This window comes from Jannaschia marina, from assembly GCF_013404595.1.
Taxonomy (GTDB): domain Bacteria; phylum Pseudomonadota; class Alphaproteobacteria; order Rhodobacterales; family Rhodobacteraceae; genus Jannaschia; species Jannaschia marina.
This window is the reverse complement of the sequence record NZ_JABVAX010000003.1, coordinates 225,895-336,908: the sequence shown is the minus strand read 5'-3', so window position 1 is coordinate 336,908 and position 111,014 is coordinate 225,895. Positions and strand designations below refer to the sequence as shown.

110 protein-coding genes and 1 tRNA gene (2 of these 111 only partly in view) are annotated in these 111,014 nt (G+C 68.5%); 54 read left to right on the top strand and 57 right to left on the bottom strand.

Annotated features, from left to right (window positions below):
- The 4 genes from HSX43_RS08060 to HSX43_RS08045 form a co-directional block, all read left to right on the top strand.
- On the top strand, positions 1-944 hold the 3' portion of the coding sequence (locus HSX43_RS08060; protein WP_179379591.1) for a YeiH family protein. 73 nt of this gene lie to the left of the window's left edge; 944 of the gene's 1,017 nt are visible here — the last part of the coding sequence; its start codon lies beyond the left edge, outside the window; the stop codon is at positions 942-944.
- A gap of 25 nt (positions 945-969) precedes the next feature.
- Positions 970-3,795 carry a molybdopterin oxidoreductase family protein gene (locus tag HSX43_RS08055; protein ID WP_179379590.1) on the top strand — a complete coding sequence of 942 codons (2,826 nt, stop codon included), beginning with the start codon at positions 970-972 and terminating at the stop codon, positions 3,793-3,795.
- 79 nt (positions 3,796-3,874) lie between these two features.
- Positions 3,875-4,651: a 4Fe-4S dicluster domain-containing protein gene (locus HSX43_RS08050; protein WP_179379589.1), complete on the top strand. Its 777-nt coding sequence runs from the start codon at positions 3,875-3,877 to the stop codon at positions 4,649-4,651.
- Complete coding sequence (locus HSX43_RS08045) at positions 4,651-5,538, top strand: dimethyl sulfoxide reductase anchor subunit family protein (protein WP_179379588.1); 888 nt, start codon at positions 4,651-4,653, stop codon at positions 5,536-5,538. Before HSX43_RS08050 ends, HSX43_RS08045 begins: the two co-directional genes overlap by 1 nt.
- A gap of 76 nt (positions 5,539-5,614) precedes the next feature.
- Here the strand turns inward: HSX43_RS08045 and HSX43_RS08040 are convergent, their stop codons facing one another.
- Genes HSX43_RS08040 through HSX43_RS08030 form a run of 3 tightly spaced genes read right to left on the bottom strand, consistent with a single transcriptional unit; the run spans position 5,615 to position 9,000 of the window.
- On the bottom strand, positions 5,615-7,087 hold the full coding sequence (locus HSX43_RS08040; RefSeq protein ID WP_179379587.1) for a carboxypeptidase M32: 1,473 nt from the start codon (positions 7,085-7,087) through the stop codon (positions 5,615-5,617).
- A gap of 1 nt (position 7,088) precedes the next feature.
- Positions 7,089-8,219: a heme A synthase gene (ctaA, locus tag HSX43_RS08035; RefSeq protein WP_179379586.1), complete on the bottom strand. Its 1,131-nt coding sequence runs from the start codon at positions 8,217-8,219 to the stop codon at positions 7,089-7,091.
- 37 nt (positions 8,220-8,256) lie between these two features.
- Positions 8,257-9,000, bottom strand: coding sequence for an RNA methyltransferase (locus tag HSX43_RS08030; RefSeq protein WP_179379585.1), 744 nt, complete (start codon positions 8,998-9,000; stop codon positions 8,257-8,259).
- Between the two features lie 79 nt (positions 9,001-9,079).
- Between HSX43_RS08030 and HSX43_RS08025 the strand changes: the two genes are divergently transcribed.
- From HSX43_RS08025 to HSX43_RS08000, 6 genes are all read left to right on the top strand, one after another.
- The gene (locus HSX43_RS08025; RefSeq protein ID WP_179379584.1) at positions 9,080-9,691 is read left to right on the top strand and encodes a thiamine phosphate synthase; all 612 of its coding nucleotides are present in this window, start codon (positions 9,080-9,082) and stop codon (positions 9,689-9,691) included.
- A 112-nt stretch (positions 9,692-9,803) separates the two neighbouring features.
- Positions 9,804-10,430 (top strand): zinc uptake protein ZrgA, encoded by a 627-nt coding sequence (zrgA, locus tag HSX43_RS08020; protein WP_179379583.1) that lies wholly within the window; start codon positions 9,804-9,806, stop codon positions 10,428-10,430.
- Positions 10,431-10,432: 2 nt separating this feature from the next.
- The gene (locus HSX43_RS08015; protein ID WP_179379582.1) at positions 10,433-11,134 is read left to right on the top strand and encodes an ABC transporter ATP-binding protein; all 702 of its coding nucleotides are present in this window, start codon (positions 10,433-10,435) and stop codon (positions 11,132-11,134) included.
- Positions 11,131-12,381, top strand: coding sequence for an ABC transporter permease (locus HSX43_RS08010; protein WP_179379581.1), 1,251 nt, complete (start codon positions 11,131-11,133; stop codon positions 12,379-12,381). Before HSX43_RS08015 ends, HSX43_RS08010 begins: the two co-directional genes overlap by 4 nt.
- A gap of 13 nt (positions 12,382-12,394) precedes the next feature.
- Positions 12,395-12,904, top strand: a complete 510-nt coding sequence (locus HSX43_RS08005; RefSeq protein WP_179379580.1) for a DUF3299 domain-containing protein — start codon at positions 12,395-12,397, stop codon at positions 12,902-12,904.
- Positions 12,898-13,398 carry a DUF3299 domain-containing protein gene (locus tag HSX43_RS08000; protein WP_179379579.1) on the top strand — a complete coding sequence of 167 codons (501 nt, stop codon included), beginning with the start codon at positions 12,898-12,900 and terminating at the stop codon, positions 13,396-13,398. The genes HSX43_RS08005 and HSX43_RS08000 overlap by 7 nt, the downstream gene beginning before the upstream one ends.
- A gap of 4 nt (positions 13,399-13,402) precedes the next feature.
- Here the strand turns inward: HSX43_RS08000 and HSX43_RS07995 are convergent, their stop codons facing one another.
- The 3 genes from HSX43_RS07995 to HSX43_RS07985 all read right to left on the bottom strand — a co-directional run bounded on the left by HSX43_RS07995 (position 13,403) and on the right by HSX43_RS07985 (position 15,237).
- The gene (locus tag HSX43_RS07995; RefSeq protein ID WP_179379578.1) at positions 13,403-14,239 is read right to left on the bottom strand and encodes a lysophospholipid acyltransferase family protein; all 837 of its coding nucleotides are present in this window, start codon (positions 14,237-14,239) and stop codon (positions 13,403-13,405) included.
- Entirely contained in the window at positions 14,236-14,931 is a 696-nt protein-coding gene (locus HSX43_RS07990) for a GNAT family N-acetyltransferase (protein WP_179379577.1), read from the bottom strand. The genes HSX43_RS07995 and HSX43_RS07990 overlap by 4 nt, the downstream gene beginning before the upstream one ends.
- A gap of 126 nt (positions 14,932-15,057) precedes the next feature.
- Positions 15,058-15,237 (bottom strand): DUF3553 domain-containing protein, encoded by a 180-nt coding sequence (locus HSX43_RS07985; RefSeq protein ID WP_179379576.1) that lies wholly within the window; start codon positions 15,235-15,237, stop codon positions 15,058-15,060.
- Between the two features lie 12 nt (positions 15,238-15,249).
- On the opposite strand from HSX43_RS07985, the gene HSX43_RS07980 reads away from it, so the two are divergent.
- Positions 15,250-15,885: a histidine phosphotransferase family protein gene (locus HSX43_RS07980; RefSeq protein ID WP_179379575.1), complete on the top strand. Its 636-nt coding sequence runs from the start codon at positions 15,250-15,252 to the stop codon at positions 15,883-15,885.
- Positions 15,886-15,903: 18 nt separating this feature from the next.
- Here the strand turns inward: HSX43_RS07980 and HSX43_RS07975 are convergent, their stop codons facing one another.
- Genes HSX43_RS07975 through HSX43_RS07965 form a run of 3 tightly spaced genes read right to left on the bottom strand, consistent with a single transcriptional unit; the run spans position 15,904 to position 17,944 of the window.
- The gene (locus tag HSX43_RS07975) at positions 15,904-16,422 is read right to left on the bottom strand and encodes a gamma carbonic anhydrase family protein (protein ID WP_179379574.1); all 519 of its coding nucleotides are present in this window, start codon (positions 16,420-16,422) and stop codon (positions 15,904-15,906) included.
- Entirely contained in the window at positions 16,419-17,087 is a 669-nt protein-coding gene (gmk, locus tag HSX43_RS07970; protein WP_179379573.1) for a guanylate kinase, read from the bottom strand. Before gmk ends, HSX43_RS07975 begins: the two co-directional genes overlap by 4 nt.
- Positions 17,088-17,089: 2 nt before the next feature.
- Entirely contained in the window at positions 17,090-17,944 is an 855-nt protein-coding gene (locus HSX43_RS07965) for a YicC/YloC family endoribonuclease (protein WP_235962562.1), read from the bottom strand.
- Between the two features lie 205 nt (positions 17,945-18,149).
- Between HSX43_RS07965 and HSX43_RS07960 the strand changes: the two genes are divergently transcribed.
- A complete protein-coding gene (locus tag HSX43_RS07960; protein ID WP_179379572.1) occupies positions 18,150-18,863 on the top strand; it encodes a PAS domain-containing protein in 714 nt (237 codons plus the stop codon).
- A gap of 58 nt (positions 18,864-18,921) precedes the next feature.
- On the opposite strand, the gene HSX43_RS07955 is transcribed toward HSX43_RS07960, so the two are convergent.
- Positions 18,922-20,301, bottom strand: coding sequence for a class II 3-deoxy-7-phosphoheptulonate synthase (locus HSX43_RS07955; RefSeq protein WP_179379571.1), 1,380 nt, complete (start codon positions 20,299-20,301; stop codon positions 18,922-18,924).
- A 245-nt stretch (positions 20,302-20,546) separates the two neighbouring features.
- On the opposite strand from HSX43_RS07955, the gene HSX43_RS07950 reads away from it, so the two are divergent.
- Positions 20,547-21,479, top strand: coding sequence for a GlxA family transcriptional regulator (locus HSX43_RS07950; protein WP_235962583.1), 933 nt, complete (start codon positions 20,547-20,549; stop codon positions 21,477-21,479).
- A 2-nt stretch (positions 21,480-21,481) separates the two neighbouring features.
- Here HSX43_RS07950 and HSX43_RS07945 read toward each other — a convergent pair whose 3' ends face one another.
- Positions 21,482-21,745 carry a hypothetical protein gene (locus HSX43_RS07945; protein WP_179379569.1) on the bottom strand — a complete coding sequence of 88 codons (264 nt, stop codon included), beginning with the start codon at positions 21,743-21,745 and terminating at the stop codon, positions 21,482-21,484.
- Positions 21,746-21,777: 32 nt separating this feature from the next.
- Complete coding sequence (locus HSX43_RS07940; protein WP_179379568.1) at positions 21,778-24,504, bottom strand: [protein-PII] uridylyltransferase family protein; 2,727 nt, start codon at positions 24,502-24,504, stop codon at positions 21,778-21,780.
- A 51-nt stretch (positions 24,505-24,555) separates the two neighbouring features.
- Between HSX43_RS07940 and HSX43_RS07935 the strand changes: the two genes are divergently transcribed.
- Entirely contained in the window at positions 24,556-25,014 is a 459-nt protein-coding gene (locus HSX43_RS07935) for a YbaK/EbsC family protein (RefSeq protein ID WP_179379567.1), read from the top strand.
- 56 nt (positions 25,015-25,070) lie between these two features.
- Here the strand turns inward: HSX43_RS07935 and HSX43_RS07930 are convergent, their stop codons facing one another.
- From HSX43_RS07930 to iscR, 8 genes are read right to left on the bottom strand one after another with little or no spacing between them, the layout of a single operon-like run.
- On the bottom strand, positions 25,071-26,291 hold the full coding sequence (locus HSX43_RS07930) for a cysteine desulfurase (protein WP_179379566.1): 1,221 nt from the start codon (positions 26,289-26,291) through the stop codon (positions 25,071-25,073).
- Positions 26,284-26,841: a YIP1 family protein gene (locus HSX43_RS07925; RefSeq protein ID WP_179379565.1), complete on the bottom strand. Its 558-nt coding sequence runs from the start codon at positions 26,839-26,841 to the stop codon at positions 26,284-26,286. Before HSX43_RS07925 ends, HSX43_RS07930 begins: the two co-directional genes overlap by 8 nt.
- A gap of 1 nt (position 26,842) precedes the next feature.
- Complete coding sequence (gene sufD / locus HSX43_RS07920; RefSeq protein WP_179379564.1) at positions 26,843-28,096, bottom strand: Fe-S cluster assembly protein SufD; 1,254 nt, start codon at positions 28,094-28,096, stop codon at positions 26,843-26,845.
- Positions 28,093-28,845: a Fe-S cluster assembly ATPase SufC gene (gene sufC / locus HSX43_RS07915; protein WP_179379563.1), complete on the bottom strand. Its 753-nt coding sequence runs from the start codon at positions 28,843-28,845 to the stop codon at positions 28,093-28,095. Before sufC ends, sufD begins: the two co-directional genes overlap by 4 nt.
- A 34-nt stretch (positions 28,846-28,879) precedes the next feature.
- On the bottom strand, positions 28,880-29,206 hold the full coding sequence (locus tag HSX43_RS07910) for a hypothetical protein (RefSeq protein WP_179379562.1): 327 nt from the start codon (positions 29,204-29,206) through the stop codon (positions 28,880-28,882).
- Entirely contained in the window at positions 29,203-30,714 is a 1,512-nt protein-coding gene (gene sufB / locus HSX43_RS07905) for a Fe-S cluster assembly protein SufB (RefSeq protein WP_179379561.1), read from the bottom strand. Before sufB ends, HSX43_RS07910 begins: the two co-directional genes overlap by 4 nt.
- Positions 30,711-31,748, bottom strand: a complete 1,038-nt coding sequence (locus tag HSX43_RS07900; RefSeq protein WP_179379560.1) for a cysteine desulfurase family protein — start codon at positions 31,746-31,748, stop codon at positions 30,711-30,713. Before HSX43_RS07900 ends, sufB begins: the two co-directional genes overlap by 4 nt.
- A 10-nt stretch (positions 31,749-31,758) precedes the next feature.
- On the bottom strand, positions 31,759-32,217 hold the full coding sequence (iscR, locus tag HSX43_RS07895; RefSeq protein ID WP_179379559.1) for a Fe-S cluster assembly transcriptional regulator IscR: 459 nt from the start codon (positions 32,215-32,217) through the stop codon (positions 31,759-31,761).
- Positions 32,218-32,359: 142 nt separating this feature from the next.
- Here iscR and HSX43_RS07890 point away from each other — a divergent pair, with 142 nt between their 5' ends.
- From HSX43_RS07890 to HSX43_RS07865, 6 genes are all read left to right on the top strand, one after another.
- Positions 32,360-33,013 (top strand): alpha/beta hydrolase, encoded by a 654-nt coding sequence (locus HSX43_RS07890; protein WP_179379558.1) that lies wholly within the window; start codon positions 32,360-32,362, stop codon positions 33,011-33,013.
- A gap of 9 nt (positions 33,014-33,022) precedes the next feature.
- The gene (locus HSX43_RS07885; RefSeq protein ID WP_179379557.1) at positions 33,023-33,259 is read left to right on the top strand and encodes a hypothetical protein; all 237 of its coding nucleotides are present in this window, start codon (positions 33,023-33,025) and stop codon (positions 33,257-33,259) included.
- A gap of 29 nt (positions 33,260-33,288) precedes the next feature.
- On the top strand, positions 33,289-33,831 hold the full coding sequence (locus HSX43_RS07880) for an HD domain-containing protein (RefSeq protein ID WP_179379729.1): 543 nt from the start codon (positions 33,289-33,291) through the stop codon (positions 33,829-33,831).
- A gap of 311 nt (positions 33,832-34,142) precedes the next feature.
- The gene (locus tag HSX43_RS07875; RefSeq protein WP_179379556.1) at positions 34,143-35,357 is read left to right on the top strand and encodes an NADP-dependent isocitrate dehydrogenase; all 1,215 of its coding nucleotides are present in this window, start codon (positions 34,143-34,145) and stop codon (positions 35,355-35,357) included.
- Positions 35,358-35,462: 105 nt separating this feature from the next.
- Positions 35,463-36,107 carry a YitT family protein gene (locus tag HSX43_RS07870; RefSeq protein ID WP_179379555.1) on the top strand — a complete coding sequence of 215 codons (645 nt, stop codon included), beginning with the start codon at positions 35,463-35,465 and terminating at the stop codon, positions 36,105-36,107.
- Entirely contained in the window at positions 36,104-36,436 is a 333-nt protein-coding gene (locus HSX43_RS07865) for a DMT family transporter (RefSeq protein WP_179379728.1), read from the top strand. The genes HSX43_RS07870 and HSX43_RS07865 overlap by 4 nt, the downstream gene beginning before the upstream one ends.
- A 21-nt stretch (positions 36,437-36,457) precedes the next feature.
- Here the strand turns inward: HSX43_RS07865 and alaS are convergent, their stop codons facing one another.
- Positions 36,458-39,100, bottom strand: coding sequence for an alanine--tRNA ligase (alaS, locus tag HSX43_RS07860; RefSeq protein WP_179379554.1), 2,643 nt, complete (start codon positions 39,098-39,100; stop codon positions 36,458-36,460).
- A 134-nt stretch (positions 39,101-39,234) separates the two neighbouring features.
- Positions 39,235-40,305, bottom strand: coding sequence for a recombinase RecA (gene recA / locus HSX43_RS07855; RefSeq protein WP_179379553.1), 1,071 nt, complete (start codon positions 40,303-40,305; stop codon positions 39,235-39,237).
- 184 nt (positions 40,306-40,489) lie between these two features.
- On the opposite strand from recA, the gene HSX43_RS07850 reads away from it, so the two are divergent.
- Positions 40,490-41,074 (top strand): gamma-glutamyl kinase, encoded by a 585-nt coding sequence (locus HSX43_RS07850; protein WP_179379552.1) that lies wholly within the window; start codon positions 40,490-40,492, stop codon positions 41,072-41,074.
- A 6-nt stretch (positions 41,075-41,080) separates the two neighbouring features.
- On the opposite strand, the gene HSX43_RS19605 is transcribed toward HSX43_RS07850, so the two are convergent.
- The 4 genes from HSX43_RS19605 to HSX43_RS07830 all read right to left on the bottom strand — a co-directional run bounded on the left by HSX43_RS19605 (position 41,081) and on the right by HSX43_RS07830 (position 47,698).
- Positions 41,081-43,921 (bottom strand): ATP-binding protein, encoded by a 2,841-nt coding sequence (locus HSX43_RS19605; protein ID WP_235962560.1) that lies wholly within the window; start codon positions 43,919-43,921, stop codon positions 41,081-41,083.
- A 112-nt stretch (positions 43,922-44,033) separates the two neighbouring features.
- Positions 44,034-45,212 carry an RsmB/NOP family class I SAM-dependent RNA methyltransferase gene (locus HSX43_RS07840; protein ID WP_179379551.1) on the bottom strand — a complete coding sequence of 393 codons (1,179 nt, stop codon included), beginning with the start codon at positions 45,210-45,212 and terminating at the stop codon, positions 44,034-44,036.
- Positions 45,213-45,230: 18 nt separating this feature from the next.
- Positions 45,231-46,676, bottom strand: a complete 1,446-nt coding sequence (gene guaB, locus HSX43_RS07835) for an IMP dehydrogenase (RefSeq protein WP_179379550.1) — start codon at positions 46,674-46,676, stop codon at positions 45,231-45,233.
- Between the two features lie 179 nt (positions 46,677-46,855).
- Positions 46,856-47,698: a universal stress protein gene (locus tag HSX43_RS07830; RefSeq protein WP_179379549.1), complete on the bottom strand. Its 843-nt coding sequence runs from the start codon at positions 47,696-47,698 to the stop codon at positions 46,856-46,858.
- 147 nt (positions 47,699-47,845) lie between these two features.
- Between HSX43_RS07830 and thrS the strand changes: the two genes are divergently transcribed.
- Complete coding sequence (thrS, locus tag HSX43_RS07825; RefSeq protein ID WP_179379548.1) at positions 47,846-49,792, top strand: threonine--tRNA ligase; 1,947 nt, start codon at positions 47,846-47,848, stop codon at positions 49,790-49,792.
- A gap of 320 nt (positions 49,793-50,112) precedes the next feature.
- Here the strand turns inward: thrS and HSX43_RS07820 are convergent, their stop codons facing one another.
- From HSX43_RS07820 to HSX43_RS07810, 3 genes are all read right to left on the bottom strand, one after another.
- Positions 50,113-50,784 carry an SOS response-associated peptidase gene (locus tag HSX43_RS07820; protein WP_179379547.1) on the bottom strand — a complete coding sequence of 224 codons (672 nt, stop codon included), beginning with the start codon at positions 50,782-50,784 and terminating at the stop codon, positions 50,113-50,115.
- Between the two features lie 265 nt (positions 50,785-51,049).
- Positions 51,050-52,144, bottom strand: coding sequence for a histidine kinase dimerization/phosphoacceptor domain -containing protein (locus tag HSX43_RS07815; protein WP_179379546.1), 1,095 nt, complete (start codon positions 52,142-52,144; stop codon positions 51,050-51,052).
- 226 nt (positions 52,145-52,370) lie between these two features.
- Positions 52,371-53,945, bottom strand: a complete 1,575-nt coding sequence (locus tag HSX43_RS07810) for a bifunctional metallophosphatase/5'-nucleotidase (protein WP_179379545.1) — start codon at positions 53,943-53,945, stop codon at positions 52,371-52,373.
- 119 nt (positions 53,946-54,064) lie between these two features.
- Between HSX43_RS07810 and HSX43_RS07805 the strand changes: the two genes are divergently transcribed.
- Positions 54,065-54,400 carry a DUF952 domain-containing protein gene (locus tag HSX43_RS07805; RefSeq protein WP_179379544.1) on the top strand — a complete coding sequence of 112 codons (336 nt, stop codon included), beginning with the start codon at positions 54,065-54,067 and terminating at the stop codon, positions 54,398-54,400.
- Positions 54,397-55,443 carry a quinone-dependent dihydroorotate dehydrogenase gene (locus tag HSX43_RS07800; RefSeq protein WP_179379543.1) on the top strand — a complete coding sequence of 349 codons (1,047 nt, stop codon included), beginning with the start codon at positions 54,397-54,399 and terminating at the stop codon, positions 55,441-55,443. The genes HSX43_RS07805 and HSX43_RS07800 overlap by 4 nt, the downstream gene beginning before the upstream one ends.
- Before the next feature lie 45 nt (positions 55,444-55,488).
- Here the strand turns inward: HSX43_RS07800 and HSX43_RS07795 are convergent, their stop codons facing one another.
- The 3 genes from HSX43_RS07795 to HSX43_RS07785 are packed head-to-tail and all read right to left on the bottom strand — an operon-like array spanning position 55,489 to position 57,787.
- Positions 55,489-56,817: an MATE family efflux transporter gene (locus HSX43_RS07795; RefSeq protein ID WP_179379542.1), complete on the bottom strand. Its 1,329-nt coding sequence runs from the start codon at positions 56,815-56,817 to the stop codon at positions 55,489-55,491.
- Entirely contained in the window at positions 56,814-57,317 is a 504-nt protein-coding gene (locus HSX43_RS07790; RefSeq protein ID WP_179379541.1) for a PaaI family thioesterase, read from the bottom strand. The genes HSX43_RS07795 and HSX43_RS07790 overlap by 4 nt, the downstream gene beginning before the upstream one ends.
- Positions 57,314-57,787: a PaaI family thioesterase gene (locus tag HSX43_RS07785; protein WP_179379540.1), complete on the bottom strand. Its 474-nt coding sequence runs from the start codon at positions 57,785-57,787 to the stop codon at positions 57,314-57,316. Before HSX43_RS07785 ends, HSX43_RS07790 begins: the two co-directional genes overlap by 4 nt.
- 94 nt (positions 57,788-57,881) lie before the next feature.
- On the opposite strand from HSX43_RS07785, the gene HSX43_RS07780 reads away from it, so the two are divergent.
- From HSX43_RS07780 to HSX43_RS07730, 11 genes are all read left to right on the top strand, one after another.
- A complete protein-coding gene (locus HSX43_RS07780) occupies positions 57,882-58,259 on the top strand; it encodes a MerR family transcriptional regulator (RefSeq protein WP_179379539.1) in 378 nt (125 codons plus the stop codon).
- 307 nt (positions 58,260-58,566) lie between these two features.
- Positions 58,567-58,962: a MerR family transcriptional regulator gene (locus HSX43_RS07775; RefSeq protein WP_179379538.1), complete on the top strand. Its 396-nt coding sequence runs from the start codon at positions 58,567-58,569 to the stop codon at positions 58,960-58,962.
- Positions 58,963-59,042: 80 nt separating this feature from the next.
- Positions 59,043-60,821, top strand: coding sequence for an acyl-CoA dehydrogenase C-terminal domain-containing protein (locus tag HSX43_RS07770; protein ID WP_179379537.1), 1,779 nt, complete (start codon positions 59,043-59,045; stop codon positions 60,819-60,821).
- A gap of 54 nt (positions 60,822-60,875) precedes the next feature.
- Positions 60,876-61,094 (top strand): hypothetical protein, encoded by a 219-nt coding sequence (locus tag HSX43_RS07765; RefSeq protein WP_179379536.1) that lies wholly within the window; start codon positions 60,876-60,878, stop codon positions 61,092-61,094.
- A gap of 42 nt (positions 61,095-61,136) precedes the next feature.
- The gene (locus HSX43_RS07760; RefSeq protein ID WP_179379535.1) at positions 61,137-61,772 is read left to right on the top strand and encodes a glutathione S-transferase family protein; all 636 of its coding nucleotides are present in this window, start codon (positions 61,137-61,139) and stop codon (positions 61,770-61,772) included.
- A gap of 40 nt (positions 61,773-61,812) precedes the next feature.
- Positions 61,813-62,271: a membrane protein insertion efficiency factor YidD gene (gene yidD, locus HSX43_RS07755; RefSeq protein WP_179379534.1), complete on the top strand. Its 459-nt coding sequence runs from the start codon at positions 61,813-61,815 to the stop codon at positions 62,269-62,271.
- Between the two features lie 96 nt (positions 62,272-62,367).
- On the top strand, positions 62,368-63,579 hold the full coding sequence (locus HSX43_RS07750) for an acetyl-CoA C-acetyltransferase (RefSeq protein ID WP_179379533.1): 1,212 nt from the start codon (positions 62,368-62,370) through the stop codon (positions 63,577-63,579).
- Positions 63,580-63,620: 41 nt separating this feature from the next.
- Complete coding sequence (locus tag HSX43_RS07745; protein WP_179379532.1) at positions 63,621-64,034, top strand: hypothetical protein; 414 nt, start codon at positions 63,621-63,623, stop codon at positions 64,032-64,034.
- On the top strand, positions 64,031-64,495 hold the full coding sequence (locus tag HSX43_RS07740; protein ID WP_179379531.1) for a hypothetical protein: 465 nt from the start codon (positions 64,031-64,033) through the stop codon (positions 64,493-64,495). Before HSX43_RS07745 ends, HSX43_RS07740 begins: the two co-directional genes overlap by 4 nt.
- Before the next feature lie 59 nt (positions 64,496-64,554).
- Positions 64,555-66,744 (top strand): 3-hydroxyacyl-CoA dehydrogenase NAD-binding domain-containing protein, encoded by a 2,190-nt coding sequence (locus HSX43_RS07735; RefSeq protein WP_179379530.1) that lies wholly within the window; start codon positions 64,555-64,557, stop codon positions 66,742-66,744.
- Positions 66,745-66,976: 232 nt separating this feature from the next.
- Positions 66,977-67,342, top strand: a complete 366-nt coding sequence (locus tag HSX43_RS07730; RefSeq protein ID WP_179379529.1) for a hypothetical protein — start codon at positions 66,977-66,979, stop codon at positions 67,340-67,342.
- On the opposite strand, the gene HSX43_RS07725 is transcribed toward HSX43_RS07730, so the two are convergent.
- The 3 genes from HSX43_RS07725 to HSX43_RS07715 form a co-directional block, all read right to left on the bottom strand.
- The gene (locus HSX43_RS07725; RefSeq protein ID WP_179379528.1) at positions 67,343-67,909 is read right to left on the bottom strand and encodes a Hint domain-containing protein; all 567 of its coding nucleotides are present in this window, start codon (positions 67,907-67,909) and stop codon (positions 67,343-67,345) included.
- 113 nt (positions 67,910-68,022) lie between these two features.
- Positions 68,023-68,667: a sulfotransferase family 2 domain-containing protein gene (locus HSX43_RS07720; protein ID WP_179379527.1), complete on the bottom strand. Its 645-nt coding sequence runs from the start codon at positions 68,665-68,667 to the stop codon at positions 68,023-68,025.
- The gene (locus HSX43_RS07715) at positions 68,664-69,566 is read right to left on the bottom strand and encodes a DMT family transporter (protein WP_179379526.1); all 903 of its coding nucleotides are present in this window, start codon (positions 69,564-69,566) and stop codon (positions 68,664-68,666) included. The genes HSX43_RS07720 and HSX43_RS07715 overlap by 4 nt, the downstream gene beginning before the upstream one ends.
- An 80-nt stretch (positions 69,567-69,646) precedes the next feature.
- Here HSX43_RS07715 and HSX43_RS07710 point away from each other — a divergent pair, with 80 nt between their 5' ends.
- Positions 69,647-71,272 carry an AMP-binding protein gene (locus HSX43_RS07710; RefSeq protein WP_179379525.1) on the top strand — a complete coding sequence of 542 codons (1,626 nt, stop codon included), beginning with the start codon at positions 69,647-69,649 and terminating at the stop codon, positions 71,270-71,272.
- Positions 71,269-72,258 carry a hypothetical protein gene (locus tag HSX43_RS07705; RefSeq protein WP_179379524.1) on the top strand — a complete coding sequence of 330 codons (990 nt, stop codon included), beginning with the start codon at positions 71,269-71,271 and terminating at the stop codon, positions 72,256-72,258. The genes HSX43_RS07710 and HSX43_RS07705 overlap by 4 nt, the downstream gene beginning before the upstream one ends.
- A gap of 99 nt (positions 72,259-72,357) precedes the next feature.
- Here HSX43_RS07705 and HSX43_RS07700 read toward each other — a convergent pair whose 3' ends face one another.
- Positions 72,358-74,604 carry a glycosyltransferase family 2 protein gene (locus HSX43_RS07700; protein WP_179379523.1) on the bottom strand — a complete coding sequence of 749 codons (2,247 nt, stop codon included), beginning with the start codon at positions 74,602-74,604 and terminating at the stop codon, positions 72,358-72,360.
- Complete coding sequence (locus HSX43_RS07695; RefSeq protein WP_179379522.1) at positions 74,601-75,653, bottom strand: glycosyltransferase family 2 protein; 1,053 nt, start codon at positions 75,651-75,653, stop codon at positions 74,601-74,603. Before HSX43_RS07695 ends, HSX43_RS07700 begins: the two co-directional genes overlap by 4 nt.
- A gap of 154 nt (positions 75,654-75,807) precedes the next feature.
- Here HSX43_RS07695 and HSX43_RS07690 point away from each other — a divergent pair, with 154 nt between their 5' ends.
- Positions 75,808-76,788, top strand: coding sequence for a phosphoadenosine phosphosulfate reductase (locus HSX43_RS07690; protein WP_179379521.1), 981 nt, complete (start codon positions 75,808-75,810; stop codon positions 76,786-76,788).
- A 3-nt stretch (positions 76,789-76,791) separates the two neighbouring features.
- Here HSX43_RS07690 and HSX43_RS07685 read toward each other — a convergent pair whose 3' ends face one another.
- The 6 genes from HSX43_RS07685 to HSX43_RS07660 all read right to left on the bottom strand — a co-directional run bounded on the left by HSX43_RS07685 (position 76,792) and on the right by HSX43_RS07660 (position 83,784).
- Positions 76,792-77,214, bottom strand: coding sequence for a hypothetical protein (locus HSX43_RS07685; RefSeq protein ID WP_179379520.1), 423 nt, complete (start codon positions 77,212-77,214; stop codon positions 76,792-76,794).
- A gap of 32 nt (positions 77,215-77,246) precedes the next feature.
- Entirely contained in the window at positions 77,247-79,028 is a 1,782-nt protein-coding gene (locus HSX43_RS07680) for an SLC13 family permease (RefSeq protein ID WP_179379519.1), read from the bottom strand.
- A 7-nt stretch (positions 79,029-79,035) separates the two neighbouring features.
- Positions 79,036-79,851: a TIGR00282 family metallophosphoesterase gene (locus tag HSX43_RS07675; protein WP_179379518.1), complete on the bottom strand. Its 816-nt coding sequence runs from the start codon at positions 79,849-79,851 to the stop codon at positions 79,036-79,038.
- A gap of 146 nt (positions 79,852-79,997) precedes the next feature.
- Entirely contained in the window at positions 79,998-81,161 is a 1,164-nt protein-coding gene (locus HSX43_RS07670; RefSeq protein ID WP_179379517.1) for a carbohydrate ABC transporter permease, read from the bottom strand.
- A gap of 21 nt (positions 81,162-81,182) precedes the next feature.
- Complete coding sequence (locus HSX43_RS07665; protein ID WP_179379516.1) at positions 81,183-82,199, bottom strand: carbohydrate ABC transporter permease; 1,017 nt, start codon at positions 82,197-82,199, stop codon at positions 81,183-81,185.
- Between the two features lie 364 nt (positions 82,200-82,563).
- On the bottom strand, positions 82,564-83,784 hold the full coding sequence (locus HSX43_RS07660) for an ABC transporter substrate-binding protein (RefSeq protein ID WP_179379515.1): 1,221 nt from the start codon (positions 83,782-83,784) through the stop codon (positions 82,564-82,566).
- 214 nt (positions 83,785-83,998) lie between these two features.
- Between HSX43_RS07660 and HSX43_RS07655 the strand changes: the two genes are divergently transcribed.
- From HSX43_RS07655 to HSX43_RS07640, 4 genes are all read left to right on the top strand, one after another.
- Positions 83,999-84,964, top strand: coding sequence for a nuclear transport factor 2 family protein (locus HSX43_RS07655; RefSeq protein ID WP_179379514.1), 966 nt, complete (start codon positions 83,999-84,001; stop codon positions 84,962-84,964).
- A 66-nt stretch (positions 84,965-85,030) separates the two neighbouring features.
- Positions 85,031-85,942: an N-acetyl-gamma-glutamyl-phosphate reductase gene (argC, locus tag HSX43_RS07650; RefSeq protein WP_179379513.1), complete on the top strand. Its 912-nt coding sequence runs from the start codon at positions 85,031-85,033 to the stop codon at positions 85,940-85,942.
- Positions 85,943-86,010: 68 nt separating this feature from the next.
- The gene (locus HSX43_RS07645; RefSeq protein WP_179379512.1) at positions 86,011-86,490 is read left to right on the top strand and encodes a hypothetical protein; all 480 of its coding nucleotides are present in this window, start codon (positions 86,011-86,013) and stop codon (positions 86,488-86,490) included.
- Between the two features lie 120 nt (positions 86,491-86,610).
- Entirely contained in the window at positions 86,611-87,657 is a 1,047-nt protein-coding gene (locus HSX43_RS07640; protein WP_179379511.1) for a FliG C-terminal domain-containing protein, read from the top strand.
- Between the two features lie 24 nt (positions 87,658-87,681).
- Here the strand turns inward: HSX43_RS07640 and HSX43_RS07635 are convergent, their stop codons facing one another.
- Positions 87,682-87,843 (bottom strand): hypothetical protein, encoded by a 162-nt coding sequence (locus tag HSX43_RS07635; RefSeq protein WP_179379510.1) that lies wholly within the window; start codon positions 87,841-87,843, stop codon positions 87,682-87,684.
- 309 nt (positions 87,844-88,152) lie between these two features.
- Between HSX43_RS07635 and HSX43_RS07630 the strand changes: the two genes are divergently transcribed.
- The 5 genes from HSX43_RS07630 (at position 88,153) to HSX43_RS07610 (ending at position 92,797) form a co-directional block, all read left to right on the top strand.
- Positions 88,153-89,163, top strand: a complete 1,011-nt coding sequence (locus tag HSX43_RS07630) for a ligase-associated DNA damage response exonuclease (RefSeq protein ID WP_179379509.1) — start codon at positions 88,153-88,155, stop codon at positions 89,161-89,163.
- Positions 89,160-90,023 (top strand): alpha/beta hydrolase, encoded by an 864-nt coding sequence (locus tag HSX43_RS07625; protein WP_179379508.1) that lies wholly within the window; start codon positions 89,160-89,162, stop codon positions 90,021-90,023. Before HSX43_RS07630 ends, HSX43_RS07625 begins: the two co-directional genes overlap by 4 nt.
- Positions 90,020-91,615, top strand: coding sequence for an ATP-dependent DNA ligase (locus HSX43_RS07620; RefSeq protein ID WP_179379507.1), 1,596 nt, complete (start codon positions 90,020-90,022; stop codon positions 91,613-91,615). Before HSX43_RS07625 ends, HSX43_RS07620 begins: the two co-directional genes overlap by 4 nt.
- Positions 91,616-91,678: 63 nt before the next feature.
- A complete protein-coding gene (locus HSX43_RS07615) occupies positions 91,679-91,864 on the top strand; it encodes a hypothetical protein (RefSeq protein ID WP_179379298.1) in 186 nt (61 codons plus the stop codon).
- Between the two features lie 54 nt (positions 91,865-91,918).
- Positions 91,919-92,797, top strand: coding sequence for an amidohydrolase family protein (locus HSX43_RS07610; RefSeq protein ID WP_179379506.1), 879 nt, complete (start codon positions 91,919-91,921; stop codon positions 92,795-92,797).
- A 1-nt stretch (position 92,798) separates the two neighbouring features.
- On the opposite strand, the gene HSX43_RS07605 is transcribed toward HSX43_RS07610, so the two are convergent.
- The 4 genes from HSX43_RS07605 to HSX43_RS07590 all read right to left on the bottom strand — a co-directional run bounded on the left by HSX43_RS07605 (position 92,799) and on the right by HSX43_RS07590 (position 96,488).
- On the bottom strand, positions 92,799-93,575 hold the full coding sequence (locus tag HSX43_RS07605; protein WP_235962559.1) for a gamma-glutamyl-gamma-aminobutyrate hydrolase family protein: 777 nt from the start codon (positions 93,573-93,575) through the stop codon (positions 92,799-92,801).
- Positions 93,576-93,668: 93 nt separating this feature from the next.
- Positions 93,669-94,097, bottom strand: a complete 429-nt coding sequence (locus HSX43_RS07600; RefSeq protein WP_179379504.1) for a GlcG/HbpS family heme-binding protein — start codon at positions 94,095-94,097, stop codon at positions 93,669-93,671.
- Positions 94,098-94,122: 25 nt separating this feature from the next.
- Positions 94,123-96,255: a malate synthase G gene (locus HSX43_RS07595; RefSeq protein ID WP_179379503.1), complete on the bottom strand. Its 2,133-nt coding sequence runs from the start codon at positions 96,253-96,255 to the stop codon at positions 94,123-94,125.
- A 65-nt stretch (positions 96,256-96,320) separates the two neighbouring features.
- Positions 96,321-96,488, bottom strand: a complete 168-nt coding sequence (locus tag HSX43_RS07590) for a DUF2256 domain-containing protein (RefSeq protein WP_179379502.1) — start codon at positions 96,486-96,488, stop codon at positions 96,321-96,323.
- Between the two features lie 75 nt (positions 96,489-96,563).
- Here HSX43_RS07590 and pepN point away from each other — a divergent pair, with 75 nt between their 5' ends.
- Together pepN and HSX43_RS07580 are read left to right on the top strand one after the other, a co-directional pair.
- Complete coding sequence (pepN, locus tag HSX43_RS07585) at positions 96,564-99,110, top strand: aminopeptidase N (RefSeq protein ID WP_179379501.1); 2,547 nt, start codon at positions 96,564-96,566, stop codon at positions 99,108-99,110.
- 259 nt (positions 99,111-99,369) lie between these two features.
- Positions 99,370-100,242 carry a 1-acyl-sn-glycerol-3-phosphate acyltransferase gene (locus HSX43_RS07580; RefSeq protein WP_179379500.1) on the top strand — a complete coding sequence of 291 codons (873 nt, stop codon included), beginning with the start codon at positions 99,370-99,372 and terminating at the stop codon, positions 100,240-100,242.
- Positions 100,243-100,319: 77 nt separating this feature from the next.
- Here HSX43_RS07580 and HSX43_RS07575 read toward each other — a convergent pair.
- Positions 100,320-100,406 (bottom strand) — tRNA-Leu (locus tag HSX43_RS07575).
- A 164-nt stretch (positions 100,407-100,570) separates the two neighbouring features.
- Here HSX43_RS07575 and lipB point away from each other — a divergent pair.
- The 3 genes from lipB (at position 100,571) to HSX43_RS07560 (ending at position 103,580) form a co-directional block, all read left to right on the top strand.
- On the top strand, positions 100,571-101,224 hold the full coding sequence (lipB, locus tag HSX43_RS07570; RefSeq protein WP_179379499.1) for a lipoyl(octanoyl) transferase LipB: 654 nt from the start codon (positions 100,571-100,573) through the stop codon (positions 101,222-101,224).
- Positions 101,225-101,397: 173 nt separating this feature from the next.
- Entirely contained in the window at positions 101,398-103,071 is a 1,674-nt protein-coding gene (ctaD, locus tag HSX43_RS07565) for a cytochrome c oxidase subunit I (protein ID WP_179379498.1), read from the top strand.
- A complete protein-coding gene (locus tag HSX43_RS07560) occupies positions 103,071-103,580 on the top strand; it encodes a DUF2244 domain-containing protein (protein ID WP_179379497.1) in 510 nt (169 codons plus the stop codon). The genes ctaD and HSX43_RS07560 overlap by 1 nt, the downstream gene beginning before the upstream one ends.
- 12 nt (positions 103,581-103,592) lie before the next feature.
- On the opposite strand, the gene modC is transcribed toward HSX43_RS07560, so the two are convergent.
- From modC to HSX43_RS07535, 5 genes are read right to left on the bottom strand one after another with little or no spacing between them, the layout of a single operon-like run.
- A complete protein-coding gene (gene modC, locus HSX43_RS07555) occupies positions 103,593-104,648 on the bottom strand; it encodes a molybdenum ABC transporter ATP-binding protein (protein ID WP_179379496.1) in 1,056 nt (351 codons plus the stop codon).
- A complete protein-coding gene (gene modB / locus HSX43_RS07550; RefSeq protein ID WP_179379495.1) occupies positions 104,648-105,340 on the bottom strand; it encodes a molybdate ABC transporter permease subunit in 693 nt (230 codons plus the stop codon). The genes modC and modB overlap by 1 nt, the downstream gene beginning before the upstream one ends.
- Positions 105,337-106,074, bottom strand: coding sequence for a molybdate ABC transporter substrate-binding protein (gene modA, locus HSX43_RS07545; protein ID WP_179379494.1), 738 nt, complete (start codon positions 106,072-106,074; stop codon positions 105,337-105,339). The genes modB and modA overlap by 4 nt, the downstream gene beginning before the upstream one ends.
- The gene (locus HSX43_RS07540) at positions 106,052-106,678 is read right to left on the bottom strand and encodes an SDR family NAD(P)-dependent oxidoreductase (RefSeq protein ID WP_179379493.1); all 627 of its coding nucleotides are present in this window, start codon (positions 106,676-106,678) and stop codon (positions 106,052-106,054) included. Before HSX43_RS07540 ends, modA begins: the two co-directional genes overlap by 23 nt.
- On the bottom strand, positions 106,678-107,097 hold the full coding sequence (locus HSX43_RS07535; protein ID WP_179379492.1) for a DUF1178 family protein: 420 nt from the start codon (positions 107,095-107,097) through the stop codon (positions 106,678-106,680). Before HSX43_RS07535 ends, HSX43_RS07540 begins: the two co-directional genes overlap by 1 nt.
- Before the next feature lie 97 nt (positions 107,098-107,194).
- Between HSX43_RS07535 and HSX43_RS07530 the strand changes: the two genes are divergently transcribed.
- Both HSX43_RS07530 and HSX43_RS07525 read left to right on the top strand, forming a co-directional pair.
- Complete coding sequence (locus HSX43_RS07530; protein ID WP_179379491.1) at positions 107,195-107,698, top strand: glutathione peroxidase; 504 nt, start codon at positions 107,195-107,197, stop codon at positions 107,696-107,698.
- The gene (locus HSX43_RS07525; RefSeq protein WP_179379490.1) at positions 107,695-108,822 is read left to right on the top strand and encodes an acetoin utilization protein AcuC; all 1,128 of its coding nucleotides are present in this window, start codon (positions 107,695-107,697) and stop codon (positions 108,820-108,822) included. Before HSX43_RS07530 ends, HSX43_RS07525 begins: the two co-directional genes overlap by 4 nt.
- Positions 108,823-108,879: 57 nt before the next feature.
- Here the strand turns inward: HSX43_RS07525 and HSX43_RS07520 are convergent, their stop codons facing one another.
- The 3 genes in view from HSX43_RS07520 to HSX43_RS07510 are tightly spaced (each overlapping or abutting the next) and all read right to left on the bottom strand, a layout consistent with a single transcriptional unit that may run on beyond the window.
- Positions 108,880-109,965 (bottom strand): mandelate racemase/muconate lactonizing enzyme family protein, encoded by a 1,086-nt coding sequence (locus HSX43_RS07520; RefSeq protein WP_328795178.1) that lies wholly within the window; start codon positions 109,963-109,965, stop codon positions 108,880-108,882.
- A complete protein-coding gene (locus HSX43_RS07515) occupies positions 109,950-110,906 on the bottom strand; it encodes a 2-hydroxyacid dehydrogenase (protein WP_179379489.1) in 957 nt (318 codons plus the stop codon). Before HSX43_RS07515 ends, HSX43_RS07520 begins: the two co-directional genes overlap by 16 nt.
- A protein-coding gene (locus HSX43_RS07510) for a fumarylacetoacetate hydrolase family protein (RefSeq protein ID WP_179379488.1) crosses the window boundary here: on the bottom strand, positions 110,899-111,014 show its 3' portion. The gene runs 733 nt beyond the window's last position; only the last 116 of its 849 coding nucleotides appear in the window; its start codon lies off the right edge, out of view — the gene reads right to left on this strand; its stop codon occupies positions 110,899-110,901. Before HSX43_RS07510 ends, HSX43_RS07515 begins: the two co-directional genes overlap by 8 nt.

Below are 111,014 nucleotides of genomic sequence, written 5' to 3'. Positions count from 1 at the left end.
TCATCGTCGCCGTCGCGGCACAGTTCCTTGCGTCGCACTACGACACGCCGGCGATGCTCCTCGCTCTCCTTCTCGGGATCGCGGTCGCCTTCCTCGGATCCGAGGGCAAGACGCCGCCCGGCATCGCCTTCACCGCCCGCACGCTCCTGCGCCTCGGCGTCGCGCTCCTCGGTGTGCGCATCTCCTTCTCCATGCTGGCGGGCCTTGGCCTGCCGCTCATCGCGCTGACCGTCGGCGGCGTGTTGGCCACCATCGCCTTCGGCATGGCCGTGGGCCGCTTCTTCGGCCACAAGTGGCGCTTCTCGCTCCTGACCGCCGGCTCGGTGGCGATCTGCGGGGCCTCCGCGGCCATGGCGATCAGCGCGATCCTGCCGAAAGACGAGCGCTCGGAGGAGCGGCTGATCTTCACCGTCATGGGTGTTACGATTCTCTCGACGGTGGCGATGATCGCCTATCCGGTGCTGGTGCAGACGCTTGGCCTGGACGACGTCGCCGGCGGCGTCTTCCTCGGCGGGACGATCCACGACGTCGCGCAGGTGGTCGGGGCGGGCTACTCGGTCTCAGAACCCACGGGGGACACGGCGACCCTCGTCAAGCTCATCCGCGTGGCGATGCTGGCTCCGGTCGTCCTCGTCGCCTCGCTCGCCATTCGCCGCTGGGCCGAGCCCGACCCGGACGGGACGCGGCCGCCGCTCCTGCCGGGGTTCGTCGTGGCGTTCCTCGTGCTCGCCGCGGCCAACTCGCTCGGCCTCATTCCCGCGCCGATCGCTTCCTTCGCGAGCGATGCCTCGCGGTGGCTGCTGCTTACGGCCATCGCCGCCGTGGGCATGAAGACCGACCTGCGCTCGGTGATGTCGGTCGGGGGTGCGGCGATCGCACTCATCATCGCCGAGACCATATTTATTGCGGCACTGGTGCTTGCCGGTGTGAAACTGATGACCTGACCGCGGCCCTGGGGAGGAAAGCCAGATGACGATCCAGCAACCTGTACTCGACCTGTCGCCCAAGGTCTCGGATGAAGTTCGGAAGACGACCTGCTACATGTGTGCCTGCCGCTGCGGGATCAACGTGCACATGAAGAACGGCAAGGTCGCCTATATCGAGGGCAACAAGGACCATCCGGTGAACCGGGGCGTCCTCTGCGCCAAGGGCTCGGCCGGCATCATGCAGCACAATGCTCCCTCCCGACTGCGCGCGCCGATGAAGCGCGTGGGGGAGCGCGGCGAGGGCAAGTTCGAGGAGATCTCCTGGGACGAGGCCTACGACATCGCCGCGTCTTGGCTCAAACCCATCCGCGAAACCGACCCGTCCAAGCTCGCGTTCTTTACCGGCCGCGACCAGTCGCAGAGCTTCACCTCCTGGTGGGCACAGGCCTTCGGCACCCCGAACTACGCGGCCCACGGCGGTTTTTGTTCCGTGAACATGGCGGCGGGCGGCATCTACACGATGGGCGGCGCTTTCTGGGAATTCGGTCAACCCGACTGGGATCGCACCAAGCTCTTCATCCTCTTCGGCGTGGCCGAGGATCACGACAGCAACCCGATCAAGATGGGCCTGGGAAAGATCAAGAAAAACGGCGCGAAGGTCGTCGGCGTGAACCCGGTCCGCTCGGGCTACAACGCCGTGGCCGACGACTGGTTCGGCATCACGCCCGGGACCGACGGCCTCCTGATCCTGAGCCTCGTTCACTGCCTGCTGAAGGCCGGCAAGATCGACCTGGAGTACCTGCGCGATTTCACCGACGCCCCCGTCCTGATCGACGCCGACCCGAAGTCGCCCACCCACGGCCTCGCCCTCCTCGACGACGACGGCCACAAGCTCGTCTGGGACCGCACCGAGAAGCGCGCGCGCTGCTACGACGCCGAGGACGTGGACCCGGACCTGACCGGCGTCTGGGAGGTGGACGGCATCCGGCACCGCACCGTCTTCCAGCACCTGGCCGAGAAATACCTCGACGGCCAATACGCACCCGAAGCCGTCGCTGGGGCCACCGGCATCCCCGCGGGCCGCATCCGGGCGCTCGCCGCCGAGATCGCCCGCGTGGCCTTCGACGAGGCGATCGAACTGCCAATCGAATGGACCGACTTCCGCGGCCGCAAACACACCAATATGGTGGGCCGCCCGGTCTCGATGCATTCGATGCGCGGCATCTCGGCCCATGCCAACGGCTTCCAGACCTGCCGCGCACTCCACATGCTGCAGATCCTGATCGGGAGCGTGGAAACCCCCGGCGGCTTCCGTTTCAAGCCGCCCTACCCGAAGCCCGCGACCGGCCATCCCAAGCCGCATTGCAAGGTCACGCCCGGCGCCCCCCTCGACGGCCCGCACCTCGGCTTCACCCATGGCCCCGACGACCTGTGCCTGAAGGACGACGGCAGCCCCGCGCGCATCGACAAGGCCTACACTTGGGACAACCCCATGAGCAGCCATGGCATGATGCATATGGTCATCTCAAACGCGCACGCCGGCGATCCCTACAAGATCGACACGCTGTTCCTCTACATGGCGAACATGGCGTGGAACTCCTCGATGAACACGTCGGGCACGATGCAGATGCTCTCCGACAAGGACGAGAACGGCGACTACGTCATCCCGCATATCATCTACTCGGATGCCTATTCCTCCGAGATGGTGGCCTACGCCGACCTCATCCTGCCCGACACGACCTACCTGGAGCGGCACGACTGCATCTCGCTGCTCGACCGTCCCATCTGCGAGGCCGAGGCCGCGGCCGATGCGATCCGCTGGCCCGTGGTCGAGCCGGACCGCGACGTGAAGGGGTTCCAGTCGGCGCTGATCGAGCTCGGTGCCAAGCTCGGCCTGCCCGGTTTCGTCACCGACGACGGGTCGCAGAAGTTCAAGGATTACGCCGACTACATGGTCAGCCACGAGCGGCGGCCGGGTGTCGGCCCGCTGATGGGCTGGCGCGGCAACGGCGACGAGACCGGGCGCGGCGCGCCCAACCCCGCGCAGCTCGACCGCTATATCGAGAACGGCGGCTTCGCCATCGCCCAGATCCCCGAGAACGCTCAGTTCTACAAACCGTGGAATGCCGCCTATCAGGAGTGGGCGGTGGAGATCGGCCTCTTCGACAAGGCCTCTCCCTACCTCTTCACCCTCTGGTGCGAGCCGCTCCGCCGCTTCCAGCTGGCCGCGGAAGGACATGGGGAGCGTCAGCCCCCCGAACACCTGCGCGCCCGCATCAAGGCCACCATGGACCCGCTGCCGATCTGGTGGGACGCCACCGCCGATCACGGCGGCGCGGACGGCGAATATACCGTCAATGCGCTCACGCAGCGCCCCATGGCGATGTATCACTCCTGGGGCACGCAGAACGCTTGGCTGCGCCAGATCCACGGCCGCAACCCGATGTACCTGCCCACCGAGATCTGGGAGAAGCACGGCTTCGACGAAGGGGCCTGGGCGCGCATTTCCTCGCCCCACGGGGAGATCACCGTGCCCGTCGCCCATATGCCCGCGCTCAACCACAACACCATCTGGACGTGGAACGCGATCGGCAAGCGCAAGGGGGCCTGGGCGCTCAAGGACAATGCCCCCGAGGCCAAGGAGGGGTTCCTGCTGAACCACCTCATCCACGAGCTCCTGCCGCCCAAGCAGGACGGGATGCGCTGGTCCAACTCCGACCCGATCACCGGTCAGGCCGCCTGGTTCGACCTGAAGGTCAAGGTCGAGAAGGTCGCGCCCCCCGCCGATCTGACCTCGAAGCCGAATACCGGGCGTCAGGTCAGCCCCGTGGGCCAGGGCCCGGACAAGCTGGCGTGGGAAGTCGAATGACCCTGCTTCGTTTCACAAGTAACCCGATGTCGGGGCCAGCGCCCCGCGACGACGTCTCCCTCACGCGAGGATTGCCGACATGACCGCCCTTCCCGCCACGACCGACAAGAAACTCGGCCTCGTCATCGACCTCGATACCTGCGTCGGCTGTCACGCCTGCGTCACCGCCTGCAAGGGCTGGAACACGCAGAACTACGGCGTGCCGCTCTCCGATCAGGACCCCTACGGCATGCCGTCGGGCACCTTCCTGAACCGCATCCACAGCTTCCAGAGCCAGCCGGAACCGGTGAACGACATCCCGCAACTCGCGCGGACCACGCACTTTCCCAGGTCCTGCTTGCACTGCGAAGACGCCCCTTGCGTCACCGTCTGCCCCACCGGCGCCAGCTACAAGCGCGCCGAGGACGGCATCGTGCTCGTGAACGAGGACGCCTGCATGGGCTGCGGCCTCTGCGCCTGGGCCTGCCCCTACGGGGCGCGCGAACTCGACCAGCAGGCCGGCGTGATGAAGAAGTGCACGCTCTGCGTGGACCGCATCTACAACGACAACCTCCCCGAGGAGGATCGCGAGCCCGCCTGCGTGCGCACCTGTCCCGCCGGCGCGCGCCACTTCGGTGACCTCGGCGACCCCGAGAGCGACGTCTCGAAGCTCGTGGCCGAGCGCGGCGGCGTGGACCTCATGCCCGAGCAGGGCACCAAACCCGTGAACCAGTACCTGCCACCACGTCCGCGCGACACGCTGCAGGCCCCCGAGATGACAGGGGAGGAGGACGTCCTCGCCCCCTTCCTCGCCCCCGTCGCGGAAGAGCCCAAGGGCCTTCTCGCCTGGGTCGACCGCGCGCTGGAGAAGATCTGATGCAACCCGCACCTTCCGTCATCATCTTCTCCACCCTCTCGGGCGCGGGCTTCGGCCTTCTGTTCTTCCTCGGCCTCGGAATGCCCGTGGTCACGGGCGGCATCGCCTTCGGGTTCTACGTCATCGCCTACCTGCTGGCGGTCGGCGGACTCATGGCCTCCGTCTTCCACCTCGGCAACAAGAAGAACGCCTGGAAGAGCTATAGCCAGTGGCGCACGTCCTGGCTCTCGCGGGAGGCCTGGTTCGCCGTCTCGGCGCTCCTCTGCATGGGGCTCTACGCCTTCCTGCAGGTCTTCTTCGCCACTACCGTCGCGACGCTCGGCTTCCTCGGGGCCGCGCTTTCGCTCTGCACGGTCTTCGCCACCAGCATGATCTACGCGCAGCTCAAGACGATCCCGCGCTGGAACCAGCCGGCGACACCCGGCTTCTTCGTCGCGGCCTCGCTTGCCGGCGGTGCGCTTCTGTCGAACAACCCGAACCTCGCGATGGTCCTCCTCCTCGTGCTCGCGGCCGTGGTGGCCTTCCACTGGTGGAAGGGCGACCAGAGATTCGCAGAGGCCGGCTCCACCATCGAAACGGCGACGCAGCTCAAGGGCCGCGTCTCCCTCTGGGAGAAGCCGCACACCGGCGAGAACTACCTGACGCACGAGATGGTCTATCAGGTCGCGCGCAAGCACGCGGTCAAGCTGCGCGTGATCGCGCTTCTCCTGATGACGGTCGTGCCGATCTTCCTCGTGCTCGTCTTCGGCCCGCACCACCTGCCGGTTGCGCTCGCCGTGTTGAGCCACCTCGCCGGGCTCTTCGCCCAACGCTGGCTCTTCTTCGCCGAAGCCGAGCATGTCGTCGGCCTCTACTACGGGGCGCACACTGGCAAGCAGACCGCATGAACGATCGAGGGGGCCCGCGCGGCCCCCTCCTTCTCTGCTTTCCAAGTCCTCAAGACCCGACGGCGCGGCCCGCGCGTCAGGGGTAGAGATCTCCGAACTTCGCCTCCAGATACGTCAGGAGCGGCTCCGCCGACGGATCTTCGCCGGTCGCGTGACGGATCGTCTCCGTCGGCTCGCGCTGGGCCCCGAAGCGTTGCAGCCGTTCGCGCATCCAGCCCGTCGCCGGCGATGGATCGCCCTCGGCCAGTGCGGCGTCGATGCCGGAGACGTCCCGCCGCGCCGCTGCCATCAGGCAACCCGCATAGAGGTTGCCCAGAGAATACGTCGGGAAGTACCCCATCAGGCCGACGGCCCAGTGCACGTCCTGCATGAAGCCGTTCGAGGGCCGATCAACCGCGAAGCCGAAGTCCGCCAGGAACCGCTCGTTCCATGCGCTTTCGAGGTCCGCGACGTCGAGATCGCCGAGGATCAGCGCGCGCTCCAGATCGAACCGCAGCATAATGTGCAGATTGTAGTTCACCTCGTCGGCCTCGGTCCGGATGAACCCGGCACCGACGCCGTTGACCGCGCGGTAGAAGTCCCGCTCCGAGCCGACACCGATATCGCCGAAGGTGTCGCGCATCCGACCGTAGAGCCAGCCGCAGAAGGCCTCGGACCGCGCCATCTGGTTCTCGTAGCTGCGCGACTGGCTCTCGTGCACGCCCATCGACACGCCGCGCCCGATGGGGGTGAGCAGATGTTCGGCCTCCACCCCCTGCTCATAGCTCGCGTGTCCGACCTCGTGCACGGTCGAGTAGAGGCAGTTGAGCGGATCGCCCTCGTCCACCCGCGTCGTGATGCGCACGTCCGTGCCCGAGCCGGAGGAGAAGGGATGCACGGCCAGATCGAGACGCCCGCGCGCCAGGTCGTAACCGAAGGCGACGGCGATCTCCTCCGACAGCGCGAGTTGCGCCGCCCGAGGATAGTGGCCGGTCAGCGTCGGGGCCGGGTCGGCTGCCAGCGCGCGCTCCCGGATGGCGCGAATGCGAGGCCGCATGGCGTCGAACATCGCGGCCATCTCACCGGCATTCCCGCCCGGCTCGTAGTCCTGCATCAGCGCATCGTAGGCGTCGCGGTTGGTGCCCTCGGCCAGCGCCGCGCCTTCTTCCTGGCGCAGGCGCACGACCTCGGCCAGCACGGGGCGGAACGCGTCGGCGTCCTCGGCCTTGCGTGCCGCCGCCCATTGTCCCTGCGCCAGCGACGTCACGCGGGCCAGTTCCGCCGCCAGTCGGGCGGGCACCTTCAGGTTGCGCTCGTAGCTGCGGCGGATCTCGCGCAGGTTGGCATCGCCGACCGCGTCGGGCGCGTGGGCCTCGCGCAGCCAGTCACCGATGCGCGGATCGGTGCGCCGGGCGTGCAGTACCTCCTCGAGCGCCGCCATTTCCTCGGCCCGTTGCGGGGCCGAGCCCGGGGGCATCATCGTCTCCTGGTCCCAGCCCGTGCGCCCGGCGACCTGGCCCAAAGCCTCGGTCGTGCGCTGGAAGGCCATCAGGTCGTCGTAGGCCGGCATGTCAGCTCCTCACGGATTGCGGCAGGGGGTATTTCGCACGGTGCCGCGCCCGCACCGTCAGCACCATCAGAACGACGGCCCCGAACTGGTGCAGGATGGCAAGATACCATGGGCTCGAATGCATGACCGTGACGATGCCGAGGACCATCTGAACGGTCGCCATGGCGAGGATTCCGTGAAAGACCACCGCCGTCTTGCGGTTGGCCGACCGGCGGCCCAAGGCGAAGGCGACGAGGATGACGGCGAACAGCACGTAGCCCAGCATCCGGTGGAAGAACTGCACCGTGCCGTCGTTCTCGAAGAGGTTGCGCCAGACGGGCTCAAGCTCCCACATGCCGGGCGGGGTGAAACCGCCGGCCATGAGCGGCCAGTCGATATAGTTGCGGCCCGCGTCGATGCCCGCGACCAGCGCACCCATCAGGATCTGCGCGAACGTGAGCCCGATCAGGACGGACCCAATCGTCATCAGCCGCGGCTCCGAAAGCCTGCGCGCCGAAATGAGCTCGCCGGAGGTGCGCGCGAGCGACAGCATGAACCACGCGATCAGCGACAGGAGCGCGAAGGCCCCGCCGAGATGCGTCGCCAGCCGGTAGGAGGCGACGTCGAGCATCGTGCCCGTCAGGCCGCTCGACACCATCCACCAGCCGATCGCCCCCTGCGCCCCGATGCCCGCACCCACGAGGACGAGGCGTCCCGTCCAGCCGGGCGGGATCTTCTTCAGGGCGAGGAACGCGAGGAACCCCACGATCCAGACCACGCCGATCACGCGGCCGAGTTGCCGGTGACCCCACTCCCACCAGTAGATGAACTTGAACTCGGACATCTCCATGCCCCGGTTCTGCAACTGGTATTCGGGGATCTGCCGGTACTTCTCGAACTCCGCGTCCCACGCGGCCTCCGAGAGCGGCGGCACGGTGCCGGTCACGAGGTTCCATTCGGTGATCGAGAGCCCCGAGTCGGTGAGCCGCGTCATGCCACCCACGGGAATGATGAGCAGAATCAGCAGGAAAAGGAGGCCGAGCCACCGTTTCACCGCCCGACGCGCGCCGCTGCGCGCGCCGTCGATGACACCGCCGGTCGTCGCCGCGCGCTCGGTCGTCCCGACCTCTTCGAAAATCGCCCGCTTGGCCATGTCGTCCCCTTCGTCCGTCAGATGCCGAGGTAGTGCCTCAGCCCCGCTCCTTCCAGCGCACCATCTGTCGCATGATCCCGTGGAAGATCTGCACGTCCGCGCGCGTCAGCGGCAGGCGCGACCAGAGGTTGCGCAGATGCAGCTTCATCGCAGCCGCCTTGACCTCGGGCCAGAAGAAGCCGGCGGCCTCCAGCCGCTCCTCGTAGTGGCTCATGAGGGCGTCCATCTCGGCCTGCGTGGCCCAGTCCGTGCCGGCCATCTCCACCTCAACGGCCCCCGGCATCCCGGCAGTGCGCCGCCATTCGTAGCCCATCAGGAGGACGCATTGCGCGAGGTTCAGGGACGGAAAGGCCGGATTCGTCGGCACCGAGACGATCGCATTCGCGCGCGCGATGTCGTCGTTCTCGAGGCCCGTGCGCTCGGGCCCGAAGAGGACCGCGACCTTCTCGCCGGCGGCACCGCGCTTGCGCGCCTCGGCCATGGCGGCCTCGGGGGTGAACACGGGCTTCGTCAGGTCGCGGTCGCGCGCCGTCGTGGCAAAGACGTAGGCGCAGTCGGCCACCGCCTCGGCCGTCGTCCCGCAGATCATCGCGCTATCGAGGATGCGTCCCGCCCCGCTCGCCATGGCCACCGCGCGCTCGTTCGGCCAGCCGTCCCGGGGGCTGGTGACGCGCATGTGCTCCAGCTCGAAGTTCAGCATGGCGCGGGCGGCGGCCCCGATGTTCTCGCCCATCTGCGGACGAACGAGGACGAAGGCGGGGCGCGGGTCGATCTCACTCATGTCCGCGCCCTACCCCGCCGCGGCTTGCGGCGCAATCGCGCCCCCGCTACTTGAGGGCCGGACCGAAGGGGGTGCACCGATGACCGACATGCCGCAGATCTATCTCGTCACGCCCCCCGACATCGACAGCACCTTCGACGCCCGGCTTTCGGCGGTTCTCGACGCCCATGACGTGGCGTGCCTGCGGCTCGACCTCGCCACCCGCGACGAGGACCGGATCACCCGGGCCGCCGACCTCACGCGCGAGGTGGCGCATCGCTTCGACGTGCCGCTCGTCATCACCGACCACGCCGCCCTGGTCGAGAAGCTCGGCCTCGATGGCGTCCACCTCACCGATCCGCGCCCGCTGCGCAAGCTGCGCGCCGACTGGGGGCCGGACCCGATCATCGGCGCCTATTGCGGCACGTCGCGCCACGACGGAATGAACGCGGGCGAAGCCGGAGCCGACTACGTCGCCTTCGGACCCGCGGGGGCATCGTCGCTCGGCACCGGGGAGCGCGCGGGTGCCGACCTCTTCCACTGGTGGTCGCAGATGATCGAACTGCCGGTCGTCGCCGAGGGCGCGCTCGATCTTGCGACCGTCGAGGCCCTGCGCGAGGCCACCGACTTCATCGCCCTCGGTGAGGAGATCTGGGCCGAGGACGACCCGGCCGCGGCCCTGACGGCGCTCACCGCGCCCTTTCGCGCCTGAGCCCTCGCGCGGTTCGTTGCCGAGGGGCCCGCGCATGTCGTTGCGGAATGTTACGATATAACGTAACACCCTGATCAGACATTTTCCTCCAGTCAGATCGGGAGACCTCCGCATGAAATCGACGCTCGCCCTCACCGCCGCCGCCGCGCTTCTCGCCACGACCGCGCTCGCCGAGGACACGCGACAGCTCGACGCGCACGAGCATGGAACCGGCGCGCTCGACATCGCCATCGACGGTACGACCGTCGCGATGGAGCTGCGCGTCCCGGGGGCCGATATCGTGGGCTTCGAACACGCGGCGGAGAGCGACGAGGACCGGGCGGCCATCGCCGAGGCCCTGACCACGCTGTCGACGCCGACGGATCTCTTCGGCCTCTCCGATGCCGCCGGTTGCACGGTGGAGGCGGCGACCGCGGATCTCGAGACCGAAGGGGCGGAGGACCACGATCACGACCACGGCGACCACACGGAGGAGCATGGCCACGACGATCACGGGCACGACGACCACGGCCACGAGGACCATGCGGAGGAAGCCGAAGGCGCGACCCATTCGGAGTTCCACGCCGAATACACGCACGATTGCACCGCGCCCGAAGAGCTCGGGACGATCACCTTCGCCTATTTCGACCTCTTCGAGGGCGCGCAGGAGCTCGAGGTCCAGGTGGTCACCGGGGACGGCGCGCAGGCGTTCGAGGTGACGCGCGACGCCCCGACGCTCGACCTCGGCGGCCTCTTCTGAGCGTGCAGAGCCCCGGCCCGATCCTCGCGCTCGACGGCGTGCGGTTCCGCTGGCCGGGGCGTGCGCCCTTCTCCCTTTCGGTGCCCGGGTTCACGCTCGCACGGGGCGAGACGGTGCTTCTGCTGGGCGAGAGCGGTTCGGGGAAATCGACGCTCCTGTCGCTGATCTGCGGGACGGTGACGCCCGCGGCCGGCACGATCCACGTCGCGGGCACCGACATCGCAGCGCTTTCGGGCGGTCGCCGCGACCGGCTCCGGGCCGAACGCATCGGCGTCATCTTCCAGCAGTTCAATCTTCTGCCCTTCGGCAGCGTGCGCGACAACATCCTCCTGCCCCTGCGCTTCGCACCCGAGCGCCGCGCGCGGGCGGGCGACGCGCCTGCCGCCGCCGCCGCGCTCTGCACCGCGATCGGCCTGCCGGACGACGTGCTCGGGGCCCGCGCAGGCACGCTCAGCGTTGGACAGCAGCAGCGCGTCGCCGTGGCGCGCGCCCTGATCGGCACGCCGCCCCTCGTGATCGCGGACGAGCCGACCTCCGCCCTCGACGCCGGCAGCCAGGCCGCCTTCCTCGACCTGATGTTCGGGCAGGTCGCCGCCGCCGGATCCGCCCTCCTGATGGTCAGCCACGATCCGCGTCTTGCCGACCGCTTCGACCGCACGGTCCGGATCGAGGATATCGCCCGGATGGACCGGCAGGCCGCATGATCCTGCGCCTCGCCCTCGCCTCGCTCGCCGCGCGGGCGCTGACGGTCGCCATGACCACGCTCGCCATCGCGCTTTCGGTGGCGCTCTTCCTCGGGGTCGAGAAGGTGCGGACGGGCGCGAAGGCCAGCTTCGCCGACACGATCTCGGGCACCGACCTCATCGTCGGCGCACGCTCGGGCTCGGTGCAGCTATTGCTCTACTCGGTCTTCCGCATCGGAAACGCGACCAACAACGTCACCTGGGAAAGCTACCTCGACATCGCCGCGCGCCCCGAAGTCGAGTGGATCGTCCCGATCTCGCTTGGCGACAGCCACCGCCAGTTTCGCGTCATGGGCACCACCGAGGCATTCTTCGAGCGCTACCGGTACCGGCAGGGGCGCAGCCTCGAGATGGCCGAGGGCGAAGGTCTCGGCGATCTCTTCGACGCGGTCGTCGGGGCCGAGGTCGCCGCGACGCTCGGGTATTCGGTCGATGACCCGATCGTCGTCTCCCACGGTCTCGCGTCCTTCACCGACCACGACGATCATCCGTTCCGCATCGCGGGCGTTCTCGAAAGGACGGGCACGCCCGTCGACCGCACCGTGATCGTCAGCCTCGAGGCGATCGAGGCGATCCACGTCGACTGGCGCGGCGGCGCGCAGATCCCGGGGCGGAGCACGCCCGCCGAGACCCTGCGTGGCATGGACCTCACGCCCGGCGCGGTCACGGCGGCCCTCGTCGGCGTCGAGAGCCCCCTGCAGACCTTCGCGCTGCAACGCGCGATCAACGAGTACCCCGAGGAGCCGCTTCTCGCCGTGCTGCCGGGCGTGGCGTTGCAGGAACTCTGGGCAATCGTCGGCGTCGCCGAGACGGCGCTCCTCGGGGTGTCGGCCATGGTCGTCGTCACCGCGCTCATCGGGATGATGGCGACCCTCTTCTCCAGTCTCAACGAACGCCGCCGGGAAATGGCGATCTTCCGCGCGATGGGCGCACGACCCCTGACGATCCTCGCGCTCCTGGTGCTCGAGGCAATGCTCACCGCCGCACTCGGGGCCGGGCTCGGGCTCGGCCTCCTCTATGCCGGGCTCCTCGTGGCACAGCCGCTCGTCGATGCGGCCTTCGGGCTCTGGCTGCCGATCGAACCCCCCGCCCTGCGGGAGCTCTGGGTGCTGCTTGCCGTCGTCGCCGCTGGCGCGATCGTGAGCCTCCTCCCGGCGATCCGGGCCTACAAACTCTCTCTCGCCGACGGTATGATGGTCCGAACCTGAGGAGATCGATCCGATGAATACCTCCCGACGATCCATCCTGGCCCTCGGGGCCGCCACCCTGAGCCTGCCGCTGCTGCCGCATGCCGCCCGCGCCGCCGCGCGCGAGATCGGCTGGGAAGACCTGATCCCCCCCGGCGTCCCCTATTCCGAGATCATCGGCGAAGGCGAGATCGACGAGGCCGCGGACACCTGGAACCCGGTCTTCGACGAGAACGCGACCAAGCTGAACGATGCGCTCAACGGCGAGATGATCCGGATGCCGGGCTACATCATCCCCCTCGAACAGAGTGCGGAGGGCGTGACCGAGTTCCTGCTCGTGCCCTACGTCGGGGCCTGCATCCATGTCCCCCCGCCCCCGGCCAACCAGCTCGTCGTTGTCAACGCCGAGACCCCGTGGCCCAGCGATAACCTCTGGGAGGCGGTCTGGGTGACGGGCGAGATGCGCACGAGCCTGCAGGAGACGGAGCTTGCGCAGACGGGCTACGCGCTACGCGCGACCGAGATGGAAATCTACGAGTGGTGACGTCGCGCCGCGCGCTTCTCGCTGCGCTCGCTGGCCTGCCGCTCCTGCCCGGGCTTGCGCGCGCCGAGTCCGTGGTCGACCTCGGCTGGGACGATCTGCTGCCCGAGGGCGGGAACCCCGTTGGCCCCGACCCGTTCGCCTTCGTCGACCATTCCGCCCCGATCCTCCAGAGCCAGCAACCCGAAGCCGCGGGCCTGCGGGACGACTGGAACGGCCAGGTCGTGCGCCTTCCGGGCTTCGTGGTGCCGATCGACTACGAGGGCACGGGCGTGACGACCTTCATCCTCGTGCCCTTCGTCGGGGCCTGCGTGCACGTGCCACCGCCCCCGGCCAACCAACTCGTCCTGGTGACGACCAAGACACCCTACGAGAGCGAGGGCCTCTTTGCGCCGGTCTCCGTGACGGGGATGTTCGGCACCGCCGCGATCAGCACGCATCTGGCCGAGATCGGCTACGCGCTTTCGGCCGAGGAGATCGCGCACTTCGAGGCCTGAGCGCCTAACGCCCCCCGCAGTCGGGCAGGACCGCCTCGAATCCGCGCCGCACCGCGGCCTCCGCCGCGCGGGCGAGCGCCTTGCGGTCGGCATAGTCCGACACGGCGAGCGGGGGATGGTAGATCACGTCGACGCGCCCATGCCGCGGGGCGGAGAGCATCAGGAGCATGTGCGCCGCGAAGCTCTGATCCCCCCACCAGCCGTAGAAATCCGCGCGCTCCCCCTCGGGCGCGTGATAGGCCACCGTGACTGGTTGCACCTGCATGTCGTCGGGCAACCCGCCCGAGCGGAAGGCCGCGAAGAGCGTCGTCTTGAACGGGATCACCCGCCGCCCGTCGGTGCTGGTGCCTTCGGGGAAGAACAGGAGGCGGTGGCCGACGCCCAGCCGCTCCTCGAAGACCAGTTGCTGCGCCTTGGCCTCGCGCGGGTCGCGGCGGATGAAGACCGTGCCCGTGGCCCGGGCGAGCCAGCCGATGCCGGGCCAGCCCGCGACTTCCGATTTCGCCACGAAATAGATCCGCTTGGAGGCGTTCAGCACGAAGATGTCGAGCCAGGATGCGTGGTTCGCCACGACCGCGCCCGTCCCCTTCATCACGACGCCCCGCACCACGCGCCGGAGCCCGAGGATGCGCAGCGCGGTGATGCAGACCCCCTGCGTGATCCAGGGTGTCCAGGGCCGGCGGACCCCGTGGAGCGGTCGCTCGATCAACCGCAGAAGCAACAGGACCGCGAGCCCCCCAAACACGACGATGGCCATGGTGCCGCCCCGCAGCACGACCCGAAGCCAGCCGAGCGGCCCCGGTGCCGGCCTGGGCGGCGGGGCCGCGTCGTCCCAGATCATGCGAAGCGCTCCGGGAGGCGCACGCGCGCGAGATCGAGCACCATACAGACGTCGACGGTGTTGAAGGCACGGTCGACATAGGCTCCGCGCCCCACCCACGCCCCGGCGCGCAGATAGGTCTTGATGAGTGCCGGAACGCCCGCCATGGCCGCGCGCGGGGCGGTGCCTTCGATCTCGACCGCACCCGCGCCCCGCGCCGTCGGGCAAAGCGCCTCGGGGGCCTGGAACTCCTGCTGAAGCCGCCGCAGCGCCGGCAGATGTGGGGCAACCTCCGCCTCCGGGAAGGACGCCGTCCCGACGGCCAGCTCCACGCCGCGCTCGCGCAGGACCCCGATCAGGCCGCGGAACAACATCACACCCGCCAGACCGCCGCGGTAGTCGGGATGCAGACAGGCGCGCCCGGCCTCGGCGAGCCTGCGCCCAGAGCGTTCGAGCAAGCCGAGGTCAAACTCCTGCGCCGTGTAGGCTACGCCCATACCGACGCGCAGCGTCGCGACCACACCCAGCTCCGGACGCCCGCGATCACGCAGGACGAGATGGTCGCTGTCGGCGTCGAAGGCATCGGTCTCCTGCCCCAGCACATCGCCCGCCGCGGCCCCCATCTCCTCGACGAAAACCCGGTGCCGCAGGGCCTGTGCCGCGCGCACGCTCTCCGCCTCGCGCGTCAGCTCCAGGGTCAGCTCGTTGGACATGCCCGGCAGATAGGCCCCGGCCGCGCGACCCGCAACAGGCGCATCTCCGCCTGCCGCTGCGTCGGCACGTGGCAGTAACCTTTCAGTAACCATTTCGCGGACAGACTCGCGGCACCTACGGAACGACTAGTCGAACACGGGCTCCAGAATGACACGACTGCCATCCAGAACCTTCTTGCCAACTTCCTGGAAATTGACGGTGATGCGTCCATCGATCACGGATTGCACCTGCCCCAGGCCCCAGTCGGGGGCTTCGGGATGACGCACCAGCATACCGGGCTCGAGGAAGGCGTTGCGATCGGACATGGAACCCCACGGATGAGTAAAAGCGACAGCGAGCCGGCCAACCTGCCCCCGCCCGAGGGCGCGCCGGACCTGCTCGCCCTTCTTGGATCGCGGCTCTGCCACGACCTCGTCAACCCCATCGGTGCCGTCAGCAACGGACTGGAGCTTCTGGAGATGACGCCGGGCGACGGCAAGGAGGAGATGGCACTGATCCGCGGCTCCCTCGACGCGGCCATGGCACGGATCCGCTTCTTCCGCCTGGCCTTCGGGGCCGGGGCCGAGGACGCGGAGATCCCGGCGCGCGAGGTTCGGGCCACGCTCGAAGCGATGTACGCCCAGACCCGGACGCGCATCCTCTGGACGGACGCCGAGGCCCGGCCCCGCTCCGAAGTCCGCCTCGCCTGCCTCGCCCTCTGCTGCATCGAAGTGGCGACACCCTGGGGCGCGACGGTCGAGGTGCTGCGCAACGAGGCCGCCTGGGTTCTCCACGTCGATGCGGAACGCCTGCGGATCGACCAGCTCCTCTGGCAGTCCCTCGGCCGCGGCCCCCTCCCCCCCGACCTCAAGGGCGCGGAGGTCCAGTTCGGCATCCTCGCGCAGCTCTCCCGCCGCCTGCGCCGCCCCGTCTCGGTCAGCGCGGACGAGCGGCACCTGAGCCTGATCGTCTGAAAACAGCCACGGTCCGCTTCAGACGGCCCGCAGCCCCTTGGCGAAGCGTGCCGCGTTCTGACGGTAGTGCTCCGCCGACGCGAGCAGCGCCGCGCGCGCCGCGTCGTCCAGCTCCCGCACGACCTTGCCCGGAGCACCCATCACGAGGCTGCCGGGCGGGATCTCCTTGCCTTCGGTGACGAGCGCGCCGGCACCGATCAGGCACCCCGCGCCGATCACCGCACCATTGAGCACCGTCGCCCCCATCCCGATGAGCGTACCGTCCCCGACGGTGCAGCCGTGCAGCATCGCCTTGTGCCCCACCGTCACGTTCCCGCCAACGGTCAGCGGGCAGCCCGGATCGGTGTGCAGGACGCAGTTCTCCTGCAGGTTGCTCCCTGCGCCGATCACGATCGGGTCGTTGTCGCCCCGGATCGTCGTGCCGAACCAGACGCTCGCGCCCGGCCCAAGGGTGACGTTGCCGATGACGTTCGCGTCCGGTGCCACCCAGGCCGTCGCATCCACCTGCGGGGCGACCCCGTCGAGTTCATAGATCATCCCGCGTCCCTTTCGCTGAATTCCGTGTTGAGCGCCCGCGTGAAGCCGGTAAGCCACGGCTGCCGGTCCCGACGCAGCCGCTCGGCGGCGAGGATCGTGCGCAGCCGCATCTCGCAGGCGTCGGCGTCGTCGTTCACGAGGACGTAGTCGTATTCCGCCCAATGGCTGATCTCGGCCTGCGACTTCGCCATCCGCCCGTCGATCACCGCGTCGCTGTCCTGCCCGCGCCCGCGCAGGCGCCGCTCCAGCTCGGCGATGGAGGGCGGCAGGATGAAGATCGACACGACGTCGCGGCCGAGGGCGGAATTGCGGATCTGCTGCCCGCCTTGCCAGTCGATATCGAAGATGACGTCTCGCCCCTCGGCCAGCGCCGCCTCGACCGGTGCGCGGGGGCTGCCGTAGTGGTTGCCGAAGACCTCCGCGTGTTCCAGCATCTCCCCGTCGAGCACCATCTGTCCGAAGGCCTCCCGGTCGGTGAAGTAATAGTGCTGCCCCTCGACCTCGCCCTCGCGCGGCGGTCGCGTCGTCGCCGAGACCGAGAAACTCAGCGTCGGATCCCAGGCCATCAGGCGCCGGGCCATCGTCGACTTGCCCGCGCCCGAGGGGCTCGACAGGATGATGCCGAGCCCGCGCCGCGCGCCCTGGTCCATGTTGCGTCGTTCCATGCTCATTCCACGTTCTGCACCTGCTCGCGCAGGCGATCCACGATCGTCTTCATCTCGAGCCCCGCCGCCGTGACCTCGGCCATCTGTGCCTTGGCGCAGAGGGTGTTGGCCTCGCGGTTGAACTCCTGCGTCAGGAAGTCGAGCCGCCGGCCCGCCGGTTCGTTCTGGTCGAGGAGCGCGCGCCCGGCCGCCACGTGCAGGCGCAGGCGGTCGAGCTCCTCGGTGATGTCGGACTTCACGGCAAGCGCGGCGATCTCGGTCTGCAGCGTGTCCGCATCGAGCCCCGCACCGGCCACGCGGGCGACGGCCGCCTCGAAGATGGTTGCCTGATGCGCTGCCCGGGCCGGGGCCAGCGCCTCGACCGCCGCGACCTGGGTTTCGAGGGCATCGATCTGGGCGGCCAGCACCTGTCGCAGCCCCGCACCCTCCCGCGCCCGGTCGGACTCGAAGGCGGCGATGAGCGCGTCGAGGTCGGCGTGCAACTCGGCATCGGACACCCGCGCCGACCCGGCCTCCGTCCGCACGCCGGGCAACGCCAGAATATCCGCCGCGCTGACCCGCGCGAGGTCGAGGCCGAGCCGTTCCGCCGCTTCCGTCACCGTCTGCACCTCGCTGAGCGCGGCCTTCAGCCCCGCCGGGTCGAGCGCGGCTCCGCCCGTCTCCGCGCCCTCGAAGCGCAGGCTCAACGTCACGCCCCCACGTGCGATTGCCTTCGAGAGCGCGGCGCGCACGGCCGGTTCCGGCGGGCCGCCCTCGGGCAGACGCAGACGCAGGTCGAGCCCGCGCGCGTTGACCGACCGCAGCTCCCACCGGCGGCCCGGCCGGTCGAGCGCCGCATATCCCGTCATAGATTTCATGGGTCCGGCCTAGCCCCTGTGCCCGCGCGCGACAAGCGCCGGGCGGGCGGCCTCGCGTTAACCATTCGAAACGGAAATGCGAGCATTTTGAGGCAACTTGCCTTACTTTAGCCCTTGGGTGGCTGGGTTCGGCCGCAATTCCGGCACGTTTCGATGAAGCGACGCGTTGGATTGGCGGCCTGGAAGAGAGCGAGGGGAAAAGATCATGTCGGGTACCGAAGGGCAGGGCGACGGCACCGTCGCGTCGCTGCGCGGGCTGCGTGTGGTGCGCAGTGCGCCGATCCTCGAGGCGGCGTGGCGCTACTGGTCGGCGGAGCGGCCGGGTGCGGGGCTGCCGCGCCGCACGGCGCTCGACCCGAAGGCGATGACGCGGTTCCTCGGCCATTCGATGATCCTCGACCGCACGCCCGGCGGCACGATCCGCATCCGCCTTGGCGGCGCGGCGCTCAACACGCTGATGGGGATGGAGGTGCGCAGCCTGCCCGTCCGGGCCTTCTTCGACATCGGTGACCGTGCGGCCGTGCTCGACCGGCTCGACGCCGTCTTCACCGCCCCCGCGACACTGGAACTCGACCTGATCGCCGAAGGCGAGGCGAGCCTCGTGACCGCGCGCATGATCGTTCTGCCCCTCCTCGATGCCGCGGGGGAGCCGACAAAGGCACTGGCCGTGCTCGTCGCCGACCGGCCGGTGACGGAGGCCCCCTGCCGCTTTCGCCTGACCCGGGACGTGCTCGTCCCGCTCGACGGGGCGCAGGCGAACGAACCTGCGCCCGAGCGTGACCCGCGACCGCGGCGGCGGCGCACCGACTATCAGTTGCCGGTGGAGATCACGGCGGGCTTCGCCGAGCCGCAGACCCCGTATGAGGCGAAACCAGCGACGGATCGCACGACGGTGCCCTGGCTGCGGGTCGTCAAGTGATCCCAGACGCAAGAGGGCGGCCCCGGGGCCGCCCTCTGACGTTTTCGAAGAGCCGTAGTCAGGACGCTGCGCGCATCCGGGCCTGCCGCAAGTTCGACAGCTCCTCGGCCACGAGGAACGCAAGCTCCAGCGACTGCGAGGCGTTGAGCCGCGGATCGCAGGCCGTGTGGTAGCGATCCGACAGATCCTCGTCGGTCACCGCACGCACGCCGCCGGTGCACTCGGTCACGTCCTGACCTGTCATCTCGAAATGCACGCCGCCGGGGATCGTGCCGTGTTCCCGGTGGACGGCGAAGAACTCCTGCACCTCGGCCAGCACCCGCTCGAAGGGCCGCGTCTTGTAGCCCGAGTCCGACTTGATCGTATTCCCGTGCATCGCGTCGCAGGTCCAGACGACGTTGGCGCCCATGTCCTGCACCTGCTTGATGAGGCGGGGCAGATGCTCGCGCACCTTGCCCGCACCGAAGCGCGCGATCAGCGTCAGGCGGCCCATCTCGTTGCGCGGGTTCAGCGTCTCGATCAGCTCCTTGAGGTCTTCGGCCGTCGTCGTCGGGCCGCACTTCAGACCGATCGGGTTCACCACGCCGCGGCAGAACTCCACATGCGCGCCGTCGGGCTGCCGCGTGCGGTCGCCGATCCAAATCATGTGGCCGGAGCCCGCGATCATTTCGCCCGGATGCGTGCTGTCCTCGCGGCAGAGGGCCTCCTCATATTCGAGCAGGAGCGCCTCGTGCGAGGTGTAGAAATCCACCGTCGACAGCTCCGCGTTCTGGTCCGAGGTCAGGCCCGCGGCGGTCAGGAAGTCGAGCGTGTCCTGGATGCGGTCGGCCATGTCGCGGTACTGCGCCGCGCGCTGGCCCTTGGCGAAGTCGAGCGTCCACTGGTGCACTTGATGCACGTCGGCGAAGCCCCCCTTCGAGAAGGCCCGCAGCAGGTTCAGCGTCGCCGATGCCTGGGTGTAGGCCTCCAGCATCTTGGCCGGATCGGGGATCCGGGCCTCGGGTGTGAAGGCCAGTTCGTTGATGATGTCGCCACGGTAGCTCGGAAGCTCCACGCCACCGACCGTCTCGGTCGGGGCCGAGCGGGGCTTGGCGAACTGGCCGGCCATACGCCCGACCTTCACCACGGGCACCTTCGCCCCGAAGGTCAGGACCATCGCCATCTGCAACATGACCTTGAAGGTGTCTCGGATGTTGTTCGACGAAAACTCGGCGAAACTCTCGGCGCAGTCCCCACCCTGCAGCAGGAACGCCTCGCCCCGGCCGGCGGCCGCGAGCTCCTGGCGCAGCGTGCGCGCCTCGCCCGCGAAGACGAGAAGCGGATAGCGCGCGAGCTTGGCCTCGACCGCCTCGAGCGCCGCCGCATCCGGATAGTCCGGCATCTGCACGCGGGGCTTCGCCCGCCAGCTCGATTTCGCCCAGGTTTCGCTCTTTGCCATGTCCCCACTCCTGTGACCCGATGTAAGGCCCTTGCCGTATCCCAATTGCCGCGCCGCCGCAAATGCTGGATTGGCTTGATCCGGGTCATTTGTTGCGCTTAAGCGTCGGTCCGGAGCGGATACGCAACGGGCTCACCCCATCCGCGCAACCCGGAGGTGTTATGGCGACACAGGACAGGGCGCGCGGCCTCGCGCGGGCGGCCGCAGGCGGCGGCGGGGCAGGCCCCGTCGATGCGCCGCGCCACATGGTTTTCGTCCTCCTCGATCGCTTTACGCTCATGTGCCTCGCCAGCGCGCTCGACGCGCTGCGACTCGCCAACCGCATGTCGGGTCAGACGCTCTACAGCTGGTCGATGATCGGCGAGGGCGGCGAGACGCGCAGCTGCTCCGCCGGGTCCACTTTCGTGCTCGACGGCGATCTCGACGCGCTGGCGCGCGATGACGGCATCATCCTCGTCGGCGGCCTCGACGTGACGCGCGCGACGACGCCGCGGCTCAAGTCTTGGCTGAAGCGCGAGGCCCGGCGCGGCGCGCCCATCGCCGCGCTCGACACCGCGGCCTGGGCGCTCGCCGCCTGCGGCCTGCTCGATGGCAAGCGCGCGACCATCCACTGGGAGAACCAGGACGGCTTCGCCGAGGACTTCCCGGAGGTGGAACTCACCAAGGCCATCTTCACCATCGACGGCAAGATGATCACTGCCGCGGGCGGAACCGCGGCCGTCGACCTGATGCTGCGCCTCATCGCCCGCGACCACGGCGAAGATCTTGCCGGTCAGGTGGCCGACCAGATGGTCTATTCCTCCATCCGCACCGACCAGGACACGCAGCGCCTCTCGATCCCGACGCGCATCGGCGTGCGCCATCCCCGTTTGGCCCAGGTCATCCGCGAAATGGAGCAGGCCATCGAAGACCCGGTCAGCCCGGCGCTCCTCGCCCAGCAGGTCGGCATGTCCACGCGCCAGCTCGAACGCCTCTTCCGCCGCTACCTCGACCGCAGCCCGAAGCGCTACTACATGGAACTGCGCCTTGCGCGGGCCCGCAACCTGCTGATGCAGACCGACATGTCGATCATCAACGTGGCGCTTGCCTGCGGCTTCACCTCGCCCTCGCATTTCTCCAAGTGCTACCGGGCGCACTACAACACCACGCCCTACCGGGAGCGTGGTGCCAACGCCTGAGGCTACTCCGCGAGCCGCGCCGCCCGTCCACCGCGCCGCCCGGTCCGCGCGGGTTTCGCCAGCCCCTCGTCCAGAACCCGGCTCATCGGATGCCCCTCGGGCCGCCCCGCCCGCAGGCGCGCGATCGCGGGCCCGGGATCGCCGCCGACACTCAGCGCCCAGTCGAGAAAGATCGACCGGCATTCCGCCTCGGTGATGCCCTCGATCCGATAGGCCTCCGCGATCAGCCCCTTCGGGTCGTCCGGCCCCTGCCCCGTCTTCGCCATCGCCGCCTCCCGCACCTCTGTCCGGCCCCGTGCTAGCCCGCGCCGCCGGAGCCGTCCAGCGCCGACGCGATCGCCGCCGCGGCGCGCTCCGCCGCCGCGTCGCAAGCAGCCGCCACCGCCACCTCGTCGGCCACCCCGAGCGTCCGCGCCAGCAGAGCCGCACCCCCGGCCCCGAGATCTCCCGGCGGATCAGCGGGCGTCAGAAGCTGCCCCACCTGCCGCACCGCGGAGAGCGTCGCATGGGCCTCCGTCAGCGTGGCCCGTACCCCCTCCGGCAGCCAGCCGGGCACGGCCAGCTGCGCCGCCACCTCCCGCGCCTCCGACCCGGCCAGGAGCGCATGGGCCTGCGCGGCCAGTTCGATGTCCTGCACCCGCCCCGGTCCCGACTTGACCGAAAGCCCGGCGCCCGACCGCCCCGCCCCCTCGAGCCGCGCGCGCATATCGGCCAGTTGCGCCAGCACCTCGGTCCGCGCGAACCGGCTCTCGCGGATGACGGCGCACCGCACATCCTCGGCGGCGGCGCAGACCTGCGCGTCGCCCACGATTGCACGCGCCCGCGTCAGCGCCAGATGCTCCCAGACCCAGGCCTCCTGCGCCTGATAGCTGCGGAACCCCGAGAGCGGCGTCGCCACAGGTCCTTGCCGCCCCGAGGGCCGCAGCCGCATATCCACTTCGTAGAGCCGCCCCTCCCCGGTCTGCGCCGAAAGCGCGGTGATGAGCACCTGCGTGAACTTTGCCGCCCATTGCCCCGCGCCGAGGCTGCGCCGCCCGTCCGACGCAGCCCCCGGCTCCGCTCCGTCGTGCAGTACGACGAGATCGAGATCGGACCGCGCGGTCAGACTCCCCGCCCCGAGCGAACCCATCCCGAGCCCCGCGAGCCGCAGCCCGGGCACCAGCCCGTATCGCCGCACCGTCTCGTGCTCCGCGGCGACCCAGGCCGCCGTCAGCACCGCGCGCGCAAGCCCGGCATAGGCCGCGCCCGCCTCGTCCGGCCCGACCAGACCGCGCAGGAGATGGACCCCGACGCGAAAATGCGCCTCCCGGTGCCAGCGACGCAACACGCCCAGATGCATCTCGAAATCGCCCGTCACACGCGGCAACGGCCAGACGGAGGGCAGCGGCGCGAAGAAATCCCCGCCGATGACCGCATCGAACACGCCGGCGTTGCGCGACAGATAGGCGGCGAGATCGGGGGCCGTCGCGCAGATGTCGGCCAGAAGCTCCACGAGCTTCGGGTTCGCCTCGAAGAGCGAGAAGACCTGCACGCCCGCCGGCAGCCCGCGCAGGAACCCGTCGAAGGCCGCAAGCGCCTCCTCCGGCCGCGCCGCACGCGCCAGCGCCGCGAGGAGACCGGGCCGCAGCCGCGCGAAGATCTCCCGCGCGCGCCCCGTGCGGAGCGCCGGGTAGGATGCCCAGCGGTCCGTCACCGCCGCAGCGCCAGTGATCTCGGTAGCGGCCTGCGCCGTCTCCGGCGGCCGGAAGGACGGATCGGTGATTGCCTCGACCGCGCGCATCCGCTCCCGCAGGTCGTCGACGAAGGCCCCACCATCGGCTTCGCCCATGAAGCAGGCGATCCGGCGCAGCCCCTCCGCATCCTTCGGCAACCGATGCGTCTGCGCGTCCTGCACCATCTGCACCCGATGCTCGACCGACCGCAGATGGCGGTACTCCCGCGCCAGAACGCCCCGGTCCGCGCCCGCGACCCAGCCCGCATCGACCAGCCGGTCGAGCCCTTTGAGCGTGCCGCGCACGCGCAGCGTGGCGTCGCGTCCGCCGGCGATGATCTGCTGCGTCTGGGTCAGGAACTCGATCTCCCGGATGCCGCCCTGCCCCAGCTTCAGATCGTGGCCCGGCACGTCCCAGGCCCCGGCAAGCCCCTTGTGGTCGCGGATGCGCCGGCGCATGTCGAAAGCCTCCTCCACCACCGCGAAATCGAGGTGCCGCCGCCAGACGAAGGGCGCGAGCCGACCGAGGAACCCCACCCCCGCCGCCACGTCGCCCGCGGCCGCCCGCGCCTTGATCCAGGCGGCCCGCTCCCAAGTCCGCCCCATCGCCTCGTAGTAGCGCTCCGCCGCCTCCATGCTCATCACGATGGGCGTCGACCCCGGATCGGGGCGCAGCCGCAGGTCGGTGCGGAAGACGTAGCCCTCGCCGGTGATGTCCGAAAGCGCCGCCATCGCCGTGCGCGCCACCTTCAGGAGCGCCGCGCGCGCCTGGCCGTAGTCTCCGGGGTCATATCGGCTTTCGTCGAACAGGAGGACGAGGTCGATGTCGCTCGAATAGTTGAGCTCATGGGCCCCCATCTTGCCCATGGCGAGCGCGACGAGCCCGCCGTCGCCCGCGACCGGTGCCCTGCCGTGACGGGCCAGGCCCCAGTCGAGCGCCCGTTGCAGCACCGCATCGGCGAACTCCGTCCAGGCGGCGGTCGCCTCCATCACCGGCCAGACGCCGCCGATCTCGGCCAGACCGACCAGGAGCGCCGCCCGCCGCTTCGCGCGCCTGAGTTCGACCTTCGGATCGCCCTCGATCGCGGCGACACCGTCGAGCAATTCCCGAAGACTCCGCTCCGGCTCCCTGTCCCACACGCCGGCGAGCCAGTCCCGCTCCCGTGTCATCAACCCGCCGAGGAACGGACTGCATCCGGCCGCCCCGGCGACGAGGTCCGCCGCATCCGCCGGCGGGGCCACCGACCGGACCGCCGTATGGCCCGCCTCCGGGTCGAAGGCGATCGGCGGGCGGGTGATGCGGCTGCGGAACATGGGTCGACCTCACCCCTTGCAGCCACCGGCGTCAACGGGCACGACGACCCCATGAGCAAGAGCCTGAAACGTGTCACCCGCGCTCTCGCCGAGGCCGGCATCGAGACGACACCGCGCGAGCTCGGAGATTGCCGCACCGCCGCCGAGGCCGCGGCCTCCGTCGGTTGCGCCCTCGACCAGATCGCGAAATCCATCATCTTCGGCGCGGGCGACGGCTGCGCCCTGTTCCTGACCGCCGGCGGCAATCAGGTCGACGCGGCCCGTGCCTCGGCGCTGGCCGGCACGGACCTGACCCGTGCCGACGCGGGTGTCGTGCGGCGGGTGACCGGTTTCGCCATCGGCGGGGTCGCACCGATTGGTCACCTGACGCCCTCGCCCGTCTGGATGGATCCGCGGCTCCTCGACTTCGAGACCGTCTGGGCCGCCGCCGGCACGCCCCGTCACGTCTTTCCGATCGACCCGCGGGTCCTCCACCGGATCACCGGCGCGACGCTGGCGGATTTCACCTGACGCGTTTCGTACAAAACGGACGATCGAGGGTCCGGGCAGCGTACAAAACGTTCAAATCAGGCAAAGAGCTCGTGGCAGAGCTCCAGCCCCTCGACCAGTTTGTCGACCTCGGCGCGGGTATTGTAGACGCCGAAACTCGCCCGGCAGGTGGCGTTGATGCCCATGTGCTCCATCAGCGGCTGCGCGCAATGCTGCCCCGCGCGCACCGCGATCCCCTTCTTGTCGAGCACGGTCGAGATGTCGTGCGGATGGCCCGCGCCCTCGATCGTGAAGCTGAAGATCGCCGCCTTGTCCCGTGATTTCCCCTGCACGTTCAGCCAGTTGAGGCCGTCCAGCCGGGTGCGCGCATAGGCCGTCAGATCGGCTTCGTGGTCGCGGATGTTCTCCATCCCGACGTTCATCATCCACTCGAGCGCCGCGCCGAGCCCGATGGTTTGAACGATGCCGGGCGTGCCGGCTTCGAACTTGTGGGGCGGGTCGTTCCACGTCACCTCGTCGCGGTGAACGTCCCGGATCATGTCACCGCCACCGATAAAGGGGCGCATCTCCGCCTGCCGATCCGGATGAATGAAGATCGCCCCGGAACCGCTTGGTCCGTATAGCTTATGCCCGGTAATAGCGTAGAAGTCACAGCCGATGTCAGCCACATCAACCGGCATATGGACCGCCGCCTGCGAGCCATCGACGCACACCGGAACCCCTCTGGTACGCGCACCGGCGCAGATCGACTTTACATCAACAACGGTTCCCAAGACGTTGGAAACGTGGGTAATCGCGATCAGTTTCGTGCGCTCCGTCACGGCGTCGAGCACGGCCTGCGGATCGAGGTCACCGTTCACGTCGGTCTCCACCCAGACCAGTTTGACGCCCATCCGCTCGCGCAGGAAATGCCAGGGCACGATGTTGGCGTGATGCTCCATGATCGACAGGACGATCTCGTCCCCCGCCTGCATCCGCGGCATAGCCCAGGCATAGCTGACGAGGTTCATCGCCTCCGTCGTTCCGGACGTGAAGACGATGTGATCCTCCGACGGCGCATTCAGGAACCGCGCGATGGTCCCGCGGGTCGCCTCGTAGTTCTCGGTCGAAATGGTCGAGAGCGTATGCAAACCCCTGTGGACATTCGCATATTCATGACCATAGGCCCGCTGGATCGTGTCGAGCACGACCTGCGGCTTCTGCGCGGAGGCCCCGTTGTCGAGGTAGCAGAGCGGCTTGCCGTTCACCTCCCGCGAGAGGATGGGAAACTGGGCGCGGATCGCTTCGACGTCAAACATTCGGCATCTCCGCCACGTAGAGGGAATTGAGCCAGATCCAGATGAACCCGCAGAGCGTGACCGTCGCCACGATCGCCTGCGCCGGCCCCGCGCCGACGAACCCGGTCGTCAGCCCGAGGAGCAGAAGCGCCGGCGTGACCGCAAGCGACGACCAGAAGAGGGCCACGCGCGAGCGCAACCCCGTGCCCCGACCGCCGAAGAGGTTGCCGACCAGTCGCGCAAGGAAGGCGACGACGTAGAGGAATAGCGGCACCACGAAGATCCAGGCCATGACCGCGCCCGAGAACAGCACCTCGAACTTCGCGTCGGTCAGGTCCTGCGGGATCGCCACGCCGACCCGTGCCGCCTCTGACACGATCTCCGCTTCGAAGGCGGGATCGGCCTGCCGCGATGTGCGCACGAGGCCCGGGATCTGCGCCGCGAAGCCCAGAACCGAGAAGGCCGCCAGGTAGACGAAGGCGATCTTCTCGTCCGGCCCTTGGGCAAAGCGGCGCTGCATGACGGCGCGCGGCCGCCACCAGGCACGGAAGATGTCGGTCGTGACCGACATGTCAGCCGCGCGCCAGCCAGTCGGCAAGCAGCTCCGTCACATGCTCCCGAAGGTCTTCGTCGGCGATCTCCTCGACGGCCTCGGCCAGGAAGGACAGTACCAGCATGTCCACCGCACGCCGCTTCGGCACCCCGCGGGAGCGCAGGTAGAACAGCGCCGTCTCGTCAATCGCGCCCGTGGTCGACCCGTGCGAACAGGCCACGTCGTCCGCATAGATCTCGAGCTCAGGCTTCGCCAGGAACTGCGCATCCTCATCGAGGAGAAGCGACTGCGAAATCTGGTAGCCGTCGGTCTTCTGCGCGCCTTCCTTCACAAGGATCTTGCCCTGGAAAACCCCGGTCGCACCGTCGCGCAGCACCTTCTTGAAGACCTGCCGGCTCTCGCAGTTCACCGCGTCGTGGGTGATGAACACCGTGTCGTCGTGATGGAAGTTGCCCGCACCGAAGGCCGCGCCGCCGATCGTGGCGGTGGCATCGTCGCCGGTCAGCTCGATCACGGCCTCGTTGCGCGTCAGTTCGCCATGCGCGGCCAGCGTGAACGACCGGAAGGTCGCCTCCGCGCCGAGCCGGGCGAAGATGTGGGTGTTGACATGCAACGCCGGCTCTGGCCCCTGCACCCGCAGATGATGGAAGCCCGCACCGTCGGCCAGTTCGACCTCGGTCGCGATGTTGCTCCGCGCGCCGATGTTGCCCGACTCGAGCAGCGTGAGCGTGGCACCGCGCTCGACCTTGACGACGTGGTGCAGGATCGGGTCGCTCGCTCCCGTCGTCCGCAGGTGGACGGGACGATCGACCGCGCCGGTGACGTGGATCAGCAGGCCGTCGGTCGCGAAGGCCGTGTTGAGCATGGCCATCGGCCGCGCCACCGGGCCGCTGCCCGCCGCTTCGAGCGCGCCGTAGAGGTCGCGCGCCCAGTGGATATCGGCGGTTGCCGCATTCGCCAGCGTCGCGATCTCAAGGCCTTCGATGGCCCCGGGCAGCGTGATCACACCGTCCTCGATGGTGATCACATGCGCGTCGACCCCGGCGAAAGGGTCTTCACCGGCCGCGGGCACGGACAGTGCCGGCTCCGGCTGCACCAGTTTCGCGGGCTTGGTGTAGCGCCAGTATTCGTCGCGCCGCGAGGGCAACCCGGTGGCCTGCAGCCGACCGAGCGCATCCTGCCGCGCCTTGGCGAGCCAGCCGTTGCCCTCGGGCAGCGTCAGCGCCGCGATGCGGGCTTCGGTTGCCTGCGTTTTCGGATCGGCCGCCATCATGCGCTCTCCAGCAGGTCGCCGTAGCCGTTCTTCTCGACCTCGAGGGCTAGCTCCGGGCCACCCGTCTTCACGATGCGGCCATCAGCCATGATGTGCACGACGTCGGGTTTGATGTGGTCGAGAAGCCGCTGGTAATGCGTGATGACGAGGAAGCCCCGGCCCGCATCGCGAAGCGCGTTCACGCCTTCGGAGACGAGCTTCATCGCGTCGACGTCGAGACCCGAGTCGGTCTCGTCGAGGACGCACATGCGCGGCTCCAGCATCGCCATCTGCAGGATCTCGTTGCGCTTCTTCTCACCACCCGAGAAGCCCACGTTGACGGGGCGCTTGAGCATGTCGGCGTCGATCTTGAGGTCCTTCGCCTTGGCGCGGATCACCTTGAGGAAGTCGCCCGCCGACAGCTCCTCCTCGCCGCGCGCCTTGCGCTGTGCGTTCACCGCCGTGCGCAGGAACGTCATGTTGCCCACACCGGGGATCTCGACGGGGTACTGGAAGGCGAGGAAGAGACCGGCGGCCGCCCGCTCCTCGGGCTCCATGTCCAGAAGATCCTCGCCCTCGAGCTCGGCGGAGCCGTCGGTCACCTCGTAGCCGTCGCGGCCCGAGAGCACATAGGAGAGCGTCGACTTGCCCGATCCGTTCGGACCCATGATCGCATGGACCTTGCCCGCCTCGACGGTCAGGTCGACGCCCTTGAGGATCGCCTTATCCTCTTCCTCGAGCTTCACGTGAAGGTTCTTGATGTTCAGCATTTCCATTTCCTCTCAACGCCTTGCGGCGCGGTGTTCATTTCTTGTCGAAGCGATCGAACGCGCCCGACGCCTTGGCGGCGTCCAGCTTCGCCTGTGTCTCTGCCTCGATCATCAGCCGATATTCATCGTTCGCTCGGGCCTTGGCGACTGTCTTGCGCCACGAAATTACATAACCGACCACGATGCCGACACACAAAGCGCAGACGAGGCATAGCCAGACAGGAGCGGGAGAAAGAGCCCAGAGCGCTCCGCCTGCAAGCGTCCCGCCAGCGACGGCCTCAAAGGCACCGGAGGTCGCATTTCCGGTCCCCTTGCCGCCAAGAGTACCATGCAATTCCGCGCCGGAACCTCCGCCGTTCAACCCACGCTCCCCTCGAGCGAGATCGCCACGAGCTGCTGCGCCTCCATGGCGAATTCCATCGGAAGGGCCTGCAGCACCTCCTTGCAGAAGCCGTTGACGACGAGAGCCACGGCCTCCTCCTCGTCCATGCCGCGGGAGCGGCAGTAGAAGAGCTGGTCGTCGTCCACCTTGGAGGTCGTCGCCTCGTGCTCCACGCGGGAGGAGTTGTTCTTGACCTCGATGTAGGGGACCGTATGCGCCCCGCAGGTGTCGCCGATCAGAAGGCTGTCGCACTGGGTGTAGTTCCGCGAGTTCTTCGCCTTCGGGTGCATCGAGACGAGGCCGCGATAGGTGTTCTGCGCCTTCCCCGCGCTGATCCCCTTGGAGACGATCCGCGACTTCGTGTTCTTGCCCAGATGCACCATCTTCGTGCCGGTATCGGCCTGCTGATAGTTGTTGGCGATGGCGATGGAATAGAACTCGCCCTGGCTGTCGTCGCCCCGCAGGATGCAGGACGGGTACTTCCACGTCACGGCCGAGCCCGTCTCCACCTGCGTCCACATCACCTTCGACCGGGCACCGCGGCAGTCGGCGCGCTTGGTGACGAAGTTGTAGATGCCGCCCTTGCCCTCCTCGTCGCCGGGGAACCAGTTCTGGACGGTGGAATACTTGATCTCCGCATCGTCGAGCAGCACGAGCTCAACGCAGGCGGCGTGCAGCTGCGCGGTGTCGCGCTGCGGCGCGGTGCAACCTTCGAGATAGCTGACGTAGGCCCCCTCGTCCGCGATGATGAGCGTGCGCTCGAACTGGCCGGTGTTCTCGGCGTTGATCCGGAAGTACGTCGAAAGCTCCATCGGGCAGCGGACGCCCTTCGGAATGTAGACGAAGGATCCGTCGGAGAAGACGGCGGCGTTCAGCGTGGCGTAGTAGTTGTCGGAGGCCGGGATGACCGAGCCGAGGTACTTCTTCACCAGCTCCGGGTGGTCCTTGATGGCCTCGGAGATGGAGCAGAAGATGACGCCCGCCTTGGCCAGCTCCGCCTTGAAGGTCGTGCCCACAGAGACGCTGTCGAAGACGGCGTCGACGGCGACCTTGCGATCCTCGGGAGCGGGTTCGACGCCGGCGAGGATGGCCTGCTCCTTCAGCGGAATGCCCAGCTTGTTGTAGGTTTCGAGGAGTTTCGGATCTACCTCGTCGAGGGACTTCGGCTTCTCGGCCATGCTCTTCGGCCGGGCGTAGTAGTACTGATCCTGGAAGTCGATCTCGGGGTAGTCGACCATGGCCCAGGTCGGCTCTTCCAGCTTGACCCAGCGGCGGTAGGCATCGAGCCGCCATTCGAGCATCCACTCGGGCTCGTCGTTCTTCTCGGAGATGAGGCGCACGATCTCCTCGGTGAGGCCCTTCGGCGCGAACTCCATCTCGATCTCGGTGTTCCACCCGTGCTTATAGGTGCCCGAGAGCGATTTCACCGCGTCGACGGTCTCCTGATCGACCCCGTCCTTGACCTGCACGTCGTCCAAAGCCGTCATTTGCGTCTCCTGTCTCTGAGGCGGCGAAAGGTTTCCACGAACCGCACCACCTGCTCCTCTGTCGTCTCCGGGCCGAGGCTTACGCGGATCGCGCAATCGGCCTCGCCCGGCCCGTATCCCATCGCGCGCAAGACGGCGCTCTCGCGCACCTTGCCCGAGGAACAGGCCGAACCCGCGCTCACCGCGAAACCGGCCAGGTCCAGCGCCATCACCTGTGTCTCGCCCTTCCAGCCCGGCGTGACGAGGCAGGAGGTGTTCGGCAGGCGCTTCGATTCCTTTCCGACTAAAATAGTCGGGTCGGCGGCGCTCTCAAGAGTTGTTTCTAGAAAAGTTCTAAGTTTTGCGACCCGCTCCCACGCGCCGCTCTCGATGTCGTGCACCGCGGCGCGGGCCGCGGCGGCGAATCCGGCGATCCCGAGAAGGTTCTCGGTGCCCGAGCGCCGGCCCATCTCCTGCCCGCCGCCCCGGATCTGCGCGGCGACGTCGAGCCCCCGGCGGATAACCAGGGCGCCGATACCCTTCGGCCCGCCCAGCTTGTGCGCCGAGACGAGCGCCATGTCGATGCCTGACCAGTCGAAGGCGAGCGGCACCTTCCCGAAGGCCTGCGTCATGTCGCTGACGGCGAGGCCGGGCGGCAGATCCTGCAACACGCCGGTTTCCGAGTTCGCCGCCTGCAGGGCAGATCCGGGCGGATCCGCGACCGCCACCTGCCCTGCGCCATCGACGGGCAGGCTGCCATCGCCCCAGGCGGCCACCGCCTCGTGCTCGACGGGGGCCGTGGCGAGCTCCCGCCCGGCGAGCGCGAGGGCGGCCGCCTCGGTCGCCCCCGACACGAAGACGACGTCCGACCCGGACGCCCCGAGCGCCGCCGCTACCTCCGCCCGCGCAGCCTCGATCAGGCCCGTCGCCGCCCGCCCCTCGGCGTGCACGGAGGACGGGTTGCCGACGATCTCCATCGCCGCGATCATGGCATCGCGCGCCTCGGGTCGCAGCGGGGCCGTCGCGTTCCAGTCGAGATAGACGCGGTCCCTCACGCCGTTCGGCTCATTCGTCGACCACCTCGAAGAGCGAGGGCACCGCCGGACAGGGCGTCAGGTCGTTGCCGACGACGTCCGACAGCCGGGTCTGGTGTAGGAAGACGTAGACATGGGCCGAGAGCGACTCCCAGAGGCGGTTCGTCATCGACTGTGCGCGGCTGCCCGAGAGACCGCCCGACGCGCCCGCCCCCGGCTGCATGGCTGAGACCGTCTCGTCCACGGCTTCCAGCACGTCCGACACCCGAATGTCCGAGGCCGACCGCGCCAGCCGGTAGCCGCCGCCCGGACCGCGGATCGACTCGACGAGCCCCGCCCGTCGCAGCTTGACGAAAAGCTGCTCCAGATAAGGCAGCGAGATGTCCTGTCGCCGCGAAATCTCTCCGAGCGAGGTCGTCGTCCCCGCCTCCCGCTGCGCCAGATCGACGAGCGCGACCATCGCGTAGCGTCCCTTGGTACTCAACTTCATGGCAGCCCTCCCCGGCGGCCCACGCCTGATTGACGATGCAGGCCCCGTCGCTTACCTGCGTTAGAAGCCCGCACGGGGCCGGAATTGGCGGATTTATCCCCGCCGCCCGGCTTCCGTCAACCGACGCGACAAAGGAACACCGATGCCCGAAGTGATCTTCCCCGGACCCGAAGGCCGTCTCGAGGGACGCTATCACCCGCAGAAGCTCAAGGACGCGCCGATCGCGATCATCCTGCATCCGCATCCGCAGTTCGGCGGCACGATGAACAACCGCGTCGTCTACAACCTGCACTATGCCTTCCACAATCTGGGCTTCACGGTGCTGCGCTTCAACTTCCGCGGCGTCGGGCGAAGCCAGGGCGAATACGATCAGGGCGTGGGCGAGCTTTCCGATGCCGCCTCGGCGCTCGACTACCTGCAGGCGATGAACCCGAACGCCAAGCACTGTTGGGTCGCCGGTTTCTCCTTCGGGGCCTGGATCGGGATGCAGCTTCTGATGCGGCGGCCCGAGATCACGGGGTTCATCTCGGTCTCGCCGCCCGCAGACCGCTATGATTTCAGCTTCCTCGCGCCCTGCCCCTCCTCGGGCCTCATCATCAACGGCGCGAACGACCGCGTGGCCCCCCCGGCCGATACCCGCACGCTCGTGGGCAAGCTGCACGAACAGAAGGGCATCACCATCACCCACGAGGAGATGGAGGGGGCCGGCCACTTCTTCGAGGATCCGCACATGGACCCGATGATCGAGAGCGTGCAGGGCTATGTCTCGCGCCGCCTGACCGAGACGACGCGCTAGGGGGCCGCCATGAGCAGACTGGCGGAGCAACTGGCCGACAAGCTGGCGGCGGATGTCATCAAGCACGTCGAGGCGACGGGGGACGAGGACATCATCCGCATGATGGCGACGTCCCTCGGCGATAGCTCCCAGACGCTGCAGGAGGCCTTCATCACCTCCGTCCGCGTGCAGCGCGCCGCCATCCGCGCACGCGCGCAACTCCAGCGCCGGATCGCGGAGTTCGCCAAGCCGGCGGAGGGCGGGTGAGCGACACGGCAGGCGACCTCGACCGGCAGATGGCCTTCCTGATGGAGGCCGACCGGCTGAAATCCGTCACCCGAGCCACCCGCCTTACGGATGGATCCCGCTTCGAGAACAGCGCCGAGCACAGCTGGCACGTCGCGCTCTTCGCGCTGACCCTCGCGCCGCATGCGCCCCCGGGCGTGTCGATCGACCGGGTCATCCGGATGCTCCTGCTGCACGACATCGTGGAGATCGACGCGGGCGACATGCCGGTCTTCGGCGACACCTCGGGCCAGGAGGCCGACGAACTGGCCGCCGCCGACCGGCTGTTCGGACTGCTGCCCGACGACCAGGCCGCCTCCTTCCGCGCCCTCTGGGACGAGTTCGAGGCGAACGAGAGCCCCGACGCCCGTTTCGCCAAGTCGCTCGACAGGTTCCAGCCGCCGAACCTCAACCTTGCGAATGGCGGCGGCTCCTGGGTCGACTACGACGTCACCGAAGACATGTTCCGCGCCCGCATCGGCCCGAAGATCGCCCGTGGCGCGCCCGCGCTCTGGGCCTGGCTCAGCCCGCGGATCGCGGCCTTCTTCCGCTGACCGCAAAGAAAGTCCCGGCATTTCTGAAACTCTGCGCCGCCCCGGCCCGTGACTATGGGTGTTAAGAGGTACGGGGACTCATGGGACCCCGGCGTTAACGAGTACCCGGATGTCCCGGGGCCGGCGGCCAGAGGCAGTCGTCGGCGAAAGGCCCCAACCATGCTTCCACCATGGGCGGGCGAGGCCCGGTGCGCCCGGCACCGGGCCGACCCGCGGGGGAATGCGGTATGCAACGGCATACCATCTAGCGCCCGGCGTCCGACCCTGCTAGGAGGCGCGCGAACGCAAGCGACCCATCGGAGGCCCTCCCCGTGACGAAGATCAAAGTCGAAAACCCCGTCGTCGAGCTCGACGGCGACGAGATGACCCGCATCATCTGGCAGTTCATCAAGGACAAGCTGATCCTGCCCTATCTCGACGTCGACCTGCTCTACTATGACCTCGGCATCGAGGCCCGCGACGAGACGAACGACCAGATCACGATCGACGCGGCCGAGAAGATCAAGGAGATCGGCGTCGGCGTGAAATGCGCCACGATAACGCCCGACGAGGGCAGGGTCGAGGAGTTCGGCCTCAAGAAGATGTGGCGCAGCCCGAACGGAACGATCCGCAACATCCTGGGCGGCGTCGTCTTCCGCGAGCCGATCATCTGCTCGAACGTGCCGCGTCTCGTGCCCGGCTGGACCCAGCCCATCGTCATCGGCCGCCACGCCTTCGGCGACCAGTATCGCGCCACCGACATCAAGTTCCCGGGCAAGGGTAAGCTCTCGATGAAGTTCGTGGGCGAGGACGGCACCGTCGAGGAGCACGAGGTGTTCGACGCGCCGTCGTCGGGCGTCTTCATGTCGATGTACAACCTCGACCAGTCGATCATCGACTTCGCCCGCGCGTCCTTCAACTACGGCCTCAAGCGCGGCTACCCCGTCTACCTCTCGACCAAGAACACCATCCTCAAGCAATACGATGGCCAGTTCATGATCCTCTTCCAGAAGGTCTACGACGAGGAATTCAAGGCCAAGTTCGAGGAAGCCGGCATCCACTACGAGCACCGCCTGATCGACGACATGGTCGCCTCGGCGATGAAGTGGTCCGGCGGCTACGTCTGGGCCTGCAAGAACTACGACGGCGACGTGCAGTCCGACACCGTCGCGCAGGGCTTCGGCTCGCTCGGCCTGATGACCTCGCAGCTGATGACGCCCGACGGCAAGATCGTCGAGGCCGAGGCCGCTCACGGCACCGTCACCCGCCACTACCGCCAGCACCAGGCCGGCAAGGAGACCTCGACCAACTCGATCGCCTCGATCTTCGCCTGGACGGGCGGCCTGAAGCACCGCGCCAAGCTCGACGACAACGCGCCGCTGATGAACTTCGCGGAAACGCTCGAGAAGGTCATCGTCGACACCGTCGAATCGGGTCACATGACGAAGGACCTCGCGCTCCTCGTCGGGCCGGACCAGAAGTGGCTAACCACGATGGGCTTCCTCGAGAAGATCGACGAGAACCTGAACGCCGCCCTCGCGGGCTGAGACCGGGTCGGGGGCCTCCTCCGACCATCGCAACGACAGCAAAAGGGGCGCATCCCGCGCCCCTTTCGCATGGACAGGGGCAAGGCCGCGCCCTACCCCTGCCCTATGCCGCGCAGTTCACCGCCCCCCGACTCCCGTGAGCCCCATCGTCCGTCGCCCCTCAGGCACACGCTGCTCGAGGATGCGCAGGCCTTCGTGCTGGGCACGCTCCTCTGCGCGCTCGGGGTGCAGTTCCTGACCGCGGCCGGCCTCGTCACCGGGCAGACGGCGGGAGCGGCGGTGCTTCTCTCTTACGTCGGCGGCTGGTCCTTCGGCACGTGGTTCTTCCTTCTGAACCTGCCGTTCTACGTGCTCGGCTGGCTCCGCCTCGGCCCGCGCTTCGTCGTCAAGACGGTGATCGCTGTGACGATGTTGTCGCTCCTGTCGCAAGTCCTGCCGCAGTTCGTCGTCTTCGAGACGCTGAACCCCTGGGCCGCCTCCGCGCTCTCGGGTGCGGTGATCGGCATGGGCCTGATCGTCATCTTCCGCCACGGGGCGTCGCTCGGCGGGATCGGCATCCTCGCCCTCTGGGTACAGGAACGCTTCGGCATCCAGGCCGGGTGGGTCCAGCTCGGCTTCGACGCTATCCTCTTCCTGGTTGCCTTCGCAGTGCTCGACCCATGGCTCGTGGCCGCCTCGCTTCTGGGCGCGGTGGCCGTCAATCTCATCATCGCGGTGAACCACCGCCGCGACCGCTACGTGGGACGCTGATGCACTGGCTTTACCTGATCCTCGCCATCGCCTTCGAAACCGTAGGCACGACCGCGCTCAAGACCTCCGAAGGCTTCACCCGCCTCTGGCCCTCGCTCCTCTGCCTCGCCTGCTTCTTCTCGGCGCTCTTCCTACTGTCGCTGGTACTCAAGGTCGTGCCCGTCGGCGTGACTTACGCGATCTGGTCCGGCCTCGGGATCGTTCTGATCGCGAGCATCGGCTGGGTCGCGTTCGATCAACGGCTCGACCTGCCCGCGATCGTGGGCATGGCGCTCATCATCGCGGGCATCGTGGTCATGCAGGTCTTTTCGAACACCGCCGGGCACTGACGCGCCCGGCCGATTGGGCGCTCAGGCCGCCGCAATCACGGCCTTCGCTGCATCCAGCGCCGCATCGGCCTGCGCGATGTCCGCACCGCCACCCTGCGCCATTTCCGGCCGACCGCCGCCGCCACGCCCGCCGAGCGCTTCGACCGCCGCCTTGACGAGGTCGACCGCCGACACACGCTCGCTCAGATCCTTGGTGACCCCCGCCGCCACCGCGGGCTTCGCACCCGTGTCGGCGACGAAGACGATCACGCCCGAGCCGAGCGTTGCCTTCTGCGCATCGATCATCGGCCCGAGGTCCTTCCCGGAAACGCCGGAAATCACCTGAAGAACGACCTGCATCCCGTTGATATCCTGCGCTTCCGCGCCCGCACCTATGGCAAGCTCACGGCGCAGCCCCGCGATCTCGGCCTGCATCTTCTTGCGCTCGTCCAGAAGGACCTTCACCCGATCCGTCACCTCGTCGGCCTGCGCCTTGAAGAGGTTGGCGAGTTCCGCGACCCGATGGTCCTGCGCGCGCAGGTAGTCCATCGCCGCCTGCCCCGTCAGTGCCTCGATCCGACGCACGCCCGATGAAATGGCCGCGTCGCCGAGCGTGACGAAGGCCCCGATCTCGCCCAGACGGCTCACGTGGGTCCCGCCGCAAAGCTCGATGGAATAGGTTTGGCCGTCGGTCCCCTTGCCGGAGCCCTGCGCCTGCCCCATCGACACGACACGCACCTCATCGCCGTACTTCTCGCCAAAGAGCGCCTGCGCGCCCAGGTCACGCGCATCGTCCGGGGCCATGATCCGGGTCGAAACCGCGCCGTTCATGCGGATGTGCCTGTTCACCTCCGCTTCCACGGCCGAAAGCTGATCGAGGTTCAGCGCCTCGCCGTGACTGAAATCGAACCGCAACCGGTCAGGCGCATTGAGCGACCCGCGCTGGACGACATGATCGCCAAGCGCACCGCGCAGGGCCTCGTTCAAGAGGTGCGTCGCCGAGTGGTTCGCGCGGATCGTCTGTCGTCGCGCCTCATCCACGACGAGTTGCGCAGCCTGCCCGACCTGCAGGTTGCCCTCTTCGACCTCGGCGATATGCAGGAAGACATCGGCCACCTTCCGCGTGTCGGTGACGCGCGCGCGCCCGGTCTCGGTGACGATCATCCCCGTGTCGCCGACCTGACCCCCGGCCTCGGCATAGAACGGCGTCTGGTTGACGACGACCGTGACCTTGCCCGTGGCATCACCGGTCGCGGCCCCGTCGACGACGAGCGCATTGATCTGACCCTCCGCACCGCAGCTGTCGTAGCCAAGGAATTCCGTCGTTCCATGCTCTTCGGCCAGGTCGAACCAGATCGCGGCATCCGCCTGCTCGCCGGAGCCGGCCCAGGCGGCCCGCGCGCGCGCCTTCTGCTCGGCCATCGCCGCGTCGAAGCCGTCGGTGTCGACGCCCAGCCCCTTCTCGCGCAGCGCATCCTGCGTCAGGTCGAGCGGAAACCCGTAGGTGTCGTAGAGCTTGAAGGCCGTCTCGCCGCCGAGCGTGCCACCGTCGGGCAGCCTGCCGACTTCATCCTCGAGCAGCCGGAGCCCGCGGTCGAGCGTCGTGCGGAACCGCTCCTCCTCGCCGCGCAGCGTCTCCTCCACGAGCGCCTGTGCCCGGCCGAGCTCCGGATAGTGCTGCCCCATCTGCGCCACGAGCGCGGGGACGAGCCGATGCATAAGCGGGTCCTTCGCTCCCGCCTGGTGCGCATGGCGCATCGCGCGGCGCATGATCCGGCGCAGCACGTACCCCCGCCCTTCGTTCGAGGGCATAACCCCATCGGCGATCAGGAAGGACGTCGAGCGCAGGTGATCGGCGATCACCCGATGATGCACGTTCTGCGGCCCGTCCGGGTCGGTCGAGGTCGCGTTCGCCGAGGCCTCGATCAGCGCGCGCATGAGGTCGGTGTCGTAATTGTCGTGCTTGCCCTGCAGGAGCGCGCCGATCCGCTCGAGCCCCATGCCCGTGTCGATCGACTGCTGATCGAGCGGCCGCATCGAGCCGTCCTCCAACTGCTCGTTCTGCATGAAGACGATGTTCCAGATCTCGATAAAGCGATCGCCGTCCTCGTCTGGGCTGCCCGGAGGACCACCGGGGATGTGATCGCCATGGTCGTAGAAGATTTCGGTGCACGGCCCGCAGGGGCCGGTCGGACCCATGCGCCAGAAGTTGTCGTCCGAGGCGATGCGGATGATCCGTTCGTCGGGCAGGCCGGCGACCTTCTTCCAGATCGCCGCGGCCTCGTCGTCGGTGTGGTAGACGGTGACGAGAAGGCGGTTCGGGTCGATACCGAAATGCTTGGTCAGAAGTTCCCAGGCGAAGGGGATCGCTTCGGCCTTGAAGTAGTCGCCGAAGCTGAAATTGCCCAGCATCTCGAAAAACGTATGGTGGCGCGCGGTATAGCCGACGTTGTCGAGGTCGTTGTGCTTGCCGCCGGCCCGCACGCATTTCTGGCTGGTGGTCGCGCGGACGTAGTCACGCGTCTCGACACCGGTGAAGACATTCTTGAACTGTACCATGCCCGAGTTGACGAACATCAGCGTCGGGTCGTTGCGCGGCACGAGCGGAGAGCTGTCGACGGCCGCGTGCCCGTTGCGAGCGAAGTAGTCGAGGAAAGTGCTTCGGATGTCGTTCAAACTGGCCATGATGGTCCTCTTCGCGGGCGTCTTTCCGTCCTAGCCGCGCGCCCCGGTGGCGACAAGCCGATCCCGGGGTCTCCAAAATGAAAAGGCCGCCCCACGCGGGCGGCCTTTCCGGTCTGCCGATCTGTCATCGATGCCTATTCTTCCAGAAAGGCGTCGTCGTCGGCCTCCGCGCCATCGAAATCGAGACCGTGGGCCGCGCGGATCTTGTCCTCGATTTCATGTGCCACGGCCGCGTTGTCCTTCAGGAACTGCTTGGAATTCTCCCGCCCCTGGCCGATGCGCTCATCGCCGTAGCTGTACCAAGCCCCCGACTTCTCGACCACGCCGGCCTTGACGCCGAGGTCCAGAAGCTCGCCCATCTTGGAGATGCCCTCGCCGTAGACGATGTCGAATTCGACGGTCTTGAAGGGCGGCGCGACCTTGTTCTTGACGACCTTCACCTTGGTCAGGTTGCCGACCACCTCGTCGCGGTCCTTGACCGAGCCGATGCGGCGGATGTCGAGGCGCACGGAGGCGTAGAACTTCAGCGCGTTGCCGCCCGTCGTCGTCTCGGGCGAGCCGAACATCACGCCAATCTTCATGCGGATCTGGTTGATGAAGATCACCATGCAGTTCGAGCGCGCGATCGAGCTCGTCAACTTGCGCATGGCCTGGCTCATCAGGCGGGCGTGGACGCCGACGGCACTGTCGCCCATGTCACCCTCGAGCTCGGACTTGGGCGTCAGGGCCGCGACCGAATCGACGACGACCATGCTCACCGCACCCGAGCGCACGAGCGTGTCGACGATTTCGAGCGCCTGCTCCCCTGTGTCGGGTTGCGAGATGAGAAGCTCGTCGAGGTTCACGCCGAGCTTGCGAGCGTATTGCGGGTCGAGCGCGTGCTCCGCGTCGACGAAGGCGCAGACACCGCCCTTCTTCTGCTCCTCGGCGACGGTGTGCAGCGTCAGCGTCGTCTTGCCCGAGGATTCGGGACCGTAGATCTCGACGATACGCCCCTTCGGCAGGCCACCGATGCCGAGTGCGATGTCGAGCCCGAGGGAGCCCGTCGACGTCGCCTCGATGTCGGGCATCTGGTTCTCGCCACCGAGCTTCATGATCGAGCCCTTGCCGAATTGCCGCTCGATCTGCGCAAGCGCGCTGTCGAGGGCCTTCTGCTTGTCCGCACTGCGTTTGTCAGCCATGTCGAGTAGGTTCGCCGTTGCCATGAGTTTCGACCTTCTTGCATGCTGCCGCCTGCGCGGCAATCGGGTTGTTGTTCACGCCTTGTTCCTGTTCGTCAGATATGGAACGAAAATAGAACAAAGGCAAGCCCTATGGACTTGGAGCACTCTTGATGGAAGGTGCTTAAGAAATCGTAAGGCCCGCGACACGAAAAGGTTTGCGCGAGATATGCTGATCTTCTGGAAGGCCCGGCTGGTCGTTTTCGCCGTTCCCAAGACGGGCACGACCGCGCTGGAGGAGGCGCTGGCCCCGGTCGCGGATGCCGCGATCGTCAATCCACCGGGGCTCAAACACTGTACGGTTCGCAAGTATCGGCGGGAGCTTGCGCCCTTCTTCGAGCAGAAGGGCCGCCGGCCGCTCGAAACGCTGGCCGTCATGCGCGAGCCGGTCGACTGGCTCGGCAGCTGGTTTCGCTACCGCGCGCGTCCGGGGCTCGATGGCCAGCCGAATTCGACCGCCGGGATGAGCTTCGACGCCTTCGTGGAGGCCTATCTCTCCGAGGATCCGCCCCCCTTCGCCCGCGTCGGATCGCAGGCGACCTTCCTGGAAGGCGGGGTCGATCATCTCTTCCGCCACGATGACCAGCCACGCCTCATCCGGTTCCTAGAGGATCGGCTAGAACGCGAGATCCAGCTCGGGCGGGCCAACGTCTCCCCCGAGGGTGCGACCGACCTGTCGCCGGCTCTCGCGGCACGGCTTCGCACGGACCGGGCGGCCGACTTCGCCCTCTGGGAAAGCCTGCAGGGCGCTTGAGACCCGTCAGTCCAGGGCGCGCTCCACCGTGCGCGTGAGGTCCGAGAGCGAGAACGGCTTCGGCAGGAAGACGGAGTTCGGCACCGGCACACTCGTCTCGGAGAGCGCATCCTGCGTGTAGCCCGACATGAAGATCGTGCGAACATCGGGGCGCGCCTTCATCGCCTCGCGCACCCAGCTCGGCCCGTCGAGCCCGGGCATCATCACGTCGGTCACGAAGAGATCGACGTTGAGTTCCCGATCCTCGAGCTGCGCGAGCGCGGCCTCGGCGTTCTCGGCCTCGCGAACGTCGTAGCCCCGCAGTCGCAGCGCACGGGAGGCGAAGGCCCTGACCGGAGCCTCGTCCTCGACGAGGAGGACGACGCGGCGATCCGAGGGATTATCCGCGTCTTCGGTCGCATCCGGCTCCGGATCCACCTCGACAATCTCGGGCTGGGTCTCCTGCACGAGCGCTGCGATCGCGTCGTCATCGACCGCTGGAGCCTCCCCGGTGACCGGATCGGACGGCGCGCTCGACCTCGACGCATCCGCGTCCGTCTCCAGCAGTCCGTCGAGCATCTCGCGGACGGGGGCCTCCAGAGGCTCGGCCACGCTCTCGTCGCGCTTCGCCGGAGGGTCCGCGGCGCAAAGGGAGCCTGGTTCCCGCGCCTCCGGTTCGATGTCGGGCGGTGCCTCCGTCGCTCCGGCCCCGGCCTCGGACGAACCGGATGCCTGGGCATCGTCCGAAACGGACAGCCCGGCCTCGGCTATCGTGCGGGCGCGGTCCATCACGTCCTTGCCCGTCGTCAGCGGATCGTCCGCGTCATCCTGCCCTCCATCCGGGGACATCTCCGCGGGCGGCGCGTCGCTCTCCGCCCGGGCCAGCAGCGGCGGCACATCGTCGACCGTCAGCCGTCGGGCGTCATCCTCGGGGGCCCCGGGCAGAAGCGGCAGGGTCGCACCGTCGCCGGCCGGGCGCAGCGCCTCGTCCGGGCCGACGGCCGCGATGCTCTCCTCCCCACCTGAAAGCGCGGGGAAATAGAGGCTGAAGCACGTACCTTCGCCGATCGCGCTGTCGGCGAAGATGTAGCCGCCGGACTGCTTTACGATACCGTAGGCCATCGAAAGCCCGAGGCCCGTCCCCTCTCCGGGCCGTTTCGTGGTGAAGAACGGCTCGAAGATCCGGGTCAGATTGTCGGCCGGGATGCCCTCGCCCCCGTCCTTGACGCTGATGACGACGTATTGCCCGCTCGGTACCGACACGCGGTCGCGCGTCATCTGGCGGTCGAGGTAGCGACATTCGGTCGAAATCAGGATCTCGCCACCCGCAGGCATCGCGTCGCGGGCGTTCACCACGAGATTCATGATCACCTGCTCGAGTTGCCGACGGTCGCCCCGGATCGGGATGAGCGCCGGATCATGCTCGAGCCGAAGGGTCACCCGGTCGCCCACGAGCCGGTTCAGGAGATGCGCGAGATCGCCCAGGGCGTCGCGCAGGTCGATCGGTCGCATCTTGAGCGTCTGCTTGCGCGAGAAGGCCAGCAGTTGCCCGACGAGCGCGGCGGCCCGGTTGGCGTTCTGGGTGATCTGCGTCAGGTCGGCGTGATCCTCGTCGCCCTCCCCGTGGCGCAGCATCAGCAGGTCGCAATGGCCCGAGATCGCGGTGAGCAGGTTGTTGAAATCATGGGCCACGCCGCCCGCGAGCTGGCCGATGGCCTGCATCTTCTGGCTCTGGACGAACTGCGCCTCGAGCGTCTTGAGCTCGGTCGCATCGTGCAGCACCGCGATGAGCCCCGTCTCTCCCTCGATCAGCGGACGGCCGAGGGTGATCTGGAGATAGGTGTCGACCTCGGCCCCGGTCACGCGCACGACCTCTGCGCGGTAGAGCCCACGACCGGCGGCCGCTTCGCTCACCCATTCGCGCACGCCGCGTCCGAGCCCTTCGACGAGGGCCGCGAGCCGTTTCTCCCCGTCGTCCACCATCGCCGGCAGAAGCTCCCGTGCGAGGCGGTTGGCAAAGAGGACGGTGCCGTCCGGGTCGAGCCGCAGGAGCGCGACCGGCAGGGTGTCGAGCGCGACCAGGTCCTCGTGCGTCTCCTCCACCGGAAGCACGAAGACCTCCTGTCGTCCGTTCACCGGCTCAGAGACGACCACGCGGACCGTCTGCGCCCCGTCCTTCGTCAGAAGCCGATTGAGCCCGCCGTGAACGAGCGGCAGATCCTCGAAGAGATCCCGGAGCCGCGTCACGCGACGCCCGGCCGCCGCGCGCAGAACCTCGTTCATGAAGAGGATCGTCCCCGACGGCCCGAAGGTCAGGATCGGCAGGCCGATGCCGTCGGCCGTGCGGCGCGGGCGCTCGGCCAGATCCTCGAGCCGCCAGAGGAACCCGCCCTCGATCCTGTGGACGGCGACGCGCAGGTGGCCTCGCCGCGTCACCACGTCCTCCCGCGCGGACGCCCCGCCCTCGGCCGAGAGGCGCAGGCGATGGACGACCGCATCGGGGTTGGCGAAGAGCGGCTCGAGCGCGCGGGTCATCGTGACCCCCTTCTGCACCCCGAAGCGGTCGCGCGCGGCCTGGTTCTGCGACAGGACGACCCCGTCGGCGCTGGTGCAGAAGCCCGGCGCGCTATCGTGTTCGAGGAATTCCATGATGATGCCGAGCCGCCGTGCGTCGCGCGTCGCGATCCAGCCCCCGAACAGATGGACGAGCGCGAAGGCGGCGGCGAGCGCAAGAGCCCCGGTCAGCAGGAGCCGGTCGGGCACGCCGCCGCCGATCCAGATCGCCAGGCCACCCAGGGCAAGCGCCCCCAGCAGCAGCAGGGCGGACCCGACGCGCAGCTGTCGCAGGATCTGTGCCGTCTCGCCCAAAGGCTTCCCTTTCGTCGAAGTTGTGCGGGCCCCGCATGGAATCATCCACGCTGGTATGGCGAACGGATCGTTAAGGTCGTGTTAACGAGCCTATCACATTGCGCTTTTCGCACTAGCCCCGCTTGCGCAGCACCGTCAGATGGAAGCCATCGGGGCCGTCGACCTCCGGCAGGCAGGCCCAGTTCCGCTCGGCCGAAAGGGCCGGATGACGGGTGAGGGCCGCGTCGACGCGGGCCGCGTTCTCGATCGTAAAAATCGAACAGGTCATGTAGCCGATCCAGCCGCCGGGGCGGACGAGATCCACCGCGCGGTCGAGGATCGCGTCCTGCAGGCCGGTCAACTCGTCCAGGCGCGCTTCGGTGAGCCGCCACTTGGCCTCGGGCGCGCGGCGCCAGCTGCCGCTGCCCGAACAGGGCACGTCGGCGATGACGCCGTCGAAAGGCCCCTGTGCCTCGGGATCGGCGAGGCAGGCGATCCGGACCCCGGCGCGGGCGGCGCGACGGGGCAGGTCCGCCATACGGTCGGCGGCCGCATCATGGGCAAAGACGGCGGCGTCGCTCCGCGCGGCATAGGCCAGCGCCTTGCCCCCGCCCCCGGCGCAGAGATCGAGGACGCGCCCGCCCGGTGCCTCCGGCAGATGCGCGACGAGCGCCTGCGACCCCGCATCCTGCAATTCCCAAAGGCCATCGCGGAAGGAGGGCAGGCTGGCGAGACCGCGTGGCGCGCCCTCCAGCATCAAGGCCGTTTCGACCATCGGATGGGGGTACGCTGCGATCCCCTCCTCCGTCAGGCGGGCGATGAGCCGGGCGGGCGACGTCCGGGCGAGGTTCGCACGCAGGAAAACCGGCCCGCGGGTACGCAGCGCGGCAAGCGCCGCGTCGGCGGCTGCCCCGAGATCGGAGCGCAGCCGTGCCACGATCCAGTCGGGCGCATCGAGGGCCACGACCCCGGGCATCGGCCCCTTATCGGAAAGCGGCCGGTCCAGCGGCGCGGGCGCGTGCCCCGCGCCGGTAAAGAGCCGCCCGAGATCCGCCCCCCGTTGGGCGAGGTCGCCGGCCAGAACCTGCCGCGCGTCGCCCTCGACGGGCATCCGCTCCAGCCCGCCGGTCCAGGCGGCGCTGCGCAGCCTGCGCAGGGCGTCGAAGACATGGTCCCGCACGGCGGCGCGGTCCTTCGAGCCGGCGAAGCGGCTGGCCCGCGCCCAGGTCGTCAGCGCGCGCTCGGCCGCCATGCCGCCCAGCACCCGTTCGAGCACCTCGATGGCCGCCTGAACGCGGGCTCCGGGGGTCATCGCGCACGGCCCTCCGGCTCAGGTCCGGTAGTTCGGGCTCTCGCGGGTAATCTGGACGTCATGGACATGGCTTTCCTTCAGGCCCGCCCCGGTGATCTTCACGAAACGGCAGCCCCGGCGCATCTCCTCGACGTTGGCGCATCCGGTGTAGCCCATCGCCGCGCGCAGGCCGCCCACGAGCTGGTGCACCACGGCCCCGGCGCTGCCCTTGTAGGGCACCTGCCCCTCGATCCCCTCGGGAACGAGCTTGTCGGAGGCCGCGTCCTTCTGGAAGTAGCGATCCGCCGACCCCCGGGCCATGGCCCCGAGTGAACCCATGCCACGGTAGGACTTGAACGACCGACCCTGATAGAGCACCACTTCGCCGGGGCTCTCGTCTGTGCCCGCGATCATGCTGCCGACCATCGCACAGGAGGCCCCGGCCGCGATCGCCTTGGCGAAGTCGCCCGAGAACTTGATGCCGCCGTCGGCGATGACCGGCACGTCGCCCGCGGCCTCCGCACTTTCCATGATGGCCGAGAGCTGCGGCACGCCGACGCCCGCGACGATCCGCGTCGTGCAGATCGAGCCGGGCCCGATGCCGACCTTGACCGCATCCGCCCCCGCACCGATGAGCGCGCGCGTTCCCTCGGCCGTCGCCACGTTGCCCGCCACGACCTGGACGTCGTTCGAAAGCCGCTTGATGCGATCGACGGCCAGGCCAACACCCTCGGAGTGCCCATGGGCCGTGTCGACCACGATCAGGTCGCACCCCGCGTCGATCAGCGCCTCCGACCGCTCGAACCCCGCATCGCCCACGGTCGTCGCCGCCGCCACGCGCAACCGGCCCAGGTGGTCCTTGCAGGCCTGCGGGTTCAGCACCGCCTGCTCGATGTCCTTGATCGTCAGCAGACCCGTCAGATGCCCCTTGTCGTTGACCACGAGGAGCTTCTCGATGCGCCGGGCGTGCATCATCGACTTCGCTTCGCCGAGGTCGACGGGCTCGCGCAGCATGGCGAGACTGTCGGACGTCATCATCGTCGCCACCGGCGTCGCGTCGTCGCTCGCGAAGCGCATGTCGCGGTTCGTCACGATCCCGAGCACACGGCCGCTGTCGTCCACGACCGGAAAGCCGGTGATGCGGTAGCGGTCCTGCAGGGCCTTGGCGTCGGCCAGCGTCTGATCTGGGCGGAGCGTGATCGGATTGTAGACCACACCGCTCTCGAACCGCTTGACCCGGCGCACTTCCTTCTGTTGCGCGTCGAGGTCGAGGTTGCGGTGGATGACCCCCATGCCGCCCGCCTGTGCCATGGCGATGGCCATGCGCGCCTCGGTCACGGTGTCCATGGCCGACGACAGGAGCGGGATGTTCAGCGCGATGGATTTCGTCACCCGGGTCCGCGTGTCCGCCGTCGCCGGCAGGACCTGGCTCTCCGCCGGAACCAGCAGCACGTCGTCAAAGGTGAGGGCCTCGCGAATCTCCATGGGAGCACTCCTGCGCAGGGGTTCGGTTGGCGGTTTCCTATTTCACGCGTCCGGCGAAATGGAAACCCCCCGAAACACCCGGCAGAGACGTCGGCGGGTCGCTCCCCGTGGCCCCGGGGAGCGACCCGCGCTCGGTGTCGCACGACGGCCGTGCGCCCCACCGAGGCCCGGCCCTGCGTTCAGTCCCCGCGCAGGGCCGGCGTGGCGATCAGCACGTCGCAGGGCGCCTCGAGCGCCATGGCCTCCGCGGTATCGCCGAGGAAGAACCGGGCAAGGCCCGACCGCGCGTGCCGGCCAAGCGCCAGCAGATCGATGTCGGGCCGCTCCGCCGCCTGCAGCAGCGCGGCCTCCGGCCCGCCGGTCACGCGATCCGCGCTCACCTCCATTCCGCCGGGCTCGAGCGTGCCGACGACCTCCGCGAGACGTCGGTCGATACTGTCCTGCTCCGCACGGGTCACGGCCTCGATACCCCGCAGCGACCGGGCCCCGACCATCGTGTCCTGCCACGCATGCACGAGCCGCAGACGCGCATCCGGCGCAAGGCGGCGCGCGAGGTCCGTCGCCGTAGCCGCGGCGGGCGAAAAGTCGTAGCCCACGACCACGGTGCCGTAGCTCACCGGCTCACCCACCGCGATCAGGACGGGCACCTCGACCGCGCGCAGCACGCGGCAAAGGCTCGGGACGCCGACGAGGTCGCGCAGACCGCGGCTCCGATGCGTGCCGAGAACGAGGAGGCCCACGTCCCGCTCGGCGGTCGCACTCGCGATCACGCGCGGCGGGTGGCCGGCCTCGACGTCGATCCTGGGATCGAGCGCGGCGAGCACTTCGGATCCCTTGACCATGGACCGGATCGTGGCTTCCGCCTCCTCGCAACGCCGGCGCAGAAAGCTGGCCGGGATCTCGTCGTCGATCACATGCAGGATGTGCAGCTCCGCGCCCAGGCCCCGGGCCAGATCGGCGGCGCGCTGCACCGCGCGATCGGAGCGGGCGCTGAGGTCGGTGGCAACAAGGATGGGGGTCATGGCGTCGTCCTTTCTCGTCTGTCGTTGGCGGCACACTCGCGGTGGGGCCGCCGCAACGCCTTGACCTGCATCAACGGTCCCGCCAAAAGGCGCGGCACCAGACCCGCAACCGGGCGTGCCGTAGGCGCCAAACGACGGAGGACCACGATGTCCCAGATCACCCTCACCTTCCCCGATGGCCGCGCGGCCGACTACCCGGTCGGCGTCACGCCGGCGGAGATCGCCGAAGGCATCTCCAAGTCGCTTTCGAAGAAGGCGATCTCCGCCACGGTGAACGACGCCCACTGGGATCTGGCCTGGCCCATCGAGCAGGACGCCTCCATCGCGATCAACACCATGCAGGACGAGGAACCGGCGCTCGAGCTGATCCGCCATGACCTCGCCCACGTCATGGCCCGCGCCGTCCAGACGATCTGGCCCGACGTCAAGGTCACCATCGGCCCCGTTCGCGATTTCGGCTGGTTCTACGATTTCGACCGGGAGGAGCCCTTCACGCCCGAAGACCTCGGCACCATCGAAGCGGAGATGAAGCGCATCATCGCCGCCCGCGACCCCGTGCGCACCGAGGTCTGGCCGCGCGACAGGGCCCGCGCGCATTACGAGGCGACGGAGGAGCCCTACAAGGTGGAGCTTCTCGACCGCATTCCGGGCGACGAGCCGATCCGCATGTACTGGCACGGCGACTGGCAGGATCTCTGCCGCGGCCCGCACCTTCAGCATACCGGCCAGATCCCGGCCGATGCCTTCAAGCTGACGCGGGTCTCCTCGGCCTACTGGCTGGGCGACAACACGCGCCCGCAGTTGCAGCGCATCTACGGCATCGCCTTCCGCAACCGCGACGACCTGAGGGCGCATCTGAAGTTCCTGGAGGAAGCCGAGGCCCGCGACCACCGTCGCCTCGGCCGCGAGATGGATCTCTACCACATGCAGGAAGAGGCCCCGGGCCAGGTCTTCTGGCACCCGAACGGCTGGACGATCTACACCACGCTCCAGGACTTCGTGCGCCGCAAGCAGCGCGCCGGCGGCTACGTGGAGGTGAACACGCCCCAGGTCGTCGACCGCAAGCTCTGGGTCGAGAGCGGGCACTGGGAGAAGTATCAGGAGAACATGTTCATCGTCGAAGTGGACGAGGAGCACGCGCGCGAGAAGGCCGTGAACGCGCTCAAGCCCATGAACTGCCCCTGTCACGTCCAGATCTTCAACCAGGGCCTGAAATCCTACCGCGACCTGCCGCTCAGGATGGCCGAATTCGGCTCCTGCGCGCGCTACGAGCCTTCGGGCGCGCTCCACGGCATCATGCGCGTCCGCGGCTTCACGCAGGACGACGGGCATATCTTCTGCCGCGAAGACCAGATCGGGTCGGAGACGAGTACCTACATCGACTTCCTCTCCTCGATCTACCGCGACCTGGGGTTCGAAAATTTTAAGGTAAAGTTTTCCACCCGCCCCGAGGTCCGCGCGGGCTCCGACGCGGTCTGGGACAAGGCCGAGACCGCGCTCCTCGACGCCACCCGCGCCGCAGGGATCGAACCCGAGGTCAACCCGGGCGAAGGCGCGTTCTACGGCCCGAAGCTCGAATTCGTCCTGACCGACGCCATCGGACGCGACTGGCAATGCGGGACGCATCAGGTCGACTTCGTGCTGCCCGAACGCCTGGACGCGAGCTATATCGGCGAGGACGGGGACCGGCATCGCCCCGTGATGCTGCACCGCGCGACCCTCGGCTCCTTCGAGCGCTTCATCGGCATCCTGATCGAGGAGCACGCCGGCCGCCTGCCCTTCTGGCTGGCCCCGCGACAGGTCGTGGTGGCCTCCATCGTCTCCGAGGCGGACAACTACGTGCGCGAGGTCGTGGAGGCCCTGACGGCGGCCGGGGTGCGCGTCGAGGCCGACATCCGGAACGAGAAGATCAACTACAAGGTCCGCGAGCATTCGCTTTCCAAGGTGCCCGTCATCCTCGCCATCGGACGCAAGGAGGTCGAGGATCGCACCGTCACCCTGCGCCGGCTGGGGGACAAGGCGACACAGGTGCTGACGCTCGACACGGTGACCGACGGCCTCGGGGCGGAGGCGACTCCGCCGGATCTTCGGTGATCTCGGTCCAGGTTTTGCAATTCTGGCAATAAGTTAGGCCGCAGCTCCCGGCACCCGGCGAGGCCGGGAGCGATTGTTCGGCCCCGCGAAACAATGCGGGGGAAACCTCGAATTGTCCCGAGATCACCCGAAGTCCGCCTCATTCGCGACACATTTGGCGACCATGCAGGAGGGTGACGATGATCCGGCGCGGGGTCGATCAATCCTCCCCCCTTTGCGATCCCCCGGGCTCGATCTTCGTCTCTCTCTCCCTGAAGACCGGCCGGTCTGTACATATCGTACAGACCGCGCCACCTTCGTTCGACGTTTTGTACAAACCGTCAGACGTCCCCCGCATCGGTCAGTGGCGCGATCAGCTCCGGTCCCTCGGACCGGTTCGAATTGACAGCGCGCGAGACGCGGTGGCGCGCGATCCGCCCCTCCGGGGCCGCGCGCATCAGAACGGCCGCCCCCTGCCCCGCCTCTCCGAGCCAGAGCGCCCGGTCGGCAGGCGCGAGCGTCACCGGTTCGCGGTGGTGAACCTCGGCCATCGTCGGACCGGCGGCGCAGCTGACGATCGCGCAGGTCCGAAGCCCGTCCGGCCCCCAAGGCTGCCAGATGCCCGCGAAGACGAGCGGCGCGCCCGAGGGGTCGTAAAAATACCACGGCAGACGCGTGCCGTCGGCGGCCTTCGTCCATTCGTAGAAGCCGGTCGCAGGGATGATGCAGCGGCGCTGCCGGCAAGCGTCGCGGAAGGCGGGCTTCGTCGCGATCGTCTCGGCCCGCGCGTTGATGAGGAGCGGCCCCGCCGTCGGGCTGTCATACCAATGCGGCAGGAAGCCCCACCGCATCGGCAGAAGCCGCCGCCGTCCACCGAAGGTTGCGACGACCGGGATCTGCATGGTCGGACAGACGTTCCAGCGCGGCCCCTCGGGCAGGTCGTTCGCGGGCTCGGCCTCGAAGAGATCGACCATGGCGTCGGGAGGAAGGGTCTGGGCGTAGCGTCCGCACATGGACGGACCGTAGGTGGTTTTCCGTGGGGGGTGAAGCCGCGTGCACCTGGGCTGGCAGACCGTCGGGTCAGGCACGACGATGACGGGAAGGCCAGCACGGCCTGCGTTGTCCGTCGACCGCCCCGGCTGCCGCGCTGCGGACTTCATGGCCGGCCTCGACCCGGCAATCTCGTGCCATACGGCGACGCGAACGGATGCGAGATCGTCGGATCACGCCCGACGAAAACGCGGTCTTCGAAGTCTGGTGCCGCACCGCGACCGCCGCTCAATCGTTCGTGAGACGGAACTCCAGCGCGACGCGGTAGCCCTGCGGTCCCGGGGCCATCTCGAGAACACCGCCGAGTTGCTCGGCCGAGGCGAGCATGATGCGGCGGCCGAGACCGCTCTGCGGGGTCTCCGCCCCGCCGGTCCCGACGCCGTCGTCGACACATTCGAGACGATAGACCCCGTCACCGCCCCGCGCGCCGCTGAGCGCGATGCGGCCCGCGCGTTCGTCGGGGAAGCCGTGCTTGCAGGCGTTCGAAATCATCTCGTTCACGAGGACCCCGAGCGCCGAGGCCCTGCGTGCCTCGAGGTCGAGCGGGTCGACATGGGAGGTGATGTCCACCCCCGCGGGCGCGATGTGGCGCAGGTGAGAGATGACGCGGTTGAGATAGGGCACGATCTCCATCGGCGCTTCGGATTCCTTGGCGCGGTAGAGGTCGTCGTGCAGCGCGACCATCACCTCGATGCGCGACTCCACGGCCATCAGCGCCTCCCGCGTCTCGCCCTCCGCGCGACGCGCGGCCATCCGGGTCATGGCGGCGACATTGGCGAGGCTGTTCTTGACGCGGTGATCGACCTCCCGGCGCATGGCCTCCTGGGCCCGCAGGGCCTCGTGCAGTTCGAGATACTGCATCACCTGGTTCGAGAGGATGCGCAGTGCCCGGCGCTCGGTATCGCCGAGGCGTCGCGGCCGGCGGTCGAGCACGCAGAGCGTGCCGAGGGCGATCCCGCTGCGGGTGACGATCTGGGCCCCGGCGTAGAAGAGGAGCGGGTCGTCCGCGTCGGTGACGAGCGGGTTGTCGGCGGTGCGCATGTCGAGGCGCGTGTCGGGGATCTCCAGGATGTCGCCCTGCAGGATGGCGTGGCTGCAGATCGAGGATTCGAGCGGCGTCCCGGTCAGGTCGAGCCCGCAGGCCGCCTCGAAACGCTGGTCGTCGGCGCGCACGATGGAGACGAGCGAGATCGGGCACTGGCAGATCTGCGCGGCGAGTTCAGCGATGCTGTCGAACTCCCCCGCATGGCTGTCGGTGCCGAGTTCGTAGCGGTCGATCGCGGCAAGCCGCGCCTTCTGGTCGAGTGAAATTGGAGCGAGCATGTCGGCAGTCCTCGGTTTCGCCTTGCAGGTGCGAACGTCGGTTCGGGCGGTCGTTCCGGGGTGCCCCCCGCCCGGGTGCAGAATTGTCCACTAAATAGGACACTTTTGCAAATACGCAACTTACACTCTTGTTTACATTCACAACCGAAGAGCGAAGAGCAACCCTAAAAGGTTGCTCTCCACAGATTTTTTTGGGCCGTTTGTCAGAGATTTCTGACAGGGACCCCTACTTCGCGACGATGCGGTCGTCGGTGAAGGGCGTGTAGGGCCCGTTCTCGGCGAGGTACTCGGCCGTCACATCAGCGAGGTCCGGGCCGAAATCGTAGGCATCGGCGGCATCCACGAACATCGCGTAGCCGTCGCCGCCGTTGCGGACGTAGTTGTTCGACACGACGCCGTAGGTCTTGGCGGGATCGAGCGGCTCGCCGCCGACCATCACGTCGCTGATGCGGCTGCCTGGCTCGGCGCTCGCATCGAAGGCGTAGGACATGCCGGCGACCTGCGGGAAGCGCCCGGCGCCCTCCTCGATCTCGCTGACGCCGTTTTCGAGCGCCGCGAGGATCGCCGCGCCGTCGACACGGAACGTCGAGAGGGTGTTCTGGAACGGCAGGACGGTGAGCACCTCGCCCATCGTTACCTCGCCGGCGTCGATCGACGCGCGGATCCCGCCGCCGTTCTGAATGGCGATGTCGATGCCCTGGTCGGCGACGCGGTCGAGCATCGCATCGGCGATCAGCACGCCCATGGCGCAGACCTGCGCGCGGCAGACCTCGCGGGAGCCTTCGATGGCTTCGGCGGATTCGCCGATCACGCGGGCCTTCAGCTCCTCGATGGGGCCGGCCAGCTCGGCGATGCGGGCGGCGATCTCCTCGTCGGGGGTGACGGAGGCGTCGAGCAGGCTCGTGTCGCCCGTGGCCGACAGCACGTTGCCCTCGGCGTCGAATTCGAGCGTCAGGTGGCCCACGTACTTCGAGTAGGCATAGGCCTGCACGATCGGCACGCCATTCACCTCGGTCGGATAGCTCGGGGTGTCCTCCTCGGTGTTCGACAGGAGCGTGTGGGAATGCCCGCCGACGATGGCGTCGAGGCCGGTCACGCCCTCGGCGATCTCGCGGTCCTTCGGCAGGCCCACGTGGGTGAGCGCAATGATCTTGGTCACGCCCTCCTCGGTGAGCGCATCGACATCGGCCTGCAGCGCCTCGATCTCGTCCTGGAAGATGACGTTCGGGCCGGGGCTCGACGTCTCGGTCGTGTCGGTCGCGAGGGCCGAGACGATGCCGATGCGCTCGCCGCCGACCTCGAGGATGATGTGATCGGCGACCTGCTCGTCGCCCAGCACGTCCGACTGGCTCAGGTCGAGGTTGCCGGAGATGATCGGCACCTCCACCTCGCCCGAGAACTCGGCCAGCTGCTCGGGGCCGTCGTCGAACTCGTGGTTGCCCACGGCCATGGCGTCGAAGCCGATGGCGTTCATCATCTCGGCTTCGACGTCGCCCTTGAAGGTGGTGTACATGAGCGACCCCTGGAACTGGTCGCCGGCGTCGAGGACGATCAGGTTCTCGCCCTCGAGCTCGGCGCGTTTGGCGTCGATGAAGGTCTTGACCCGCGCCACGCCGCCGAAGCATTCGCCCGCCGCGTCATCCTCGGCCGAACAGGTGGAATCGAAGCGGTTGATCGGCTCGATCCGGCTGTGCAGGTCGTTGATGTGCAGGATGTGCAGCGTATAGGCCGCGTGGCCGTCGGCGGCGGCGGTGCCCGCGGTCAGCGCAAGGGCCGCGGTGGCGGTCAGGAATCGGTTCATGTCTCTTAAACCCCCTTAGGTTGGATGGATGGGATCGTGCGCAGGTCCCTCCACCTTGTCAAAGCGATATGACCGCCGGGTGACTTGACGCAGCGGGACCGGGGCGGCAGAGGGCGGCCATGATCTACAAATTGTTCCGAACGCCCGAATGGGAGGCGCTGCGTGGCGACGGCAGCACGCGCGGCGCGCCGATCGACCTGGAGGACGGCTACATCCACTTCTCCACGGCCGCGCAGGTGGCCGAGACGGCGGCGAAGCACTTCGCCGGGGTCGAGGGGCTCTGGCTCGTCGGGGTGGAGGACGCGGCGCTCGGCGATGCGCTCCGCTGGGAGGTTTCGCGCGGGGGGGCGGAGTTCCCCCATCTCTATGCACCCCTGCGCCTCGATCAGGTCGCCTGGGCGCAACCCCTGCCCCTCGTCGACGGCGCGCATGACTTTCCCGCGGGGCTCGCGTGATCGAGCGCGCGGGGCTCGCCCTCCTCCACCGGCTCGACCCGGAGCGGGCGCATGGCGTGGCGCTCGCGGCGCTGAATGCGGGGCTCGGACCACGCGGCGGGCCGGTGACGTCGCCCAGGTTGCGCACGACACTTGCGGGGCTGGACCTGCCCAACCCGGTGGGGCTCGCCGCCGGGTTCGACAAGAACGCGACCGCTCTCGCCCCCCTTGCCCGCACGGCTTTCGGCTTTCTCGAGGTCGGGGCTGCGACGCCGCGCCCGCAGCCGGGCAACCCCAGGCCGCGCCTCTTCCGGTTGAGCGAGGATGCGGCGGCGATCAACCGCTTCGGCTTCAACAACGACGGGATGGAGGCGATCGCCGCGCGGCTTGCCAGCCGCCCAGCTGGCATGGCGATCGGGCTGAACCTCGGAGCCAACAAGGACAGCGCCGACCGGGCCGAGGATTTCGCCCGCGTGCTCACGACCTGCGGGCCGCATGTGGATTTCGCCACCGTCAACGTGTCGAGCCCGAACACCGAGAAGCTGCGCGACCTGCAGGGGCCCGAGGCGCTCTCGGCGCTTCTCGCGGGCGTCCTGGCCGCGCGCGATGCGCTGCCGCGGCCTGTTCCGGTCTTCCTCAAGATCGCGCCGGACCTAACCGAGGCGGAACTCGCCGGCGTGGCCGACGCGGCGCGGGACGTGGACGCGATCATAGCGACGAACACCACACTCGACCGCGACGGGCTGACATCCCGGCACCGGGCGGAAGCCGGGGGCCTCTCGGGGCAGCCGCTCTTCGAGAAATCGACCCGCACGCTCGCCCGGCTGTCGACGCTGACCGACCGGCCGCTCGTGGGCGTGGGCGGCGTGGCGACGGCGGAGCAGGCCTATGCCAAGATCCGGGCGGGGGCCTCGGCCGTGCAGCTCTATACGGCGCTGGTCTATGATGGGCTCTCCTTGCCGAGCCGGATCGCACGCGGGCTCGACAGGCTGCTCGCACGGGACGGCTTCGACAGCGTCGCCGAGGCCGTGGGAACGGATCGCGCGGAGTGGCTGGCATCGTAGAGCGCGACGGACCCAAAAGTCTTCAGGAAGACTTTTGGACGCAGACTATTCCCGAATAGTCTGCGCTCCCGCAGCCCGGACAAGCGCCGGATACCGCCAGCCGAGCGTCGCACCGCGCACGACGAAAGACACCATAAGCGCAGCCCAGAGCCCGTGCGCCCCGAAGAGCGGCACGAGGGCGAGGAGTGCCAGCAGGTAGGCCACGAAGCTGAGGATCATCATGTTGCGCATGTCGCGCGTGCGCGTGGCCCCGATGAAGACCCCGTCGAGCATGAAGGCCGCGACCCCGAGGAGCGGCATGATCCAGACCCAGCCAAGGAACCGGCGCGCCTCGGCGCGCACCGGCTCGGCCGTCGTCATCAGGTCGATGAACCAGCCGCCACCCAGCACGTAGGCCACGGCCACCGCCGCCGACGTCCCGACCGCCCAGGCCCCGCAGAGCCGCACGGCCCGGCGAAGGCGTGCCCGGTCGCCCGCTCCGAAGAACCGCCCCACGAGCGCCTCGACCGCGAAGGCGAAACCGTCGAGCGCGTAGGAGGTGATGTAGACGAGCTGCAACAGGACCTGGTTCGCGGCGAGCGTGACCGTGCCGAAGGTGCCGCCGGTCAGCAGGAAGGACGTGAACGTGGCCTGAAGCAGAACCGAGCGGATCAGGATGTCGGCGTTGACGGCCATCATCCGGCGCAAGCGCGCGGGCTCCAGCACCTGCGCCCGGTCGCGCCACGCGGTCCCGGCGAAGGCGGCGCGGCAGAACCAGAGCGCCAGCGCCACGCCCGACCATTCGGCGATGACCGTGGCGATGGCCACCCCCTCCACGCCCCAGCCGAGGCCCAGGACGAACCAGAGATCGAGCAGGATGTTCGCCCCGTTCATGACGAGTTGCAGCACGAGGACGGCCGCCGTGCGCTCCTGCGCGATGAGCCAGCCGGTGAGCCCGTAGAGCGCGATCGCCGCCGGGGCCGAGAGGATACGGATCGACATGTAGGACCGCGCGAGCGCCTCGACCTCCGCGGTGACCGGCGCGATCCGGAAGGCGGCGGCGAAGACGAGGCCCTGTCCCAGGATCAGCAGGCACCCGGCCGTCGCCCCGATCAGGAGCGCGCGCGACAGGAGCGCGACGAGCTCGCCCGCGTCCCCCGCCCCGAGGGCCTGCGCCGCAAGGCCGGTCGTGCCCATGCGCAGGAAGCCGAAGATCCAGTAGACCGAGGCGAGGATGATCGCCCCCGCGCCCACCGCCGCCAGGGGAGCGGCCTCGCCGATCTGACCCACGACGCCCGTGTCGACCGCGCCCAGGATCGGGACCGTCGCGTTCGACAGCACCACCGGCACGGCGATGCGCAGGATTCGGCGGTGGGTCAGTGCGGGCGGGCTCACGCCGCGGGGGGCGGCATCAGGAAGTGCCCCGTCGCCTGCGCGAAGAGGCGGTCGCGGTTGTCCTGCCACGCCTCGACGTGGACGCTGGCGTAGCGGCGGCCCGAGCGGTTGAGGCGGGCGCGGGCGTAGCCGTCGCGCGGCAGGCCGGCGCGCAGGTAGTCGACCGAGAAATCGATGGTCTTGGGCAGCCGCGGCAGGGTCTCGGGCGTGAGCGCCTCGGCATCGAGGCGACCGGCTTCGAGATCGTCCCACAGCATGGCCCAGCTGAGCGTGACGATGGCCGTCACCTCGAGGAAGGCGGCGGTCACGCCCCCGTGGAGCGCGGGCAGCATCGGGTTGCCGATGAGCTTCGGATCGAAATGCAGCACCCCGGTCAGCTCGTCGCCCCGCCGGTCGAAGGTGATGCCGAGGAAGCGGACGTAGGGCACGCCGTCGACGAGCGCGCGCAGGGCTGCGTCGCGGCGCTGCTTGATGACCTGGATCGGCTCGGGCCTCTTCACTGCGCGCGCCCCCCGCCGTCGCGGCCCCGGTCGAGCGTGAAGGCCCCGTTCGCCACCGCGACGGGGCCTTTGTCGGTGTCTTCGTCGAAGGCCTCGGCCCGCACGAAGGCGACCGAGCGGGTGACATGGTGGCAGACGGCGCGCGCTGTGATCACCTGATGCGGGGTGGCGGCGCGCATGTAGTCGATGCGCAGGTCCATCGTCGCCGTCGAGACGGGCGCGGTCGGATGCGACAGGACGGCAGCACCGCCCGTCGTGTCCATGAGCGCCGAAACCGCGCCGCCGTGGACGACGCCGGTGCGCGGATCGCCGACGATGTCCGCGGCCCAGGGCATCGAGATCGTGGCCTCGCCGGCACCGACGTCCTCCACCTTCATCGAAAGCGCGCGGCAATGCGGCAAGGCGGCGATGAACTGATGCGCGGCCCGGGCGCGGGCCTCGGCCGTTGCGGCGTCGGTGTCGTCGGTCATGGGCGCAGCCTTGCCCGCTCCCGCCCCGACCCGCAAGTCCGCCCGATAGACAGGGCGCGCCCGGGCGTGGCAGACTGACGCACGGGAGGACAAGATGCCGGACAAGATCGACTTCAAGGCGATGTGCGCGAAATTCGACGTGACGCCGCGGACGCTGCGCCACTACGAGTACATCGAGCTGCTGTTTCCCGAGCGCGTCGGACGCGCGCGATTCTATGGCCCCCGCGACATTGCGCGGATGACCCTCATCATGCGGGGTCGGAAGTTCGGATTCTCGCTCGAGGAGATCCGGCAATGGCTCGAACTCTACGACGCCGACCCCGAGGGGCGCACGCAGATGCAGGCCTGGATCGAGCTGGCGAACGGGCAGCTCGACGAACTGGCCGAGCGGCGGCGCGACCTCGACGAGGCGATCGCGGAGCTGACGCGCCTGCGCGACCGGGTCCAGTCGGAGCTGACGACGAAAGCCTGAGCCGCCCGCGCTCACGAACTGTTGCAAAAGCCGCAATTCGGCCCCCCGGGCGCGTTATGGCGCGCCGACCCCCGCGATACGCAACAATGGCAATCCTTGCGCAGGGAAAGCCGCAGGATCCTTACCGGTTTCCCCTGCGGCACGCAGCGATCTGACCCATGGTGCCCTGCTTGACCTCGCTCCCCGCTACGTCAACCGTGAAAGTGACGTAACGTCTGCCTTACGTAAACGTCACCCTATCTTGTATTCGAAGGTCGAGATCCGCATCTGGCCCAACGCCACGATGACCGGACAAAGGAACACTAGGATGTCTGACGACCTGATGACGATCCGCGAGATGTGTGACGCCTTCGACGTCACGCCCCGCACCCTGCGCTTCTACGAGGCGAAGGAGCTGCTCTTCCCGCAGCGGGAGGGCCAGCGCCGCTGGTTCACGCGTCGCGACCGCGCGCGCCTCAAGCTGATCCTGCGGGGCAAGCGCTTCGGCTTCTCGCTCGAGGACATTCGCCAGCTGCTCGACCTCTACGACCTCGGCGACAACCAGTACACGCAGTTCGCGCGGTCCTACGAGATCGGACAGGAGCGGCTCAACACCATGCGCGAGCAGCGTGCCGAGCTCGACAGCGCCATCGCCGACCTCGAGGAGCAGCTGCGGTGGGGTGAGAAGATGATGGACCAGATCCAGGCGCGCAAGGCCGGCTGATCCACGGGCTTTCGGGGCGGCCCTGACGTGCCCCGGGAATTGACAGGGCTGCGGCCCCACCGTCTTGAGGAGGATGACAGATGCCAAGCTATACCGCCCCCACGAAGGACATGCAGTTCGTTCTGCATGATGTCCTGCAGGCCTCGACCCAGGATATTCCGGGCTACGACGAGATGGACCGCGACTTCACCGGGGCCGTCCTCGAGGAGGCCGGCAAGGTGGCGCAGGACGTGCTGCATCCGCTCAACGTCGTCGGCGACACCCAGGGCTGCACGCTCGAAAACGGCGTCGTGCGCACGCCCGAGGGTTTCAAGGCGGCCTTCGACCAGGTGCGCGAGGGCGGCTGGACCGCGCTCGACGCCGACATCGAGTACGGCGGCCAGGGCCTGCCCTACCTCATGCACACGGGCGTCGGCGAGATCCTCAGCGCCGCGAACATGGCCTTCAACATGTATCAGGGCCTGACCCACGGGGCCTACTCCGCGATCCATGCCCACGGCACCGACGCGCAGAAGCAGAAGTGGCTGCCGAAGATGGTTTCCTGCGAGTGGACCGGCACCATGAACCTCACCGAGCCGCATTGCGGCACGGACCTCGGGCTGATGCGCACCAAGGCCGTCCCGCAGGACGACGGCAGCTACAAGATCTCGGGCCAGAAGATCTTCATCTCGGCCGGCGACCACGACATGTCCGAGAACATCGTCCACCTGGTGCTGGCCAAGATCCAGGGCGGCCCCGAGGGCATCAAGGGCGTCTCGCTCTTCATCGTGCCGAAGATCATGGTCGACGACGAAGGCAACCTCGGCGCGCGCAATGGCGTCTCGGTCGGCAAGATCGAGGAGAAGATGGGGATCCACGGGAACTCCACCTGCGTGATGAATTACGACGAGGCGACGGGCTACCTGCTCGGGACCGAGCACAAGGGCATGCGCGCGATGTTCACGATGATGAACGAGGCGCGTCTGGGCGTGGGCCTTCAGGGCTATGCCCAGGCCGAGATCGCCTACCAGAACGCGCTGGCCTATGCGCTCGACCGTCTGCAGGGGCGTGACGTGACCGGCACGAAGAACCCCGACGGGCCGGCCGACCCGCTGATCGTGCACCCCGACATCCGCCGCAACCTGATGGACCAGAAGTCCTTCGTCGAGGGCGCGCGTGCCTTCGTCTTCTGGGGCGCGATGATGATCGACCGGGCGCACCGCAACGGCGACAAGGATGCCGACGGGCTGATCTCGCTGCTGACCCCGATCATCAAGGGCTTCCTGACCGACAAGGGCTTCGAGTACGCCACCGCCGCGCAGCAGGTCTACGGCGGCCACGGCTACATCGAGGAATGGGGCATGTCGCAGTTCGCCCGCGACGCGCGGATCGCGATGATCTACGAGGGCGCGAACGGCGTTCAGGCGCTCGACCTCGTGGGCCGCAAGCTGGCCGTCGACGGCGGCAAGCACGTCATGGCCTTCTTCGACATGGTCAAGAGCTTCATCAAGGAGAATGCCGAGGACGAGACGCTCCAGGCCGGCTTCCTTGACCCGCTCAAGGCCGCGTCGAAGGACCTGCAGGCCGCGGGCATGTACTTCATGCAGAACGGCATGAAGAACCCGAACGCGGCGCTCGCCGGCTCCTACGACTTCATGACGATGTTCGGTCATGTGTGCCTCGGCCTCATGTGGGCCAAGATGGCCAAGGCCGCCGGGGCCGCGCTCAAGCAGGACGGGGCCGACCGCGACTTCCTCGAAGCCAAGATCGCCACGGGCCGCTACTACATGGCGCGCCAGCTTCCGGCGACGGGCATGCACCTTGCCCGCATCCAGTCGGGGCCCGAAAACGTGATGGGTCTCGAAGCGACCGCCTTTTGACGATCCGTGCCGTGTCGGCCCATGGTGGGCCGGCACGCACACCGGAGGAATGGCATGGCCCGCGCTCAACGTCTCACCCGTCGCTTTCCCGCGCAGATGTCCGAAGCTGGCTACCGGCGGCTGCGGAAGTTCGCGGCCGAGGCGGGGCTCGACGAGGGCGAGGCGCTCTCATTCCTCTTCGAGAACTTCGACAGCGTGACCCACGCTGACAACCTGCCCCACCGCCTGGGGCTGCATAAGGCGATGCTGGAGCGGCGCGCGGCCAAGAGCTGAGACCGCACCGATGACGACGACGGCGCTTCGGGAGGAGGCACCATGACGATCAAGCTGCACTGCTTCGGCGAGAGCGGGAACAGCTACAAGGCCGCCCTGGCCCTGGAGCTCTCCGGTCTCGACTGGGAACCGGTGAAGGTCGACTTCTTCGGCGGCCAGACCCGTACGCCCGAATGGCGCGAGACGAACGCCATGGGCGAAGCCCCGGTCCTCGTCGATGGCGACTTCCGCCTGTCGCAATCGGGAGCGATCCAGCAGTGGATCAGCGACCGCACGGGGCGTTTCGGCGGTGAGGGCGACGCGCGCTACGAGGTGCTGCGGTGGGTGCTCTGGGACAACCACAAGCTCAGCTCGCAGGCCGGCATGACCCGCTTCCTGATGAACTTCCTGCCTGCGGACAAGCGTCCGGCTGAGGTCATCGCCTTCAGCAAGGGTCGCCTCAAGGCCGCCTATGCGACGCTGAACGCCCATCTCGATGGACGCAGTTGGATCGTGGGCGACGACGTCACCAACGCCGACCTCTCCTGCTGCGGCTATCTCTTCTACCCGGAGCCTTTCGGCTTCGACCGCGCCGACTGGCCCCATATCGACGCCTGGCTCGACCGCGTCAGCGCCCTGCCCGGTTGGAAGGCTCCCTACGAGCTGATGCCCGGCAATCCGTCGGAGCGTGGCGCGTGATGCCTGTTGCGCCCCTAGGCCAGTTGGCTACGGTCGGGAAATGTTCTCCCGTGCGGCCCTCGTCGGCATCGACTTCTACCAACGCCACGTCAGCCCGCGCAAAGGGTACCGCTGCGCCTATTCGGTGCATCATGGGGGAACCGGCTGTTCCGGCTATGCCAAGCACGCGATCCGGGACCATGGCCTCTGGCGGGCGATCCCCCTCGTGCATCAACGCTTCCGGGATTGCGCTACGGCCTATGCGCAAATGCGCCGCGAAGACGATGGCATGTCCGAGGTCGAACGCCGTGAAGACGCCCGCAACCGGCGTCGGAACCGTCGCAACTCCTGTTGCGACGCGGGCTGCTACGGCCTTGAGGGCTGCGCTCTCATCCCGTCCCTCTGCCGCGGCGGATCCGCTGCAAAGACGGCGGCCCAATCCAAGAGTTGCGACGTCAATCCCTGCGACGGCGACGTCGGCTGCGGCAGCTGCGAAGTCGACGTCTGTTCCTGCGGCTGAGGCCGCAGTCTGTTTGCTTTCCCGAACACCCCCGACCGCAGGCGCGGCCGGGCAGATCAAGACCACGGGCAACTCTCACGCCCCGAGGAGGATACTATGACCGAAGCCTATATCTACGACGCCATCCGCACGCCGCGGGGCAAGGGCCGCAAGGACGGCAGCCTGCACGAGGTCACCGCCGCACGGCTCTCGGCGGGGATGCTCGACGCCCTGAAGGCGCGCAACGGCTTCGAGGGCCACGCCGTCGAGGACGTCATCTGGGGCAACGCCACGCAGGTGATGGAACAGGGCGGCTGTCTCGCCCGGACGGCCGTTCTGGCCTCCGATCTGGACGAGCGCATCCCGGGCCTCTCCATCAACCGGTTCTGCGCGTCCGGCATGGAAGCCGTGAACCTCGCCGCCAATCAGGTCGCCGGCGGGGCCGGTGACGGCTACATCGCGGGCGGCGTCGAGATGATGAGCCGCGTCGCCATGGGCTCCGACGGGGCGGCCGTGGCCGTCGACCCGTCGATCGCCATGAACAGCTACTTCGTGCCGCAGGGCATTTCGGCCGACATCATCGCCACCGAATACGGCTTCAGCCGCGACGACGCCGACGCCTTCGCCGTCGAGAGCCAGAAGCGCGCCGCCGCCGCCTGGGAGGACAAGCGCTTTGACAAGTCGATCGTGCCCGTCCACGACATCAACGGCCTGCCGATCCTCGACCACGACGAGTACATCCGTCCGGGCACCGACATGCAGTCGCTGGGCTCCCTCAACCCCGCGTTCGAGGCGATGGGCACGACGATGCCCGGCTTCGACAAGATCGCGCTGATGAAGTACCCGCACCTCGAGCGGATCGAGCACATCCACACCGCCGGCAACTCCTCGGGGATCGTGGACGGCGCGGCAGGCGTCCTGATCGGCAACAAGGAGTTCGGGGAGAAGTGGGGCCTCACCCCCCGCGCCCGCATCAAGGCCACCGCCAAGATCGGCACCGACCCGACCATCATGCTGACCGGCCCGGTCCCGGTGACCGAGAAGATCCTGGCCGACAACGGCATGTCGATCGGTGACATCGACCTCTTCGAAGTGAACGAGGCGTTCTCGTCGGTCGTGTTGCGCTTCATGCAGGCCTTCGACGTCGATCACGCGAAGCTCAACGTCAACGGCGGCGCGATCGCCATGGGCCACCCGCTCGGTGCGTCGGGCGCGATCATCATCGGCACGCTCCTCGACGAACTCGAGCGCACCGGCAAGGGCACGGGCCTCGCGACGCTCTGCGTCGCGAGCGGCATGGGTGCGGCGACGGTGATCGAACGCATCTGATGGCGCAGGCCCGGGACATATATCAGGACCATCTGGACCGGATGTCCCGGGCCATGTGGGATCGCGACCACGACACCGTGGCGCGGCTCCACGAGATCCCGCATGTCATCCTGCACCCGGACGGTCCGAAGACCTTCGAGACCTTCGAGGCACTATCCGAAGCCGCCCGACAATTCCGGGATCATCTGGACGGTCTGGGCGCGACGGGGTTCCACCGTGTCTGCGAACAGGCGAGCTTCGACCCGCTCAACGCGGACCGCATCACGGGAGTTCACTGGTCCTACATCCTGCGCGGCGGCAATTACCTGACGGAGCCCTACAGCTGCCAGATGGAATTGCTGAGGGACGGCGATGGCCGTTGGTTCACACGCAATTGTATCGTTCCCGGCCTGCGCCACGGCATCCCGACTCCCGACAGCGACGACGGGACGGACACCGGAGGGTCGACGGCATGACATCGGCGCGCGAAACCTATCAGACGCATCTCGACACCGTCTCCCGCCACCTCTGGAACGGCGAGGCCGAGGGTGTCGCCTCCATGCTGCGCTATCCGCATGTGATCCACCTGCCCGAGGCCGACCGCATCATCACCGACCCTGAGGAGCAGAAGAAGGACGCCGAAGCCTTCCGCGAGAGCCTCAGCGCGCTCGGGGCGACTGCCTTTCACCGGCTTTGCCGCGAAGCCCGGTTCGACCCGAACACCGAAGACCGGATCATCGGCATCCACACGACCTACGTGATGCGCGGCGGCAGCTATCTCACCGATCCCTACGACTGCGCCATGTCGCTCCTGCGGCAGGCCGACGGCCGCTGGCTCGCCGATGCGATCCGCGTCTCCGTGCGCAACAGCGGGATGGCCTACTACCACCGCGACAACATCCGAAACCGGCCCATCAACGAGGTGGGCCAGGACTGAACCGCGGGCCGGCGCGCACCGGCCCGCTCTCCCCGAGACACCAAAGACCGAGAGAGACCATGACCGACTTCACCCTGCAGAAAGACGACGACGGCATCGCGACCATCACCTGGGACGTGAAATCCAAGTCGATGAACGTGCTGAGCCTGGAGGGCTGGGACGACCTCGACGCCTGCGTGACGGACGCGCTGGCCGACGAGGCCGTCAAGGGCATCATCATCACCTCCGGCAAGGACACCTTCGCCGGCGGCATGGACCTCAACGTCATCGCCAAGATGAAGGCCATGTCGGGTGACGAGCCCGCCAAAGGCCTGATGGAGGGGCTGATGAAGTCCCACGGGATCCTGCGCAAGATCGAGCGCGCGAACCTCGACGCGAAGACAAACAAGGGCGGCAAGCCCGTGGCCTGCGTCCTGCCGGGCACGGCGCTCGGCATCGGTTTCGAGATCCCGCTGGCCTGCCACCGCATCTTCGCGGCCGACAACCCGAAGGCCAAAATCGGCCTGCCCGAGATCATGGTCGGCATCTTCCCCGGCATGGGCGGCACCACGCGCCTGACGCGCAAGCTAGGGGCCATGGCGGCCTCGCCCTTCCTGCTCGAGGGCAAGCTCTCCGATCCGAAGAAGGCCAAGGCCGCGGGGCTCATCGATGAGGTCAGCGCCGACCCGATGGCCGACGCGCGCGCCTGGGTGCTCCAAGCCACCGACGCCGACATCGTGAAGCCCTGGGACGCGAAGGGCTACAAGATGCCCGGCGGGGCCCCCTATCACCCCGCGGGCTTCATGACCTTCGTCGGGGCCTCGGCTATGGTGAACGGCAAGACGCAGGGAGCCTTTCCAGCGGCCAAGGCGCTCCTCTCGGCCGTCTACGAGGGCGCGATGGTGCCCTTCGACACCGCGCTCAAGATCGAGGCACGCTGGTTCACGCAGGTCCTGATGAACCCCTCGTCCGAGGCGATGATCCGCTCGCTCTTCATCAACAAGGAGGCGCTCGAGAAGGGCGCGAACCGCCCCGACGTGGCGGACGAGAAAGTGAAGAAGGTGGGCGTCCTCGGCGCGGGCATGATGGGCGCGGGCATCGCCTACGTCTCGGCCAACGCGGGCATCGAGGTCGTGCTGATCGACCGGGAGCAGGCTGCCGCGGACAAGGGTAAGGCCTACTCCGAGGGCATTCTCGACAAGGGCATGTCGCGCAAGAAAGTGACGCAGGAGAAGAAGGACGAGGTCCTCGGCCGCATCACCGCGACCACCGACCTGCAGGCGCTCAAGGGTTGCGACCTGATCGTCGAGGCGGTCTTCGAGGACGTGGGCGTTAAGGCCGAGATGACGAAGGCCGTCGAGGCCATCGTCGGCGACGACGCGATTTTCGCGACCAACACCTCAACCCTGCCGATCACCGAGCTTGCCAAGGCGAGCGTCCGGCCGGAGCAGTTCATCGGCATCCACTTCTTCTCGCCCGTCGACAAGATGCTGCTGGTGGAGATCATCAAGGGCAAGGAGACCGGGGACCGCGCTGTTGCCAAGTCGCTCGACTACGTGCGTCAGATCCGCAAGACGCCGATCGTCGTGAACGATGCGCGGTTCTTCTACGCGAACCGCTGCATCATCCCCTACATCAACGAAGGCATCCGCATGGTCGCCGAGGGCGTGTCGCCCTCGCTGATCGAGAACGCCGCCAAGCAGCTGGGCTTCCCGCTCGGCCCGCTTCAGCTGGTGGACGAGACGTCCATCGACCTCGGCGTCAAGATCGCCGTCGCCACCAAGGCCGCCATGGGCGACGCCTATCCCGACGGCGCGGTGGACGAGGTTCTGTTTGCGTTCAAGGACGCGGGCCGTCTGGGCAAGAAAAACGGCGCGGGCTTCTACGACTACGACGAGAAAGGCAAGCGTCAGGGGCTCTGGGGCGAGCTTGGCGCGCGCTACCCGCTGGCCGAGGACCAGCCGGACCTGCACGAAGTCCAGAACCGCCTGATGTTCGCGCAGGTGCTGGAAGCCGTTCGTGCGCTGGAGGAAGGCGTGCTGGAGGACATCCGCGAGGGCGACGTCGGCGCAATCCTGGGCTGGGGCTTCGCGCCCTGGTCGGGTGGCCCCTTCAGCTGGCTCGACATCGTGGGCTCCGCCTGGGCGGCCGAGACCTGCGACGCGCTCACGGCCGAGCACGGCGCGCGCTTCGAGACGCCGGCGCTCCTGCGCAAGATGGCCGAGGGCGGAGAGAGCTTCTACGGCGCGTCCGCGCAGGCCGCGGCCTGATCCGGTCCGGGGCGGCCGAGGTCGCCCCGATCCCCCCTGCCCGGCGCGGTACTTCTGCCGGTGCCGTGGCGAATGAGTATTTTCGGCAGGAAGAAACCCGACGGGGTGGCGGAGATCCGCCTGCAGACCGCCCGCGCCCCGATTGTTTCGTCTCCGTGCCCGCAGCGTTTCACCTTCCCGCCCGAATCCGGCGGCACGGTCTTCCCGTAACCCCACGAACGGGAGACGGGACATGAAACCCAAAGCATATCTCATCGTGGTCGCGCTTCTTGCCGGCAGCGCGACCACGGCGCAGGCGCTCGACTTCACACGCATCAGGTCGGAGCACGCCTTCCGGACCTTCGTCGTCGACCGCACCCTCTCGGACGAGTTCGGCGGCACGATGGTCTTCGCCGGCAACGGCGGGATCGGCGGACGCAAGGACCGCTCGACCGTCTCGGGCGGCTGGGTCTGGAACAACGAGGCGCTCTGTCACCGCACGCGGCTCGACGGACTGGAGGTCGAGACGGACTGCAAGCATCTCTACATCCGCGGCAACCTGATCGTCATGCAGCAGAAGCGCGGCCGCTCCTCCGAGGAAAGCTGGACGCTGAACTGATCAGCCCCTGAGCGGCGGCTCTCCGGCGGCGTGCATCGCGTGATAAGCCTCGCGGGCCAGGTCGACGGCGACCACCGCGCCCTCGCTGCCCTCGACTTCGCAGGCGGCCCCCTCGGCCTCGACCACGGCCGGGATGCCGAAGGACAGACCGTGGTAACAGAGATCGGCCAGCGGACGCTCGACGATGAGGCCGCGCAGGCCCACGAGGTCACGCAGCATCACCGAGATCTCCTCGACCTCGCAGATCCGGTGGACCGTCGGCCCGGAGAGCAGCACCCGAAGATCGGGTGCGAGCCGCAGGGGCCGCGGGTTGCCGAGGCTGCCGACGGGCACGCGGATCGGCCAGGCGGGCCGGTCGTAGGTCCATTCCGACCGGGCCTGACGGCGCGTGTCGACGCGGGCGATCCGGCGCGGGCCACTGCGGGTCAGCACGGCATCGCCGACGGCGAGTCCCTCCACCGGCCGCTCGCCCTCGGGTGTGGCGAGGCGGGTGCCGGGGGTGAAACGGGTCGCGACGGGAGCGATCACGGGAAAGGCGTCATGGGTGAAGAGGCGTTGTTCCGACATCGGGTTTCTTTCGTCCCTTGGGTGTTGCGGCAGACACCGGCGCGAGACTGCCGGCTTCGGGCTGGCGGATGCGGGAAAATACGCCACGCCGGACACGGACGGCGGGAAAACGCTCAAAGATCGCCGTCGAACCGGTAGGAAAACGCCGAGATGTCGTCTGCGCAGATTTCCGCCAGATGGTCTCGCGTCTCAGCGTCGTAGTAGCCCCGCCAGTCGCGTGCCCGCGCGGAGGTGTTGACGACCGGCAGCGTCAGGTCGAAGCCGAGCAGCGCGGTGAACGGCGCGAGATCGGTATCGAGACGTTCGAGCCGGATGAATATCGGGTCGCGCCCGCCCGCGACGTAGCTCGCATAGGGCGCGCGGCGGAAGCTCTCCGAGATCTGCGGATCCCGCACGAAAGCAGAGAAGTCGAGGGCGCGGGCGGTCTCGACGGCGGGATGGTCGAAGGTCTGTACCCGGAGCCAGTGGTAGTAACTGACCATCCTGTCCCAGGGGTTGCGCACCAGCATGACCGGGCGCAGCGCAGCCAGAACGTCGTCGGGGACGAGGCCACGCACATCCCGCAGGGTCGAATGTTTCCAGAGCCGTCCCGCCGTGCGCGCGCCCTTCAGACGCCCCCGGCGCCGGAGGGCCTTGGGCGTGTCGCCGATCAGGATGTCGTCGGCCCGCGCCCGCGCCTCCAGCGCAAGCGCCATGGCGGTGCCCCCGGTCTTGGGTGCATGCACGAAGACATAGCCGCGCCCGGGGCTCAGGATCATCGCGCCGTGGCCTCCGCCGCATCGTCGCGCCCCCGGAGCGCGATCAGGCTGCCGGCGAAGGAAATGAGGGCCAGGCCCAGAAGCCCGAGCGGTCCGGTCCCCTGCCCCAACAGGAGCCAGCCGAAGAGTGCCGAGAAGCCGAGGACGGAGAACTCGAAGACACTCGCGTGCGAGGCCTCCGCCAGCTGGTAGCCGCGCACCAGGAGGAAGACGCCGATCAGGCTGCCGACCGACTGGAGGAGGAGGATGCCCCAGACCTCTGCCGTGGGGACGACGAAGCCGCGGGTGAGATAGGTGTCGCCGTCCCCCGTCAGGAGGATGCCGCCGAGGCCCCAGAGGGCCTGGAAGGCGAAGATGCCGAGGGTCAGCTCCATCGTGCCTTCCTGTCCGCACCACTCGCGCGTCGCGATGGCCGAGACCGCGTAGAAGGCCCCTGCCGCGGCGGGCACGAAGGTGAGGATGGTGATCTGCGTCGGGTCGGGCGAGAGCACGAGGACGACGCCGAGGAACCCGATGAGGGCGGCCGCCACCCGCACCGGCCCGACGCGCAGTCCGAAGAGAGCAACCGAGAAGATAAGGATCCAGATCGGCGCGGTGAAGAGGCCGGCCGCCGCCTGCGCGACGGGCATGAAGCCGATCGCGCCGAAGTAGATCATCAGAGCCGTCGCGTTGAAGGCCGATCGTGCGATCACGCCGCGCCAGTTGCGGACGCGCAGGCCCTGTCGCGTGACCAGGAGGAACGCACCCGCCAGCGCGAACATCATCAGCGCGCGCAGGAACTGGAACGTCCAGAGACTGGAGCTTTCGGCGAGGAGGGTGATGTACTGGTCGATGAAGCCGATGATGGCCATCGCCGCGAGGATCGCGCCGCCCGCGGCCAGGGGTCTGTTCTGTTGCACCGGCACCCTTCCCCTTGTTCTCGCTCGGACCTGCGCGCAGTAATGGCATCAAGGTAACGCGTGCGAAAGGGAGGCATCCCATGGGTTGGATGCAGGACGAGACCGGGCTGGACCGCTGCGCTGCGAACCATGTGCCGCTGACGCCGCTTTCGCATCTGGAGCGTGCCGCCCGCGTCTGGCCCGCGCGCGAGGCGCTGGTCTACGGCGACCGGCGCTGGACCTATGCCGAATACCGTGACCGGGTGACCCGGCAGGCCGCGATGCTCGCCGATCTGGGCGTCGGACTCGGCGACGTGGTGGCGACGCTCCTGCCCAACGTGCCGGCGCAGGTGGAGGCCTCCTTCGGGGTGCCGGCTTGTGGCGGCGTGCTCAACACGATCAACACGCGGCTCGACGTAGACACGGTGGGCTACATTCTGGGTCACGGCGGCGCAAAGGTGCTTCTGGTCGACAGCCAGTTTCTCGACCTTGCCGAAAGCGCCTGCGCTGCGCTCGACGCGCCACCGCGGATCGTGGAAGTGCCCGACACGGGCCACCCGGCCTCGGGGCGGCATCCGCTCTACGAGGATCTGCTGGCCGCGGCGGACGCCGATTTCGACTGGATCCATCCGGCCGACGAATGGGAGAGCCTGTCGCTCAACTATACCTCCGGAACGACCGGGCGGCCGAAGGGCGTCGTCTATCATCACCGGGGGGCCTATCTGATGACGATGGGCACGGTCGTCAGCTGGCGCATGGTGCTCTATCCGCGGCTGCTGGTCGTGGTGCCGCTCTTTCACTGCAACGGCTGGTGCCACAGCTGGATGATGCCGCTCGTCGGCGGTACCGTCGTCTGCCTGCGCGACGTGACGGCGGCGGCGGTCTTCGACGCGCTCGCCGACGAGGGCGTGACCCATTTCGGCGGCGCGCCGATCGTGCTCAACACCCTCGTGAATGCGCCCGAGGACGCCCGGCGTGATTTCGACCACACCGTCGAGGTCTATACCGCCGGGGCCCCGCCGCCCGCCGCGACACTGGCCCGGATGGAGGCACTCGGTTTCAACATCACCCACGTCTACGGCCTGACCGAGACCTACGGCCACGTCGTCGAGAACGTCTGGCAGCCCGGCGACTGGGACGCGCTCGACGCGACCGACCGGGCGGCGATGAAGGCGCGGCAGGGCGTGGCCTACCCGATGATGGAGGGCGTCGACGTCTTCGACGAGGATGGCCTCCCGGTGCCCGCCGACGGCGAGACGCAGGGCGAGATCGCCATGCGCGGCAACGCGGTGATGAAGGGCTATCTCAAGAACCCCGAGGCGACGGCGGAGGCGTTCCGCGCGGGCTGGTTCCGCTCCGGCGACCTCGGGGTGAAGCATCCCGACGGCTACGTCCAGATCCGCGACCGCGCGAAGGACATCATCATCTCCGGCGGCGAAAACGTCTCGAGCGTGGAGGTCGAGAGCGCGCTGATGCACCACGATGCGGTCTCGCTCTGTGCCGTGGTGGCGCAGCCCGACGACAAATGGGGCGAGGTGCCCCATGCCTTCGTCGAATTGCGCGAGGGGGCCGACGTGGACGCCTCCGAGATCATCACCTTCGTGCGCGGCCGCCTTGCCGGCTTCAAGACGCCCAAGGCCGTGACCTTCGGCCCCCTGCCCAAGACCTCGACCGGCAAGATCCAGAAATTCGTCCTGCGCGAGCGCGTGCGCGGCCCGGCCGCATGACGGCACTCGACGGGCTGGACCGACTGGAAGCACCGGGCCTCTGGCGACCGGGCAAGGACGAGCAGCGCCGGGACGTCTACGTCACCGTGGGCGACGCCGAGCTGGTGATCGAGGACAAGACCGGTACCGCGCTCTCTCACTGGTCGCTGCCGGCGCTCGTGCGGGTGAACCCCGGGGAGTCCACGGCAATCTATGCGCCCGCCGAAGGCTCCGACGAGCACCTCGAGATCACCGAGCCCGAGATGATCGCCGCGCTCGAACGGGTGCGCGCCGCCGTCGAGATGGGCCGCCGGCGGCCCGGCGCGCTCAGGCGGCTGACCCTGGGGCTCGTTCTTGGCTTCGCGACCGGCATCGCGATCCTCTGGCTACCCGGCGCGCTTCGCACCCATGCGGCGAATGTCGTGCCGACGGCGCAGCGGGCCGAGATCGGGCGCGCGATGCTCGACGAGGTGGCCGCCCTCACCGGTCCGCCCTGCGGCAACCCGCTCGGCAACGAGGCGCTGGCGCAGTTTCGCGATCGGCTCTTCCCGACGACGCCGCTCCGGCTCGTCGTACTGCGCGACCTGCCGCAACCGGCGCTCACCCTGCCGGGCGGGATCCTTGCGCTCTCGGATTCGGTCATGGTGGTACAGGACGACCCGGATGTGGCGGCGGGCCACGCCCTTGCCGCCGTCGCGGCCGCGCGGGCGGCATCGCCGCTGGCCGACTTCCTCGACGAGATGTCCTTCGTGAACCTCGTGCAGATGCTCACGACCGGCGAAACCCCCGACCGCGCCGTCGTCGCCCATGTCGAGCGGCTCCTGCTGTCCGAACCCGACCTTCCCGACCCCGGGGTTCTGCGCCCGCTCTTCGACGCGTCGCGGATCGCCTGGTCCCCCTATGCCCGCGCGACCGGACAGCCGGAGGGCGATGCCACGCCGTCCGAAATGCCCCCGGCGATGGACGACACCCGCTGGCAGGCCCTGCGCGAGATCTGTTCGGCATAAATCGCTTCGGTCATCCTCGGGCTCGACCCGAGGATCTCCCGCCTTGCGCCCGAGGTGGTCGGGTCAGGCCCGACCAAGACGCGCGTTCTCCGAGTGAGCCTAGTGCGTCGTCTCCTCCACGTCTCCGACGGTGAAGAAGAAGTCCGGGGCCTGCTCCTCCTGCCAGACCGCATCGGGCACGCTGTCGGGGCCGGCGAGGAAAACGTTCGAGCCGAAGTGCCGATGCATCCGGCTGAGCCGTTCCATCCGGGGCCCCGTGATCTCCGCGTAGAAGGCGGCGAAGGCGTCACCGCCCCGCAGCTCGTCGATGCGGCGGCGATGGGCGGCGACGCAGGCCTCGTGCTGTTCCGCCACACCCGGCAGGGCCTTCAGCGCCGCAAGCTCCGCCTCGAGCGCGGGCAGCATCCGCTGGATCGAGCGATCCTGCTCAGCGTTGTTGTTCATCCGGAACCAGTAGCCCAATCCCTGATCGCGCTCGACGTGGTTGACCCGGCCCCGGTCGCGCTTGACGAGAAAGCTCTCGGCGTCGCGCACCGCGTAGTGGTTGAGCGTCACGAGGTCGTAGCCGTAGGTCTCGACCGAGGACCGCCAGCCGGTGCGAAGCATCTCCTTGGGCATTGGTGCACCCGAGCCGTTGACCCAGGAGATCTGCTCCCAGAGATCGGGCTTCAGGCCCTTCGGCCGGTGGACACCCATCTTGCGGTAGATGCCGTTGTTGCGGAAGAGCGTCTTGAACCCCCAGGCCTGGTGCGGCTTGCGGATGAGTTCGGGCGCGCACCGGTCGAAGCGCGCGGGCGTCGGCATGTCGACGAAGTCGTGCAGGTCCGAATTGCCGAAGAGCCGCCACGTCATCGAGATCATGTTGGCATCCCCCACGGCGGCGTAGAGATCGCGCAGATGCCCCTGCCCCGCGTGGATGTTGATGAACTCGTCCACGTCCATGCAGACGGCCCAAGCGGCGCGCGCCATGATCGGCTCGGCCTCGGCCGCCGCGAGGGCGGCGTGCTGGGGCTTCATCCCGCTCCCGCGGAAGGGGTTGTCGCGGTGGGCGAGGATGCCCTCGGCCTGCAGGAGGTCAAGGAGCGTGTCGGTCCCGTCGGTGCAATCGTTCGTGTAGACGATGAAATCGTCCACCCCGATCGCGCGGTGGTAGGCGATCCATTCGAGGACGAAGGGCCCCTCGTTCTTCATGCAGGTCACGATGGCCGTCCGCCCCGGCACGGCGGCGGCGAGGCCCGTCGGGGCGGGCACGTCGTTGACCGGCGGCAGGATCGGGTCGGCCCCGAAGTGGTCGCGCGCAAAGGCGAGGAGATCGTCGTCCACGACGAGGCCCGCCTTCGGGGCAAGCGGCAGGCCCTCGTCCTCGGAGCAACGCGCTGCCATGGCGCGGTAGAAGAAGGCGACGTCGCCGGGCTCCGGCGTCACGCTGCCGACGCGGACCAGGCGGAAGGGCGCGTCCTCGGGCACGCGCGCCGGGGCGGCGACCCAGCGGCGGTTGCCGCCGGGATTGTCGAACTGGTCGCAGATATGGTCGCCGAAGGCCGGCGCGCGCCCCTTGCGGATGCGCCACGGGTAGATGCGCCGCCCGACGAGCTGCACGACACCCGAGGCCGCGGAGGTGACGAGATCGAAGGCCCTGTGGCCCTCGGGGGTCGGGGCGAGCAGGTCCGAGACCTCGAGGAAGGCGACGGCCCGCGCCTGCGTCAGGAACCGCCAGCGCAGCGCCTCCCAGAGGATCATCTGCGCGAACGGGGCGGTCCAGGGATCCGGCGCGGGCAATTTCATGCGGTCCTTGCCGGGCGCGTCGGGGGCCTGGAACGGATGACGCTCGCTGACCTCCTCCGCCCCGAGGGGGATGGGGCTGGTCACGACGATGACGCGCCTCAGCCCCGTCACGGGCGTTCGCGACAGAAGGTCTTCGAGCACGGGAGCCAGCGGGGCCTCCCCGGGTCGGGTCCGGTCGAGGATGAGCGCGGCCTCCGCGCCCTGGGTCTCGACGTGATGTTGCAACCAGTCGTGGACGAGTTCGGGCGTCTCGCCGTTGCGGCTGCCCATGAGGACGTTCAGACCCGCCAGCAGCTCCGGCTCGGGCGTCGCCACCGCGACGCGCGCCGTCGTGCCCGCGAGCGGCAGGGGCGTGTCCGCGCCCCCGGCCCAGACCGCGCGGACCATCAGGGAGTGATTGACCGAGACGACGGAGCGCGGGACGACGCCGTCCCGCGCGGCGATGTTCTTCGGATCCACCCCGCGCCCGAGGAAGAGCCGCAATCCGGTCGCGTCGCCGATCGCATCGAGCACGGTCACGCCATCCACGATTTCCGATCCGAGCTCTCTGATTTCGATCATCTCGCGGCCTCCTCGGCACGGGCGTAGAGGGTGAGCAGATCGCGCCCAAGCTCGGGGGCGGGCGCGCGACTGCCGGAGGCCAGCACGAGCCGCCCGCAGAGGCGCGCACCCTCGCGCGTGGCGAGGATGGCGCGCAGGGCCTCGGCGTGCCAGCCCCGCGCGCCGGCCTCGGCCGTCGCCACGCCGGGGAGACCGCGCAGGCGCGTGGCTTCGGTCTCGAATGCGGGAAGCTGGGGGGCGATCATGGTGCAGCGCGTCTCGTTGAAGTTGCGCTCGACCCAGTACTCGAGACCGACGGGCTTTCCCACGTGGTTCGGCAGGCCCCGGCCGGTCTTGACGAGGAACTCATGCACCGAGCGCGTGGAATAGTGATTGAGCTGCACCATGCGTCCCTCCGGCACCGTCCCGCCACGCCACAGAAGGATCCGCTGCGCCGCGGCGGCGAGCTCGGGCGCGGGCCGGCCGCAGTCGTCGTGCAGGACCGGCGGGGCCGATTGGCGGGGACGGTGGATGCCGAAGCCGGTGAAGGGCCCGGCGCGGCGGAAGAGCGTCTTGAAGAAGGAGCCGAGCGCCGGATAGGCGAGGCCCGGCGGGGCGGCCCGGTCGAAGCGCGCGGGCGTCGCGCCCTCCCCCGGTGTCAGACGTCCGGCACAGCCGAAGAGCCGCCAGGGCAGCACGATAGCATCGGCACCGGAGTTGGCGGCGATCAGCCCCGGCAGGTCGGCGGGTCCGTCAAGGGCGATGAACTCGTCGGTGTCGAGATGCAGCAGCCACTCGGCCCCGGCGCAGGCCGGCGCATCCCAGGCGGCCCGCATCGCGCGCCATTGGGGGCTGCGCCCGCCCGCAGCGCGGATGTCGCCCAAGGGTACGTGGACGACGCCCGCCGGCGCAAGCGCCTTGAGAAGCGCCTCCGTCCCGTCGCGGCAGTCGTTGGTATAGGCCAGGATCGTACCCACGCCGAGTGCCCGCAGATGCGCCACCCATTCGACGATGAAGGGCCCCTCGTCGCGCAGGCAGGTGACGACAGTGATGCGGGGCGTTGGGGGCATGTTTCTCCTCGACGGCCAATCCCGTGCCGGCGCGTCATCATCGCCGATACGGGAACAATGCGGCGGGAATATCAAGCAATCGCGTCCATTTTTGGCCTGAAACCGGAGGCGCGGCGGGCTATCTTGGTAAACGATACCAGAGTCGAGGACTCCCATGCCCGCCCAGACGCCGCCGTTCTCCCGTGCCGATCACCGCGATGCCCTTCTGGCGGCGGCGGGCGATGTCGGCTACCTGCGGCAACTCGGGGACGATCACCTCGCGCTGTTCCGGCCCGGCGGCGATACGCTCGTGGTCTCCTTCGAGGCGCTCGACACCACGCGCGCCCGCGCCGACGGCCTGCCGCTCTCGACGGCGATCGCGCGCAAGCGGGGCTGGGCGACGCTCGACATCATGGCCGAGGGGCGCACCTGGTTCCGCGACGACGCGGTGCACGACTTCTTCGACACGCTGACGGACGATGGCTTCTTCGACGACTACGACGACGTGCTGTTCGTCGGCGGCGGAATGGGGGCCTACGGAGCCGCGGCGCACAGCGTCGCGGCGCCGGGGGCCACGGTCTTCCTGATGCAGCCCTATGCCACGCTCGACCGGGACGTGGCCCCCTGGGAACGACGCTTTCGCGCGGCCTGGGCCCTGCCCTTCGGGCCGCGTTACGGGAACGCCGCGCGGATGATCGACGCCGCCGCGCGCGTCTACCTCGTGACCGACCCGACCGAGACCCGCGACGCGATGCACGCGAGCCTCTTCGACGGCGACCATGTCACCCGACTCGTCGCGCCCCACGCCGGCAGCGACATCCAGGCCCGGCTGGAGGAGATCGGCATCCTGAGGCGGCTTCTGGCCGGGGCCCAGACCGGAAATCTCACGCCGCAACGCTTCGCGCAACTCTGGCGCGCGCGACGGCAGAACCCGGGCTGGCTCATGGGACTTCTGCGCAAGACCGACCGGCTCGACCGGCCCTGGCTCTCGGCGCTGGTGGCGGGTCACATGGTCCGCAAGGGGGCCGGTCCCGCGGCGCGGCGGCGGCTCAACGACGCGCTGTCGCGGCTGGCGAGCGCGGGACGCGAGGCTCCGGGCGATCTGGAGCCGGCCCCCGTGAAAGCCCCCGACCGGCAGCTGCTCGCCGGGGAGTAGCGATCAGCTCTGCTGCTGCTCGAAGCGCACGTTCGGCCCGAGCGGCGCGGCGAAGAGGCGGCGGACGCCGTCCACGTCCGTCACGAAGACCTCGGCCCGCGGCCCGACGCCGGCCGGCGCGGCCTCGATCGTGAAGCGCTGCGGCACCGCACCCTGTTTGAAAGCGACGGTGAAGGGCAGCTGGTAGCCGCAGTCCTCGCCCGAGGTTACGCCCGACCAGTTGCCCGGCGTCCCTTCGGGCCGCTCCACGACACAGCGCGCGCCGTCCGACATACGGATCGTCACGCGGCTCGGGCTCGCCGACACGGCCGCCACGCGAACCTCTCCGGCGGGCACCGGCGCGCCCTGCCCGCTTCCGCCCGCTCCGGGCACGATCGGCTGGCACGCGGCGATAGCGAGGGGCAGAAGAAGAAAGACGGCGCGCATGGGACCCTCCTGTTTGACGTCCGATCCGGGGTTCACAACGGCCAGATCACCGGGATCAGCGCCGAGGACAGAATGGCAACCAGAACGTTGAGCCCGATTCCCACCCGTGCGAAGTCGGTAAACCGATATCCGCCCGGACCATAGACCAGCATGTTCGTCTGATAGCCGATGGGTGTCGAAAAAGCACAGCTTGCCGCCACCATGACCGCCACCACAAAGGGCCGCGGATCGTGCCCGAGCGACACCGCCAGCGCGATCGCGACCGGGGTGATGACCACGGCGACGGCGTTGTTGCTGACGGTTTCGGTCAGCACCATGGTCAGGACCATAATCGAGAGGATGAGGGCGAAGGGCGACAGACCCGAGAGCCAGGGGGCCGCCGCGCCGACGATGAGCTCGACCGCGCCCGAGGCCTGAAGCGCCGCACCGACGGCCAGCATCGCGAAGATCATCGCCAGCAGCCGCCCGTCGACGAAGCCGAACGCCTCGTCGGCGTCGACGCTCCGGGTCAGCAGCACGATCACGGCCCCCATCACGGCAAGCGCGAAGATCGGCGCGAGGTCGAGCGCCGAGAGCGCGACGATGCCCGCCACGGCCAGGATCGGGATCCAGCTGCGTTCGCGCCGATAGGCCTGCTCCCGCGGCTGGTTGACCTCGACGAGGTTCAGATCCTGCGAGAGGCGGGTGATGTCCTCGGCCGCCCCCTCGAGCAGAAGCGTGTCGCCGACGCGCACGACCACGTCGTCGAGCTGACCCGACATGTTGCGGTCCCGCCGGTGCAGCGCCAGCGCATAGACGCCGTAGCGACGGCGCAGGCGCAGGTTGCCGAGACGGCGGCCGACCATCTTCGCATCGGGCGTGATGAGCACCTCGACCGTGGTGGACTCGACGGCGCCGACCTGGTCGAGGCGCTTCAGGTCGGGATTGCGCTGCAGGGTCAGAAGTTCCGCGATCTCCGTGCGCAGGATGACGCGGTCGCCCACCGCCAGCACGACGCTCTTGAGGTCACGCCGCAGCGAGGCGTCGCCGCGCACCACGTCGATCAGCCGCACGCCGTCGCGCTTGAAGAGCTGCACGTCCAGCGCCTCGCGCCCGATGAGGTTCGACTCGGGCGGAATCACGGCCTCGGCGAAGAACTTGGCCGCCTTGCGCGACCCGCCCAGCATCGCGGCCATCGAGGTGCGCTCGGGCAGGAGATGGCGCCCGACGAAGTAGAGATAGGCCATGCCCGCCACGGCCACCGGGATCGCCAGCGGCGAGACCTCGAAGATCGAGAACGGGTCGAGCCCCTGCGCCCGCGCGACCCCGTCGACGAGGAGGTTTGTCGAGGTCCCGATGAGCGTGATCGTCCCGCCGAGGATCGAGGCGTAGCTGAGCGGGATCAGGAGCTTCGACGGCGCGAGGCCCATGGCACCGGCAAGCTGCACGAAGACCGGGATCATCACCACAACGACCGGCGTATTGGCCACGAAAGCCGAGGCGACGAGGACGAAGAGCAGCAGCGTGGCGATGGCAAGGCGCGGGCGCGTGCCCACCTGTCCCTCGGCGAAGCGCGTGAACCAGTCGAGCGCGCCCGTGCGCACGAGGGCCCCCATCAGGAGGAACATCGCCGCGATCGTCCAGGGAGCCGGGTTCGAGAGCACATCGACCGCCGCGTCATAGGGCAGGATGCCGACGGCCAGCAGAAAGGCCGCGCCGGCCATGGCGACGACCTCGGTGGGATAGGTTTCGCGGATGAAGAGGAGGAGCATGACGGCGAGCACGCCGAGCGTCACCCAGGCCTCGCTCCCGTCCGGCAGGTCGAGCCAGCTCATCCGTCGCTCACGCTTCGGGACCGGCCTGCGCGAGCCGCCCGCCCTGGCGAACCTGCGCCACGCGGATGGCGCGGCCCGTCGTGTCGTCGGTCTCGACGAAGAGGCCGCAGAGCGTCGCCTCGCCGCCCGCCGGCTCGAAGCGGTCCCGGGTCATGCCGGTGATGAAGCGGCGCATCGGCTCGGTCTTCTCCATGCCGATGACACTGTCGTAGTCGCCGCACATGCCGGCATCCGACTGGAACGCCGTGCCCTTCGGAAGCAGGCATGCATCGGCCGTCGGCACATGGGTATGCGTGCCCACGACGACGCTCGCCCGTCCATCGCAGAAGTGGCCCATCGCCATCTTCTCCGACGTGGCCTCGCAGTGGATGTCGATCAGACAGGCATCGACCGCCCGCCCGAGCGGATGCGCGGCGAGCACCTGGTCGATGGCGGAGAACGGGTCGTCGTAGGTGCGCGACATGAAGACCTGACCCAGCACCTGCGCCACGAGGAGCCGGCGGCCCGCGATCTCGTAGATGCGCCAGCCGCGGCCCGGCGCGGACTTCGCATAGTTGATCGGGCGCAGGATGCGCGGTTCCTGCTCGATCACCTGCATCATGTCGCGCTGGTCGAAGGCGTGGTCGCCGAGCGTGACGACGTCGGCCCCCGCTTCCAGGAGCGCGCGCGCCTGATTGCCGTTGAGACCACGGCCCGACGAGGCGTTCTCGCCGTTCACGACGACGGCGTCGAGTTTCCAGTCGGCGCGCAGCGACGGAAGCCGGTCGGCCACCGCCGTCCGCCCCGCCCGTCCCATAACGTCGCCGAGAAAGAGGATCCGCATCCTTCGCAGTTACGCCCCTGCCCGACGGGTTGGAAGGGCTTTTGTGAAAAGCCCGTCCGCGATCCTTCGGTGAAGGATCGCCACGGCGGGGACGTCTTCAACGAAGACGTCGGGAAGGCTTTTCCCCGAAAAGCCTTGCGCCGCCCCTAGCCCTTCACCGCGCCCGCGGTCAGGCCCGAGACGATCTGGCGCTGGAAGATCATTACCAGGAGGAACAGCGGGGCCGTGATGCTGACCGCCGCGGCGATCGCCTCGACCTGGTCGGTCGTCGTCGTCTCGCGGTTGAAGTAGCCCGCGATCGCCGGGACCATCGTCTGGTTCGACGCATCGAGCAGGAGGGACGTCACAAGGAAGTCGTTGTAGGCTAGGAGGAAGCTGAAGAGACCGGTCGTGATGACGCCCGGCCACATGACCGGCATGATGACCCAGCGGAATGCCTGAAAGTGGGTGCAGCCGTCGACGCGCGCGCTCTCGTCGAGGTCGACGGGGATGTTCTGGAAGAAGCTGCGCAGCATCCAGATCGTGAACGGCTGGTTGATCGAGACGAGCACCGCGATCACGGCGAGCGGTTGGCCGTAGAGCGTGGGGGCGTTCTCGCCGAGGAAGGGGCGCAGGATCTCGGCGGAGTTGATGAAGACCGGCAGGTAGCCCGCGACCAGAACCGAGGGCGGCAGCGCCCGGAAGATCAGCGCGATGATCAGGATCCAGAAGGCGAAGGTGGAGCCCGACCGCGCGAGGCCGTAGCCCGCGAGCGTGCCCACGGTGAGCGAGACGGTGACGACGCCGAACGTCACGATCATCGAGTTGCGGAAATTCTCGTAGAAGGCGTTCTCGACCCAGACGGCTTCGTAATGCTGTGCCGTCAGACCGATGACCGGCGTCCCGAGCGGGCCGAGCAGGGCATTGAGCGGCGCCGCGACCCAAGGGGCGACGACGAAGAACCCCAGGATGAAGAGCGCCGCGAAACCAACCGAGATGATCGCCCAGCTGAAGACCTTCTGCAGGAAGCCGTCACCCGCGGCCATGGGGCTGAGCCACTTGGTCGCCGCCTTGATCGAGAGCCAGAAGACGAGGATGCCGAGCGCGATGTCGATGACCGAGTAGCCGTTGCCGTCGGCCACGGTGCGCGGACCGATCAGCACGTCCGCCGCCGAGGAGGAGAACGCGTCGACCGGTGACTTGAACGACATCACCAGAACCCAGACGAGCGGGAAGGCTGCCAGCAGGAGCCAGAAGAGCAGGAAGGCGTTCGACGCGAACTTGAGCGAGAACGGCTGCCGCATGGCGCGCGGGAGGGAGGCGTCGGACATGTCTCGGACCCTTCTTTCGGTTCAGCCGCGGTGATCGCGCCAGGTGCGCCGCAGGGGCGCGGCCAGGAGGACGATCACGCCGACCATCGTCAACATCGCGGAAGCCGAGGCCGAGGAGATCTGCCGGTTCCCCGCGTCGTCGGGCTGCAGGTAATCGTAGGTGAGATACTGGAGCGTGATGCGCAGGCTCTCGGACGAGAAGCCGATCACCTCCTCGAAGGCGCGATAGGCGTCCATCAGGTGGATGAGCGTGATGAAGACGATGAGCGGCATCAAATGCGGGATGACGACATAGCGCAGCCGCTCCCACCGCGAGGCCCCGTCGATGATCGCCGATTCCAGCGTATCCTGGTTCACCGTCTGGAGCCCGGCGTAAAAGATGACGAAGGCGAAGGGTGCCACGTGCCAGACGCGGTAGAACATCATCAGGAACTCCACCGCCCAGCCGTTTGCCGCGATGCTGAGGTCGGTGTTGAACCATGCCTCGAGCCAGACGGTCACGATGCCGTCGCCGTAGAAGAGCCAGCGGATCGAGAGCGCGCCGATGACGGGCGTGATGATGAACGGCAGGAGCGACAGGAAGATCACTGGCCCCTTGATGGCCCGCGTCGCGTTGTTGACGACGATCGCGATGGCAAGGCCGAGGCCGAGGACGCAGGGCAGCGTGATGAGCGTGAAAGTGAGCGTGAAGCGCAGCGCCTTCCAGAAGTCGATGGCGAGGATCGCGCCGAAATCGAAGTTCGACAGCGCCCGCGTGAACCGCTCCCCGCCGAGCACGTTCGCATAGGAGCTGAAGCCGACCCATTTCGTCGTCGTGATGATCTCCCCGTTCTCGTCGAGCACCGGGATCGTCTTCACCTCGGTGGTGCACGTCTGCTGCAGGAAACCCGCGGAACAGGTCTCCACCTCCTGCGTGGTGAAGACCGGCTGGGTCACCTGGAAGGAGTTGACGAGCACGGCGACGAGCGGGAAGGCGATGAAGAGCAGCATGAGGAAGACCGAGGGGCCCACGAACATCGCGAATGTCTTGAATTTCATCCGGGCCCTCGCTCACACTGTCCGATCAGCTTTGCATACGTAGTCAGCCGCTGTCACGGCTTTTCGGGACGCGCCGAGGCAGGTGCCGCCGCTTTGCCGCCGCTGGCCCAAAATGCGGGCAGAGCGCGAAATGGCGTGGCTCTCCCCCGCCAACACCGGTGCGAGAGCGGTTCCGGAATCGGTGGAATGCCCATCGCTTGGCCCGCGCAGCCGCCTTTGGGAGCGCTGCAAGTGATAAGTCCGGCGGCTTGCGGCTGCCCCCGGTGCCCAAAGACCCTAAAGACGACCGGCCGACCGTGACGGACGCTCGAAAAGGAACGGGCGACCCGAAGGCCGCCCGTCCCGCTGTCTGTGAGTGTCGTGCTTACTGCAGCAGGCCCGCCTCGCGCGCGGCGGAGGTATAGGCCTCCTCGATCGCGGCGAGCGTGTCCTCGGCCGAGCGGTCGCCGGTGAAATAGGCGTCGAGCTCGTTGCCGATGGCGGTGTGCATCAGGCCCATCTGGCTGGTGGAGGGGTAGCTGACCGGGGCCGGGTCGGCCGTCGCGGTTGCGATCGCGCCGGCGGCCATGTCGTTGGGCTCGTAGCCCGCGACGAGCCAGATCGCGGCCTCGTTGTTAGCCTTCACCATTTCCTCGTCCATGCCCTCCATCGCCACGCGGAAGGCGGCGTCGGCCTCCTCGTCGGTGATGTTCCTGGCGATCACGATGCCGTCCCACCAGAGGGTCGTGGCGGGCGGCCCGCCCTCCATGGCGAGGGGCGCCGCGGCGGAGCCGACCTTGCCGACGACCTGGCTCTCGGCCGGATCCTCCATCGCGCCGCCGCGGGAGCCCCAGAGGTTCGCCATGGCGATCTTGCCCTGCTGGAACTGCTGCTGGACGTAGGTGCTGTCGGAGACGAGATACTCCGGGTCCATGTATTCGGTCAGCGCCTTCATCATCTCGAGCGCCTTGACCCCGGCCTCGGAGTTCACCGCCGGCGTGCTGTCGTCGTTGTAGAACGTGCCGCCGTAGCCGAGGAACATATTGTTGAAGTCCTGCGCGAGGTTCCAGCCCGACTTCATCGTCGCTCCGAGCGGATACTCGACGACGCCCGCCTCCTGGATGGCCGCCGCGGCCGTCAGCACCTCGTCCCAGGTGGTCGGCACCTCGAGGCCCAGTTCCTCGAAGATGTCGGAGCGGTACATCATGTGCTGCGTGTTCACCATCATGGCGACGGCCATGATGTTGCCGTCCACGCGGATGAGTTGGTTCGGGCTAAGGTTCTCGCCGTATTTCTCGACCAGATCGTCGAGCGGACGGATCGTGCCTTCGTTCAGGAGCGGCGTGACCGTACCGTTCGACACGCCGCCGATGGCATAGAGCGACGGGTCGGCCGCGAAGGCCGCCGGCTGCTTGGTGCGGAATTCCTGGTCGAGTTCGGCCGAGACGTTGCCGCATTCGGCCATCGCGTCGGTCATGGCCTTCCAGGCCTCGAACCCCGCGGTGAGCGATTTCACCTCGACCTCGTTCTCGAAGGAACAGGCCGCCATGGCGGTCGTCGCACTCAGCGCGAAGACCCCGGCGAGGGCAAGTTTTCGGATCAGCATCGTTTTCTCCCTGTCGATCGCTGTTTCGTTCGTCCGCGCGGGTCTTCCCGTCGCGTCCCCCCGGACCGGAGCAATCCCGGCACGGGTGGAATTAGACCTTGCGAATGCACTTTCCATTCCGCGCCAACCGGCTAGGATCGGTCCATGCATACGCTTGCAAGGCAGGCTAGCCGCGCCGTCGCGGCACACGCAAGGTGAATCTTGTTGAACGACCATGACTGACTTCCGCACCCGCATCGACGGGGGGCTGGCCGCCCTCCTCACCGACGCCTCCGACGCCGCTGCCGCCGAACTCCTTGCCGAAGACGCCGTCTGGGACATGATGGCCCCGGTCGACACCGTCAGCGGACGCGCGGGTATCGAGACACGGGTGCTCGCCCCCCTGCGCGCGGCCTTCATCGAACCCCGCCGCCGCCCCGAGATGGTCATCGGCGGCGCGAACCGGCGCGACGCGGGCGGTATCTGGGTCGCGGGCTTCGGCCATATCGTCGGCACCCACGTGGCCCCGCTCTGGGGCGTGGCGCCCTCGGGACGGCTCGCCTTCCTGCGCTACGGCGAATTCCACCGCCTCGACCCGGCGGGCGAGCGGATCGTGGCCTCGAAGATCATCCTCGACCTGCCGGACCTGATACGCCAGGCCGGGCGACAGCCCTTCCCCGAACACCTCGGCACCGAGATGCTCTTCCCCGGCCCCGCCACCCACGACGGCGTCTGCCCGATGGCGGGCGACGGTGCCGCGAGCCTCGACCTCGTGGAGCGGATGCTGGGCGATCTGCACCTCTACGATCCCGAGACCGGTGCCTCGAAGGGACAGATCGGCGCGGACGGCACATGGTCGGACGACATGCTCTGGTACGGACCCTCGGGCATCGGGTCGAACTACCGCTGGGCGGGCTTCGTCCGCGACCACCGCGGCCCCTTCCTGCGCGCCTTCCCCGACCGGAAGGGCGGCAACCACTACTGTCGCATCGGCGACGGAAACTATGCCGCCGTCTCCGGCTGGCCGTCGATGACGATGACCCACGCCGCCGACTATCTGGGCCTGCCCGTGACCGGCAAGGCGCTGACGCTCCGGGTGATGGACTTCTACCGCTGCGCCGATGGCCGCATCGCCGAGAACTGGGTGCTGCTCGACTATGTCGATCTCGCCCGGCAGATGGGACACGACATCCTGCACTGAGACCTTGCCCGTTGCGCCCCGCGACGCGACGCCGTATCCGGGCCGGACGCAACGGAAGGATATCCCATGACGACCGCAGTTTTCATCGATGGCGAAGCCGGCACGACGGGCCTGCAGATCCGCGAGCGGCTGACGGGGCGCGAGGATATCCGACTTGTCTCGGTCGACCCGGAGCGGCGCAAGGACGAAAGCGCCCGTCGCGCGGCCTTCGCGGCCGCCGACGTGGCGATCCTCTGCCTGCCGGACGACGCCGCGCGGCAGGCGGTGACGCTGGCCGGGGACACGAAGCTCATCGATGCCTCGACCGCGCATCGGGTCGCCGACGACTGGACCTACGGAATGCCCGAACTGCCCGGCCAGCGGGACCGCATCGCGGCGGCCGCCCGGGTGGCGAACGTCGGCTGCTACGCGACCGGCTCCATCGCCATGCTGCGGCCGCTGACCGACGCGGGGCTGCTGCCTGCGGACCACGGCGTCGTCCTGACCGGGACGTCGGGCTATACCGGCGGTGGCAAGAGCCTGATCGCGGACTACGACGGCGGCACGGGGCCCGATCTCTTCCTCTACGCCATGGGGCAGAGCCACAAGCACGTCCCAGAAATCATGAAATACGGCTGCCTGGAGCGGAAGCCGCTCTTCCAGCCCGCGGTGGGTCGCTTCCCGCAGGGCATGATCGTGCAGCTCCACCTGCACGCGGACCTGCTGCCCGGCGAAGTGGCCGGCCACGAGCGGATCGAGGCCGCACTGCGCGACTTCTATGCCGGTGACCCCTTTGTGAGCGTGGTGCAGCCGCCCGAGCGACTCGACCCGACGGCGCTGCGCGACACGAACCGCATGGAGATATCGGTGAACGGCGACGGCGCGGGCCGGGTGACGGTGGCGGCGCTCCTCGACAACCTCGGCAAGGGGGCTTCGGGGACGGCGGTGCAGAACCTCAACCTGATGATCGGTGCCAAAGAAACCGCGGGGCTGACATAAAGCCATCCAAATTGCGCCGCAAATCTGGGCGACAAGCCTCGGGTCTGCTTTAACCCGAGGTTCCAACGATGTTCCGTTACGCTGCCATTGCCCTGTTGCTCCTCCCCGGTGCCGCCCACGCCCAGAAGACCGTGAGTGTCGCCGACATCGACAACATTCCCCTCGTCGACCCGGCGAATAATGCCGCGCCCGCCGCGCAATCGGCCGGTGACGGCAGCGCGGAGTCGCAGGTCATCACCGTCGATGCAGGCACCCATGGCGACAGTCTCGTCTACGACGGGGCCTCGGTGGAGGAGATCGAGACGCTTCTCACCAATGCGGGCCACAACGCGGCCGTGGCCGACGAAGCCAATGCGCTCGTCGCCCGCGTCACGCAGGACGAGGACGGCACCGAGATCCTGACGCTGGATGTCGCCGGTAACGACGGCATCAACGCGCCCACGCCGGAGGAAGTCGCAAACCTCGAGATCGGCGAGTGCAACGAGGGCACGAACTGGATCACCAACGATATCAACTGCTACAACGCCTATCCGGTCGAGGCCGACTGAGCGGCCCCGCCCGCCCGGCCCATCCGGCAGACAGATCGACGCCGTTGCGGGACATGCCGCAACGGCTTCTTAACGTTTGGCGGGCAGAAAGACGGTCGACACGTATCCCGAGGTGCCGCCTTGTCGTTTCAGCCCGACCTTCCGGCCGCAGGCCCGCCTGCCCGGCAGCTGACCTCCCGGCAGAAGGCGGCCGTCATCGTGCATCTGCTCGTCTCGGGCGGGGCCGATCCGGGCCTGCGCGACCTGCCGGCGGAGCAGCAGCGGCAACTCGCCCACGACATGGCCGGGCTGCGCTTCGTCGACCGTGCGACGCTCGCCGGGGTCGTCGCCGAGTTCGCCGAGGAACTCGACAGCATCGGTCTCCATGTCCCCCGCGACCCGGCCCGCATCCTCGCGCTCTTGGAGCCGCAGCTCTCGCTTGAGGTGGTCGACGGTCTGGCCGCCGACCTCGGCGACAGTCGCCTTCCGGGAGACGGGCCCTGGGCGCAGGTGGCCGGTCTCGACGCGGAGGCTCTGCTGGCGCTTCTGCGGGACGAAACCGACGAGGTCGCCGCGATCCTGATGTCGAAGCTGCCGCCGTCGCGGGCCGCCGAACTGATGCAGGCCCTCCCCCCCGACCGCGCAGAACAGATCGCAGCCGCCTTCGCACGCACGGAGACGGTGGCACCTGTCACCATCGCGCAGATCGGCCTCGCGCTTGGACGCGAGACGGCGAAGATCCCCACGCCGGGTTTCGAGACGGATGGCGTCGCACGCGTCGCGGGCATCCTGAACGTGGCGACCTCGACGGTGCGCAACACGATCCTCGAGAAGCTCGACGGAACGGATCCGGACTTTGCCGCCCGCGTCCGACAGGCCGTCTTCAGCTTCGAGAACATCCCCGACCGGATCGCGCCGCGCGACCTGCCGAAGGTGATGAAGGCGGTGGAACAGGACGATCTCGTGATCGCCCTTGCCGGTCAGCCCCCGGACGAGACCGCGGTGAAGGAGTTCATCCTCGGCTCGATCTCCAAACGAATGGCCGAGCAGATCGAGGACGAGATCGCGGAAAGGGATTCGCCGACGACGGAGGAGGCCGAGGCGGCGATGGGCCGGATCGTCGCCGTCATCCGTGCGCTCGAGGAGACCGGCGACCTGATCCTCGTCTCGCCGGACGACGACGTCTGAGCGCTTGGGCGAGGCCTGGCCGGCTCAGGCGGGCTTGCGAATGATGAAGACGAACACCGCGAGGGCCAGAAGGCCAAGGATGCCGAGGCCGAGATGCCCGCTCGTGAACTCCTCGCCGTGGAGCTGCGCCATCGTGTCACCGAGGCAGATCGAGCCGGTCTTCAGTCCATTGAAGCAGAAATTCATGTCAAATCCTCGAAGTTCGAATTGAGGCCGTTATGGCATCGAAATGGGACCGGATCTGGGCAGGACCGTCGACCTAGGCGGAACGGTGGCGGCTCTCGGACGCGATTGTGGCGGCTCCGGGGCACAATCGGCCTCGCGCCAGCCAGCCCTTCGGTCCCTTCGACCGATGATTCGCCCCAATTCGGGCGGGTTTCACCACAGTAGAGAAACCGCGGCGCCGCATCGCCCGGACGCCCGATCGGCAACGCGCCGGCCCGGATCGCACCTGCAGGGGGTGACAGGATGGGCGGCCCGGCTAGGTTGCCCCCCATGGTCCTCGAGTTCCGCGAAGAAGGCATCTACTGCCCCGCCGGCGATTTCCACGTCGATCCGTGGCAGCCCGTCGAACGCGCGCTCATCACCCACGGCCACGCCGACCACGCCTACGCCGGCCACCGCCGCTATCTCGCCACCGAAGCCGCCGCCCCCGTGCTGCGCCACCGGCTGGGCGAGATCACGCTCGAGACGATGCGCTACGGCGAGAGGCGCGACATCAACGGCGTCACCGTCAGCTTTCACCCCGCTGGCCACGTCCCCGGAAGCGCCCAGATCCGCATCGAGCACCGTGGCGAGATCTGGGTCGTCTCCGGCGACTACAAGACCACGCCCGACGGCCTCTCGGAGCCTTTCGCGCCCGTCAGCTGCCACGCCTTCATCACCGAATGCACCTTCGGCCTGCCGGTCTTCGACTGGCGCGACGAGGCCACGCTCGCCACCGAGATCAATGCTTGGTGGCAGGCGAACGCGGCCGAGGGGCGACCAAGCGCCATCGGAGCCTACAGCCTCGGCAAGGCGCAGCGGCTCCTGACGCTCGTCGACCCGTCGATCGGCCCGATCCTGACCCATGGCGCGGTCGAGGCGGTGGACGAGATCCTGCGCGGCCAGGGCTATGCCCTTCCGGAGACCACCCGCGTCACGCCCGAGACCGATCCCAAGGCGCACCCGGGCGCGCTCCTGATCGCTCCACCCTCCGCGCTCGAAGGACGATGGCTGCGCCGGTTCGGCCCGGCCGCCACGGCCTTCGCCTCGGGCTGGATGGCGCTGCGCGGGGTGCGCCGGCGGCGCGCGGTGGACCGCGGCTTCGTCGTCAGCGACCACGCCGACTGGGCAGGCTTGAACGCCGCGATCCGAGAAACGGGGGCCGAGCGCATCTTCGCGACCCATGGCTACACCGCGACGTTCCGGCAATGGCTGGAGAGCCAGGGCTACGACGCCCGCATCGTCGAGACGGCTTACGGTGACGAGCTGGTCGACGAGGCCGACACGGAGGACGCCGCATGAGCTGGCGCGACAGGGCCCTCGCCCTCGGCGCGCGGTTCGGCGTGAAGCCGATTCTGAGCCTGCCCCTGCCCTGGGCCGTGCATCGGCAGGCGTTTCGATTGATGGGGCTGCGCGCGCTCCCCTCGGAGGTCGAGGTGGCTCAGAAGATGGTGGGCGGCATCAGCTGCGGCATCTTCACGCCGCCCGGATCCAGCGGGACGCTGCTCTGGCTGCACGGCGGCGGCTTCGTCCTCGGCTCGGCCCGCAGCTACGCGACGCTCGCCTCGGCCCTCGCGCTGCAGAGCGGGCGGCGCGTCGTCGTCCCCGACTATCGCCTCGCCCCGGAACACCCCTTCCCCGCCGCGCCGGACGACTGCCGCGACGTGGCCCATGCGCTGGCCGCACAGGGTCCGTTCGCGCTCGGTGGCGACAGCGCCGGCGGCTGCCTGGCGGTGGTGACGCTGGCCGAGCTTCTGGCCGAAGGGATGACCCCGACCCATCTCGTCCTCGTTTCGCCCGCCGCCGACCTCGACCCGGATCGCCCGGTGCCGGACACGCGGGACGAACTGCTCTTTCCGGTGAGCCTCTTGCGCCGGGTCGGGCGCGACTATGCCGCCGGGGCCGACCCGACGGACCCGCGCGTCTCGCCGGTCCACGCCGACCTCGACGGCGCGCCGCCCACGCTGATCCACTGCGCGAAGGGTGAGCTTCTGGAGGAGGACACGGATGCGCTGGAGGAGCGGCTGCGGACCGGCAGGGCCAAGGTGACGGTCGAGAAGACGGCCGGCGTCCCCCATGTCTGGCACCTCTGCGTCGGGCGCACGCCCAAGGCCGATGCAGCCGTCGCACGGATCGGGGCATTCCTCCGGGCCGCGCCATGAAGGATTTCGCCCGCCTCTTCACCGCGCTGGACCAGACGACGAAGACCTCCGTGAAGACGGCTGCGCTGGCCGAATACTTCGGCACGGCGGCCAAGGAGGACCGGCTGTGGACGATCGCGCTCCTTTCCGGGCGGCGGCCCAAGCGGACGGTCAACGCGAGCCGGCTGTCGGAATGGGCGGCAGAGCGCGCGGGGCTGCCGATGTGGCTCTTCAAGGCGAGCTACGACGTAGTGGGCGATCTGGCCGAGACGATCCACCTCGTCCTGCCCGAGCCTCGGGGCACCGCCGACCGCAGCCTGACCGCCTGGATCGAACGCATCCGCGGGCTTGCCAGCTTGGAAGAGCCGGAACGGCAGGCCGCGATCTTCGACGCCTGGGATGAGGTCGCGGGCACCGAACGCTTCGTCTTCAACAAGCTTATCACCGGAGGCTTTCGCGTGGGCGTCAGCCAGAAGCTGATGACGCGGGCGCTCGCGAAGGCGACCGACATTCCCGAGACCGAGCTCGCCCACCGGCTGATGGGTGACTGGACGCCCGGTACCGTGAGCTACGACGGCCTCATTACAGCGCCCGACCCCGAGGCGAAGCTGAGCCGGCCCTACCCCTTCTGCCTGGCGCATGGCGTGGACGAGATCGGCGACCTCGGGCCGGCGGAGGACTGGCTGGCGGAATGGAAATGGGACGGCATCCGCGGGCAGCTCATCCTGCGCGGCGGACAACACCACCTCTGGAGCCGGGGTGAGGAACTGATGACAGACCGCTTCCCCGAGTTCGCCCGCGCGCGCGACTTCCTGCCAGACGGCACGGTGCTCGACGGGGAGGTGCTCGTCTGGGACGCCGAGGCGCAGACCCCGCGCAACTTCAACGCGCTCCAGCCCCGGATCGGGCGCAAAACGGTGCCGAAGAAGCTGCTGGCCGAGGCTCCGGTGATCCTGCGCGCCTACGATCTGCTCGAAGAAAGCGGCGACGACTTGCGCGCGCGCGCCTTCGCCGAGCGGCGCGCCCGGCTCGAAGCGATGCTGGACGGCATCGCGCCCGAAGCCCCCGTCGCCCTCTCACCGCTCGTACCGTTCGAAAACTGGGATGCGTTGGCCGAGACGCGCGCGACGGCCCGCGACCATGCGGCGGAGGGCTTGATGCTGAAACGGCGCGACAGCCCCTATCACGTCGGCCGCAAGCGGGGCGACTGGTGGAAGTGGAAGCTCGATCCGCTCACGATCGACGCGGTCATGATCTATGCACAGGCCGGCCACGGGCGGCGTGCGAACCTCTACACCGACTTCACCTTCGCCGTCTGGAAGGGACAGGAGCTTGTTCCCTTCACCAAGGCCTACTCCGGTCTGACGGACGCCGAGTTCCGCAAGATCACCCATTGGGTGCGCCGCAACACGCTCGAACGCTTCGGGCCCGTGCGCCGGGTGCCGCCGGTGCATGTCTTCGAGATCGGCTTCGAGGGCATCCAGAAGTCGACGCGGCACAAGTCGGGCGTGGCACTGCGCTTCCCCCGGATGCTGCGCTGGCGCCACGACAAGCCGGTGACCGAGGCGAACACCCACGACGACCTCCTGGAGATACTGGCGGCCTACGGTTGATCGCGCGAGCGGACAGGCGGCATCCATGCTATACTCCTCTCGCAACGATCCGAGGAGGGAGACATGCTACAGCACAGCGAAGCCGCGCGGCAGGCGCATCGGCTCTACGACATGATCGGCGACCGGGCGGAGGCGCTCTCGGCCAAGCGGGCGCGGGAGGAGCAGGACGCCGGGCGCGTGACCGAGGCCGAGAACTGGGAGATGATCCGACGGCTGATCCGCAGCAAGCGCGGCCCGAACGAGAGTTGAGCGCGCACCCGGACCCGCTGGACGGAGGCCGGGCAAGAGGCTAGCGGTGGCGGCATGACCCTGCCCCGTTCCGCCCCGCCCGACGCGCCGACCGCGCCCCGCCGACGCGCGCCCGAAGGCAGCTGCGACACGCATATCCACCTGCTCGGCGGCCCCGGAGACGGGCCGCTCTGGCCCGGTCGCGTCGAGGATCCGGCCGAGGGATGGGACTTCGAGCGCTATCTCGCCGCCTACCGCGCACAGATGGAAGCGCTCGGGATCGAGCGCACCGTCGTCGTGCAGTCGATCCTCTACGGCACCGACAACAGACTGACGGCCCGGGCAGTTAGCGCGCTCGGGCGCGACCGCGCGCGGGGTATTGGCCTCGTCACCGATGGTGCCACCGACGCCGACCTCGACGCGTTAGTGGAGACGGGCCTCGTCGGTGTGCGTCTCAACTACGTCCACGGCGGCGTCCTGAGCTGGGAGGGGGTCGAAGCCATGGCCCCGCGGCTCGCCGACAGGGGGCTGCATGTGCAGATGCTCCTGCGAGCCGATCAGCACATGGAAGACCTCGCGCCCCGCATCGCCGCCTTGCCTGTCCCGGTGGTGCTCGACCATATGGCCTGGCCCGACGTCGCGCGGGGCCGGAACGATCCCGGTTTCGAGGCGCTGCTGCGGCTCATGGAGGCGGGCGACGTCTGGCTGAAGCTCTCCGCCCCCTACCGCATCGACAGCCCGCCCTATGCCGCGCTCGAGCCGCTGATGGCGGCAGCGCTGGCCGCGAACCCGACGCGCTGCCTCTGGGGGTCGGACTGGCCGCAGATCATGCTCGGCGGAGCCGACCGCATTCCGTCGGGCGCGGCGCTCGATCTGCTGGATGCGGCCTGCCCGGACGAGGCGACGCGGCGCGCTGTGCTCGTCGACAACCCCGCGGCGCTCTACGGGTTCTAGTCTAGCCCACGCGCCGCAGACGTGCGTCGCCGCGTCCCTCGCGCCACGCGCGACAGGCGTCGCCGAAGGCTTCGAAGAGCGGGCGGGACACCGGATCGTCTGCCGCATTGTATTCGGGGTGCCATTGCACAGCGAGCGCGAAGCCCGGCGCACCATCGATCCAGATCGCCTCGGGCGTGTCATCGGGTGCCCATCCGTCGACGCGCACCCGCGGGCCGGCATCGAGGATTCCCTGACCGTGCAACGTGTTCGTCCGCACCGTATCCGCCCCCATCAGGCGGGCGAAGGGGCCTTCGGGTGTAAAGCGGACAGGATGGCGCAAGGCGAATTTCTCCTCGAGCGTGCCATCGGGCGGCATCCTATGGTTGTCGCGACCCGGCAGGTCCCGGATCTCGGGGTGGAGCGTGGAGCCGAAGGCGACGGCAACCTCCTGAAACCCGCGGCAGATCCCGAGGATCGGCTGGCCGCGCTCCACCGCCGCGCGGATCAGAGGCAGGGCCACGCGGTCGCGGTTGCGATCGAACTCGCCGTGTGCCTCCGTCTCGGTCTCGCCGTATTCCTCGGGGTGCACGTTCGGCCGCCCCCCCGTGAAGAGAAAGCCGTCGAAGGTCTCGAGCAGCTCCCCGACCTCGAGCACGGCTGGATCGGCCGGAAACGTCAGCGGCAACGCACCGGAGACCTGCGAGACGGCGTCGGTGTTCATCGCGCCGTTCGCATGGGCCGGATACTGGTCGTTGATGAGGTAATGGTTCGAAATGATGCCGACGATCGGGCGCATGGTACAACTCCGCATGGCGCATAGATACGCGGACCGGGGGAATGTGCCTACCCCCGGCGTCGCAGGGCGCGCCATGCGCCGATGCACATGCGATCAGGCTTCGCCGGTCAGCTTCGCGGCCACGATCCCCGCCATGCCGGCCTCGGCGTCATTGTCCGAGGTATCCCCGGTCACGCCGACCGCACCCACCACGCGATCCCTTGCATCCCGCAGAAGCAGCCCGCCCGGCACCGGAACGACGTTTCCGCCGAAAACGCCGTTCACGGCTTCCATGAAATAGGCCTGGCTCTCGGCACGTTCCATCTGCGCCTTGCCCGCCATGCCGAGCATGATGGCACCATAGGCCTTGCCATGGGCAATCGCGAAGCGGCCCGGGGCGGCTCCGTCCTCACGCTCGAAGGCCCGCACGTGGCCGCCCGAATCGAGAACGACGACGGAGAGCGGCTTGAGCTCCATCTCGCGGCCCCGGGCCAGGGTTCCCCGGATGATCTGACGCGCGCGACGCAGGGTAATCTCTGCCATTTTTCAATTCCTTGCAATTCAATGTTCAACTTGCCTTGAGCTCGAGCCGGCGGCGGTGAAGCACCGGCTCGGTATAGCCCGAAGGCTGCTCCCGGCCCTTGTAGATGAGGTCTTGTGCGGCCTTGTAGGCGATGCCGTCGAAATCGGGAGCCATGGGACGATAGGTCGCGTCGCCGGCGTTTTGCGCGTCGACTTTCGCGGCCATCTTGCGCAGCCCGGCTTCGACCTGCTCGCGGCTGACAACGCCGTGGTGGAGCCAGTTGGCCAGCGCCTGCGAGGAGATGCGACAGGTCGCGCGATCCTCCATGAGGCCCACGTCGTTGATGTCGGGCACCTTGGAGCACCCCACACCCGCATCGACCCAGCGGACGACGTAGCCGAGGATGCCCTGCGCGTTGTTCTCGATCTCCGCCGTGACTTCATCGTCCGAAAGGTTGCGCCCCTCCATGACGGGGATGGTCAGCAGGTCTTCGAGCGTCCCGCGCGCGCCGCCCGCCGCCAATTCGTCCTGCCGGGCCAGCACGTCGACCGCGTGGTAATGCGTCGCGTGGAGGGTGGCGGCGGTGGGCGACGGCACCCAGGCGCAGGTCGCCCCGGACTTCGGATGCCCGATCTTCTGTTCCAGCATCGCCTGCATCCGGTCGGGCATGGCCCACATGCCCTTGCCGATCTGCGCCCGCCCCTTGAGACCGCAGGCAAGCCCGATATCGACGTTCCGGTCCTCGTAGGCGTTGATCCAGGGCGTCGCCTTCATCTCGCCTTTCGGCAGCATCGGCCCGGCTTCCATGCTGGTATGGATCTCGTCGCCGGTGCGGTCGAGGAAGCCGGTGTTGATGAAGGCCACGCGCGACTTCGCGGCGCGGATGCACTCCTTGAGGTTGGCGGACGTCCGACGCTCCTCGTCCATGATGCCGAGCTTCACGGTGTTCGCGGGCAGGCCCAGCATCGTCTCGACGCGCGTGAAGATCTCGTCGGCGAAGGCGACTTCCTCGGGCCCATGCATCTTGGGCTTCACGACGTAGACGCTGCCCTCGGTCGAATTGCCGCCGTCGCGGGCAAGGTCATGCATGGCGATCAGCGTGGTGATCGCCGCATCCATCAGGCCCTCGGGGATCTCGCTGCCATCCTTCAGGCGGATCGCGGGGTTCGTCATCAGGTGGCCGACATTGCGGATGAGCATGAGCGCCCGGCCCTTGCAGGTCACGAGGCCGCCCGGCCCGTTGAACTCCATGTCCGGGTTCAGCTTCCGCGTGAAGGTCGTCCCCCCCTTCGACACCGCCTCCTCGAGGTCGCCCCGCATGAGCCCGAGCCAGTTGGAATAGGCGACGATCTTGTCCGCGGCATCGACGCAGGCGACCGAGTCCTCGCAATCCATGATCGCAGAGAGGGCGGATTCGAGGTGGATCGCGTCGAGTCCCATCGGGTCTCTCGCCCCGATCGCTCCCGCGCGGTCGATGACGAGCACGATGCCGAGGCCGTTGTTGCGCAGAAGGACGCGGAGTGTGGCACCGTCCTTGACCCAGCCACCGTAGGCCGTGCTGTCCGTCAGCTCGCCCGCGCCGGTGAGCGTTAGCCCGCTGTCGTCGGCGTCGAGGTCGGTCACGTCCGACCAGCTGCCGGTCGTCAGCGGCATCGAACGATCGAGGAAATCCTTGCCCCAGGCGATCACCCGTTTGCCACGTTCGGCATCGTAGCCCTTGCCCTCGGGCAGATCGCCCAAGGCATCCGTGCCATAGAGCGCATCGTAGAGACTGCCCCAGCGCGCGTTGGCGGCGTTGAGCGCGTAACGCGCGTTGGTGATCGGCACCACGAGCTGCGGCCCGGGCACCGCGGCGATCTCGGGGTCGACGTTGGCGGTGTCGATCTCGAAATCATCCCCCTCCGGCACGAGATAGCCGATCTCTTCGAGGAAGGTGCGGTAGGCCGTCGCGTCATGGGGCTTGCCGGCGTGATCCTTGTGCCAGTCGTCGATCTTGCCCTGGATCTCCGCCCGCTTGGCCAGCAGTTCCGCGTTGCGCGGCGCGAGGTCATGGACGAGCGCCGAGAACCCCTTCCAGAACGCGTCGGCCGTGACGTCGAGGCCGTCGAGCGCCTTCTCCTCGATAAAGGCGACGAGATCGTCGGAGACCTGAAGTCCATGTCTTTCGGTGCGGGTCATCTGGTCCTCCTGGGGCGTTTGACCCCGATGTAAGGCACGGGTTTCCTATCGGCAACAAAAATTGGTCAAGAAATCTTACCGCCTTCACGCAAGTTTTTCTGCGCGCGGCACCGGTCGGAGCAATAGCGCACCTCGTCCCAGACCTTGGCCCACTTCCTGCGCCAGGCGAAGGGCTTGCCGCAGGTCGCGCAAGTCTTGGTGGGCAGATCGCCCTTGCGTCGCATCTTCGCCATCGCCTCTCCTCGGGCCGCAATTAGGCTGGCGGCGTGGGCGGACCAGTCCTAGCTTGGCCGCCAAAGGAGACCCCGATGCGCGACGCCACCCCCGAGCAGACCGAAACCATCTACCTCAAGGACTATGCCCCCGTCCCCGTTACGGTGACCCATGTCTCGCTCAACCTGCGGCTCGACCCACTGGCGACGCGGGTGCGCGCCAAGCTGACCTGCGAGCGCCGCGGCGCGGGCGAGATGGTGCTCGACGGCGAGATGATGACGCTGAAGTCCATCGCCCTCGACGGCAGCCCCCTGCCCGATGACCGTTACACCCTGACCGGGACGACGCTCACGCTGCACGACGCGCCCGACGCCTTTATCCTGGAGACCGAGGTCGAGATCGCGCCGCAGAAGAACAAGGCGCTCTCGGGCCTCTACATGTCGAACGGGATGTATTGCACCCAATGCGAAGCCGAGGGCTTTCGCCGCATCACCTACATGCTCGACCGGCCCGACGTGATGGCGACCTACGACGTGGAGATCGAGGCCGACCTTCCGGTCCTTCTGTCGAACGGCGACGAGGTGGCACGCGGCAAATGGCACGACCCCTGGCCGAAGCCCACGTATCTCTTCGCGATGGTGGCAGGCGACCTCGTCGCGACGCCCGGCACCTTCACGACGATGGAGGGGCGCGAAGTCGCGCTCAACGTCTGGGTGCGCCCGGGCGACGAGAGCCGGACGGCCTACGCCATGGACAGTCTCAAGCGCTCCATGGCCTGGGACGAGGAGGTTTACGGTCGCGCCTATGACCTTTCGGTCTTCAACATCGTCGCGGTCGACGACTTCAACATGGGCGCGATGGAGAACAAGGGGCTCAACATCTTCAATTCGAAATACGTGCTGGCCTCCCCCGAGACGGCCACCGACGCGGATTTCGCCAACATCGAGCGCATCGTCGCGCATGAGTACTTCCACAACTGGACGGGCAACCGGATCACCTGCCGCGACTGGTTCCAGCTTTGCCTGAAGGAGGGGCTGACCGTCTTCCGCGACCAGCAGTTCAGCCAGGACGCGCGCGGCTTCGCCACGCAGCGGATCGGCGACGTGCTCAATCTGCGGGCGCGGCAGTTCCGGGAGGACGCGGGGCCGCTCGCCCATCCCGTCCGGCCCGAGAGCTTCGTGGAGATCAACAATTTCTACACCGCCACGATCTATGAGAAGGGCGCGGAGGTGATCGGCATGCTGCGCACGCTCGTCGGCGCGGAGGGCTATGCGAAGGGCTGCGCGCTCTACTTCGAGCGCCACGACGGGCAGGCCTGCACCATCGAGGACTGGCTGGCCTGTTTCGAGGATGCGACCGGGCAGGATCTCGCGCAGTTCAAGCTCTGGTACGCGCAGGCCGGCACGCCGCGCGTCGAAGTGACCGAGCATTTCGCCGACGGCATCTACCGCATCGACCTCAGGCAGATCGTCCCCGACACGCCCGGCCAGAGCGACAAGGCCCCGATGGTGATCCCCCTCGCCCTTGGTCTGCTCGACACGGCGGGGCGCGAGGTACGGGGCACCGAGGTGCACGCGCTGACCAAGGCCAGCGATAGCCTGACCTTCGACCTGCCGGAGAAGCCCGTGCTCTCGATCCTGCGCGGCTTCTCCGCCCCGGTGATCCTCGAGATGGCCCAGACCGACGCCGACAAGCTGACGCTCCTCGCCCACGACACCGATCCCTTCAACCGGTGGGAGGCGGGGCGCGCTCTTGCGAAGGACCGGCTCATGCGGGCGATCACCGAGGATGCGGGGTTCGACGACGCCTGGCTCGGTGCCCTGGCCACCCTCGCCACCGACGCCGGGGCCGATCCGGCCTTCCGCGCCCTCGCCCTCGCCCTGCCGTCGCAGGACGATCTGGCGCAGTCGCTGCACACCGCGGGCGTGGTGCCCGACCCGGACCGCATCTACGCGATCCGCCGGGCCGCGACCCTCGTCATCGCCGAGACCCTGCGCGACGACCTCACCCCGCTGCGCGAGGCCATGGCGACCCCGGGTGCCTACGATCCGAACGCGACCGACGCCGGCAAGCGCAGCCTCGGCGGCCGGCTTCTCGGGTTGCAGACCTATCTCGACGGGGGCGCGGCGGCGGGTCTCGCCTACGACATGGCCGACAACATGACCGACCGCATGGCCGCTTTCTCCTGCCTGCTCGACGTGGGCGACGAGACGGTCGCGCACCGGTTCGAGACCGACTGGCAGCATGACCGCCTCGTGATGGACAAGTGGTTCATGGCGCAGGTCGCCCACGCAGCCCCGCGCGATGCCGTGGGTCTCGCCGACCGCCTGACCCGGCACAAGGACTTCGACCCCTCGAACCCGAACCGCTTCCGCGCCCTGATCGCCGGGCTGACCGCAGGCAACCCCGCGGGCTTTCACGACCCGAGCGGCGTCGGCTACACCTTCCTTGCCAACTGGCTTCTCTTCCTCGACCCGTCGAACCCGCAGATGACGGCACGGATGTCGACCGCCTTCGACGGCTGGACGCGCTACGATGCCGACCGGCAGGCGCTGATGCGCGCCGAGCTCGAACGGATCGCCGGGACGGAGAGTCTGAGCCGCGATCTGTCGGAGATGGTGAACCGGATGCTTGCGCCATGAGCCGCCGGCGTCGCCCGGATGGTGGCCATCGACCGGACCGCGCGAATGCCCGTCGCCAGACAGGCGGCGCGGCACGTGGGCCCGGTGGTGCGATCGTCAACGTCAGTTTCGCCGCCGCCCGTCTCGGGCGGGCGGTGAGGCGCGCGTTCGTCGCCCGATCTCAGATCGCTGTGGAAATAGTCACATTCCACCGCTATCTGGCGAGAGACTGGGCAGTGCCGGCTTTCGGTGCTGACACATCGAACTCTGGGGAAGCGCCATGCGCGACCGTCTCGACCCTCTGATCGCGGAACGCGCACCGTGGTTGTTCGAGCCGACGCTCACCGCACGGTCCGCGCGCGTCGTGCTCGACCGTCTGCTGGCCTACGAACGCTCGGTCGAGATCGGCACCCACTACGTCGACCTGACCGTCCCCGAGATCATGGCCGACCTCGCGCGCCGGATCGCGCGGCGCGTCACGGCAACGGGGCTCGAAAACGTGCCCACCGATGGGCCGGCCCTCATCGTGGCGAACCACCCGACCGGCATCGCCGACGGAATCATCCTGCACGATCAGCTGCGCGCGCGCCGCTCGGATGCCTTCTACTATGCCAACAGCGACATCCTGCGCGTGCTGCCGCAATTCTCCGACATCATCGTCCCGGTCGAATGGCGCGAGGACAGGCGCACGGTCGCCAAGACGCGCGAGACGATGCAGCTGACACGCACGGCGCTCGACGCGGGTCGGCTCGGCGTCATCTTTCCCTCGGGCCGGCTGGCCAAGCGGCGCGGCCTGCGCCTGCACGAGCGGCCCTGGATGGCCTCGGCCGCCATGATCGCGCGCAAGTTCAAGCTGCCGGTCATCCCGCTCCATATCCGGGCGCGCAACTCGGCGATGTTCTACGCCTTCGACGCGCTTCATCCGACGCTGCGGGACATCACGCTCTTCCACGAGACGCTCAACAAGGACGTCCAGCCCTATCACCTGAGCTTCGGTCGGCCGCTCGACGGCGCGGCCCTGCCGAAGGACGCGAACGCCGGGATCGAGGTTCTGCGCGAGGCCTGCCTGCGTCAGGGGTCGGAGCGGCACGGCGAGATCAAGCTGACCGACACGCGCCCCGGCTGGCGCAAGCTGGGCACCCGGCCGGCCTGAGAGGCGCAGCCCGCAAACCGTCCGCGATAAAAGCAAAAACGCCGCCCGAAGGCGGCGATCTTGATCCCGGAAGGGCGTGGTGCGGTCGAGAAGACTCGAACTTCCACGGGTGTTACCCCACAGCGACCTCAACGCTGCGCGTCTACCAATTCCGCCACGACCGCGTGACGCCCTCGACAGGTGGGGGCGGGATAGCCGCGTCCCGCGGCAATGAAAAGGGCTTTCTTGCAGATCGCCACCGGTTTTTGCACCCGCCCCGGCGTCAGCCCCGAAGCCCCCCTGCGCCGCGCCCTTTGACACCCCGCGACCCGCGGGCCAGAAGCGGCCCATGCAGCCCGACTGGATCACCTCCGACGCCCCCGTGCCCTACCCCGAGGCGCTCGCGCAGATGGAAGCGCGGGTGAAGGCGATGCAGGCCGGCACGGCGAACGAGGCGATCTGGCTTCTGGAGCATCCACCGCTCTACACCGCCGGCACCTCCGCCAGGGTCGAGGATCTGACCGACCCCGACCGCTTCCCCGTCTACGAGGCGCGCCGCGGGGGGCAATACACCTACCATGGGCCGGGGCAGCGCGTGGCCTATTGCATGCTCGATGTCGCCGCGCGCGGCCGCGACGTGCGCGCCTTCGTGGCGGCGCTCGAAGCCTGGGTCATCGACGCGCTGGCCGAGTTCGGGCTGACCGGTCACATCCGCGAGGGCCGTGTCGGCGTCTGGATCGAGCGCCCCGGGAAACCGCCCCTGCCCGACGGGTCGATGCGCGAGGACAAGATCGCCGCGATCGGGATCCGTCTGTCCCGCTGGATCAGCTTTCACGGCCTGTCGATCAACGTGGAACCAGATCTGGGCCATTTCGAGGGAATCGTCCCCTGCGGCATCCGCGGCCACGGTGTCACCTCGCTGGTCGACCTCGGCCTTCCGGTCACGATGGGCGACCTCGACGCCGCGCTCAAGCGCACGTTCGCAAGGCATTTCCCCGACTGAACGCGCGCTTTCCACGTCTTTGGGCCGAAAACTGCGGACTGCGGCAATTTTCCCGCCCCGTGCGACCCCTTGTGCCGTTGCCGTGCGCGACCACCCTGTCTAGAACGCCAACCTAACGGCGCGGTGACTCCATCGCGCCGCGGTATCTATTTTACGTCACGGGGAGCGACCGCATGGCCGACGCTGCACACACCGGACATGATGCGCACGAGAAGCCGGGCTTCTTCACGCGCTGGTTCATGTCCACCAACCATAAGGACATCGGGATCCTCTACCTGCTGGTTTCGGGACTGGCGGGCTTCATCTCGGTGGCCTTCACCGTCTACATGCGCATGGAGCTGATGGATCCGGGCGTACAGTACATGTGCCTCGAGGGTGCGCGCATGACGGCCGCGGCCGCCGGCGAATGTACCCCGAACGGTCACCTCTGGAACGTTCTCATCACCGGCCACGGCATCCTGATGATGTTCTTCGTGGTCATCCCCGCGCTCTTCGGCGGCTTCGGCAACTACTTCATGCCGCTGCACATCGGCGCGCCGGACATGGCCTTTCCGCGCCTCAACAACCTCAGCTTCTGGCTCTTCGTCGCGGGCACCTCGCTCGCCGTTCTGTCGGTGTTCGTGCCCGGCGGCAACGGACAGAACGGGTCGGGTATCGGCTGGGTGCTCTATCCGCCGCTCTCGACCACAGAAGCGGGCTATTCGACCGACATCGCGATCTTCGCGGTCCACGTCTCGGGTGCGTCCTCGATCCTTGGCGCGATCAACATCATCACGACCTTCCTGAACATGCGCGCGCCCGGCATGACGCTGCACAAGGTGCCGCTCTTCGCCTGGTCGATCTTCGTGACCGCCTGGCTGATCCTCCTGGCCCTGCCCGTGCTGGCCGGCGCGATCACCATGCTGCTGACCGACCGCAACTTCGGGACAACCTTCTTCGACCCGGCCGGCGGCGGCGATCCGGTGCTCTATCAGCACATCCTGTGGTTCTTCGGTCACCCCGAGGTCTACATCGTGATCCTGCCCGCCTTCGGCATCGTCAGCCATGTGGTGAGCACGTTCTCCAGGAAGCCGATCTTCGGCTACCTGCCGATGGTCTACGCCATGGTCGCCATCGGTGGTCTGGGCTTCGTCGTCTGGGCGCACCACATGTACACGGTGGGCATGTCGCTGACGCAGCAGGCCTACTTCATGGTCGCCACGATGATCATCGCGGTGCCCACGGGCGTTAAGATCTTCTCGTGGATCGCGACGATGTGGGGTGGCTCGATCACCTTCAAGACGCCGATGCTCTTCTCCATCGGCTTCATCTTCCTCTTCACCATCGGCGGCGTGACCGGCATCGTGCTGAGCCAGGCCGGCATCGACCGCGCCTATCACGACACCTACTACGTCGTGGCGCACTTCCATTACGTGATGTCGCTCGGGGCCGTCTTCGGCATCTTCGCCGGCATCTACTACTGGATCGGCAAGATGAGCGGGCGGCAATATCCGGAGTGGGCGGGTCAGCTGCACTTCTGGGCGTTCTTCATCGGAGCCAACCTGACGTTCTTCCCCCAGCACTTCCTGGGCCGTCAGGGCATGCCGCGTCGCTACATCGACTACCCGGATGCCTTCGCGCTCTGGAACGCGGTGTCGTCCTGGGGTGCATTCCTCAGCTTCGCCTCCTTCCTCTTCTTCATCGGCGTGGTGTTCTACACGATCTTCGCCGGACGGAAGGTCGAGGATAAGGCCTACTGGGGCGAGCATGCCGACACCCTCGAGTGGACGCTGCCCAACCCGCCGCCGGAGCACACCTTCGAGCAGCTGCCGACCCGCGACATGTGGGACAAGCAGCCGCATCACTGATGCCCTTCCGGGTTGTCATCGACAACGAGGAGGCCCCGGCAACGCCCGGGGCCTTTCTCTATCAGGTGGAGCTCTGGCCCCACCAGAGCCTGACGGGCACCGCCTTCGTCTGGGTCATCGCGGGCACCTTCCTGATGGCGATGCTGCCGCTCATCGCCCTTCTGGGCACCTCGGCACTCTGGGGCATCCTGCCCTTCGCCATGGTTTCGGTCGCGGCGCTCTGGTGGTCGCTCAACCGCAGCTGGCGTGACCGCGACATTCTCGAGACCCTCTCCATGACGCCCGAGACGGTCACGCTGACCCGGCAGCAGCCGGACGGCACGGTCCTCGACTGGGCAGCCAACCCCTACTGGGTCCGCGTCCGCCGCCACGACAAGGTGGACCGGATCGTCGACTATCTGACGCTCGAGGGCGGGCCCCGCCGCGTCGAGATCGGAGCCTTCCTCACCCCCGAGGAGCGGCGCGATCTGCAGGATCAACTCGACCGGAAGCTTGCGCAGCTCACTTGATCCGACGGTGCCTCAGGGTGCGGTGCCGACATCCGCCCGCGCGACACCGCTCGTCTTCACCACTGCCCAGACATCGCGCCCGACGGCAAGCCCGAGCGCCGCGCAGGAACGGCGGGTGACGCGCGCCAGCAGCGCGCCTCGGCCTGCCTCGAGCCGCAACATCACGCCCGGCCCATGCTCGTCCTGCATCGCCGCGATCCGCACCGGCAGGACATTGAGCGCCGAAAGTCCCCGGGGCATTTCCGTCGCCACGATCACGTCCTCCGCCCGCACCCGCAGCCGCGCGTGGCGCGCGCCCTCCGGCACGCCGGCGACCTGCATCGCGCCGACCGCGGTGCGCACCGTCACGAGACCGTCCTGTCCGGGCGCGACCGGCCCTTCGAGCAGCGCCCCAGCCTGCTCGGGCCCGAGGTCCGCGGCCACGAGGGGATCGGCGAGGATGTCGGCCACGGGGCCCGCATGGCCAACCCGGCCGTCTTTCAGGAGGACCAGCGTATCGGCCAGGCGCGCGACCTCTTCGATCGCGTGCGAGATGTAGAGCATCGGAATCCCCGCCCCCCGCAGCCGTTCGAGCCAGGGCAGCACGACGTGCCGCCGCCGCAGGTCGAGCGCGGCGAGCGGCTCGTCGAGGATCAGAAGCTTCGGCCGGCGCAGGAGCGCGCGGCCGATGGCGACGCGAGCCGCCTCCCCTCCGGACAGCCCGCCGGGCCGGCGCGCCAGCAGGGGAGCAATTCCCAGCATCTCCGCCACGTCCGACGGATCGGCCCCGCGCGGCGCGCCGTAGAGCAGGTTCCGCTCGACGTCGAGATGCGGAAAGAGCCGTGGTTCCTGGAACACGTAGCCGATCTCCCGGCGATGGGGCGCGAGGTTCGTCCGCCCGTCGAAGAGGACCTTGCCGTCGAGTACGATGCGCCCCGCGTCGGGCCGCGCGAGCCCCGCGAGGCATCGGGCAAGCGTCGTCTTGCCCGCGCCCGACGGCCCGAAGACCGCCGTAACACCCGACGCCGCCGCAAGCGTCACGTCGAGGGTGAAGTCCCCCGCCCGGCGTGTGACCGCGACCTCCAGCATCAGCGCCCCGCCACTCGCGCGGCGATCCGGGGGGCGAGCCAGTTCGACGCAAGCACCGCCCCGACCGCCACCGCCACCGCGATCAGGACGAGGCCACGCAAGGCCGCGTCCCCGTCGGGTACCTGGAGGAAGGCATAGATCGCCGCGGGCAGCGTGCGCGTCTCGCCGGGGATGGAGGCGACGAAGGTGATCGTCGCGCCGAACTCCCCGAAGGCCTTTGCGAAGCCGAGCGTGACCCCGGCCAGCACACCGGGCGCGGCGAGCGGCAGCGTGACCGTTGCCCACACCCGCACCGGTGCCGCCCCGAGCGTGGCCGCCGCCTCCTCGAGCTTCGGATCGACCGCCTCGATCGCCTGCCGGATCGCACGCACCATCAGCGGAAAGCCCATGATCCCCGCCGCGAGCGCCGCCCCCGTCCAGCGGAAAGCGAGGCCGAAGCCAAGCGGCTCCAATACGCCACCGATCGGCCCGGCACGCGAAAACAGGAGAAGCAGCGCGTAGCCCGTCACGACCGGGGGCAGCACGAGCGGCAGATGCACAAGCGCATCGAGCAGCCCCCGCCCGCGAAATCGCCCCCGCGCCAGGAGATGCGCGACCCAGAGCGCGAGCGGCAGCGACAGAAGCGTCGCCGTAGCCGAGACCTTCAGCGACAGCAGGAGCGCCTCCCAGGCCTCGGGCGGCAGTCGGATCACGGTGCGAACCCGTGCGCCGCGAAGATCTCTCCGGCCCCGGCGAGCCGATCGAGAAACGGAGCGGCCTCCGGATGGTCCGACACGACGGCCCCCGGATAGACGATGGGCGCATGGCTCGCCGCCGGGAACCCGGCCGCGACCGAGACCCCCGCACCAGACGCATCCGAGCGGTAGACCGCGGCAAGGGGCACGTCGCCCCGCGCCACGTAGGCCAATGCCGCGCGCACGTTCTCCGTCAGGATCAGGCGCTCGGCCACCGTGGGCCAGAGGCCCAGCGTTTCGAACGCCTGCTGCGCGTAGCGCCCCGCGGGCACCGACATCGGGTCGCCCATGGCAAGCCGTCCGGAGCCAAGCACATCCGTGATCCCCTCCGCCGAAAGCGCGACTCTCCCGACGTCTGGCGCGGCGCCGAGCACAAGACCGTTGCGCGCCACCACCCGGGGCGTTCCCCGCAGGAGACCGCGCCCGCCAATCCAATCCATCCAGTCGGTCGCCGCGAGGACGACCACATCCGCCGGGCCCCCCTCGGCCAGCTGCCGCGCGATGGCACCGCTGCCGCCGTAGGAGACGCGCACCGAACTGCCCGCGATCACGTCGTCTATCGCAGGTTTCAAACTCGCCGCCGCGAAGACGAGCGGGGGCTCTGCCGCGCGCACGAGCGTCGGGGCGGCCAGCGCCAGCGCCGCCCCCAGAAGGCCCCGTCGCGTCAGTTCAGAACGGATGCGGGCGGCCATCGTAGGTCTCGAACCGACCGGTCCGTTCCATGTCGAGCGCCTCGAACCGATCCCAGAGGCCGCGGGCGGAGGCCCCAACGGTCACCGCAGCCGTCGCGCCCCCCATGTCGGTCTGGACCCAGCCGGGATGATAGATGCCCACGGCAACCTCGCGTCCGCGCAGCGCCTCGGCCAGCGTCCGCCCGAGGTTGATCGCCGCGGCCTTGGAGGCGCGGTAGGCGAAGCTGTCGCCGGTCGCGATCTCCTGCAAGCCCATCTGGGAGGCGATGATGGCGATGCGCGTGCCGGCCGCGAGGTTTCGCAGCTGCGCCTGCACCGTCAGGAACACACCGGTCACGTTGGTCTCGAAGGTCGCGTTCAGGTCGTCGGCGGTCAGCGTCTCGAGGGTCTTTTCCTTATCGACGAAGACGCCCGCGTTGCAGACGAGCAGGTCGAGGGTGCGGGTCTCCGCGGCCAGCCGCGCCTGCGCCTCCGGATCGGCCACGTCGAGATGCGGCGGCTCCCCGGTCCGGGTCGTGCCGATCATCTCGTGCCCCCGTTCGCGCCCCTCGGTCAGAAGCGCGGCCCCGATCCCGCGCGACGCCCCGGTGACGAGCGCGCGCATCAGTTGGCCTTCGACTTCGGCACGAAGGGCAATGGCGCGATCGGGACTCCATCCTCCAGCAGGCCCTTCACCTGCTGGGCATTGGCCTCCCCATAGATCGGCGTCTCCTCCTGAGCGTCGTGGATCCGCCGGGCCTCCTCGGCGAACTTGCCGCCCACATAGGTCGCATCGCGCTCGACCTTTTGGCGCAGGGCCGCCAGACGCGCCTCGACCGGGTTCGCGGGAGCCGAGAGCGGTTTCGCCGGCGGCTTCGACTGCACCGCGACCTTCGGGGCCATGAGCGCCTTCTCCACCTCGGCCGAGCCGCAGACGGCACAGCTCAGAAGCCCGCGACCGGCCAGCCCCTCGAAGGCCGCGGCCGACTGGAACCAGCTTTCGAAGCCGTGGCCTTCCTTGCATTTCAATGCGTAGCGGATCATCGCACCCTGCCTTCCTGACCCGCCCAATCTAGGCGCTTTTGCCCCCTGCGCAAGCGGAGCGCCTTGAAGGCCGGCGGAGGCCGGCTACCATCCCGACATGCGCAGTCTGCTTGCCTTCCTGCTCCTGACCGGCCCCGCCGCGGCCTTCGAATTCGACGCCCTCGAAGGCGGGACGATCGACCTCGACGCCTTGCGCGGCGAGGCGGTTCTCGTCGTCAACACGGCCTCGCTCTGCGGCTTCACGGACCAATACGCGGGCCTTCAGGCGCTGCACGAAACCTACGGCAACCGGGGCCTCATCGTGATCGGAGTGCCCTCCGACGATTTCCGGCAGGAGCTCGGCTCGGAGGACGAAGTGGCCGAGTTCTGCGAGGTGAACTACGGGCTGACGATCCCGCTCACCACGATCACGCCGGTGACGGGCGACGGCGCGCATGATTTCTACCGCTGGCTTGCGACCGAACATGGCGTCACGCCGCGCTGGAACTTCAACAAGGCGCTCCTCGACCCAGAGGGCCGGCTCGTCGCCTTCGAGGGCGCGGGGACGCGGCCCCAGTCGCCGCGCATGATCCGCGCGATCGAGGCCGTCCTGCCGGAATGACGCCCCTCCTCCTCGGCTCGGAGATCTACCGCGGCTCCTCCTACGGAAGCTGGCACCCGTTGCGCGTGCCCCGCGTCTCGACCGTGCTGGACCTGACGCGTGCGATGGGCTGGCTGCCGCCCGAGCGCTTCCGCAGCTCGCCCCGCGCCAAGCCCGCGGCGCTGACGATCTGGCACACGCCGGACTATGTCGCGGCCCTGCAGGCCGCCGAAGCCGAGGGCACCGTCGACGACGCGACGCGCGCCCGCCACGGGCTCGGCACCAATGCCAACCCCGTCTTCCCGGAGATGTACCGCCGGCCCGCGACCGGCGCGGGGGCCTCGCTCCTGGCCGGGGAACTCCTGCGCGACGGTGGCCGCATCCACAGCCCCGGCGGCGGCACGCACCACGGGATGCCCGACCGCGCCAACGGCTTCTGCTACCTGAACGACGCGGTGCTCGCGCTCCTGTCGCTGCGCCGCAACGGCGTGCAGCGCATCGCCTATGTCGACATCGACGCGCATCACATGGACGGGGTCGAACACGCCTTCGCGGACGACCCGGACATGCTTCTCGTCTCGACGCACGAGGAACGGCGCTGGCCCTTCACCGGCGCGCTCGGGGATCGCGGGATCGGGCAGACGTTCAACCTGCCGCTGCCGCGCGGGCTCAACGACAGCGAGTTTGCGCGGGTCCGTGACGGCCTTATCTTGCCGGCAGTCGAGCGTTTCGCGCCCGATGCCATCGTCTTGCAGTGCGGGGCCGACGCGGTGGAGGAGGACCCGCTGTCCCGGCTTACCCTCTCGAACAACGCACATTTCGACACGCTCGCGGCCCTTTTGCCGCTTGCGCCACGCTTCCTCCTGCTGGGCGGGGGTGGCTACAACCCCTGGTCCGTGGGTCGCCTCTGGTCGGGTGCCTGGGCCGTGCTCGCGGGACGGGAGATCCCCGAGCGGTTGCCGCCCGCCGCCGAGGCGGTGCTGCGCGGGCTCACGTTCGAGGGCAACTCGCGGGGGAAGAACCCGCCCGGGCACTGGTTCACCACGATCCGCGACACGCCGCGCGAAGGCGCGGTGCGGTCGGACGTCACGGACCGGATCGCGCATCTGGCCGCGCGCATCGGAGCGATGCCACGCGCAGGCTGAGCGAGCGAGGGGCCAGCCCCTCGCGCTCCCCGGAGTATTTGTCGCAGGAAGATGGGATCAGGCGCGGGCGAAGGGGGCGAGCCTGTCCCAGTCGAAGGTGACGCCGGTGCCGGGCTCCGACGGGGCGACGGCCTTCGCGTCTTCAACAACGAGGGGCCGCGTCGTGTAGCGGTCGATGGGAAAGCTGTGGACCTCGATCAGCCCGGCATTCGGCTGCGCGGAGACGAGCGAGACATGCAACTCCTGCATCCCGTGCGAGCAGACCGGCAGGCCCGCCGCGCGGCACATCCCGGCCACGCGCAGCCATCCGGTGATGCCGCCGCAGTTGCTCGCGTCCGGTTGCAGGTAGCTGAGCTTCGACTGCGCCAGCGCATAGCCGAATTCGTGCTCCGTGTGCAGGTTCTCTCCCATGGCGAGCGGGCAGCCGGTCGCCGCGGCGATCCGGCCATAGCCCGCGTAGTCGTCGGGGATGATCGGCTCCTCGAACCAGAGGATGCCCTGATCCATGAAGCCCCGGGCCGCTTCGATCGCCTGCGCCTCGCTCAGCGCGTAGTTCGCGTCGACCATGAAGGCCACGTCGTCGCCAATCAGCTTGCGCACGGCGGCGGCGCGGGCCTGATCGTCGTCGCGGCCGACCTTGATCTTCACACCGTGGAAGCCGCGGTCGAGGTAGCCTTCGACGGAGGCGAGCAGTTTCGGCAGGTCGAACCCGAGGTCGATGCCGCCGCAATAGGCCCCGCAGCGGTCGGACGCGCCCCCGGCCATCTCTACGAGGCTCCGCCCCGTCACCTTGCCGCGCACGTCCCAGAGCGCGATGTCCACCGCCGAGATCGCGAAGGCGGCGATGCCGCCCCGCGCGACGTAGTGGACATGCCACTGCATCGCGTCGTGGAGCGCCTCGGGCTCCGCCGCCTGCCCAGTCAGCATCGGCGCCAGGTCGTCGCGGATCATGGCGAGGATCGCCGTGCCGCCCTTGCCGCCGGTGTAGGTATAGCCCGTGCCCTCCACCCCGTCGGATGTCGTGACGGTGCAGGTGACGAGCTGGAAATGCGTGTGCGCGCCATGCTTGGCGTCGACCAGCACCTCGTCGAGCGGCACGTCGAAGAGACGCGCCGCAACCTCCGTGATCACAGGTGCCGGCACTCGGGCACCGGTGTCTTGACGCTTCCGTCCTTCAACCACTGCCGCAGGTTCTCGACCACGAGGTCGCCCATCGCCTGCCGCGTCTCATGGGTGCCCGAGGCGACATGCGGTGTCAGCACGACGTTGTCCATCGACTTGAGCGCGTCGGGGATCTTCGGCTCCTCCTCGAAGACGTCTAGGCCTGCCCCCGCGATCTTGCCCTGCTCCAGCGCCGCGACGAGCGCGGCCTCGTCGCAGACAGAACCGCGCGCCACGTTGATGAAGAAGCCATCCGGCCCGAGCGCCTCCAGCACCTCGGCATTCACCATGTGCTTGGTCGAGGCCCCGCCCGGCGTGATCGCGACCAGCACCTCGACAGCCGCGGCGCAATCGCGGGCCGTCGCGTGGTAGGTGTAGGGCACGTCCTTGGGCGAGCGGGAGTGGTAGTGGATGTCGGCCCCGAAGGCCTTGCACCGCTCGGCAATCGTCTGGCCGATGCGCCCCAGCCCCAGGATACCGACGCGCCGGTTCTGCACCGAGCGGGTCAGCGGGTAGTTGCCTTCGCTCTCCCACTTGCCCGACCGCGCATGGCGGTCGGACGGGATCAACTCGCGCGAGACCGCGAGCCAGAGCATCACGAAGGTATCCGCCACCTCGTCGTTCAGCACGTCGGGCGTATGCGCGACCTTGATACCCCGTGCGGCATAGGCATCGGCGTCGATGGCGTCATAGCCCACGCCGTAGGACGACACGACCTTGAGGTTGGGTGTCGCGGCGGCCACGTCGTCGGGCACGCCCCAGTGGCCATTGGTCAACACGGCGGGATAATCCGCGCCCTTCGCGGCGAGGAACGCGGCGCGGTCGTCCTGATCGAAGAGCACGTCGATCTCGAAGTCGCCCGAGAGCGCGTCGCGCATCCGGTCGGTGATGTCGCCGATCTGCAGAAGTTTCGTCTTAGACATCCTGCCGCACCTCCTGCCGCTGCGATCCGAGTTTCTCGATGCCGAGCTCCATGACGTCGCCCGCCTTCAGGTAGACCGGCTCCGGCTTGATCCCCATGCCGACGCCCG

What these genes read in the sequence shown, in the direction of transcription:
- HSX43_RS08055 (WP_179379590.1), top strand. Translation starts at nt 970, where the DNA reads ATGACGATCCAGCAACCTGTACTCGACCTGTCGCCCAAGGTCTCGGAT.
- HSX43_RS08050 (WP_179379589.1), top strand. Translation starts at nt 3,875, where the DNA reads ATGACCGCCCTTCCCGCCACGACCGACAAGAAACTCGGCCTCGTCATC.
- HSX43_RS08045 (WP_179379588.1), top strand. Translation starts at nt 4,651, where the DNA reads ATGCAACCCGCACCTTCCGTCATCATCTTCTCCACCCTCTCGGGCGCG.
- HSX43_RS08040 (WP_179379587.1), bottom strand. Translation starts at nt 7,087, where the DNA reads ATGCCGGCCTACGACGACCTGATGGCCTTCCAGCGCACGACCGAGGCT.
- ctaA (WP_179379586.1), bottom strand. Translation starts at nt 8,219, where the DNA reads ATGGCCAAGCGGGCGATTTTCGAAGAGGTCGGGACGACCGAGCGCGCG.
- HSX43_RS08030 (WP_179379585.1), bottom strand. Translation starts at nt 9,000, where the DNA reads ATGAGTGAGATCGACCCGCGCCCCGCCTTCGTCCTCGTTCGTCCGCAG.
- HSX43_RS08025 (WP_179379584.1), top strand. Translation starts at nt 9,080, where the DNA reads ATGACCGACATGCCGCAGATCTATCTCGTCACGCCCCCCGACATCGAC.
- zrgA (WP_179379583.1), top strand. Translation starts at nt 9,804, where the DNA reads ATGAAATCGACGCTCGCCCTCACCGCCGCCGCCGCGCTTCTCGCCACG.
- HSX43_RS08010 (WP_179379581.1), top strand. Translation starts at nt 11,131, where the DNA reads ATGATCCTGCGCCTCGCCCTCGCCTCGCTCGCCGCGCGGGCGCTGACG.
- HSX43_RS08005 (WP_179379580.1), top strand. Translation starts at nt 12,395, where the DNA reads ATGAATACCTCCCGACGATCCATCCTGGCCCTCGGGGCCGCCACCCTG.
- HSX43_RS07995 (WP_179379578.1), bottom strand. Translation starts at nt 14,239, where the DNA reads ATGATCTGGGACGACGCGGCCCCGCCGCCCAGGCCGGCACCGGGGCCG.
- HSX43_RS07990 (WP_179379577.1), bottom strand. Translation starts at nt 14,931, where the DNA reads ATGTCCAACGAGCTGACCCTGGAGCTGACGCGCGAGGCGGAGAGCGTG.
- HSX43_RS07985 (WP_179379576.1), bottom strand. Translation starts at nt 15,237, where the DNA reads ATGTCCGATCGCAACGCCTTCCTCGAGCCCGGTATGCTGGTGCGTCAT.
- HSX43_RS07980 (WP_179379575.1), top strand. Translation starts at nt 15,250, where the DNA reads ATGAGTAAAAGCGACAGCGAGCCGGCCAACCTGCCCCCGCCCGAGGGC.
- HSX43_RS07975 (WP_179379574.1), bottom strand. Translation starts at nt 16,422, where the DNA reads ATGATCTATGAACTCGACGGGGTCGCCCCGCAGGTGGATGCGACGGCC.
- gmk (WP_179379573.1), bottom strand. Translation starts at nt 17,087, where the DNA reads ATGGAACGACGCAACATGGACCAGGGCGCGCGGCGCGGGCTCGGCATC.
- HSX43_RS07965 (WP_235962562.1), bottom strand. Translation starts at nt 17,944, where the DNA reads ATGAAATCTATGACGGGATATGCGGCGCTCGACCGGCCGGGCCGCCGG.
- HSX43_RS07960 (WP_179379572.1), top strand. Translation starts at nt 18,150, where the DNA reads ATGTCGGGTACCGAAGGGCAGGGCGACGGCACCGTCGCGTCGCTGCGC.
- HSX43_RS07955 (WP_179379571.1), bottom strand. Translation starts at nt 20,301, where the DNA reads ATGGCAAAGAGCGAAACCTGGGCGAAATCGAGCTGGCGGGCGAAGCCC.
- HSX43_RS07950 (WP_235962583.1), top strand. Translation starts at nt 20,547, where the DNA reads ATGGTTTTCGTCCTCCTCGATCGCTTTACGCTCATGTGCCTCGCCAGC.
- HSX43_RS07945 (WP_179379569.1), bottom strand. Translation starts at nt 21,745, where the DNA reads ATGGCGAAGACGGGGCAGGGGCCGGACGACCCGAAGGGGCTGATCGCG.
- HSX43_RS07940 (WP_179379568.1), bottom strand. Translation starts at nt 24,504, where the DNA reads ATGTTCCGCAGCCGCATCACCCGCCCGCCGATCGCCTTCGACCCGGAG.
- HSX43_RS07935 (WP_179379567.1), top strand. Translation starts at nt 24,556, where the DNA reads ATGAGCAAGAGCCTGAAACGTGTCACCCGCGCTCTCGCCGAGGCCGGC.
- HSX43_RS07930 (WP_179379566.1), bottom strand. Translation starts at nt 26,291, where the DNA reads ATGTTTGACGTCGAAGCGATCCGCGCCCAGTTTCCCATCCTCTCGCGG.
- HSX43_RS07925 (WP_179379565.1), bottom strand. Translation starts at nt 26,841, where the DNA reads ATGTCGGTCACGACCGACATCTTCCGTGCCTGGTGGCGGCCGCGCGCC.
- sufD (WP_179379564.1), bottom strand. Translation starts at nt 28,096, where the DNA reads ATGATGGCGGCCGATCCGAAAACGCAGGCAACCGAAGCCCGCATCGCG.
- sufC (WP_179379563.1), bottom strand. Translation starts at nt 28,845, where the DNA reads ATGCTGAACATCAAGAACCTTCACGTGAAGCTCGAGGAAGAGGATAAG.
- sufB (WP_179379561.1), bottom strand. Translation starts at nt 30,714, where the DNA reads ATGACGGCTTTGGACGACGTGCAGGTCAAGGACGGGGTCGATCAGGAG.
- iscR (WP_179379559.1), bottom strand. Translation starts at nt 32,217, where the DNA reads ATGAAGTTGAGTACCAAGGGACGCTACGCGATGGTCGCGCTCGTCGAT.
- HSX43_RS07890 (WP_179379558.1), top strand. Translation starts at nt 32,360, where the DNA reads ATGCCCGAAGTGATCTTCCCCGGACCCGAAGGCCGTCTCGAGGGACGC.
- HSX43_RS07885 (WP_179379557.1), top strand. Translation starts at nt 33,023, where the DNA reads ATGAGCAGACTGGCGGAGCAACTGGCCGACAAGCTGGCGGCGGATGTC.
- HSX43_RS07880 (WP_179379729.1), top strand. Translation starts at nt 33,289, where the DNA reads ATGGCCTTCCTGATGGAGGCCGACCGGCTGAAATCCGTCACCCGAGCC.
- HSX43_RS07870 (WP_179379555.1), top strand. Translation starts at nt 35,463, where the DNA reads ATGCCGCGCAGTTCACCGCCCCCCGACTCCCGTGAGCCCCATCGTCCG.
- alaS (WP_179379554.1), bottom strand. Translation starts at nt 39,100, where the DNA reads ATGGCCAGTTTGAACGACATCCGAAGCACTTTCCTCGACTACTTCGCT.
- recA (WP_179379553.1), bottom strand. Translation starts at nt 40,305, where the DNA reads ATGGCAACGGCGAACCTACTCGACATGGCTGACAAACGCAGTGCGGAC.
- HSX43_RS07850 (WP_179379552.1), top strand. Translation starts at nt 40,490, where the DNA reads ATGCTGATCTTCTGGAAGGCCCGGCTGGTCGTTTTCGCCGTTCCCAAG.
- HSX43_RS07840 (WP_179379551.1), bottom strand. Translation starts at nt 45,212, where the DNA reads ATGACCCCCGGAGCCCGCGTTCAGGCGGCCATCGAGGTGCTCGAACGG.
- guaB (WP_179379550.1), bottom strand. Translation starts at nt 46,676, where the DNA reads ATGGAGATTCGCGAGGCCCTCACCTTTGACGACGTGCTGCTGGTTCCG.
- HSX43_RS07830 (WP_179379549.1), bottom strand. Translation starts at nt 47,698, where the DNA reads ATGACCCCCATCCTTGTTGCCACCGACCTCAGCGCCCGCTCCGATCGC.
- thrS (WP_179379548.1), top strand. Translation starts at nt 47,846, where the DNA reads ATGTCCCAGATCACCCTCACCTTCCCCGATGGCCGCGCGGCCGACTAC.
- HSX43_RS07820 (WP_179379547.1), bottom strand. Translation starts at nt 50,784, where the DNA reads ATGTGCGGACGCTACGCCCAGACCCTTCCTCCCGACGCCATGGTCGAT.
- HSX43_RS07815 (WP_179379546.1), bottom strand. Translation starts at nt 52,144, where the DNA reads ATGCTCGCTCCAATTTCACTCGACCAGAAGGCGCGGCTTGCCGCGATC.
- HSX43_RS07810 (WP_179379545.1), bottom strand. Translation starts at nt 53,945, where the DNA reads ATGAACCGATTCCTGACCGCCACCGCGGCCCTTGCGCTGACCGCGGGC.
- HSX43_RS07805 (WP_179379544.1), top strand. Translation starts at nt 54,065, where the DNA reads ATGATCTACAAATTGTTCCGAACGCCCGAATGGGAGGCGCTGCGTGGC.
- HSX43_RS07785 (WP_179379540.1), bottom strand. Translation starts at nt 57,787, where the DNA reads ATGACCGACGACACCGACGCCGCAACGGCCGAGGCCCGCGCCCGGGCC.
- HSX43_RS07780 (WP_179379539.1), top strand. Translation starts at nt 57,882, where the DNA reads ATGCCGGACAAGATCGACTTCAAGGCGATGTGCGCGAAATTCGACGTG.
- HSX43_RS07775 (WP_179379538.1), top strand. Translation starts at nt 58,567, where the DNA reads ATGTCTGACGACCTGATGACGATCCGCGAGATGTGTGACGCCTTCGAC.
- HSX43_RS07770 (WP_179379537.1), top strand. Translation starts at nt 59,043, where the DNA reads ATGCCAAGCTATACCGCCCCCACGAAGGACATGCAGTTCGTTCTGCAT.
- HSX43_RS07765 (WP_179379536.1), top strand. Translation starts at nt 60,876, where the DNA reads ATGGCCCGCGCTCAACGTCTCACCCGTCGCTTTCCCGCGCAGATGTCC.
- HSX43_RS07760 (WP_179379535.1), top strand. Translation starts at nt 61,137, where the DNA reads ATGACGATCAAGCTGCACTGCTTCGGCGAGAGCGGGAACAGCTACAAG.
- yidD (WP_179379534.1), top strand. Translation starts at nt 61,813, where the DNA reads ATGTTCTCCCGTGCGGCCCTCGTCGGCATCGACTTCTACCAACGCCAC.
- HSX43_RS07750 (WP_179379533.1), top strand. Translation starts at nt 62,368, where the DNA reads ATGACCGAAGCCTATATCTACGACGCCATCCGCACGCCGCGGGGCAAG.
- HSX43_RS07745 (WP_179379532.1), top strand. Translation starts at nt 63,621, where the DNA reads ATGTCCCGGGCCATGTGGGATCGCGACCACGACACCGTGGCGCGGCTC.
- HSX43_RS07740 (WP_179379531.1), top strand. Translation starts at nt 64,031, where the DNA reads ATGACATCGGCGCGCGAAACCTATCAGACGCATCTCGACACCGTCTCC.
- HSX43_RS07735 (WP_179379530.1), top strand. Translation starts at nt 64,555, where the DNA reads ATGACCGACTTCACCCTGCAGAAAGACGACGACGGCATCGCGACCATC.
- HSX43_RS07730 (WP_179379529.1), top strand. Translation starts at nt 66,977, where the DNA reads ATGAAACCCAAAGCATATCTCATCGTGGTCGCGCTTCTTGCCGGCAGC.
- HSX43_RS07725 (WP_179379528.1), bottom strand. Translation starts at nt 67,909, where the DNA reads ATGTCGGAACAACGCCTCTTCACCCATGACGCCTTTCCCGTGATCGCT.
- HSX43_RS07720 (WP_179379527.1), bottom strand. Translation starts at nt 68,667, where the DNA reads ATGATCCTGAGCCCCGGGCGCGGCTATGTCTTCGTGCATGCACCCAAG.
- HSX43_RS07710 (WP_179379525.1), top strand. Translation starts at nt 69,647, where the DNA reads ATGGGTTGGATGCAGGACGAGACCGGGCTGGACCGCTGCGCTGCGAAC.
- HSX43_RS07705 (WP_179379524.1), top strand. Translation starts at nt 71,269, where the DNA reads ATGACGGCACTCGACGGGCTGGACCGACTGGAAGCACCGGGCCTCTGG.
- HSX43_RS07700 (WP_179379523.1), bottom strand. Translation starts at nt 74,604, where the DNA reads ATGATCGAAATCAGAGAGCTCGGATCGGAAATCGTGGATGGCGTGACC.
- HSX43_RS07695 (WP_179379522.1), bottom strand. Translation starts at nt 75,653, where the DNA reads ATGCCCCCAACGCCCCGCATCACTGTCGTCACCTGCCTGCGCGACGAG.
- HSX43_RS07690 (WP_179379521.1), top strand. Translation starts at nt 75,808, where the DNA reads ATGCCCGCCCAGACGCCGCCGTTCTCCCGTGCCGATCACCGCGATGCC.
- HSX43_RS07685 (WP_179379520.1), bottom strand. Translation starts at nt 77,214, where the DNA reads ATGCGCGCCGTCTTTCTTCTTCTGCCCCTCGCTATCGCCGCGTGCCAG.
- HSX43_RS07680 (WP_179379519.1), bottom strand. Translation starts at nt 79,028, where the DNA reads ATGAGCTGGCTCGACCTGCCGGACGGGAGCGAGGCCTGGGTGACGCTC.
- HSX43_RS07675 (WP_179379518.1), bottom strand. Translation starts at nt 79,851, where the DNA reads ATGCGGATCCTCTTTCTCGGCGACGTTATGGGACGGGCGGGGCGGACG.
- HSX43_RS07670 (WP_179379517.1), bottom strand. Translation starts at nt 81,161, where the DNA reads ATGTCCGACGCCTCCCTCCCGCGCGCCATGCGGCAGCCGTTCTCGCTC.
- HSX43_RS07665 (WP_179379516.1), bottom strand. Translation starts at nt 82,199, where the DNA reads ATGAAATTCAAGACATTCGCGATGTTCGTGGGCCCCTCGGTCTTCCTC.
- HSX43_RS07660 (WP_179379515.1), bottom strand. Translation starts at nt 83,784, where the DNA reads ATGCTGATCCGAAAACTTGCCCTCGCCGGGGTCTTCGCGCTGAGTGCG.
- HSX43_RS07655 (WP_179379514.1), top strand. Translation starts at nt 83,999, where the DNA reads ATGACTGACTTCCGCACCCGCATCGACGGGGGGCTGGCCGCCCTCCTC.
- argC (WP_179379513.1), top strand. Translation starts at nt 85,031, where the DNA reads ATGACGACCGCAGTTTTCATCGATGGCGAAGCCGGCACGACGGGCCTG.
- HSX43_RS07645 (WP_179379512.1), top strand. Translation starts at nt 86,011, where the DNA reads ATGTTCCGTTACGCTGCCATTGCCCTGTTGCTCCTCCCCGGTGCCGCC.
- HSX43_RS07635 (WP_179379510.1), bottom strand. Translation starts at nt 87,843, where the DNA reads ATGAATTTCTGCTTCAATGGACTGAAGACCGGCTCGATCTGCCTCGGT.
- HSX43_RS07630 (WP_179379509.1), top strand. Translation starts at nt 88,153, where the DNA reads ATGGTCCTCGAGTTCCGCGAAGAAGGCATCTACTGCCCCGCCGGCGAT.
- HSX43_RS07625 (WP_179379508.1), top strand. Translation starts at nt 89,160, where the DNA reads ATGAGCTGGCGCGACAGGGCCCTCGCCCTCGGCGCGCGGTTCGGCGTG.
- HSX43_RS07620 (WP_179379507.1), top strand. Translation starts at nt 90,020, where the DNA reads ATGAAGGATTTCGCCCGCCTCTTCACCGCGCTGGACCAGACGACGAAG.
- HSX43_RS07615 (WP_179379298.1), top strand. Translation starts at nt 91,679, where the DNA reads ATGCTACAGCACAGCGAAGCCGCGCGGCAGGCGCATCGGCTCTACGAC.
- HSX43_RS07610 (WP_179379506.1), top strand. Translation starts at nt 91,919, where the DNA reads ATGACCCTGCCCCGTTCCGCCCCGCCCGACGCGCCGACCGCGCCCCGC.
- HSX43_RS07605 (WP_235962559.1), bottom strand. Translation starts at nt 93,575, where the DNA reads ATGCGCCCGATCGTCGGCATCATTTCGAACCATTACCTCATCAACGAC.
- HSX43_RS07600 (WP_179379504.1), bottom strand. Translation starts at nt 94,097, where the DNA reads ATGGCAGAGATTACCCTGCGTCGCGCGCGTCAGATCATCCGGGGAACC.
- HSX43_RS07595 (WP_179379503.1), bottom strand. Translation starts at nt 96,255, where the DNA reads ATGACCCGCACCGAAAGACATGGACTTCAGGTCTCCGACGATCTCGTC.
- HSX43_RS07590 (WP_179379502.1), bottom strand. Translation starts at nt 96,488, where the DNA reads ATGGCGAAGATGCGACGCAAGGGCGATCTGCCCACCAAGACTTGCGCG.
- pepN (WP_179379501.1), top strand. Translation starts at nt 96,564, where the DNA reads ATGCGCGACGCCACCCCCGAGCAGACCGAAACCATCTACCTCAAGGAC.
- HSX43_RS07580 (WP_179379500.1), top strand. Translation starts at nt 99,370, where the DNA reads ATGCGCGACCGTCTCGACCCTCTGATCGCGGAACGCGCACCGTGGTTG.
- lipB (WP_179379499.1), top strand. Translation starts at nt 100,571, where the DNA reads ATGCAGCCCGACTGGATCACCTCCGACGCCCCCGTGCCCTACCCCGAG.
- ctaD (WP_179379498.1), top strand. Translation starts at nt 101,398, where the DNA reads ATGGCCGACGCTGCACACACCGGACATGATGCGCACGAGAAGCCGGGC.
- HSX43_RS07560 (WP_179379497.1), top strand. Translation starts at nt 103,071, where the DNA reads ATGCCCTTCCGGGTTGTCATCGACAACGAGGAGGCCCCGGCAACGCCC.
- modC (WP_179379496.1), bottom strand. Translation starts at nt 104,648, where the DNA reads ATGCTGGAGGTCGCGGTCACACGCCGGGCGGGGGACTTCACCCTCGAC.
- modA (WP_179379494.1), bottom strand. Translation starts at nt 106,074, where the DNA reads ATGGCCGCCCGCATCCGTTCTGAACTGACGCGACGGGGCCTTCTGGGG.
- HSX43_RS07540 (WP_179379493.1), bottom strand. Translation starts at nt 106,678, where the DNA reads ATGCGCGCGCTCGTCACCGGGGCGTCGCGCGGGATCGGGGCCGCGCTT.
- HSX43_RS07535 (WP_179379492.1), bottom strand. Translation starts at nt 107,097, where the DNA reads ATGATCCGCTACGCATTGAAATGCAAGGAAGGCCACGGCTTCGAAAGC.
- HSX43_RS07530 (WP_179379491.1), top strand. Translation starts at nt 107,195, where the DNA reads ATGCGCAGTCTGCTTGCCTTCCTGCTCCTGACCGGCCCCGCCGCGGCC.
- HSX43_RS07525 (WP_179379490.1), top strand. Translation starts at nt 107,695, where the DNA reads ATGACGCCCCTCCTCCTCGGCTCGGAGATCTACCGCGGCTCCTCCTAC.
- HSX43_RS07515 (WP_179379489.1), bottom strand. Translation starts at nt 110,906, where the DNA reads ATGTCTAAGACGAAACTTCTGCAGATCGGCGACATCACCGACCGGATG.